Origin of the sequence: Streptomyces sp. NPDC057428 (genome assembly GCF_042803195.1) — a bacterium.
In the GTDB taxonomy this organism is placed as follows: Bacteria; Actinomycetota; Actinomycetes; order Streptomycetales; family Streptomycetaceae; genus Streptomyces.
In genome coordinates this window covers 1-81742 of record NZ_JBHVCT010000020.1, presented here as the reverse complement: position 1 = coordinate 81742, position 81742 = coordinate 1, and the positions used below count along the sequence as shown (strand labels likewise).

General features: G+C 70.2%; 92 protein-coding genes and 1 pseudogene. 45 read left to right on the top strand and 48 right to left on the bottom strand.

Annotated elements, in window-relative coordinates; translation table 11 throughout:
• Positions 1–160: 160 nt before the first annotated feature.
• Positions 161–1159, bottom strand: coding sequence for a GntR family transcriptional regulator (locus ACFU5K_RS11185; RefSeq protein ID WP_384059149.1), 999 nt, complete (start codon positions 1157–1159; stop codon positions 161–163).
• An 85-nt stretch (positions 1160–1244) separates the two neighbouring features.
• Between ACFU5K_RS11185 and ACFU5K_RS11180 the strand changes: the two genes are divergently transcribed.
• Together ACFU5K_RS11180 and ACFU5K_RS11175 are read left to right on the top strand one after the other, a co-directional pair.
• A complete protein-coding gene (locus ACFU5K_RS11180; protein ID WP_384059146.1) occupies positions 1245–2267 on the top strand; it encodes an FAD-dependent monooxygenase in 1023 nt (340 codons plus the stop codon).
• A gap of 55 nt (positions 2268–2322) precedes the next feature.
• Positions 2323–2871: a GNAT family N-acetyltransferase gene (locus ACFU5K_RS11175; RefSeq protein WP_384059143.1), complete on the top strand. Its 549-nt coding sequence runs from the start codon at positions 2323–2325 to the stop codon at positions 2869–2871.
• Between the two features lie 18 nt (positions 2872–2889).
• On the opposite strand, the gene ACFU5K_RS11170 is transcribed toward ACFU5K_RS11175, so the two are convergent.
• The 11 genes from ACFU5K_RS11170 to ACFU5K_RS11120 all read right to left on the bottom strand — a co-directional run bounded on the left by ACFU5K_RS11170 (position 2890) and on the right by ACFU5K_RS11120 (position 13725).
• Positions 2890–4374 carry a type IV secretory system conjugative DNA transfer family protein gene (locus tag ACFU5K_RS11170; RefSeq protein ID WP_384059140.1) on the bottom strand — a complete coding sequence of 495 codons (1485 nt, stop codon included), beginning with the start codon at positions 4372–4374 and terminating at the stop codon, positions 2890–2892.
• Position 4375: 1 nt separating this feature from the next.
• The gene (locus ACFU5K_RS11165) at positions 4376–5794 is read right to left on the bottom strand and encodes an ATP-binding protein (RefSeq protein WP_384059137.1); all 1419 of its coding nucleotides are present in this window, start codon (positions 5792–5794) and stop codon (positions 4376–4378) included.
• Between the two features lie 18 nt (positions 5795–5812).
• A complete protein-coding gene (locus ACFU5K_RS11160; protein WP_384059134.1) occupies positions 5813–7363 on the bottom strand; it encodes an SCO6880 family protein in 1551 nt (516 codons plus the stop codon).
• On the bottom strand, positions 7360–8646 hold the full coding sequence (locus tag ACFU5K_RS11155) for a hypothetical protein (protein WP_384059131.1): 1287 nt from the start codon (positions 8644–8646) through the stop codon (positions 7360–7362). The genes ACFU5K_RS11160 and ACFU5K_RS11155 overlap by 4 nt, the downstream gene beginning before the upstream one ends.
• Before the next feature lie 43 nt (positions 8647–8689).
• On the bottom strand, positions 8690–9559 hold the full coding sequence (locus ACFU5K_RS11150; RefSeq protein ID WP_384059129.1) for a hypothetical protein: 870 nt from the start codon (positions 9557–9559) through the stop codon (positions 8690–8692).
• A gap of 184 nt (positions 9560–9743) precedes the next feature.
• A complete protein-coding gene (locus tag ACFU5K_RS11145) occupies positions 9744–10052 on the bottom strand; it encodes a hypothetical protein (protein WP_384059128.1) in 309 nt (102 codons plus the stop codon).
• Between the two features lie 355 nt (positions 10053–10407).
• Positions 10408–11040 (bottom strand): DUF402 domain-containing protein, encoded by a 633-nt coding sequence (locus ACFU5K_RS11140; RefSeq protein WP_384059125.1) that lies wholly within the window; start codon positions 11038–11040, stop codon positions 10408–10410.
• Positions 11037–11936 carry an aldo/keto reductase gene (locus tag ACFU5K_RS11135; protein ID WP_384059123.1) on the bottom strand — a complete coding sequence of 300 codons (900 nt, stop codon included), beginning with the start codon at positions 11934–11936 and terminating at the stop codon, positions 11037–11039. The genes ACFU5K_RS11140 and ACFU5K_RS11135 overlap by 4 nt, the downstream gene beginning before the upstream one ends.
• Complete coding sequence (locus ACFU5K_RS11130; protein ID WP_384059120.1) at positions 11933–12520, bottom strand: AAA family ATPase; 588 nt, start codon at positions 12518–12520, stop codon at positions 11933–11935. Before ACFU5K_RS11130 ends, ACFU5K_RS11135 begins: the two co-directional genes overlap by 4 nt.
• An 86-nt stretch (positions 12521–12606) precedes the next feature.
• The gene (locus ACFU5K_RS11125) at positions 12607–12786 is read right to left on the bottom strand and encodes a hypothetical protein (RefSeq protein WP_384059117.1); all 180 of its coding nucleotides are present in this window, start codon (positions 12784–12786) and stop codon (positions 12607–12609) included.
• 93 nt (positions 12787–12879) lie between these two features.
• A complete protein-coding gene (locus ACFU5K_RS11120) occupies positions 12880–13725 on the bottom strand; it encodes a helix-turn-helix domain-containing protein (RefSeq protein WP_384059115.1) in 846 nt (281 codons plus the stop codon).
• 205 nt (positions 13726–13930) lie between these two features.
• Between ACFU5K_RS11120 and ACFU5K_RS11115 the strand changes: the two genes are divergently transcribed.
• Positions 13931–14392: an ATP-binding protein gene (locus ACFU5K_RS11115; RefSeq protein ID WP_384059113.1), complete on the top strand. Its 462-nt coding sequence runs from the start codon at positions 13931–13933 to the stop codon at positions 14390–14392.
• A gap of 84 nt (positions 14393–14476) precedes the next feature.
• Here the strand turns inward: ACFU5K_RS11115 and ACFU5K_RS11110 are convergent, their stop codons facing one another.
• Entirely contained in the window at positions 14477–15103 is a 627-nt protein-coding gene (locus ACFU5K_RS11110) for a histidine phosphatase family protein (RefSeq protein WP_384059110.1), read from the bottom strand.
• Between the two features lie 216 nt (positions 15104–15319).
• Here ACFU5K_RS11110 and ACFU5K_RS11105 point away from each other — a divergent pair, with 216 nt between their 5' ends.
• The 6 genes from ACFU5K_RS11105 (at position 15320) to ACFU5K_RS11080 (ending at position 20378) form a co-directional block, all read left to right on the top strand.
• Positions 15320–15700, top strand: a complete 381-nt coding sequence (locus tag ACFU5K_RS11105; RefSeq protein WP_384059107.1) for a hypothetical protein — start codon at positions 15320–15322, stop codon at positions 15698–15700.
• Positions 15697–17472 carry an alpha/beta hydrolase gene (locus ACFU5K_RS11100; protein WP_384059104.1) on the top strand — a complete coding sequence of 592 codons (1776 nt, stop codon included), beginning with the start codon at positions 15697–15699 and terminating at the stop codon, positions 17470–17472. Before ACFU5K_RS11105 ends, ACFU5K_RS11100 begins: the two co-directional genes overlap by 4 nt.
• A gap of 212 nt (positions 17473–17684) precedes the next feature.
• Positions 17685–18005 (top strand): hypothetical protein, encoded by a 321-nt coding sequence (locus ACFU5K_RS11095; RefSeq protein WP_384059102.1) that lies wholly within the window; start codon positions 17685–17687, stop codon positions 18003–18005.
• Positions 18006–18087: 82 nt separating this feature from the next.
• Complete coding sequence (locus ACFU5K_RS11090) at positions 18088–19110, top strand: NlpC/P60 family protein (protein WP_384059101.1); 1023 nt, start codon at positions 18088–18090, stop codon at positions 19108–19110.
• 303 nt (positions 19111–19413) lie between these two features.
• Positions 19414–20145 carry a phosphatase PAP2 family protein gene (locus ACFU5K_RS11085; protein WP_384059099.1) on the top strand — a complete coding sequence of 244 codons (732 nt, stop codon included), beginning with the start codon at positions 19414–19416 and terminating at the stop codon, positions 20143–20145.
• An 80-nt stretch (positions 20146–20225) separates the two neighbouring features.
• Positions 20226–20378: a hypothetical protein gene (locus ACFU5K_RS11080; RefSeq protein WP_384059097.1), complete on the top strand. Its 153-nt coding sequence runs from the start codon at positions 20226–20228 to the stop codon at positions 20376–20378.
• 60 nt (positions 20379–20438) lie between these two features.
• Here ACFU5K_RS11080 and ACFU5K_RS11075 read toward each other — a convergent pair whose 3' ends face one another.
• Positions 20439–20648: a hypothetical protein gene (locus ACFU5K_RS11075; protein WP_384059154.1), complete on the bottom strand. Its 210-nt coding sequence runs from the start codon at positions 20646–20648 to the stop codon at positions 20439–20441.
• Between the two features lie 153 nt (positions 20649–20801).
• On the opposite strand from ACFU5K_RS11075, the gene ACFU5K_RS11070 reads away from it, so the two are divergent.
• Together ACFU5K_RS11070 and ACFU5K_RS11065 are read left to right on the top strand one after the other, a co-directional pair.
• Positions 20802–21683, top strand: coding sequence for a hypothetical protein (locus tag ACFU5K_RS11070; RefSeq protein ID WP_384059095.1), 882 nt, complete (start codon positions 20802–20804; stop codon positions 21681–21683).
• A 264-nt stretch (positions 21684–21947) separates the two neighbouring features.
• A complete protein-coding gene (locus tag ACFU5K_RS11065; RefSeq protein WP_384059092.1) occupies positions 21948–22163 on the top strand; it encodes a hypothetical protein in 216 nt (71 codons plus the stop codon).
• 15 nt (positions 22164–22178) lie between these two features.
• Here the strand turns inward: ACFU5K_RS11065 and ACFU5K_RS11060 are convergent, their stop codons facing one another.
• Complete coding sequence (locus tag ACFU5K_RS11060) at positions 22179–22526, bottom strand: metal-sensitive transcriptional regulator (RefSeq protein WP_384059090.1); 348 nt, start codon at positions 22524–22526, stop codon at positions 22179–22181.
• A 221-nt stretch (positions 22527–22747) separates the two neighbouring features.
• On the opposite strand from ACFU5K_RS11060, the gene ACFU5K_RS11055 reads away from it, so the two are divergent.
• Positions 22748–23368, top strand: a complete 621-nt coding sequence (locus tag ACFU5K_RS11055; protein WP_205018015.1) for a DUF47 domain-containing protein — start codon at positions 22748–22750, stop codon at positions 23366–23368.
• A gap of 5 nt (positions 23369–23373) precedes the next feature.
• Positions 23374–24372 carry an anion permease gene (locus ACFU5K_RS11050; protein ID WP_384059087.1) on the top strand — a complete coding sequence of 333 codons (999 nt, stop codon included), beginning with the start codon at positions 23374–23376 and terminating at the stop codon, positions 24370–24372.
• A gap of 207 nt (positions 24373–24579) precedes the next feature.
• Here the strand turns inward: ACFU5K_RS11050 and pstB are convergent, their stop codons facing one another.
• The 13 genes from pstB to mshD all read right to left on the bottom strand — a co-directional run bounded on the left by pstB (position 24580) and on the right by mshD (position 38110).
• Positions 24580–25356: a phosphate ABC transporter ATP-binding protein PstB gene (gene pstB / locus ACFU5K_RS11045; protein WP_384059085.1), complete on the bottom strand. Its 777-nt coding sequence runs from the start codon at positions 25354–25356 to the stop codon at positions 24580–24582.
• Between the two features lie 26 nt (positions 25357–25382).
• Entirely contained in the window at positions 25383–26471 is a 1089-nt protein-coding gene (gene pstA, locus ACFU5K_RS11040; RefSeq protein ID WP_384059082.1) for a phosphate ABC transporter permease PstA, read from the bottom strand.
• Positions 26468–27460: a phosphate ABC transporter permease subunit PstC gene (pstC, locus tag ACFU5K_RS11035; protein ID WP_384059079.1), complete on the bottom strand. Its 993-nt coding sequence runs from the start codon at positions 27458–27460 to the stop codon at positions 26468–26470. Before pstC ends, pstA begins: the two co-directional genes overlap by 4 nt.
• A gap of 135 nt (positions 27461–27595) precedes the next feature.
• Entirely contained in the window at positions 27596–28735 is a 1140-nt protein-coding gene (gene pstS, locus ACFU5K_RS11030) for a phosphate ABC transporter substrate-binding protein PstS (protein ID WP_384059077.1), read from the bottom strand.
• A 349-nt stretch (positions 28736–29084) separates the two neighbouring features.
• Entirely contained in the window at positions 29085–29846 is a 762-nt protein-coding gene (locus tag ACFU5K_RS11025; protein ID WP_384059074.1) for a hypothetical protein, read from the bottom strand.
• Between the two features lie 176 nt (positions 29847–30022).
• A complete protein-coding gene (map, locus tag ACFU5K_RS11020) occupies positions 30023–30805 on the bottom strand; it encodes a type I methionyl aminopeptidase (protein ID WP_384059071.1) in 783 nt (260 codons plus the stop codon).
• A gap of 103 nt (positions 30806–30908) precedes the next feature.
• Positions 30909–31319 (bottom strand): NUDIX hydrolase, encoded by a 411-nt coding sequence (locus tag ACFU5K_RS11015; RefSeq protein ID WP_384059069.1) that lies wholly within the window; start codon positions 31317–31319, stop codon positions 30909–30911.
• The gene (locus tag ACFU5K_RS11010; RefSeq protein WP_384059066.1) at positions 31316–32311 is read right to left on the bottom strand and encodes a CHAD domain-containing protein; all 996 of its coding nucleotides are present in this window, start codon (positions 32309–32311) and stop codon (positions 31316–31318) included. Before ACFU5K_RS11010 ends, ACFU5K_RS11015 begins: the two co-directional genes overlap by 4 nt.
• Positions 32298–34544: an RNA degradosome polyphosphate kinase gene (locus ACFU5K_RS11005; protein ID WP_384059063.1), complete on the bottom strand. Its 2247-nt coding sequence runs from the start codon at positions 34542–34544 to the stop codon at positions 32298–32300. The genes ACFU5K_RS11010 and ACFU5K_RS11005 overlap by 14 nt, the downstream gene beginning before the upstream one ends.
• Before the next feature lie 267 nt (positions 34545–34811).
• Entirely contained in the window at positions 34812–35798 is a 987-nt protein-coding gene (locus ACFU5K_RS11000) for a hypothetical protein (protein ID WP_384059061.1), read from the bottom strand.
• Positions 35795–36688 (bottom strand): ABC transporter ATP-binding protein, encoded by an 894-nt coding sequence (locus ACFU5K_RS10995; RefSeq protein ID WP_384059058.1) that lies wholly within the window; start codon positions 36686–36688, stop codon positions 35795–35797. The genes ACFU5K_RS11000 and ACFU5K_RS10995 overlap by 4 nt, the downstream gene beginning before the upstream one ends.
• Complete coding sequence (locus ACFU5K_RS10990) at positions 36688–37095, bottom strand: GntR family transcriptional regulator (RefSeq protein ID WP_384059055.1); 408 nt, start codon at positions 37093–37095, stop codon at positions 36688–36690. Before ACFU5K_RS10990 ends, ACFU5K_RS10995 begins: the two co-directional genes overlap by 1 nt.
• 91 nt (positions 37096–37186) lie before the next feature.
• On the bottom strand, positions 37187–38110 hold the full coding sequence (gene mshD, locus ACFU5K_RS10985) for a mycothiol synthase (protein ID WP_384059052.1): 924 nt from the start codon (positions 38108–38110) through the stop codon (positions 37187–37189).
• Between the two features lie 252 nt (positions 38111–38362).
• On the opposite strand from mshD, the gene ACFU5K_RS10980 reads away from it, so the two are divergent.
• The 3 genes from ACFU5K_RS10980 (at position 38363) to ACFU5K_RS10970 (ending at position 41352) form a co-directional block, all read left to right on the top strand.
• Positions 38363–40177, top strand: coding sequence for a bifunctional metallophosphatase/5'-nucleotidase (locus tag ACFU5K_RS10980; RefSeq protein ID WP_384059050.1), 1815 nt, complete (start codon positions 38363–38365; stop codon positions 40175–40177).
• Positions 40178–40330: 153 nt separating this feature from the next.
• Positions 40331–40777 carry a helix-turn-helix domain-containing protein gene (locus tag ACFU5K_RS10975; RefSeq protein ID WP_384059047.1) on the top strand — a complete coding sequence of 149 codons (447 nt, stop codon included), beginning with the start codon at positions 40331–40333 and terminating at the stop codon, positions 40775–40777.
• 32 nt (positions 40778–40809) lie between these two features.
• Positions 40810–41352 carry a putative toxin-antitoxin system toxin component, PIN family gene (locus ACFU5K_RS10970; RefSeq protein ID WP_384059044.1) on the top strand — a complete coding sequence of 181 codons (543 nt, stop codon included), beginning with the start codon at positions 40810–40812 and terminating at the stop codon, positions 41350–41352.
• A gap of 10 nt (positions 41353–41362) precedes the next feature.
• Here ACFU5K_RS10970 and ACFU5K_RS10965 read toward each other — a convergent pair whose 3' ends face one another.
• The 5 genes from ACFU5K_RS10965 to ACFU5K_RS10945 form a co-directional block, all read right to left on the bottom strand.
• Positions 41363–42772, bottom strand: coding sequence for a sensor histidine kinase (locus ACFU5K_RS10965; RefSeq protein WP_384059042.1), 1410 nt, complete (start codon positions 42770–42772; stop codon positions 41363–41365).
• Positions 42769–43500, bottom strand: a complete 732-nt coding sequence (locus ACFU5K_RS10960) for a response regulator transcription factor (protein WP_384059040.1) — start codon at positions 43498–43500, stop codon at positions 42769–42771. Before ACFU5K_RS10960 ends, ACFU5K_RS10965 begins: the two co-directional genes overlap by 4 nt.
• A gap of 143 nt (positions 43501–43643) precedes the next feature.
• A complete protein-coding gene (locus ACFU5K_RS10955) occupies positions 43644–44741 on the bottom strand; it encodes a S1C family serine protease (RefSeq protein WP_384059037.1) in 1098 nt (365 codons plus the stop codon).
• Positions 44742–44834: 93 nt separating this feature from the next.
• The gene (locus ACFU5K_RS10950; protein ID WP_384059034.1) at positions 44835–45878 is read right to left on the bottom strand and encodes a LacI family DNA-binding transcriptional regulator; all 1044 of its coding nucleotides are present in this window, start codon (positions 45876–45878) and stop codon (positions 44835–44837) included.
• A 24-nt stretch (positions 45879–45902) separates the two neighbouring features.
• Complete coding sequence (locus ACFU5K_RS10945) at positions 45903–46706, bottom strand: winged-helix domain-containing protein (RefSeq protein WP_384059032.1); 804 nt, start codon at positions 46704–46706, stop codon at positions 45903–45905.
• Positions 46707–47002: 296 nt separating this feature from the next.
• On the opposite strand from ACFU5K_RS10945, the gene ACFU5K_RS10940 reads away from it, so the two are divergent.
• The 8 genes from ACFU5K_RS10940 to ACFU5K_RS10905 all read left to right on the top strand — a co-directional run bounded on the left by ACFU5K_RS10940 (position 47003) and on the right by ACFU5K_RS10905 (position 52345).
• Positions 47003–47920, top strand: a complete 918-nt coding sequence (locus ACFU5K_RS10940) for an alpha/beta hydrolase (protein ID WP_384059030.1) — start codon at positions 47003–47005, stop codon at positions 47918–47920.
• 41 nt (positions 47921–47961) lie between these two features.
• Positions 47962–48216, top strand: coding sequence for a MoaD/ThiS family protein (locus tag ACFU5K_RS10935; RefSeq protein ID WP_384059027.1), 255 nt, complete (start codon positions 47962–47964; stop codon positions 48214–48216).
• 10 nt (positions 48217–48226) lie between these two features.
• Positions 48227–49468 carry a hypothetical protein gene (locus ACFU5K_RS10930; RefSeq protein WP_384059024.1) on the top strand — a complete coding sequence of 414 codons (1242 nt, stop codon included), beginning with the start codon at positions 48227–48229 and terminating at the stop codon, positions 49466–49468.
• Positions 49469–49620: 152 nt separating this feature from the next.
• A complete protein-coding gene (locus ACFU5K_RS10925) occupies positions 49621–50316 on the top strand; it encodes a DUF2993 domain-containing protein (protein WP_384059021.1) in 696 nt (231 codons plus the stop codon).
• Positions 50317–50566: 250 nt separating this feature from the next.
• Positions 50567–50647, top strand: coding sequence for a putative leader peptide (locus ACFU5K_RS10920; RefSeq protein ID WP_350310325.1), 81 nt, complete (start codon positions 50567–50569; stop codon positions 50645–50647).
• A gap of 142 nt (positions 50648–50789) precedes the next feature.
• The gene (locus ACFU5K_RS10915) at positions 50790–51629 is read left to right on the top strand and encodes a sulfurtransferase (protein ID WP_384059018.1); all 840 of its coding nucleotides are present in this window, start codon (positions 50790–50792) and stop codon (positions 51627–51629) included.
• A 47-nt stretch (positions 51630–51676) separates the two neighbouring features.
• Positions 51677–51964, top strand: a complete 288-nt coding sequence (locus ACFU5K_RS10910; protein ID WP_014154938.1) for a DUF1416 domain-containing protein — start codon at positions 51677–51679, stop codon at positions 51962–51964.
• A 120-nt stretch (positions 51965–52084) separates the two neighbouring features.
• A complete protein-coding gene (locus tag ACFU5K_RS10905; protein WP_384059015.1) occupies positions 52085–52345 on the top strand; it encodes a DUF3099 domain-containing protein in 261 nt (86 codons plus the stop codon).
• Between the two features lie 19 nt (positions 52346–52364).
• Here the strand turns inward: ACFU5K_RS10905 and ACFU5K_RS10900 are convergent, their stop codons facing one another.
• The gene (locus ACFU5K_RS10900; RefSeq protein WP_384059012.1) at positions 52365–52727 is read right to left on the bottom strand and encodes a DsrE family protein; all 363 of its coding nucleotides are present in this window, start codon (positions 52725–52727) and stop codon (positions 52365–52367) included.
• A 124-nt stretch (positions 52728–52851) separates the two neighbouring features.
• Here ACFU5K_RS10900 and ACFU5K_RS10895 point away from each other — a divergent pair, with 124 nt between their 5' ends.
• The 6 genes from ACFU5K_RS10895 to ACFU5K_RS10870 all read left to right on the top strand — a co-directional run bounded on the left by ACFU5K_RS10895 (position 52852) and on the right by ACFU5K_RS10870 (position 57723).
• The gene (locus ACFU5K_RS10895) at positions 52852–53637 is read left to right on the top strand and encodes a hypothetical protein (RefSeq protein ID WP_384059009.1); all 786 of its coding nucleotides are present in this window, start codon (positions 52852–52854) and stop codon (positions 53635–53637) included.
• Positions 53634–54467 carry a hypothetical protein gene (locus tag ACFU5K_RS10890; RefSeq protein ID WP_384059007.1) on the top strand — a complete coding sequence of 278 codons (834 nt, stop codon included), beginning with the start codon at positions 53634–53636 and terminating at the stop codon, positions 54465–54467. Before ACFU5K_RS10895 ends, ACFU5K_RS10890 begins: the two co-directional genes overlap by 4 nt.
• On the top strand, positions 54464–55375 hold the full coding sequence (locus tag ACFU5K_RS10885) for a hypothetical protein (RefSeq protein WP_384059004.1): 912 nt from the start codon (positions 54464–54466) through the stop codon (positions 55373–55375). Before ACFU5K_RS10890 ends, ACFU5K_RS10885 begins: the two co-directional genes overlap by 4 nt.
• Positions 55376–55627: 252 nt before the next feature.
• Positions 55628–56200 carry an FABP family protein gene (locus tag ACFU5K_RS10880; RefSeq protein ID WP_384059002.1) on the top strand — a complete coding sequence of 191 codons (573 nt, stop codon included), beginning with the start codon at positions 55628–55630 and terminating at the stop codon, positions 56198–56200.
• 65 nt (positions 56201–56265) lie between these two features.
• Positions 56266–56727 (top strand): Fur family transcriptional regulator, encoded by a 462-nt coding sequence (locus ACFU5K_RS10875; RefSeq protein WP_384058999.1) that lies wholly within the window; start codon positions 56266–56268, stop codon positions 56725–56727.
• A gap of 30 nt (positions 56728–56757) precedes the next feature.
• On the top strand, positions 56758–57723 hold the full coding sequence (locus ACFU5K_RS10870) for a YgfZ/GcvT domain-containing protein (RefSeq protein WP_384058997.1): 966 nt from the start codon (positions 56758–56760) through the stop codon (positions 57721–57723).
• Positions 57724–57762: 39 nt separating this feature from the next.
• On the opposite strand, the gene dtd is transcribed toward ACFU5K_RS10870, so the two are convergent.
• Positions 57763–58212 carry a D-aminoacyl-tRNA deacylase gene (gene dtd, locus ACFU5K_RS10865; RefSeq protein ID WP_384058994.1) on the bottom strand — a complete coding sequence of 150 codons (450 nt, stop codon included), beginning with the start codon at positions 58210–58212 and terminating at the stop codon, positions 57763–57765.
• Between the two features lie 115 nt (positions 58213–58327).
• Here dtd and ACFU5K_RS10860 point away from each other — a divergent pair, with 115 nt between their 5' ends.
• From ACFU5K_RS10860 to ACFU5K_RS10850, 3 genes are all read left to right on the top strand, one after another.
• Positions 58328–58996, top strand: coding sequence for an ABC transporter substrate-binding protein (locus tag ACFU5K_RS10860; protein ID WP_384058991.1), 669 nt, complete (start codon positions 58328–58330; stop codon positions 58994–58996).
• A gap of 53 nt (positions 58997–59049) precedes the next feature.
• Positions 59050–60027 carry an asparaginase gene (locus tag ACFU5K_RS10855; RefSeq protein WP_384058988.1) on the top strand — a complete coding sequence of 326 codons (978 nt, stop codon included), beginning with the start codon at positions 59050–59052 and terminating at the stop codon, positions 60025–60027.
• A 90-nt stretch (positions 60028–60117) separates the two neighbouring features.
• Positions 60118–61371 carry a GNAT family N-acetyltransferase gene (locus ACFU5K_RS10850; RefSeq protein ID WP_384058985.1) on the top strand — a complete coding sequence of 418 codons (1254 nt, stop codon included), beginning with the start codon at positions 60118–60120 and terminating at the stop codon, positions 61369–61371.
• A 22-nt stretch (positions 61372–61393) separates the two neighbouring features.
• Here ACFU5K_RS10850 and ACFU5K_RS10845 read toward each other — a convergent pair whose 3' ends face one another.
• The 5 genes and pseudogenes from ACFU5K_RS10845 to ACFU5K_RS10825 all read right to left on the bottom strand — a co-directional run bounded on the left by ACFU5K_RS10845 (position 61394) and on the right by ACFU5K_RS10825 (position 64212).
• Entirely contained in the window at positions 61394–61669 is a 276-nt protein-coding gene (locus tag ACFU5K_RS10845) for a DUF6510 family protein (protein ID WP_384058983.1), read from the bottom strand.
• A gap of 59 nt (positions 61670–61728) precedes the next feature.
• Positions 61729–62433, bottom strand: coding sequence for an FAD-binding oxidoreductase (locus ACFU5K_RS10840; protein WP_384058981.1), 705 nt, complete (start codon positions 62431–62433; stop codon positions 61729–61731).
• A 3-nt stretch (positions 62434–62436) separates the two neighbouring features.
• Positions 62437–63036 (bottom strand): molybdopterin-dependent oxidoreductase, encoded by a 600-nt coding sequence (locus tag ACFU5K_RS10835; RefSeq protein ID WP_384058979.1) that lies wholly within the window; start codon positions 63034–63036, stop codon positions 62437–62439.
• 279 nt (positions 63037–63315) lie between these two features.
• Positions 63316–63537, bottom strand: a pseudogene (locus ACFU5K_RS10830) (ABC transporter permease); the annotation flags it as partial.
• A 39-nt stretch (positions 63538–63576) separates the two neighbouring features.
• Positions 63577–64212: an HAD family hydrolase gene (locus tag ACFU5K_RS10825; RefSeq protein WP_384058977.1), complete on the bottom strand. Its 636-nt coding sequence runs from the start codon at positions 64210–64212 to the stop codon at positions 63577–63579.
• 824 nt (positions 64213–65036) lie between these two features.
• Between ACFU5K_RS10825 and ACFU5K_RS10820 the strand changes: the two genes are divergently transcribed.
• Genes ACFU5K_RS10820 through ACFU5K_RS10810 form a run of 3 tightly spaced genes read left to right on the top strand, consistent with a single transcriptional unit; the run spans position 65037 to position 66044 of the window.
• Positions 65037–65363 (top strand): PadR family transcriptional regulator, encoded by a 327-nt coding sequence (locus tag ACFU5K_RS10820; RefSeq protein ID WP_384058974.1) that lies wholly within the window; start codon positions 65037–65039, stop codon positions 65361–65363.
• Complete coding sequence (locus ACFU5K_RS10815; protein WP_384058971.1) at positions 65360–65716, top strand: DUF1048 domain-containing protein; 357 nt, start codon at positions 65360–65362, stop codon at positions 65714–65716. Before ACFU5K_RS10820 ends, ACFU5K_RS10815 begins: the two co-directional genes overlap by 4 nt.
• A 1-nt stretch (position 65717) precedes the next feature.
• Positions 65718–66044 (top strand): DUF1048 domain-containing protein, encoded by a 327-nt coding sequence (locus tag ACFU5K_RS10810; protein ID WP_384058969.1) that lies wholly within the window; start codon positions 65718–65720, stop codon positions 66042–66044.
• A gap of 316 nt (positions 66045–66360) precedes the next feature.
• Here ACFU5K_RS10810 and ACFU5K_RS10805 read toward each other — a convergent pair whose 3' ends face one another.
• Complete coding sequence (locus ACFU5K_RS10805; protein WP_384058967.1) at positions 66361–66954, bottom strand: DinB family protein; 594 nt, start codon at positions 66952–66954, stop codon at positions 66361–66363.
• Positions 66955–67397: 443 nt separating this feature from the next.
• A complete protein-coding gene (locus ACFU5K_RS10800) occupies positions 67398–67913 on the bottom strand; it encodes a winged helix-turn-helix transcriptional regulator (RefSeq protein WP_384058965.1) in 516 nt (171 codons plus the stop codon).
• Between the two features lie 99 nt (positions 67914–68012).
• Between ACFU5K_RS10800 and ACFU5K_RS10795 the strand changes: the two genes are divergently transcribed.
• Complete coding sequence (locus ACFU5K_RS10795; RefSeq protein ID WP_384058963.1) at positions 68013–68798, top strand: SDR family oxidoreductase; 786 nt, start codon at positions 68013–68015, stop codon at positions 68796–68798.
• Positions 68799–68823: 25 nt separating this feature from the next.
• Positions 68824–69183: a nuclear transport factor 2 family protein gene (locus ACFU5K_RS10790; protein WP_384058961.1), complete on the top strand. Its 360-nt coding sequence runs from the start codon at positions 68824–68826 to the stop codon at positions 69181–69183.
• Between the two features lie 530 nt (positions 69184–69713).
• Here ACFU5K_RS10790 and ACFU5K_RS10785 read toward each other — a convergent pair.
• Entirely contained in the window at positions 69714–70793 is a 1080-nt protein-coding gene (locus ACFU5K_RS10785) for a protein phosphatase 2C domain-containing protein (RefSeq protein WP_384058960.1), read from the bottom strand.
• A gap of 507 nt (positions 70794–71300) precedes the next feature.
• Between ACFU5K_RS10785 and ACFU5K_RS10780 the strand changes: the two genes are divergently transcribed.
• From ACFU5K_RS10780 to ACFU5K_RS10765, 4 genes are all read left to right on the top strand, one after another.
• Entirely contained in the window at positions 71301–72149 is an 849-nt protein-coding gene (locus tag ACFU5K_RS10780; RefSeq protein WP_384058958.1) for a putative RNA methyltransferase, read from the top strand.
• Between the two features lie 356 nt (positions 72150–72505).
• Positions 72506–73009, top strand: a complete 504-nt coding sequence (locus tag ACFU5K_RS10775; protein ID WP_384058956.1) for a helix-turn-helix domain-containing protein — start codon at positions 72506–72508, stop codon at positions 73007–73009.
• A 27-nt stretch (positions 73010–73036) separates the two neighbouring features.
• The gene (locus tag ACFU5K_RS10770) at positions 73037–73717 is read left to right on the top strand and encodes a hypothetical protein (RefSeq protein ID WP_384058954.1); all 681 of its coding nucleotides are present in this window, start codon (positions 73037–73039) and stop codon (positions 73715–73717) included.
• Positions 73718–73831: 114 nt separating this feature from the next.
• Complete coding sequence (locus ACFU5K_RS10765; RefSeq protein WP_384058952.1) at positions 73832–74164, top strand: DUF2516 family protein; 333 nt, start codon at positions 73832–73834, stop codon at positions 74162–74164.
• On the opposite strand, the gene ACFU5K_RS10760 is transcribed toward ACFU5K_RS10765, so the two are convergent.
• The 3 genes from ACFU5K_RS10760 to ACFU5K_RS10750 all read right to left on the bottom strand — a co-directional run bounded on the left by ACFU5K_RS10760 (position 74146) and on the right by ACFU5K_RS10750 (position 77908).
• A complete protein-coding gene (locus ACFU5K_RS10760) occupies positions 74146–75483 on the bottom strand; it encodes a PP2C family protein-serine/threonine phosphatase (RefSeq protein WP_384058950.1) in 1338 nt (445 codons plus the stop codon). The two genes, ACFU5K_RS10765 and ACFU5K_RS10760, sit on opposite strands and share 19 nt — an antisense overlap.
• Before the next feature lie 300 nt (positions 75484–75783).
• Positions 75784–76851: an NlpC/P60 family protein gene (locus ACFU5K_RS10755; protein ID WP_384058948.1), complete on the bottom strand. Its 1068-nt coding sequence runs from the start codon at positions 76849–76851 to the stop codon at positions 75784–75786.
• A gap of 271 nt (positions 76852–77122) precedes the next feature.
• Positions 77123–77908 carry a class I SAM-dependent methyltransferase gene (locus ACFU5K_RS10750; RefSeq protein ID WP_384058946.1) on the bottom strand — a complete coding sequence of 262 codons (786 nt, stop codon included), beginning with the start codon at positions 77906–77908 and terminating at the stop codon, positions 77123–77125.
• A gap of 181 nt (positions 77909–78089) precedes the next feature.
• Between ACFU5K_RS10750 and mshA the strand changes: the two genes are divergently transcribed.
• From mshA to ACFU5K_RS10735, 3 genes are all read left to right on the top strand, one after another.
• On the top strand, positions 78090–79439 hold the full coding sequence (gene mshA / locus ACFU5K_RS10745; protein WP_384058944.1) for a D-inositol-3-phosphate glycosyltransferase: 1350 nt from the start codon (positions 78090–78092) through the stop codon (positions 79437–79439).
• Positions 79440–79534: 95 nt separating this feature from the next.
• A complete protein-coding gene (locus ACFU5K_RS10740) occupies positions 79535–80041 on the top strand; it encodes a YbjN domain-containing protein (protein ID WP_384058943.1) in 507 nt (168 codons plus the stop codon).
• Between the two features lie 229 nt (positions 80042–80270).
• Positions 80271–81050 carry a hypothetical protein gene (locus ACFU5K_RS10735; protein WP_384058941.1) on the top strand — a complete coding sequence of 260 codons (780 nt, stop codon included), beginning with the start codon at positions 80271–80273 and terminating at the stop codon, positions 81048–81050.
• A gap of 122 nt (positions 81051–81172) precedes the next feature.
• Here ACFU5K_RS10735 and ACFU5K_RS10730 read toward each other — a convergent pair whose 3' ends face one another.
• A complete protein-coding gene (locus ACFU5K_RS10730; protein WP_384058939.1) occupies positions 81173–81415 on the bottom strand; it encodes a hypothetical protein in 243 nt (80 codons plus the stop codon).
• Positions 81412–81648 carry a hypothetical protein gene (locus tag ACFU5K_RS10725; RefSeq protein WP_384059151.1) on the bottom strand — a complete coding sequence of 79 codons (237 nt, stop codon included), beginning with the start codon at positions 81646–81648 and terminating at the stop codon, positions 81412–81414. The genes ACFU5K_RS10730 and ACFU5K_RS10725 overlap by 4 nt, the downstream gene beginning before the upstream one ends.
• Between the last annotated feature and the right edge of the window lie 94 nt (positions 81649–81742).

Here is an 81742-nt window from a genome sequence, read left to right as displayed (position 1 = left end):
GCAGGGGGGACCCTGTGGGAGAGTAGGACGCCGCCGAACAATTATTCCGGGAAAGCCCCGTGCCCTTGTGGCACGGGGCTTTTCTGCGTTCCCGGTTTTATTTCAGGCCGGAGCGGCTTCGCTCTCGTGAGTAAGCGCGTCCTGATGCCTCGCGCTCGCGTCACGGAAGGCGAGCCCGTGAGGGGCTGCCGTCGCGGCTGTTGTGCGGGGGCCGGCCCTCGATGACGGGTGCGAGTCCGTCGAGGAGGGCCTTGAGGCCGAGTTCGAAGAGGGTGTCGAGGTGGAGGTCGTAGCCGTTGTCGAAGGAGCCGACCACCTTGGCGAACGTGGGGAAGCGGCGGGACTCCACAAGGTCCTGCATGGCCTGGGCCCGGCTGACCATCCACTGTTCCTCGGACTGACCGGAGGTGGCCGCGGCCTGTGCCTCCCGTTCCAGGTGGATGGCAAGCCCTTGGACGTGGCTGAAGAGCAGGACGTGGATGTCGAACAGTTCGGTAGGTGCGAGGCCGTGACCGTCGAGAGCGCTCAGGGACCACTCGCCGTGGGCGATGAGCCCGGGCACGAGAAGAGGCCGGGTGAGGGAGGAGAGCTGGGCCAGCCAGGGGTGTCTGCGGTGCAGGGACCAGAGCGTGCGCGCGCCGAGTTCCAGCCTCGGACGCCAGCCCCCGGGCGGGTCCGACGGGAAGGACTCCTCGCCGAACGCGGCGTCCGCCATGAGCAGGATGAGGTCGTCCTTGCCGGTGACGTGCCGGTAGGCCGACATGGGAGCCACGCCCAGGCGGGCCGCGATGCCGCGCATGGAGAGAGCGGTCAGGCCTTCTGCGTCCGCGATGTCGATGTCGATGGCGGTGCGGACGATGCGGTCGAGTGTGAGCTCCTGTTCCGCGGGAGCGGCGGACGGGCGTCGCCTGCTGCGGGAGGGGACCTTGGGGGCGACGACGGTGCCCGCTCGCGGTCGGGCCTCGACCAGTCCCTCCAGGCGGAGCGTGGTCAGAGCCTTGGTGGCGGTCGCGAGGGCGACTTTCCATTCCCTGGCGACCTGGCGCGTGGAGGGGACACGGTCTCCCGGGGACAGTTCGCCGTCCGTGATGCGTCGCCGGATGTCCGCCGCGATGCGCAGGTAGGGAGGCTCGGCCCCCGTGCGTGTGGGCTTGGTCACAGTGGCCCCTCTTCCTCTCGCTGTACTAGCTGCGTACGCCGTTAGTTCAGTTGACGCCTACGGCATACGAGAGGGACGAATCGCGGTGACCGTGGTCGAGCGCGGTACGGGACTGCGGCCCGGCGGGCAGGCGGTGGATGTCCGTGGCGTCGCTCTCGACGTGGTCGAGAGGATGGGTCTGCTGGCCGAGGCGCGGGCCGTGCGTACGAGGATGCGGGGCATGTCGGTGCTGGACGCCGACGGAAAGGAAGTCCATCGCTCGACCGAGGTCGCCTACAGCAGCGGGCGGCTGGACAGTGACGACATCGAGATCCTGCGCGAGGACCTGGTGCGGCTGATCCATGAGCGCACCCGTGACGACGTCGAGTACCTCTTCGGGGACACCGTCACCGCGCTCGACGAGGGCGCTGCGGGCGTGCGGGTGCAGTTCGCCGGGGAGGCGCCCCGGACCTACGACCTGGTCATCGGGGCCGACGGTCTGCATTCGACGGTACGACGGCTGGCCTTCGGCCCCGAGGAGCGCTTCGCCCACCATCTGGGCAGCTACCTCTCCGTGTTCGGTACGGACAACTTCCTCGGGCTGGAGGACTGGCAGGTGTGGCTGCGCGACGGGGAGGCCGGTTTCGGGATCATGCCGGTGCGCGGCAACACCGAGCTGAGGGTCGCGTTCGGCATCGAGTCCGGCCCGCTGGAGCGTGACGCCGGCGCCCTGCGTCGCATCATCACGGAGCGGCTCGCATCCATCCGGTGGGAGGGGCCGCGGCTGGCCGAGGCCGCGCTCGGCGCTCCGGACTTCTACTGCGACGCCATGGCACAGATCCGGATGGACAGCTGGTCCCTCGGCAGGGTGGCCCTGCTGGGCGACGCCGGCTATTGCCCCTCGCCTCTCTCGGGCCAGGGCACCAGTCTGGCGCTCGTGGGCGCCCACGTACTGGCCGACTGCCTGGCCCGGACGCCTGAGGACCACGCCTCCGCCTTCGCGTGCTATGAGGGCCGTATGCGGCCTTTCGTGGCCCTCAACCAGGCGCTGGCCACGGAGAACCCTGGCGGGCCGGCTTCCGAGGCGTCCGTCGAACTCGCCAAGAACGCGCTGTCGCTGGACGGCTGACCGTCGGGGCCAAAAGCCGTTTGCCCTGGTCGGGTCTGCGGGGCAGCATCGGCCCATGGACTATGACATTCGCGGTGTCCGGGCGGAGGAGTGGGAGCCGGCCAGAGAGATCCGTCTGGCGGCGCTGCGGGATCCGGTGGCGTCGATCGCCTTTCTGGAGACGTACGAGCGCGCGGTCGTGAGGCCGGACGAGTTCTGGCAGCAGCGGACGGCTGACGCCGCCGAGGGTCGGCTGAGCCGTCAGTTCATCGCCGAGACGCCGGACGGCGAGTGGGCGGGGACGGTGTCGGTTCTCATCGAACGTCCAGCCGACGAGCCGGGGTTCGGCGAGGCGGCGGAGTACGACCAGACTCACCTGGTGGGTGTGTTCGTGCGGCCCGGTCACCGGGGTCTAGGGGTGCTGGACGCGCTCTTCCGGGAGGCGATCGACTGGTCGTGGTCGCTGACCGGCCCGCCGGTGGAGCGGGTGCGGCTGTACGTCCACGAGGCCAACGCGCGCGCCGCGGCCGCCTACCGCCGGATCGGCTTCGTCCCGACGGGCCGTACCGTGCGGCTGGAGGGTGATCGGGACTCGTTGGAACTGGAGTTCGAGATCCGCCGTTGAGGGCCCTCGCGACGACGATCAGCGGGTCCCGGGAGCGGGGAGCTCTTCCTGCCAGCGTGCCCGGGCCTGCTCCCGGGAGCGGAGCAGGGCCAGCGCGGGCATCCCATGGTCCTGGCCGGCCGCCAGAAGCTCCGGAAGCTGGGGCAGCGGAGCGACAGCGGCGACGTCGTCGAGGACGAGGGACATTGGTGGGTCGAGCCGACCGTCGGTTGACCGTGCGGCCATGCGGCGGCCGTGCTCGACCACGTGTGAGGTGAGTGCGGTGAGCAGGGGCATCGCACCGGGGTGGTGGCGGGGATCCTCGATGGGTTCACCAACCACATAGAGCGTTCCCAGTTCGCGTGCAAATGATTCCAGTACGAGCGCATCAGCTCGATTGGCTGTGCAGGCTTCCCGGATGTGGACGGACGAGAGGGCGGCGAAGGCCCGTACGGTCAGTTCCTGTGCCATCTCGCGGCGTTCGGGATAGGCCGTGAGCGCCGACTCCAGCAGGCCGGCGAGTCCGGAGGCCGCCTTGGGGTGGGTACGGAGCAGGCGCACGACTTCGTGGCCGCCCGCGCCGGAAGCCCAGCGGTGGACCTGGCGGAAGGGGCGGCCGTCCACCGCGGCGGCGTGCAGCCAGCACTGCAGGAGGGTCGCGGCCGTGTCGGCGACGGCTGCGTCCGCCTTGGCCAGGGGGCGTACGGGGGTGAGCAGCGCGGTGGCGCGTGCGGCCGCGACGGCGGGGTCCTCGCATCCGGCGGTCGGTGACCAGTGGAGCCTGGCCGGGGTGTCGCAGAGGTGGCCCGGGTCGTAGACGAGGACGGGGCCGAGCTTGCTCCGGGCGTCCTTCGTCTCGGCCCAGACGGTGGGATCGGAGGTCACGACCAGTGCGGGTCCGTCCGCGTCCCTGATGGCCTGGACGGCGGTGGGGCGGCGGGTGGCGGACACGCCGTACATGACGTGCGGGGTGCGGGGCGTGGGGACGGCGGCTGGGGGCGTCTCCGGTGCGTACGCCGCGGCCGGAGGTGCCGCGACGGGCGGCGGCGCGGGGGCCGGGGGGCCCAGGGAGCGCGTGCCGGCCCGACCGTACTCGTGGACCGCGGATTGCGGGTGTACGGCTTTCGGTGCGGGCTCCAGGTGGGAGACCCGCCGCTTCCTGACCATGCGCCAGCGGGTGACCACGCCTGCCGCGAACACGGTCAGGACCAGCAGAACCATCACTTCGCCGATGAACAGGCCCCAGAACAGGCCGTGTCCGGACAGTTCACCGGCCGGGGTGTCGGGCCACGCCCCCGGCAGGTCCGTGGGCTGCACGGCCAGGGCCCGCAGGGCGAGTGGTGTGCGCGTGAAGGTGACGGCGTGGGGCCATGCGCCGTGGGTGAAGAGCCCGGCGAGACCGGTGGCCGTCCAGGCCAGGACCGTCAGGCCGAAGAGGAAGGCCAGGAGGCCGATCAGCAGGCCGTCCGGGATGCCCCCCTGCTGTTCGCCGCGCCCCGTGCCGGATGGTGACTGGCGTGCCATGTCATGCCACCGTTGACTCGGAGGACTCGTTCACCCGTTGGTGGTACTCGATGTGCGCCGCCCGTTGCTCCGCCTCCAGCTCCGCGGCTTGTACGTCCTCGGGGAGCATGTCCGACGTCGACCCTTCGGTCATGGCCCTGTCCGTGAAGACCAGGGGGCGTTCCGCCTCGGTGATCAGGTGTTTGACGACCTGGACGTTGCCGTTGACGTCCCAGACGGCGATGCCGGGGGTCAGCGTCGGGATGATCTCGACGGCCCACCTGGGCAGACCGATGACCTTGCCCGTCGCTCTGGCCTCGTCGGCCTTCTGGGCGTAGATCGTGCGGGTGGAGGCCATCTTCAGGATGGCGGCGGCTTCCTTCGCCGCGGCCCCGTCGACGACGTCGCTGAGGTGGTGGACGACCGCCACGAAGGACAGGCCGAGGCGTCGTCCGAACTTCAGCAGGCGCTGGAAGAGCTGGGCGACGAAGGGGGAGTTGATGATGTGCCAGGCCTCTTCGACGAGGAAGATGCGCTTCTTCCGGTCGGGCCTGATCCAGGTGTGCTCCAGCCAGACACCGACGATCGCCATGAGGATGGGCATCGCGATCGAGTTGCGGTCGATGTGCGAGAGGTCGAAGACGATCAGTGGTGCGTCGAGGTCGATGCCGATCGTGGTCGGGCCGTCGAACATGCCCCGCAGGTCACCGTCGACGAGGCGGTCCAGGACGAGAGCGACGTCCAGGCCCCAGGCCCGTACGTCGTCTATGTCGACGTTCATCGCCTCGGCGGACTCGGGCTTCGGGTGGCGCAGCTGCTCCACGATGTCCATCAGTACGGGCTGGCGGGTGGTGATGGTGGCGCTGACGTACGCGTGGGCGACCTTGAGTGCGAAGCCGGACCGTTCGTCGAGGCCATGGCCCATGGCGACCTCGATGATCGTGCGCAGCAGGGCGAGCTGGCCGGTCGTGGTGATCGAGGGATCGAGCGGGTTGAGCCTGATCCCGTCGTTCAGCGCCGCCGTCGGGTCCAGCCGGATGGGCGTGATGCCCAGCTCCTCGGCGATCAGGTTCCACTCGCCGACGCCGTCCTCGCCCTGGGCGTCCAGGACGACGACCTGGCGGTCACGGAAGCGGAGCTGGCGCAGGACGTACGTCTTCTCCAGTGCGGACTTGCCGTTGCCGGACTCGCCGAGGACCAGCCAGTGCGGGGCGGGGAGCTGTTGTCCGTACAGCTGGAACGGGTCGTAGATGTAGCCCTTGCCCGAATACACCTCACGCCCGATGATCACGCCGGAGTCGCCGAGGCCGGGCGCGGCGGTCGGCAGGTAGACGGCCTGGGCCTGACCGGTGGACGTGCGCACCGGCAGGCGGGTCGTCTCCACCTTCCCGAACAGGAAGCCGGTGAAGGCATCCGACAACGCGGACAGCGGATCTCGCATGGCGTGACTGCCCTTTCGTTAGCGACGGATACCGGTGGCGAACGGCAAGGTGTTCACGAAGGCGCGGTGGTGTTCGCGGTCGCACCACTCCAGTTTCAGGTACGACTTGCCGGCCGAGGCCCGGATCGTCCGCTTGTCGCGGGCGAGGGCCTCGGGGGACCGGGACGACACGGTGATGTACCCCACGAGGTTGACCCCCGCCGCCCCGCTCGCCAGATCTTCACCCCGCTGGTCGAGCCGGCCGTGGGCGGCGATGTCGCGCGGGTCGACCGTGCGGTTCATCTTGGCCTGGCGGCTCGCCTCGGCGTCGTCGTTGGTCTTCTCGGTCAGCATCCGCTCGATGGCGATCTCGGTGGGTTCGAGGTCCATGCAGACGGCGACCGTGCGGATCACGTCGGGTGTGTGGACGAGCAGGGGCGCCAGGAAGTTCACGCCGACCGGAGTCATCGGCCATTCCTTCACCCAGGCCGTGGCGTGGCACCAGGGGGCGCGGGTGGTGGATTCGCGTGTCTTGGCCTGCAGGAACGTCGGCTCGACCGCGTCCAGTTCGGCCGGCCAGGCATTGCGCTTCGTCATCGCCTGGATGTGGTCGATGGGGTGGTCCGGGTCGTACATCGAGTGCACGAGGGAGGCGAGCCTGCTCTGCCCGAGCGGCTGGCGCACCCGGATGTCGGCCTCGGCGAGCCGGGCGCAGATGTCGGTCAGCTCGCGTGCCATGACGACGGCGAGCCCGGCGTCGCGGTCCACCTTGCGGCCGCCCTGAGGGCGGATGGCGCGGGCCATGGCGTTGGCCTCGGCGGCCAGGTCGCGGCTGTAGTGCATACAGGCCACGAGGTAGGCGCGGTGCTGCTCGCTGGAGGTGGAGACCATCGACTGGAGCTGGTCGTAGGAGTCCTGGAGCCAGCCGGGCGCGGTCCTGTCACCGCGCTGGGCGACGTCCTTCGCGTGGGCGTCGGGGTCGGCGGGGAGGGTGCGGGCAAGCATCTGAAGGCGCGTCACATAGCCGTCGCCGTTGGCCACGTGCTTGAGCAGGGTGCCGAAGCGGTCGACCAGGGCCTCCTGGTCCTCGCTGTCGCGCAGCCCGACGCCGGGGCCCTCGATTTCGATGGCCGCGGTGACCGTACGGCGGTCAGCGTGCAGCAGGACGGCGATCTCGTCGGGGCCGAACGGCGCGGCGAGCCAGCTGATCCTGCCGATGCCGGGCGGCGGCCCGATCTCGACCTCGCGCCCGTCGGTCCTCACGCCCGCCTCCATGGCGGCGGAACGGTAGGCCGTGCCGCGGCGCAGGGTGCGCCTGAAGCTGCGGTTGATCTCGAACCACTTGTAGAAGGTGCGGCCCTTGTAGGGGACGTACACGACGGCCAGGGCCAGCATGGGGAAGCCCACGAGGGAGACGATCCGCAGGGAGAGGGCGGGGACGAGGAGGCCGCTCATCATGCCGAGGAACGCCCCGGCGATGATCAGCGCGATCTCGCCCGTCTCACGGTTCTTGCCGACGATCGCGTTCGGCCGGGCCCGGCCGATGAGATACGTGCGGCGGGGCGCGATCGTATGGGACTGGATCGTCAACGCCCTCCACCTCCTGTGCTCGTGCTACCTGTGCTGCCTGAACCGCCTCCTCGCGGGGAGCGGCTGCCGTGGGGAGTGCCGGAGGCGGGTCCGGACCCGCTGCGGGGCGAGGGTGCGGCACCTCCGCCTCCGCCGCCCTGGTTGCGGGAGCTGTGGGCGGCGACACCGCCGCTGACCGGGTTGGCCGGGCGGGCGCCGCCTCCGCCTTCACCGCCACCGCTGCGGCCGCTGTGGGTCTTGATGCCCTGCGAGACGAGGGCGGCGGGGGAGCTGATGAGGGCGGCGGCCTGGGAGCCGTCGGTGGCCTGCCGGCGGTTGGTGCGGGCGCCCTGGATCTCGTCGCCGAAGCCGGGTACGAAGCGGTAGATCATCGCGGAGGCGAAGATTGCCAGCAGGATGATGGAGAGCCCGGACACCACGGCCGAGAACGCGTTGGGCCCGTCGTCTGCGGAGAGTGCCCCGGCGAGGCCGAGCACGATGACGATGACCGGCTTCACCATGATCACCGCGATCATGATTCCCGCCCAGCGGCGGACGTGGCCCCACATGTTCTTGTCGACGAGTCCGGAGTACACGACGACACCGAGCAGCGCGCCCACGTAGAGCAGGGCGGCCCGGATGACGAGCTCCAGCCACAGGATTCCGGCGGCGAGAATCGAGACGAGGGAGACGACGATCAGCATGATCGGCCCGCCGCCGATGTCCTTGCCCTTCTTGAGCGCCTCGGCGAACGACCCGAAGAAGACGTCGGTCTGCCCGCCCGTCGCGGTCGAGATGACCTCGGACACGCCGTCGGTGGCCGAGACCACCACGTACAGGATGAGCGGGGTGAAGGCCGAGGCCAGGACCGTGAGCCAGAGGAACCCGACGGCCTCGGAGATCGCGGTGGTGAACGGCACGCCCCTGATGGCGCGCTTGGCCACGGCGAAGAGCCACAGGACCAGGGTGAGGATGGTGGAGGCCGCGAAGACCACGGCGTACTGGGTGAGGAACGTGGAGTTGGTGAAGTCGACGGTCGCCGTGCTCTCCACGGCCTTGCTGAGCTCGCGGACGAGGTAGGCGGCGGCGTCGGCGCAGCCGCGAGCCAGGGAGGAGAGGGGGTCTAGGGCGTCGTCTGTGACGGAGGGGGTGCGCCTGGCGCCGGCTCCGCTTTCGCCGTCCTCGCAGTAATCGCGGGCAGCGCCGTAGATGAGGTCGCAAGGGTTGTTACTGCTACTGGGACTGGGTGTAGGCGATGGGGCTGCTACGGCTCGCGTCGCGAACAGGGTGAGAGAAGCCTGCATCGCGGCGAGTAGGGCAACGACGGACCTGGCACGACGCCACGGCTTACCGGGCATAGGTAAAGCCTCCAAACCCGTTGACGGCACCGGCGATCTCGTCGGCTCCGGACGCCCTGTTGTCGCCGCCCACGGGGGCAGGGCCGTCCTTTTGGGAGTGCGTGACAGCCTTCCAGTCGCCATTCACCCATTGCAGTTCCATGGTGATGGTGAACCAGCCGTCCGTAACTGGCTTCGTCGATCCTTCGCCCGCCAGGCCGAGCAGGCCCGAGCACCAGACGTCGACGGTCACCTGGTCCTCAGACGCCTTTGTCACCTTTGTTCCGATGGGCGTCGTGCGGGAGATGAAAGCAAAGCCTGCAGGAGCAGTGCCGTCGTCGTTGAGGCCGACGTTTCTGAAGAAGCCGGTCGAATAGGCCTGATCGAGCGTGGACCGGAACTTATCGATGGACGTAGGCGCGATAACGGCGTCGAGGATGCCATCGCGCTTCGTCTTGTCGAACATCTCCGCGGACCCCAGCGCCACCGCGTAATTCGCCGCAGCGCTCTGCGCCCCCTGCTCGTCGTGCGCGAAGCCGAAGGCGATGGTGCCGTTCTTGCCCTGGACCGGTTTGGTGCCCGTCGCCGTGGTGGGGACCGCGCCGGTGGCGTCCGGCTTCTTCTCCTTGCCGCTGCCGCCGTTGTCGCCCCCGCCCTGGTTCGCGAACGCGATCGCCGCGATCAGCAGCACCACCACGCCCACGATCATCACCAGCGAGCGGGAGTTGCGGGCGGGTCGCCGGCCGTAACCGTCGGGGTCCTCGCCGCTTCCGGGCATGCGGGTGCGGGTCTGGCGCGTTCCGCCGAGAGTGCTGTACGCATCTTCCGAGCGGCCACCCGGCTCGCTGCCGCCGTAACCGCGCTCGTCGCCCTGGCTCATGCCGCGTACGCCCCCTCAACCGTCTGCAGTTCCGCGTGGTACGACGGTAGCGGTGCTGGTTCCCGCATGGGCGCGGTGTGGTGACTCGACATCAGGGGACGCAACCTCTGCCGGTGGGCACGACGGACGGATGGTGTGGGAGGGGCTGGGCGGCCACGGCCTGGGACGGCGCGCTGACGGCCGCTCAGACAGCCATCCCGTACACGATGGTGAACAGTGTGCCGAGCGAGCCGATGATGAAGACGCCGGTCAGACCCGCCACGATCAGGCCCTTGCCCTGTTCCGCGCTGAAGGTGTCGCGCAGCGCCGTGGCGCCGATGCGTTGTTTTGCCGCACCCCAGATCGCGATGCCGAGGCAGAGCAGGATGGCGACGGCCATCACCACCTCGATCATGATGCGTGCCTCGTTGCCCAGGGTCCCGAACGGCCCCCAGTCTGGGGCGATTCCCCCGATGATGGTGGTGATATCGCCCTTTTCCGCTGACAGGTTCATGTAAGTCACCGCCCCTGTTGGGTAGTTCGCGGCCCGTGCCGTGTGGCACGGGCAGGTCTCTATCTTCGCTGATGAAACCGGCATCGCACGACGCCTTCCGGGGTCTCTTTACCCGGATCTCGCACGTTTGACCGGAGGAGCCGCCCTGACCTGCGGCTCGTGTCAGGATCTGCACGCATATGCATGGTTACTCTGTGTATCACGCGCTGTGACCGCTAGCAACGACGGTGGCCATGGTTCCGGATGCGGTCGATGCGTTCACGGGCCGCGAGCTGTTCGTACGCGCTGTTCGAGAGCCGTGATTGCGCCGGTGGCTTCTGGCCGATGCGTCGTCAGGTGCGGGGCGGGGAAGGCGTCAGGGGTCCGGAGGCCCGAGCACGGTTCGTACGGGCGGCTGCGGGCGTGGCGGGATGGTCCAGTGCGAAGGTGGCCTGAAGTCGCACCACGAGCCGTCGAACGGGAAGGCCCTCGTCTCGGCCAGGCGCACCACGCGTTCGCCCTCGGCGCGTATCGCCGCGGCTTCGTCCGGTGACCAGTAGGCGGCGTCCCCGGTCTTCTCTGCGAACGACCGCTCGTCCTTCCATCGCCATGCGTGGTCCCGGGCGACGGTGATGTCCAGCTCGTGATCGATGACGTCGATGTCCTCGCCGTGGTGGTAGCGGTGTTCCAGGTTCACGTACCAGCTGCGGAACCTCTGCCGGCGTCCGAAGAACCAGAAGACCGCGTGTCCGGCTGCGGCCGGCTGGTGGATGAGCGCGCTGCCCATGGGCCACCGGCCGGGCTTCAGCGGGTATCCGTCCACGGGTCGCTCCTCCGGCGGGATGTCCCGGAGGTGGGCGCCGCCGGGCAGTTCGGTCTGCCACATCGGGGTTCCGCTCTCCAGCCACACCAACTGGCCCTCGTCCGTGCGTTCGACGAGGCGTACGGGCACAGAGGTGCTCAGGTGGCCGCCGATGAAGAGGTTCCAGCGGAGGATCCGGCCGGTCACGGGGCGAGGAGTGCCAGGTCGTCGGCGGTGAGGCGCAGAGCGCCCGCGGCCACGTTCTCCACGAGGTGGTCGGGGTTGCCGGTGCCGGGGATGGCCAGCACGTGGGGCCCCTGGTGGAGTGTCCAGGCCAGTCTGATCTGGGCGGGCGTCACACCGTGTGTGCGTGCGACGGCACGCACCTCGTCCCGCTCGGTGTGGGTGACACCGCCTTCGCGGCCCTTGCCGACGATGGCGAAGAACGGCACGAAGGCGATGCCCTCCTCGCCGCAGTACCGCAGGAAGGCGTGGTCCTCGGCCGGGGAGCCGATGCCGTACGCGTTCTGTACACAGACGACGGGCGCGATGCTGCGCGCCTCGGCCAGCTGCGCCGGCGAGGTGTTGGACATCCCCAGGTGGCGGATGAGGCCGGCGTCGCGGAGTTCGGACAGTGCGCCGAAGTGGTCGGCGACGGATGCCTCCGCCCCGCTCGGTGCGAGGCGCAGGTTGACCACGTCCAGGTGGTCACGGCCGAGCTGGCGCAGGTTCTCCTCGACGTGGCCGCGCAGCTGCTGCGGCGTGGCCCAGAGCCAGGCACCCGAGGGGTCACGGCCCGGGCCGACCTTGGTGGTGATGACGAGGTCGTCGGAGTAGGGGGCCAGTGCGCTGTTGATGAGCTCGTTGGCGGACCGCAGTGCCGAGAAGTAGAAGGCGGCGGTGTCGATGTGGTTGACGCCGAGCTCGACGGCCGTGCGCAGGACGCCCAGGGCGCGCTTCCGGTCGCTGGGGACTCCGTCGGCGAACACCGCGCCGTCCTGGGTGAGGCGCATCGAGCCGAAGCCGAGCCGGTTGACGGTCAGATCTCCGAGCTCCCAGGTCCCGGCCGATGATGCGTTGATCGTTTCCACCGATGAAGTCATCGTGGGATTCTGCCACTGGCCGTCTGCGCCGCCGCGGTGGTACCTGATGGCCCGTTCGGGCCCGTGCGAGGGAGGTGGTCGATGATGATCTCCGCGACCCGGGAGGGCGGTATGCCGGTGGTGTCGATGGTCTCCGCCTCGCGTCGCAGCCAGGGCAGCGCGTCGCGGTAGGCGGGGAGGTGGTCGAGGCGCCACTGGCCCGCGTTGCGGCTGTCCGGCTTGGTGTCGGTCGTGATGCGGTGCACGAGTGTGCCGTCGTCCGTGTGCAGTACGAAGTGGTGGACCGGGATGCCGGCCTCGGCCAGTCCGCCGCTGAGCTCCTGCCAGTACCCCTCACGCAGGACGGTCTGGGTGACGACGAGCGTCCCGCCCACGAAGTCGAGCAACTGCCGCGCCGTCTCCACGACGAGGCCCCGCCACGGTTGCCAGTCCTGGAAGTCCCGTTCCGGTCTGCCGAGCACGTGCCCGAGCATCTCCCCGACCTTCTCCGCGTCGAAGAGCCGGGCCCCGGGGAGCCGTGCGGTGAGTTCTCCCGCGGTGGTGGTCTTTCCCACGCCGAAGGTGCCGTTGAGCCAGATGATCACACGGAGGAGCGTACGCCGAGGCCGGTACGGCGGGGCGGCTTCGGCCAGCACCGCTGCCCTTGCCCGGTCCCGGCCGGCGAACGGACTCAGGACCCGTGCGTCAGTACGGCGATGAAGCTGCGGCCGTAGGCATGGTGGGTCGTGACGTCGATGCGGGTGCCGCCGGGGACGTGGCGGACCCGGACCCCGGTGTCGGCGGAGCGGGTCCGAAGCGGCCTGCCGTGCAGGGTGACGGATACCGTTCGCCGCGTCGTCGAGAGCTCCACCAGTACGCTCCAAGGTCCGGTAGGCGCGTACTGGCCAGCCAAACAACGGGGCGCGGCACCGTCAATGGCGGGGTGGCCCCGGGGCGGTACTCCTCACAGGTTCCTGATGATGTCGTTCATGAAGTCACGGGAGGTGTCGGGTGCGAGCGCGATGGCCTCGGTCCGGTCCAGCAGCACGCGGTACTTCTCCAACTGGGCTTCCGTGTCCAGGAAGGCGGGGCCGTGCGCCTGGTCCAGGTTGACGCTGTCGAGCTGCGGCACCGGCCCGTGGGCGTAGTAGATCGACTGCCCCGACCCGGCGAGGGCCCCGGCCGAGAACGGGATCACCTGGATCGCGACGTGCTCGCGCTCGCTCATCTCCAGGAGGTGTCCGAGCTGTCGGCGGGCCACCTCGGGACCACCCAACCGCATACGCAGGGCGGCCTCGTGGATGACGACCCGCTGGGTCGTGGGCGGATCGCGGAAGAGGACGGCCTGTCGTTTGATCCGGAACGAGACGCGGTGCTCGACCTCGGGGGGTGAAAGTTCCGGGACTTCCTGGCGGAGCACCTCGCGGGCGTGCTCGGGGGTCTGGAGCAGTGCGGGGATGTGCACGGTCACCGCGGTACGCAGGCGCACGGCGTGGTGCTCGATCTCCGCCAGGTCGAGGAGGGGCGCGGGCAGGATCTCCCGGTACTCCTCCCACCAGCCGCGCGTGCGGTCGGCGGTCATGTTGCACAGGGCCCTGATGACCCCTTGGTCCACGTAGGCGTAGTGGTCGGCCAGTGCCCGCACCCGGTCGGGGCTCACACCCACGCGCCCGGCTTCCATGTTGCTGATCTGGTTCTGCTTCACACCCAGGAGTGCACCGGCCTGCGTCGCGGTGAGGCCGGCGCGTTCACGGAGCTTGCGCAGTTCACTGCCGAGGCGCAGCTGACGACCTGTCGGGCGGGTTCTCACCTGGTGATTCGCCTCCCTGAGCGCCTCGTCACCCACACGAGTGGGAGTTCACTCATTACTTGCCTTTCGGCTAATTCATTAGTCAAAACCTGGCTACCTTGGGACGCAGGCCACCTGCCCGGAAGTACCCCGCTCGACGGAGCGGCCTCGTCACCGGGTCATGCGACATGCACACCCCAACCCTGCTCCGCGAACGGAGACTTCCATGACCCCCGCCACCGTATCGCCGCCCTGGGCGTACACCCTCCAACTTCCGCAGGATCCCCGTGGCCCCGGTATCGCGCGCGCGACGCTGCGAACCGTCCTGGTGGTGCACGGGATAGGGGATCTGGTCGAGACCGCCGAACTGGTGGCGAGCGAGCTCGTCACCAATGCCTACCGGCATTCCTCCGGGCCCTACTCGCTCCGGCTGCGCGGTGCGGGGAGGAACCGGGTCCGGGTCGGGGTGTGGGACAGCAACCCGGAGATCCCTGCGCCCTTTTGCGGCGGGGAGACGCGTGAGCCGGGCGCCCTGGACGAGGGCGGGCGTGGGCTGCGGCTCGTACGACAGTGCGCGGACAGCTGGGGCGCGTACCCGGTCCGGGGCGGGCTGCCGGGTCAGGGCGGCAAGGTCCTCTGGGTCGAGTGCACGTGGAAACCGGACTGTCGGTGGGGTGAGCTGCCGTAGTGACAACGACCCTGAGCCGTCGGCGGTGCGCTGCGGGACCGCCTGCTCGCCCGCACCCGCGCCCGCACCCGGCGGCTCAGCGGTTCATATGCGCAGTTCCGGGGGGAATCCGGTCCAGCGGAGCTCCTCCGGGAGGTGGCTCATGTCGTTGACCACGACCAGGGAGGCGGGCATGCCGGGGGTGTACCGGATCACTGTCAGCGCGGCGTTGGAGTGGTTGAGCCCCATCCAGCGCCAAGCGGGGGCGTCGAGGGCGTCACGCACCAGCCAGGCGACGAGGAACGCGTGGGTGACGACGAGTTCGTGGCGCGGTTCGTCGCCCTCCGCGCATCCGGCGAACCTCGCCAGTGCGTCGCGGGCCAGTTCGGGGCCACGGGTGCGCTCGTCCTCCGGCACCTGCTCCACGAACGCGACCAGGCGGTCCGCCGACTCCCGCGGGAGTTCCTCACGTCGCGGGACGTACGGGACGTAGTCCCCGGCCGCCTCCGCGACCCGCAGGGGAACGTCCCGCCGGAGCTGCTCGTGGACCAGCTGGGCGGTCTGTGCGGCCCGGGGCAGCGGGCCGTGGTGGACGGCGGCGAACGGTACGTCCCGGAGTCGCTCGCCCAGCAGGGACGCCTGACGCCTGCCGTTCTTCGTCAGCTCGGTCTCGTCGGCCGATGCCTCGGCGTGCCGGGCTATGTAGAGGTAGCGGGTGGCGGAGCTGGTCATGGGAGCCCTTTCGGCTGGTCATGCGGGTGGTCATGCGGATGCCGAAGGGGACGGTGTGAGTCCCGGGCCGGTTCCGGTTCGCGCGTTCGGGTGATGTCGGCACGGACGGTTCCTTGCAGGGGCCGGGGCGCCAGCCCTCGGTCTCCCTCCGCTCGGCGTGTCGGGTACGCCGGGTTTGGCACAGTGCCGCTCCATGATCCGGGAGCGGGGAGAGGTATGGCTGCGGTACAGAGGCTGAGCGAACTGGCGGGGGCGCAGCCGGGCGGGAGCGCGCCCGCCGGTGTCCTGAAGCACAGCGACGGGCCGTGGCTGCGTGCGGCTGGCGGAGCCGACGATCTGGTGGCCCATCTGGGGCCGGTGCGGAACGAGTTGGCGACGGCGCACGAGGGGCTGGCGAACATGCTCGGCCAGCTGTCAGCCCTTGCGGAGCTGGCGGCGGTACGGGAGTCCTGGGAGAAGCGGATCGAGGCGGCGCGGGGCGAATGCGGCAGCCTGGCAGGCAGGTTGCGGGCCGTCGCGCAGGTTCAGGGCGCCACGAACGAGGCCGTGCGTTCGTCATTCGCACGGATGTCACGGCCTGGTGGTGAGGAGCGGTGAAGTCGGCACTGACCTGGGCGCAGTTACGGGACCTGAAGTGTGCCGAGCTGGAGGGTGCGGCCGACGGATGGGGCAGGTCGAGCAACCGGGCCGATGCCGCGCGGGACCGCATCGAGCAGCACCTGCTGACCGGGCTGCGGGACACCCAGGAGGGCGAGGCCGCCCGGGCTGCGGTCGCCCGGCTGCGTCAGCTCGGGCGGAACTTCCAGTACGTCTACACCGAGTGCGGGCTCCTGCGTACGACGCTGAACTCGCTGGCCCACGAGATGAAGATTCAGCAGCGAGCGTTGTCGGAGGCGCTGGACGATGCGGCGGCACTGAAGTTCACCGTGCACGCGGACGGGTCGGTGACGTACCCGGCGGCGGGCGAGGGCCTCATCGACGGCGCCCCACTGCAGGGCGGCACGGCGAGTTCGAACGGGGCCCCGGCGCTGGTCCAGCCGTCGGGCCTTGTCGCACCGAACCCGAACACGGCAAAGGCGCAGGACATCGCTGACCGGGTGACTGGAGCGGTGCGGTCCGCCGCCGAGATCGACTGGCGGTACGCGGGGATCCTGCGCCGTCTGAAGGCGGAGGAGGGGCTGAAGGTCCCCGATTCCACCTGGAAGGACGCGGCGGGGGACGCGTCCGCGGTCAGGGACGCGGCGGGCTCCTACCTGAAGGACGCCATCCCGCACGACGCGACGCCGGCCCAGCGGCGCGACTGGTGGGCGGGCCTGACTCAGGAGCAGCGAGAGGAGTACCTCGCGGTGTACCCGGACCAGGTCGGCAACCTGGACGGCATCCCGGCCCTGGTCCGCGACGCGGCCAACCGGGACAACCTGCAGCTGCTGATCGGCAAGCTGGAGGGCCGGGACGACGACCGGTCGGTCACGCACCTCGCGGGACTGCGGGAGATCGAGCGGCAGTTGGGGGCGGGGACGCAGCCTCCTATGTTCCTGCTCGGCATCGGGGACGAGGGGAACGGTAGAGCGATCGTCTCGTTCGGCAACCCGGACACGGCGAAGAATGTTGCGGCGTATGTTCCTGGGCTCAATACGGCTCTGGATGAAGGTTTTGCGAAGAATGACTTGAAGCGGGCCCGGGACACTGCAATCGCGACTCGCGAGATTGATCAATCAAGTGCCACAATTGCTTGGCTCGGATACGACGCACCACAGTTCCCGGACGGGCTAGACAGCCTTTCCGTTATGGAGAATGAACGCGCCGAGGCGGGTGGCCGATCCTTTAATAGCTTCGTGGGCGGTCTGGCGGCGTCAAGTGATCATGGAGATCCGCATTTGGTTGCAATCGGGCATTCGTACGGTTCACGCACGGTGGGGGCCGCCACGCAGGAAGGTGATGGGGTGCCGGGATTGGACGACATTGTGCTGATTGGTAGCCCCGGAGTCGGAGTCGATCGTGCGGAGGACCTAGGTGTGGGTCGGGGGCACGTATTTGTTGGGGCGGCTGATAATGATGTTGTCACTAAGACTTCGTCGAAGTTGCAGGCTGGTTTTGGCGCGGTCGGTGGGCCCTATGGGTATGCGGTCGGGAGCTTGATCGATCGGGACGACCATGTGTGGTTCGGTAGGGATCCTGCCAGCGAAGCCTTTGGGGCTACTCGTTTTCGCTCGGCGGAGGGGCCGCCGCTAGTTGGTCTTAAAGGCATTTCTTTCGCCGCCCACTCTCAGTACTTCGACCGAGGTGGTGAGGACCCAGTTTCGGCGGACAGTATTGCGCTTATCGCGGCAGGACAGGCTCGCAGAGTCAAGGTGGAGGAACCACGTTGAGGCGTCGGTCGGCAGTTTTGGCAATGCTGTTGAGTTTCTCCTTGATTGGGGGTTGCGGATACAAGGATGGGGATAATGTGAATATGCAAGAGGCGGCGCAGCGTTCTGATCGGATGCTCGATGACGTATTGAACGCGATTCGGCCGCATGTGCAATGGACTCATGGTCCCACTACTACTGGAAGCTGTGAGGTGTCGCGGAGGCGGACGATCATGACGGTAATCTCTGCGGAACGACGAGGTAGTTTTCTGGGCATCGTTGATCGGCACCTGCGTGAGAGCGGATTCAAGATCAACGCTATGAACAATGACTCAGAATTTCCCGCCATTTATGCTGGCACGGAAGAGGGCTACACCGTGAGTCTTCGGTTCGGCGGTGCGGGGCAAGCGTTCTTGCGCGTCGACACCCCCTGCGTAGAGGAGTCCGAGGTGGCCGAGTCCACCACCCGAGCGACCGCGCCCACCTACGAGGGGCAGGAGCACATCCCTCGCCCCAACATCCGCTCGGCCTTCTGGTCCGCCGGCGCCCCCTGACCCCCCGTAGCCGCCCCTGACGCCCCCTCATCCCCCCGACCACCCGTACACACCAGCGAATCAGGACGTGAACCGCGCCCGAATGGGGGATGGTTGGGGGGTGCGGAAATACTGGGTCTTCGTCGGCGGTGGGATCGGGCTGGGCCTGTGCTTCATCGCCCTGCTCGTCGTCGGTACGTACTCCGCCGCCGCCGGGATCTCCGGGGCGAGTGGGGCCGTCGGGCTGGCCAAGGGGGCTGTTCCGGCGCGGTATCAGCCGCTGGTCGAGCGGTGGGGCAACCTCTGCCCGGCCATCAACCCCGCGCTCCTCGCGGCCCAGTTGTACCAGGAGAGCGGCTGGAACCCCCGCGCGCAGAGCCCGGCCGCCGCGCAGGGCATCGCGCAGTTCATCCCCGGGACCTGGGCCACGCACGGCATCGACGGGGACAAGGACGGGGACCGGGACGTGTGGGACCCGGCCGATGCGATCCCGTCGGCGGCGTCGTACGACTGCGAGATCGCCGGGTACGTCAAGAAGGTGCCGGGCGATCCGACCGACAACATGCTCGCCGCCTACAACGCGGGTGCCTACCGGGTGATCCAGTCCGGCGGGGTGCCGGCGATCAGCGAGACGCAGAACTACGTCAAGATCATCCGCTCGCTGGAGAAGAGCTTCGCCAGGCCCGTCGGCCGGGTGCAGCCCTCGCAGCAGGCGGCCGGGGCGATCTACTTCGCGCAGAAGAAGCTCGGCACTCCGTATCTCTGGGGCGGGAACGGGACCGCGGAACAGGGGGGCCGGTTCGACTGTTCCGGGTTGACGCAGGCGGCGTACCGCACGGTCGACATCGAGCTGCCCCGGGTGGCGAACGACCAGTACAACGCGGGGCCGCACCCCTCGCGTGACGAGTTGCTCCCCGGTGACCTGGTGTTCTTCTCCGACGATCTGAACAACTCCCGTGCCATTCATCACGTGGGCCTCTACGTCGGTGGCGGCTACATGATCAACGCGCCGTACACGGGGGCCGTGATCCGGTTCGACAAGATCGACACGCCGGACTACTTCGGTGCCACCAGGGTCACGAAGGACGGGGCCGCGGCGCTTCCGACGGCGCTCCCGGGGAACTGACGACGAGTCGGCCGTGGCTGGAACTCTCCGTGAAGCCTGGGCCCTGAGCTGCGACGATGAGTCACTCTTCGATAACGTCATGGTGATCATTCGGTGGAGAGCGGAACGCGGACGGCCATCAGACCGTTCCCTGGACGGGGACAGCGTGTGCACTGACCACGCATAGCTGTCCGGGGAAGCCGTGCGGCAGGGCATCATGGCCTCCCGCGGCACCGATTCCGCACCGACCACGGGGGTCCGACCAAGGCGGCGTACACCGTTGTGCGCCGCAGCAGCAGCAGACAAGGCAAGGGGCCGCAGCAGATGGCTGGACTCGCACTCGATGGGTCGAACCCCGACGTCAGCCTGCTCTACGACATCAATGGGCTGGCGAAGGCCGCTCCGACCTGGTTCGACCGGGTCATGGAGTTCGTCGGTGAATACGGGATCATGCTGGGCATGGTCCTGGCGGTCCTGTGGTGCTGGTGGAGCGTGCGCCGACGCGGGACGACCGAGGACTCGGTGACGGCGGTCGCCGGCCTGGTGTGGGCGCCTCTGGCCGCCGGTATCGCCCTGCTCATCAACATCCCCATCCGGGGCTTCGTGGAGAGGCCGCGTCCGTTCCTCGATCACCAGGGGCTCGATGTCCTGGTGAAGGGCAAGACGGACTTCTCCTTCGTCAGCGACCACGCGACGATGGCCATGGCGATCGCTGTGGGCCTCTTCGTGGCCAACCGGAAGTTCGGCCTGGCGGCCATCGCGCTGGCGCTCCTGGAGGGCTTCTGCCGTGTCTACATGGGTGTCCACTACCCGACCGACGTGATCGGCGGCTTCGCTCTCGGTACAGCCGTGGCCCTGCTGCTCGCGCCGCTCGCGATGCTGCTGCTGACGCCCCTGGTGGGTGCCGTGGCCCGTGCCGGAGTGGTCGGCAGGCTCGTCCGCTCGGCCCGCCCGGTCTCGGTGGCCGGCGGGCCGGGTGAGGCCCGCGGGATTCCCGAGCCCCGTCCGGGCGCGGGCCGTGGTGGGGCGCCCGGCGAGAAGGATCTCGCCGCATAGCCGAAGGGCCGACGACGTGAGGGGGTGTCCCAAAGGGGCCGCCCCCTCTCGCATGTCCCGCCCCGCGCACATTTCCAAGAATGGCTGAGTCCGATCGCTCCGAGGCGCTGCCCGCGCGGCCGGTGACGGGACATCATGTGCGGGGAAACGGGGGCGTGGGCAAGCCGGCCCTGGTGCGCCGGTGGGAGACCGCCGCGCCCGAGCGGGCCTCGGTGGTGACGTCGTACGTGTGAGGGCTTTGCCCGACGGCCCGTGCCGAGGCCCACGCGATGGGCCGTGGCCGCGGCGGAGGGCTATCGGTCCTCAGCCGCGGTGACGTGTTCGGCTGCGTCGGTGCGGGCGCGGTCGCGGGAGCGCCGCGCGGGGCCGTACCAGCCGCAGGCACAGCGCGCCAGACAGAACGAGCCGCGTTCGACCGTGGTCGTGCTGTGCGCCCGGTCGGGGCCCTGCGCCGGCATGCGTACGGGGGCTTGGACGAGGGGGTCCGAGGGGTCCTGATGCACGCGTCCACGGTACTGGGGCCGTGCCCGGCGGGGCGCGGTGTGGGCCGAACGGCTTTCGGCAGGGCCTGCGCGGCGTGACGGGGCGCCCCGGCCGTCGTTAGGCGAAGGGGGCGGGAACCAGGGTCGGTGTACGTCGTTGGGGGTTGGCAGGCGATGGCGGTGCGACAGCACAGGTGCGGAGGCGGGGCACTGGCTGTGTGCGCCCTGGCCGTCGCCGGCGTGATGACGGTAGGCACCGGGTGCTCCGGTGGTGACGGCTGGGACGATGCGGGTGAGCGGGCCGTGACCCGAGGAAGCCCCGTCGGGAGCCCGGCCGACGCGGTGCGGCGGGCGGCGGACGAGCTGGTCCGCGCGGGCAGTGCCGAGACCCGCACCTCGATGGAGACGGCGGCCGGCGGGACCAGGGTGACCATCCGGGGCGAGGGGGTGTATGACTTCCGCGGGCAGCTGGGGCGGATCAGGGTGGTCCTGCCGAAGGACACTGCGGGGGCGGACGAGCACCGGCCGATCACGGAGCTGCTGGCGCCCGGGGCGGTGTACATGAAGAACCGCGGCGCCGGGGTTCCCGACGACAAGTGGGTGCGGATCGACACGACGGCCCTGGAGGACGGCAACCTCGTCACCGGCGGTGTGACCGATCCGACGGCCTCGGCCGAGCTCCTGCGCGGCGCTGCGGACGTGACGTACGTGGGGCGTACCGAGCTGGCCGGGGTGGAGGTCAGGCACTACCGGGGCACGGCCGACATCGGGAAGGCGGCGCGGGCGGCTTCGCGGGACTCGCGAGGTGCGCTGACGGCCGCGGCGAAAGGGTTCAGCACGGACACGGTGCCGTTCGACGCCTATCTGGACGACGACGGCCTGCTCCGGAAGGTGCGCCACCACTTCACCTTCGCGACCGAGGGACCGGCGGTGGCGGTGGTGTCGACGATGCTGCTGTACGGCTTCGGTACGCCGGTCTCCGTGCGGCTGCCCCCGGACGCGGACCTCTACACGGGCCGGGTCCAGCAGGGGAGGAGTGTCCCGGAAACCCCGTAGGGAGGGGGCCGAAATGGTCCGTCCGTGCCATGCGCGGTGCGTGCTCCGGTCCCTACGCTGAGGGTTGTCCCCGTGATCCCGGGTGGATCGGCTTGCGGCGTCAGGTGCGGTGCATCGCAAGGCGGAGGGGCGCTCGCTTACTGGATGTATCCGGGTGTTCCGACAACGCGGCGAGGTGCCGTGGCTGTCGTCGCGTGCCCGCCGGGGTTCGCGGGACAGCCCTCAAGGCAGTCGGTGCGCCGGAGTCGGCGACGGCAGAGAGAGGTGACGCAGGTGGTGACGCTCAGCGCTCCGAACGCTCAGGACTGTGTGGCCCTCGCCGAGATCGAACTGTGCGGTGAGCTCATGATCGCGGCGTCGGACGCGCTCGAGGACCGGCTCAGCGCCGACCGGATCGACGAGGTGCTCAACGTCAGGACCGGTCCCGGTCCGGCCGGGCAGCCGCCGTCCATCCCCCGGCAGGGCAGCCACCGGGGATGACGCCCCCGGCCTCCCTCATGTGCGCAGCAGGCGGGCGATGGCCTTGGTGGCCTCCTCGACCTTCGCGTCGATCTCGTCCCCGCCCTTGACGGCGGCGTCGGCGACGCAGTGGCGCAGGTGCTCCTCCAGGAGCTGGAGAGCGAAGGACTGCAGGGCCTTGGTGGAGGCTGACACCTGGGTGAGTATGTCGATGCAGTAGACGTCCTCGTCCACCATCCGCTGGAGTCCGCGGACCTGGCCCTCGATGCGGCGCAGGCGCTTGAGGTGCTCTTCCTTCTGGTGGTGGTACCCGTGGATACCGCGGTCGTGGTCGGTGACGACCGCTTCCGAACCGGCTGCGTCGCTGGCCTCGGTGGTGGTCATGGGGTCCTCCCGTTGTCCTCGTGCCCCCGCGGGGGCCGTGCCGTTCTGCACCGTCTGTATACCCCTGGTGGGTATATGGTAACGAATCCGGCCGAAACGTGACCGGGGGTCCGTGCTGATCACTGTGCCTGATGCGCGACACTGAAGAACGCCGGTTAGCCGTGGCCGGATGATGCGCCTAGCATCAGCCTGACCGAATCCAAAGCACCCGAGGACCCCACGTGCGCTTTCGTCTGACCCCCAGGGAGACGAGCTTCTACGACATGTTTTCCGCCTCCGCGGACAACATCGTCACGGGCTCGAAGCTCCTGATGGAACTGCTCGGGGCGGATTCTGCCTCCCGAGTCGAGATCGCGGAGCGTATGCGGGCAGCGGAGCACGCGGGGGACGACGCCACCCACGCGATCTTCCACCAGCTGAACTCCTCCTTCATCACGCCGTTCGACCGCGAGGACATCTACAACCTCGCGTCGTCGCTCGACGACATCATGGACTTCATGGAGGAGGCCGTCGACCTCGTCGTGCTGTACCAGATCGACGAGCTCCCTAAGGGTGTCGAGCAGCAGATCGAGGTCCTGGCCAGGGCGGCGGAACTCACCGCCGAGGCCATGCCGAGTCTGCGGACCATGGACAACCTCACCGAGTACTGGATCGAGGTCAACCGCCTGGAGAACCAGGCCGACCAGATCCACCGCAAGCTGCTGGCCCAGCTCTTCAACGGCAAGTACGAAGCCATGGACGTGCTGAAGCTCAAGCAGATCGTGGACGTTCTGGAAGAGGCGGCTGACGCGTTCGAACACGTCGCCAACACCGTGGAGACCATCGCGGTCAAGGAGTCCTGAACCTCGTGGACACCTTTGCGCTGATCGTGACCATCGGTGTCGCGCTCGGCTTCACGTATACGAACGGCTTCCACGACTCGGCGAACGCCATCGCCACCTCGGTCTCCACCCGGGCGCTGACCCCGCGTGCGGCTCTGGCGATGGCGGCTGTGATGAACCTCGCAGGCGCCTTCCTGGGCCAGGGGGTCGCCAAGACCGTCAGTGAAGGCATCATCGCCACGCCCCAGGGCCTGAAGGGGATGGGCATCCTCTTCTGCGCGCTGGTCGGCGCGATCATCTGGAACCTCGTCACCTGGTACTTCGGCCTGCCCTCCTCGTCCTCGCACGCCCTGTTCGGCGGCATGGTCGGGGCGGCGCTCGCCGGCGGGACCGACGTGATCTGGTCCGGGGTGCTGGACAAGATCGTCATCCCGATGTTCGTCTCACCGGTCGTCGGCCTCGTGGTCGGGTACCTGGTGATGGTCGTCATCCTGTGGATGTTCCGGAAGGCCAACCCGCACAAGGCCAAGCGCGGTTTCCGCATAGCCCAGACCGTCTCGGCGGCCGCTATGGCGCTCGGGCACGGACTGCAGGACGCGCAGAAGACGATGGGCGTCGTCGTGCTGGCCCTGGTCATCGCCGACGTCGAGGGTCCGAACGAAGAGATCCCGATCTGGGTGAAGTTCGCCTGTGCGGCGATGCTCTCCCTCGGCACGTACGCGGGCGGCTGGCGCATCATGCGTACGCTGGGCCGCAAGATCATCGAGCTGGACCCGCCGCAGGGCTTCGCGGCCGAGACGACCGGCGCGTCGATCATGTTCGGTTCGGCCTTCATGTTCCACGCCCCCATCTCCACGACTCACGTGATCACCTCGGCGATCATGGGTGTCGGTGCGACGAAGCGCGTGAACGCGGTGCGCTGGGGCGTGGCCAAGAACATCATCCTGGGCTGGTTCATCACGATGCCGGCCGCGGCGCTGGTCGCCGCGCTGAGCTACTGGATCGTCGCGCTGCTCTTCGGGTGACGGCGGCGGGGTGACGGCCCCGGAACCGGGGTGCGTGCCTCGCGCCCCCGCTGGGAGGCCGGGTCGGTCGTCCGGCCGGCGGCCCGGTGCGAACCCCGGCGGACGACTCGTGAAATGGGCCCGCCCCCGCTCTCCTGCTGGAGAGCGGGGGCGGGCCCTTCGCCTTGTGGGTGGCACCGCCATGCAGCACCCCAAGGCCGTCTGTGGTTATCCGAAGCGGCCGGAGATGTAGTCCTCGGTCGCCTGGACGGACGGGTTGGAGAAGATCCGCTCCGTTTCGTCGATCTCGATGAGGCGGCCGGGCTTGCCCACCGCCGAGAGGTTGAAGAACGCCGTACGGTCCGAGACGCGCGCCGCCTGCTGCATGTTGTGCGTCACGATGACGATCGTGAAGCGCTCCTTCAGCTCACCGATCAGGTCCTCGATGGCGAGGGTCGAGATCGGGTCGAGCGCCGAGCACGGCTCGTCCATGAGCAGTACGTCCGGCTCGACGGCGATGGCGCGGGCGATGCACAGGCGCTGCTGCTGACCGCCGGAGAGGCCGGAGCCCGGCTTGTTCAGGCGGTCCTTGACCTCGTTCCAGAGGTTGGCGCCCTTGAGGGACCGCTCGACGATCTCCGACAGCTGGCTCTTGCGGTACGAGCCGTTGAGCCGCAGGCCCGCCGCGACATTGTCGAAGATCGACATGGTCGGGAAGGGGTTCGGGCGCTGGAAGACCATGCCGACCGTGCGGCGCACGGCGACGGGGTCGACGCCGGGTCCGTACAGGTCCTCGTCGTCGAGCAGTACCTTGCCCTCGACGCGGCCACCGGGGGTGACCTCGTGCATGCGGTTCAGGGTGCGCAGGAACGTGGACTTGCCGCAGCCGGACGGGCCGATGAAGGCGGTCACGGAGCGGGGTTCCACGGTCATCGAGATGTCCTCGATGGCCTTGTGGGATCCGTAGTAGGCGGTGAGGCCGCCGACGTCGATGCGCTTGGCCATGTGAATCAGCTGCTTTCTGCGTGGCCTCAGCGGCCGGACTTCGGGGCCTTCCAGCGGGCGATGCCGCGGGCCACCAGATTGAGGATCATGACGAAGGCGATCAGGACCAGGGCCGCTGCCCAGGCGCGGTCGTAGGACGCGGCCTCGCCGACCTTGTACTGCTCGTAGATGTAGAACGGCAGCGAGGACTGGGCGCCTTCGAAGGGGTTCGTGTTGATCAGCTGGCTGCCGAAGACCAGCAGGATGATCGGTGCCGTCTCTCCCGCGATACGGGCGACGGCGAGCATGACGCCCGTGGTGATGCCGCCGATCGCGGTGGGCAGGACCACCTTCAGGATGGTGCGCCACTTGGGGATGCCCAGGGCGAGGGAGGCCTCGCGGAGCTCGTTCGGGACGAGCTTGAGCATCTCCTCGGTGGAGCGGACCACGACCGGGATCATCAGGATCGTCAGGGCGAGCGCGCCCATCAGGCCCGACGGCTCGATGTCGGCGATCAGCATGATCGACAGGATGAAGAGGCCGGCCACGATGGACGGGATACCGGTCATCACGTCGACGAAGAACGTGACGGACTTGGCCAGCCCGCCCTTGCCGTACTCGACCAGGTAGACCGCGGTCAGCAGTCCGATCGGGACGGAGATCACCGTGGCGATGCCGACCTGCTCCAGGGTGCCGATCAGCGCGTGGTAGACGCCGCCGCTGTCCTCGGAGCCGAGGACGCCGGCCATGGAGTGGGTGAGGAAGTACAGGTCCAGGCGCTCGGAGCCGCGGCTGACGGTGGTCCAGAGCAGCGAGGCGAGCGGGACGATCGCGATGAGGAAGCACACCCAGACGATGCTGGTGGCGAGGCGGTCCTTGGCCTGGCGCTGGTTCTCGACCACGGTCGTTGCGACGTACGAGATGGTCAGGAAGAGCAGCGCGGAGATCAGGCCCCACTGGACGCGGCTCTCCCAGCCGGCGGCGACGCTCACACCGATGCCGAGCGCGACCGAGACGGCGGCGAAGCCGAGCGGGGCCCAGCGGGGGAGGCTGCGGCTGCTGAGGCTGCCCTTGTTCTGCGTCGGCGAGGTCCGCGGGCCGCTGCCCTGGACGTCGGTGGTGGTGGCGTGGCTCATGCGTTGGCCCCCGAGTACTCCTTGCGGCGGGCGATGATGAGCCGGGCCGCGCCGTTGACCAGCAGGGTGAGGACGAAGAGGACGAGGCCGGAGGCGATCAGGGCGTCGCGCCCGAACTCGTCGGCCTCGCCGAATTTGGCGGCGATGTTCTGTGCGAAGGTCCCGCCGCCGGGATTGAGCACGTGCAGCGAGATGAGGAAGCTCGGCGAGAGGACCGTGGCGACGGCGATCGTCTCGCCGAGCGCCCGGCCCAGGCCCAGCATCGAGGCGGAGATGATCCCGGAGCGGCCGAAGGGCAGGACCGTGAGGCGGATGACCTCCCAGCGGGTGGCTCCGAGGGCGAGTGCCGCCTCCTCGTTCATCTTCGGGACCTGGAGGAAGACCTCCCGGCTGACGCTGGTCACGATCGGCAGGATCATGATCGCGAGCAGGATGCCGACGGTGAAGAGTGAGCGGGCGACGCCGACCTCGGTCCTCTCGAAGAGGTAGGTCCAGCCGAAGAACTGGTCCAGCCAGAGGTTCAGGCCCTCCATGTGCGGTACGAGGACCAGCGCGCCCCAGATGCCGTAGACGATGCTGGGCACCGCGGCGAGCAGGTCGATGACGTAGGCGATGGGGGCGGCCAGCCTGCGCGGCGCGTAGTGCGAGATGAACAGCGCGATGCCGACAGCGATCGGAACCGCGATGACCATCGCGATGATCGAGCTGACGACCGTACCGAAGAGGAGGACCGCGATGCCGAAGACCGGCGGGTCACCGGCGGGGTTCCAGTCGAAGGTGGTGAGGAAGTTGCCCTCGTCCTTCGAGATGGCGGTGACGGCGCGGTAGCTGAGGAACAGGGCGATCGACGCCATGATCACGAGCAGCAGGATGCCTGAGCCCCGCGAGAGGCCCAGGAAGATCTTGTCGCCGGCTCGCCCCGTGGACTTGGGGCGGCCGCGCGTGGCCGGCGGAGCCGGCGGGAAGTCGAGCGGTGTCGTGGAAGCCATGGTCTTTCCGGTCTGTGTGGGGGAGCGGTTCGCTCCCCTGGCGGCGGTGCACCGGATGGAGATGGGTGGCGGGGCCGGTCCGGAGGGGTGCGCCGGACCGGCTCGCCTGTGCGTACGTGTCGTGCGTGGAGCGGGTTACGAGAGGGCGGCGACCGTCTCGCGGACCTTGGTGTTGATCGCCTCGGGGATCGGGGCGTAGCCGGCGTCGATCAGGAGCTTCTGGCCCGCCTCGGAGGAGGTGTAGGTCAGGAAGGACTTGACCGAGCCGAGGGTGTCGGCCTTGTTGCCGGTGTCGCAGACGACCTCGTAGGTCACCAGGACGATCGGGTACGCGCCCTCGGCCTTGGTGGTGTAGTCGAGGTCGAGCGCCAGGTCCTTGCCGGTGCCCTTGATCTTGGCGGCGGCGATGGCCTTGGAGGCGTCCTCCGAGGTGGCCTTCACCGGGGCGGCGCCACCGGTGTCGATGTCGACGGTGGAGATCTGCTGCGAGGAGGCGTAGGACAGCTCGAAGTAGCCGATGGAGCCGTTGACCTGCTTGACCTGGGCGGCGACACCCGCGGAGCCGGACGCGGCCTGGCCACCGGGGGCGGGCCACTTCTTCTCGGCCTCGTACTTCCAGTCGCTCGGAGCCGCGGCGCCCAGGTACTTGCCGAGGTTCTGCGTGGTGCCGGAGTCCTCGGAGCGGTGGAAAGCCTGGATGGCCGTGTCCGGGAGCTTGACGCCGCTGTTGAGCTTGGCGATCGCCGGGTCGTTCCACTTCTTGATCTTCGTGTCGAAGATCTTGGCGAGCGTGGGGGCGTCCAGCGTGAGGCTGTCGACACCCTCCAGGTGGAAGCCGACGGCGATCGGGCCGCCGACCATCGGGAGGTTGATGCCCTGGCCGGTCTTGCAGATCTTCTTCGACTCGGCGACCTCTTCGGGCTTCAGCGCCGAGTCGGAGCCGGCGAAGCCGACGGTGCCCTGGTTGAACGCGACGATGCCCTCACCGGAGGAGGACGAGTTGTAGTTGACCTCGGCACCGGAGCAGGCGGCCATGTAGTTCTTGACCCAGAGGTCCATCGCGTTCTTCTGGGCGCTGGACCCGGAGGCGCGCAGCTGGCCCTGGGCGCCGTCGCACTTGATGTCCGACGCGGCGGCGGTGGTCTTGGTGGCGCCGCTACCCGTGTCGGAGCCACTGTTGTCGTCCGAACCGCACGCCGTGAGGACCAGGGCGCTGGAGACGGCGAGGGCACCGAGCGCGGTGGCACGAAGCCGGTTCTTGCGCTGAAGCTTCACTTTCGGGGTGTTCCTTCCAGGAGCCGCCGCGGCTGTGGAATGCGAGGCGGCGTGCGATGAGGAATGGTGCGGTGGCTTGGCGCCGTGCACCGTGTACGTCCGAAATTAGGCAGAACAGGTGAAGCGCCCTACGGGGCAGAGTGAACGGCAGGTGAACCGTGCGGGGCGGGCTGGTTCCGCGGCGCGGCGTGGGCGGCAGAGGGCGTCACGGCGTGCGTGGTGTCGGGCCCGGGCAGCGGCGGGGCGGGCGACTGAGCTGCGGTTACGCGCGGTCGGTGCCGGCGGGAGGACGGGCCCGACGCCAGGGACCCCTCCGCCCGGGGGCGAAGGGGTCCCTTGGGGGGCGGTGTCAGACGCCGTCGAAGTACAGGTCGGTCGAGGTGGCCGCGCCGGTGCTCGCGTTTCCGGCGAAGGACCAGCGGTAGGAACCGCCCTCGGTCGGCTTGACGGTGGTGGTCACCAGGCCGGCTTCGTTGGTGGTGAAGGTGTCGACCGTGGAGTACTTGGTGCCGCCCTCCTTGCGGAACTGCAGCTTCACGCGGCGGTTGCTGTAGTCCTGGTTCGCGCCGGACTCCCAGTCGGCACGGGTGAGGCTGCCGCGCAGCTTGTACTTTCCGGCCTTGGCCGTGGGGACGACTCCGGCCTGCAGCTTCGCCTCACGCTTGACCTGGACGGTCGAGTAGCTGGTGACGGTGCTGGAGCCGGCGTTGACCGCGACGTTCCAGTCGTCGGCCAGGTAGTTGCGCAGCACGTCTTCCTGCGGTTCGACGGGGACGGTGCCGTCGCAGGTGACGGTGGCGGCGCCCACGGGGTGGCAGTCGACGTTCTCCCAGTCGCCCAGCAGCGACCCGCCGGGCTGGGTCTTCGGGTGGGGCGAGGTGTGCCACAGGTCGACGTAGCCGATCAGGCCGTCCGTCCCCGTGGTGTCGCTGAAGGTGACGCTGAAGGGGATGCTCGTGGGTGAGTTCCCGATGACGACGGGCTGCCCGTCGTTGACGACGACGCGGTTGATCGTGGTGGTGCCGTGGTCGTCCGCGTGGGCCAGGGGGGCGACTGCGGCGGACAGGGCTAGGACGCCGGTGGTGGCGGCCAGGGTGGTACGGAGGCGCATGCGTGTCCTTTGCGGGGGGTTCCACCGGCATGGCGGGCGGAACCGGATTTCATTGCATAAGAAATCATATTCCCGGATAGTTGTGCAGTCAATTAAATGCGGGTGCCCCGAACCCGGACGGTGTGCCCGTGACGGCCCGGCGGTCGTGCGGCGGCCCGGGCCGGGGGGTGTCCGGCTCAAGGGTGCGCGTGCCGCGGCAGGGTGAGGATGTCGGCCCCGTCTTCGGTGATCGCGATGGTGTGTTCGGTGTGCGCCGTCCGGCAGCCCGTCGCGCTCCGCAGGGTCCACCCGTCGGCGTCCGTGACCAGTTCGGCCGTGTCCGCCATGACCCATGGCTCCAGGGCCAGCAGCAGTCCGGGGCGCAGTTTGTATCCGCGGCCGGGTCTGCCGGTGTTCGGGACGTGCGGGTCCTGGTGCATCGTCGATCCGATGCCATGCCCTCCGAACTGCGTGTTGACCGGGTACCCGGCCTCGCCGAGGACCGTGCCGATCGCGTGGGAGATGTCTCCGATGCGGGCTCCGGGCCCGGCGGCGGCGATACCTGCGGCCAGTGCGCGTTCCGTGGTGCTGATCATCGCGACGCTCTCCGGGTCGCGTGTGCCGCCCACGACGAAGCTGATCGCGGCGTCCGCCGCGATCCCCCGCAGGGAGACGGCCAGGTCGAGTGTCAGCAGGTCGCCGTCGGCGAGCGTGTAGTCGTGCGGACGCCCGTGCAGCACGGCGTCGTTGACGGCTGTGCAGATGTAGTGGCCGAACGGGCCGCGCCCGAAGGACGGTGCGTAGTCGACGTAGCAGGACAGTGCCCCCGCTTCGGCGATCATGTCCTTGGTCCAGCGGTCGATGTCCAGGAGGTTCGTGCCGGCCGTGCTGCGGCCCTTCAGTGTCTGCAGGATGTCGGCGACCAGGGCGCCCGTGTCTCTCGCCCTGGTCAGCAGGGTGGGGTTCAGGATCTCGATCATGGGGGCCCTTCGCGCGCAGTCCAATAACTATACCGGCCATACTATACCGGTATGAGAATTGGGATCCGCTGCTGGAAGGGCCGGGCGCCGGCTTCTGCGCCCGTCAGGTCCCGGGCGGGAGCGCCCCCATGAACGCGTCCAGCTGGACGCGGTCGCCGGGCCGGGTCAGGAGGGCACGGGCGGACTCGGGAGGGAGCCACGCCAGCCGGTCGACCTCGTCGTTGGGCACGAAGGTGCCGCCGGTCGCCTCCGCCGCCCAGTAACTGACCTCCTTCGGCCGCCCGTTCGCCGTGTAGCGGGCCGTGGGCAGTGCGGGGCCGGGGGCGCACCGGTGGCCGGTCTCCTCCAGCACCTCCCGCTGGGCGCCCTCCAGCGCCGTCTCGCCGCGCTTCAGTTTGCCCTTGGGGAACGACCAGTCGTCGTACCGCGGCCTGTGCACCAGACAGATATCCAGGCCGCCGTCCGGCGAACGCCGCCAGAGCACACAGCCCGCCGCGAGCACGAGGTCGCTCATGGTGCGGTCACGGCCGCCGCATAGGGCCATGCCTCCCGGAACACAGCGCGCGCGGCCTTTACCTCGTGCCGCTGATCGGCGTGCAGCACACCCAGGGCGTACGCGGTCGCGGGGGCGATCCGCGGTGTGCGGGCGGCCTCGGCCGCGGCAGCGGCGGCCTCCGCCGCGTCCCGGTGCAGTTCGAGGGCGTGTCCGGGCCCGGCCAGCGCCGGATCGGGGGCGCCCCGCAGCACCTCGTGCGCGTACCGGTGCAGCCGCAGGAGCAGGCGGGCCTGGTGCCAGAGGGCGTCGTGGGCCTCGTTGTAGGGCTCCACCGCCTGGTCGGGCGGCAGGGCGGCGACCGCGGCCAGCATCCGCCGCTCAGCCAGTCCGGCCGGGTCGTGCAGCACTCCGGCGGCCGACTGGGCGGCGGCGGGCGACAGGGGGACCTCCGAGGCGAGCAGCGCCACGCCGTCGGCGACCGCGTGGAAGCGGGAGGAGCCGATGGCCTGGAGCGCCGCCGAGTGGGCGCGGGTCCTGGCGAGGGTCAGCCGGCGTTCCAGGAGGGCGCCCGCACGCGCGGCGCCGACGCCGAGCGCCGCCCGCTCCTTGCCGGCCTCCGTGGTGTCCGGCTCTCCCGTCCCCGTCCGGGCGGCAGGCAGTGAGACGCCGGAGAGCTGGTGCAGGGCCTCCAGCAGCCGCCCGAGCCGGGTGGCGTAGGCGTGTTCGCGGGCCAGGGTGCCGGAGAGCCAGGCCAGTTCCGCCCGCAGCTGGTCGGCCCAGGTGGGTTCCAGCGCTCCCCGGAAGGTGTGCAGGGTGGCGGCCATGCGACGGGCGGCGTGGCGCAGTGCGCGGGCCGCCTCGTCGGCGCCGTGCGTGCCCGCGTCCGCCGGGGCGTTGTGTTCGCGGTGCAGACGCAGGCCCCGCAGGAATCCGGCTGCCTGTTCACGCAGGTACGGTGCGAGGACCGCTCCGGCGGAGAGGGCCGTCGTCTGGTGGTCAGGGCGTCGCACGCCTGCGCCTCCGGGCATCGATGAGCATCTCTTGCACGTGTCGCAGGGGCTGGCCGTCCGCGTCCGTGGAGTGCCTGGTCCAGTTCCCGTCGGGGCCCAGGTGCCAGGAGGAGGTGGTGTCGGACATGCCTGTTTCCAGGAGCCTGCTGAGCGCGGCTCGGTGCGCGGGGTCGGTGACGCGGACCAGGGCTTCGATCCGGCGGTCGAGGTTGCGGTGCATCATGTCGGCGCTGCCGAACCAGACTTCGGGTTCGCCGCCGTTGCCGAAGGCGAAGAGCCGGGAGTGTTCGAGGAAGCGGCCCAGTATCGAGCGGACCCTGACGTTCTCGGAGAGGCCGGTGACGCCGGGGCGGATCGCGCAGATGCCGCGCACCCAGATGTCGACCGGCACCCCGGCCTGCCCGGCCCGGTAGCAGGCGTCGATGACCGCTTCGTCGACCATCGAGTTGACCTTGATGCGCACGTAGGCCGGCCGTCCCGCCCGGTGGTGGGTGACCTCCTTGTTGATCCGGGCGATCAGCCCGTCGCGCAGGGACTTCGGGGCCACCAGCAGTCGGCGGTAGGTCTCGCGGCGGGAGTAGCCGGAGAGGCGGTTGAAGAGGTCGGAGAGGTCGGCCCCGACCTGCGGGTCGGCCGTGAGGAGGCCGAGGTCCTCGTACAGCCGGGCCGTCTTGGGGTGGTAGTTGCCGGTGCCGACGTGGGAGTAGCGGCGCAGTGTGTCGCCCTCCTGACGGACCACCAGGGAGAGCTTGCAGTGGGTCTTGAGCCCGACGAGGCCGTAGACGACGTGACAGCCGGCCTCCTCCAGCTTGCGCGCCCACTTGATGTTGGCCTGCTCGTCGAAACGTGCCTTGATCTCGACGAGGACGAGGACCTGCTTCCCGGACTCGGCGGCGTCGATGAGGGCGTCGACTATCGGCGAGTCACCGGAGGTCCGGTAGAGGGTCTGCTTGATCGCGAGGACGTCGGGGTCGCCCGCCGCCTGTTCCAGGAAGGCCTGGACGGAGGTGGAGAAGGAGTCGTACGGGTGGTGCAGCAGCACATCGCGCTCGCGCAGGGCGGCGAATACGTCGGGCGCGGAGGCCGACTCGACCTCGGCCAGGTCACGGTGGGTGCCGGCGACGAACTTGGGGTACTTCAGCTCGGGCCGGTCCAGCGAGGCGATGCCGAAGAGCCCGGTGAGGTCGAGCGGGCCCGGCAGCGGGTAGAGCTCGGTCTCGGAGATCTTCAGCTCGCGCACGAGCAGGTCCAGGACGTACGGGTCGATGGACTCCTCGACCTCCAGGCGCACCGGCGGGCCGAAGCGGCGCCGCATGAGCTCCTTCTCCAGCGCCTGGAGAAGGTTCTCGGTGTCGTCCTCCTCGACCTCCAGGTCCTCGTTCCTGGTGACCCGGAACATGTGGTGGGCCAGGACCTCCATACCCGGGAAGAGCTCTTCGAGGTGGGCCGCGATGACGTCCTCTATCGGGACGTAACGCTGCGGGGACGCCTCCAGGAAGCGCGTGAGCAGCGGCGGCACCTTGACGCGGGCGAAGTGGCGGTGCCCGCTGACGGGATTGCGCACGACGACGGCGAGGTTGAGCGAGAGCCCCGAGATGTACGGGAAGGGGTGGGCCGGGTCGACGGCCAGCGGGGTCAGTACGGGGAAGACCCGCTGCCGGAAGAAGGTGAACAGGCGGGCCTGTTCCTTCTCGGTCAGGTCGGGCCAGCGGACCAGCTGGACGCCCTCGTCGGACAGGGCGGGCGCGATGTCCTGCTGGAAGCAGGCGGCGTGCCGCGCCATGAGCTCGCGCGAGCGGGTCCAGATCAGGTCCAGCACCTCACGGGGCTGCAGTCCGGACGCGGACCGGGTCGCGACGCCGGTGGCGATACGGCGCTTGAGTCCGGCCACCCGGACCATGAAGAACTCGTCCAGGTTCGAGGCGAAGATCGCGAGGAAATTAGCCCGTTCGAGTAGTGGTGTGGCGGGGTCCTCGGCCAGCTCCAGAACGCGTTCGTTGAACGCGAGCCAACTGCGCTCCCGGTCCAGGAACCGGCCCTGCGGCAGTTCGTCGCCGTCCCCCTCCGGCTCGTACGCGTCCGCGTCGTTGTCCAGATCGGGATCCAGGTCGGCGGCTGTGGACAGACCTGTGGGTAGCCCGCCCGCGACGGCGTGGGGCCGGTGCGCGGCGAGGGAGCCCACGGACGGCTGGGTGGGCTGGACCGGGATCTCGGAGCTGGGCTGCTGGCTCATGGGCCTATTCTTCCGCGCGTTCGGCTCCTGAGGCGCGTCGGAGGCGATAAAGATCGCGGAAGAAAGGGGACCGGTCCGTGCGGCGGGGTCTTTCCCGTTGCGGGGGGTGGGCAGAGCTGGCTGCATCCCGTGAGGGTCGCAAGCCCTTCTGAATGGCCGGTAACGGCGACATGACGTACAGGAAGCGGTGTGGCTGCGGTGCCGCACCGGTGACGGTGGGTGAACCCCCTGCCTGGGCCTCCCCCGGGCCCGGGCAGGGGGGCGCGCTCAGCCGGTTCGGCGGCGCAGGACTCGGAAGGCGAGCGCGAGGGCCAGGGTCGCGAGGGCGAGCAGGATGCCGGTCTCGACGAGCTGGAGCGGCCAGAAGTGGGAGGCGGGGTGATAGTCGAGGTAATGGCCGGTGATGTCGTGCTCGGCGAAGCACCGGGCCCGGTCGCCTTCGGACATGGCCTGGTCGCACGGGCCCTGTGACACCCGCTCGCCGTTGCCGGTGAGGTGGCCCGTCTCCACCCACCAGATGTTCTCGCGCACGTCCAGGTTGGCGCCGGTCACCGTGCTCGGGGGCCACAGGCGGGCGCGGAGGCCGGCGAAGGACACGCCCACGACGCCAGTGACGAAGACGGTCAGTGCCAGTGCGAGGAGCGTGCGGCGGACCAGAATTCCGATGAGGGCTCCGACGCAGAGCCCGAACATGATGTGGCCGGCAAGTACCGTGCCCGTGGTGGTGAAGACGGGCATCGAGTACCACTCGACCGGATAGGGAACAGCCGGGCCGGACCGCGCCCAGTGGAGACCGGCGGACAGTGCGACGGTCCCGGCCAGGATGAGTGCGGCAGGCACGGCGAGCTTGGCGGCGAGCCAGCGCGCGGGTGACACCGACTGGGTCCAGGACAACCTGAAGGTGCCGGTCTCAAGTTCCCGGGCGATCATCGGTCCGGCGACGAATCCGCTGAGGAGCGCGGGCAGAGCCATCAGGGCCAAGGCGAAGCCGTCGAGAACCCTTCGGTACGTGAACATGCTGTCCAGGTAGTTGCGCGCCGTCTGGTCGCACCGGCGTCCCGCTCCTCCGTCGACCGGGCAGTCGCTCGCCGCGAAGACCTCGGCGACGTGGGACGACCGCAGGGCGAGGGCGATCAGGCCGAGGAGTGCGACGAGGGCGAGCCCGCCCGCGATCCACAACGTCCACCGGTGCTGGCGCAGCACAACCCGGGCCGGACCACGCAGCGAGGGGCGCGGCTGGGTGAGGGTGCTCATATCGCGGCCGCCTTCTCGTGGTTCTCGGCGCTCGGGGTGAGCAGGACCGGGGCGTCCGGGGAGCGGAGGTGCGCGAGCAGCAGCTCCTCCAGGGACGGCTCCGTCACGTCCCAGGCGGTGCGGTCCACCGAGCCCTCCCTCCGTACGAGTGCGGTGAGCTGACGCCCCGCCGTGCGCGACTCGACGACCGTGTGCGGGGCGAGGTCGCGTACCTGGCCGGTGAGCACGGCGTGCGCGGCGACGATGTCCTCGCTCTCGCCTCCGAGCCGGACCCGGCCGCCGTCGACGAGCAGGAGGTAGTCGCAGGCGCCCTCCAGCTCGGTGAGGATGTGCGACGACATCACGATGGTGGTGCCGTGCTCGGCGGCCTCCGCCATCAGGACGCCCATCAGCTGGTGGCGGGCGAGCGGGTCGAGGTCGGCCATCGGCTCGTCCAGCAACAGCAGTTCGGGCCGTTTGCCCAGCGCCAGCGCGAGGGCGAGCCGGGTGCGCTGCCCGCCGGAGAGCGCCCTGACCTTCGCGTCCTGGGGGAGTGGCCCGGCGATCCGGTCGGCGGCCGCCCGGTCCCAGGTCGCGGGGTTGAGCTCGGCCCCGGCCCACAGGGTGTCGCCCACGGTGAGCTGCGGGTACAGGGGCTTGTCCTGTGCCACGTACGCGATGCGCGGGCGGGCATCGGCGGGGGTCGAGCCGAGCACCCGCACCGATCCCTCGGCCGGCCGGAGCAGGCCCGACGCGAGGGCGAGCAGGGTGGACTTCCCGGCACCGTTGGGCCCAACCAGGGCGCAGATCCGGCCGGCGGGCAGCCGGAACGAGCAGTCGCGCAGCGCCCACCCGCGTTTGCGCCCGTAGGTCATGCCGAGGCCGTTCGCCTCGATCGCGGCGCCTGTCATCAGTGCTGGTCCCCCTTGAACGTGCTGTCGAGTACGTCGGTGAAGAGTGCGCTCACGTCGTCCTTCTCCAGTCCCGCGGCGCGGGCCCGGCGGGCCCACTCGGAGAGCTCGGCCCGCAGCGGCGGGTCAGTGGTGACCGCGGCGCTGCCGAGGGTGCGGCGGACGAAGGTGCCGAGGCCGCGGCGGCCTTCGACGAGGCCCTCGCGCTCCAGTTCGCGGTAGGCCTTGAGCACGGTGTTGGGATTGATGGCCGTGGCCTCGACGACCTCGCGGGCCGTGGGCAGCCGGTCGCCCGGCTCCAGCACACCCAGGCGGAGCGCCTGCTTGGTCTGCTGCACGATCTGGAGATAGGTGGAGACCCCGCTGCGCCGGTCGATGCGGTACTCGACCGCTGCGGACTCTGCCATGTTCACCACCCTTTCACTAAGGTAATAGTGAAAGGGTGTCGTAAGGGAGGGGCGACGTCAAGTGGCGCCGCCCCTCGGGGTGTTGCCGGACTCAGGACTCGGTGCGGTACATCAGGTCGACCTCGTGCGTGGCGAAGCCCATCCGCTCGTACACCGACAGCGCCGCCGGGTTGTCCGCGTCGACGTAGAGCATCGCCGTCGGCAGGCCCTGGGCGGACAGATGGCGCAGGCCGATCGCGGTCAGTGCCTTGCCCAGGCCGCCACCCTGGGCGTCGGGCAGGATGCCGACGACGTAGACCTCGCCGAGGTCGTCCTCGGCGTGCACCTTCGTCCAGTGGAAGCCGATGATCTCGCCGTCACGCTCGGCCAGGAAGAAGCCCTTGGGGTCGAACCAGGGTTCGGCCTTGCGGTCGTCGAGGTCCCGCTGGGTGAGGGAACCCTGCTCGGGGTGGTGCGCGAACGCGGCGCTGTTCACGGCGAGCCAGGCGGCGTCGTCCTGGCCCGGCACGAAGGTGCGGACGGTGACGCCCGGCGGGAGGGCCGGCTCGGGGATGTCGAGGGAGCCCAACGGGCGTCGCAGCTGGCGAAGTTCGCGGAAGAGTGAGAGGCCGAGGACCTGTGCGAGGTGCCGTGCCGCGGACTTGCCGCCGTGCGCCCAGACCCGCAGCCGCTTCCCGGTCGCGCCGAGGAGGGCGGCTCCCAGGGCGCGGCCGTGCCCCCGGCCCCGGTATGAGGGGTGCACGACCAGCTCAGCGGCTGGGGCCTCCACGGGATCGGTGTCCTCCAGCTGTGCGTATCCGGCCAACTCACCGTCCGCACTGAGCAGGAAGTGCCGGACGCCCTCGCGGTGCCCGCCCCTCAACTGCAGCCGCCCCTGCTCGGAGACGGCCTGCCGGCCGTCGGTCGCGGCGGCCTCGCCGAGAAGGGCGAGGACGGCGTCGGCCTGCTCGGTGGTGAGCACGTCGAGGGTCTCGATCTCGCGTCCGGGGGCGGGGAGGGGTGCGTCAGTCGTCATGGGTACGAGCGTACGGGGACGGGACCGGCGTCCGGGGGCACGGCGGTGCACGGTCTCGCGAGCGCACCGTGACGTTTCTGCTCGGATATGTGCGCCCTGCGGGTGATCGACCCCCTTGCGACCACGCGGCAACCAGTTCGTAACCCCGGACACCTGTCGCGCTACGCGCGTTGACCCTAGGCTGCGGCAGCAGGATCCCAGGCGTGTCACACCGCCACTCACCACCCTCCCGCTGAACTCACAAGGGGAACGATGTCAGCGACCTCACAGAAGAACCGTGCCTCCCGGCGGGTGCTCTCCGCCGCGGCCGGACTGGCCACGGTGGGCGCACTCGTCGCCGCGGTGCCGGCCGGTGCCCAGGGCCACGGACACGACCACGGTCACGGCCACCACCAGCCCCGCACCGTCGACGTGCAGCTGCTCTCCTTCAACGACCTCCACGGCAACCTCGAGCCGCCCGCCGGTTCGGCCGGTACGGTCACCGAGAAGCAGGCCGACGGCACGGTGAAGTCGGTTCCGGCCGGTGGCGTCGAGTACCTCGCGACCTCGCTGCGCACCGCGCGCAAGGGGCACCCGTACTCCGTCACCGCGGCCGGCGGCGACATGGTGGGCGCGAGCCCGCTGCTGTCGGGACTCTTCCACGACGAGCCGACCATCGAGGCGCTCAACGGGCTCGACCTCGACGTGACGGCCGTCGGCAACCACGAGTTCGACGAGGGAGCCACCGAGCTGGGCCGCCTGCAGAACGGCGGATGCCACCCCGTCGAGGGCTGCTACGAGAAGGGAAAGAAGTTCAAGGGCGCGGACTTCCCCTACCTCGCGGCCAATGTGACGAGCGAGAAGTCCGGCAGGCCGATCCTCAAGCCGTACACGGTCTGGAAGAAGAACGGCGTAAAGATCGGCTTCATCGGGGTGACCCTGGAGGGCACGCCGAACATCGTCACGGCGAACGGTGTCAAGGGCCTCGAGTTCCACGACGAGATCGAGACCGTCAACAAGTACGCCAAGGAGCTGGACCGGCAGGGCGTCAAGTCCATCGTCGCGCTCATCCACGAGGGCGGCTCCCCGGCCTCCTCCTCGTACAACTACGACTGCGACAGCCCCGGTGCGGGTGACGGTATCTCGGGCCCGATCGCCGACATCGCCAAGGGCATCACGTCCAAGGTCGACGCCCTGGTCACCGGTCACACCCACCAGGCGTACGTGTGTACGGTCCCGGACCCCTCCGGCAAGCCGCGCATGGTCACCTCGGCGTCGTCGTTCGGCAAGCTCTACACGGACACGACGCTCACCTACGACCGCCGCACGAGGGACATCGTCCGCACGTCGGTGAAGTCGGCGAACCACATCGTCAGCCGGGACCAGGCCAAGGCCACCGACATGACCGCGCTGATCGCCCGCTGGAACACGCTGGCCGCCCCGATCGCGAGCCGGCCGCAGGGCTTCATCTCCGCGGACATCAACGGCCGCGGCTCCACGGCCCCCGAGAAGCCGCTCGGCAACCTGATCGCCGACGCCCAGCTGGAGGGCCTGGCCCCGGCTGACAAGGGCGGCGCGGTCGTCGCGTTCATGAACCCGGGCGGTATCCGCTCGGACCTGGTGTACTCGGCGTCCGGCAGTGAGGGCGACGGAGTGGTGACGTACGGCGAGGCGTTCACCGTCCAGCCGTTCACCAACATGATGAACGTCGTCGACCTCACCGGAGCGCAGCTCGTCGCCGCCCTCCAGCAGCAGGTCAGCGGCTCCAACGCGGCGTCCCCGAAGATCCTCCAGGTCTCGAAGGGCCTCACCTACACGCTGGACATGACGAAGGCGGGCGCCGACCGGGTGGTCGCCTCCTCGATCCTGCTGAACGGTGAGGCGATCGACCCGGCGAAGACCTACCGCGTCGCGATGAACGAGTTCCTCGCGGGCGGCGGCGACGGCTTCGCGGCCCTCGGCCAGGGCACGAACAAGCTGGTCGGCCCGTCCGACCTGGACCTGTTCAACGCCTACCTGGCGGCGCACTCCACGGCCTCCGCGCCGCTGGCCCCGCCGGCCACGGACCGGATCACGGTCGTGCAGTAGCGGGCAGGACATGACGGGGCGGGGCGGTGGGCCGGCTGGGCCCGCCGCCCCGCTGGCGTTCCCGCTCCGGTCCCCCGGCGGTGTCGAAACAGATCCGCTTGCGTTTCTTTCGAATTGTGCCATGCTGATGGGACTCTCAAAGGAGACAGAGCCATGCACGGCACCACTGAAGACCGCACTCTGCTGCCTGAGCACCGTGCAGAGATCGCCGAACTCTGCGCCTTCCTCGACCGGACGCCGCAAGCTGCCGAGCCCGCACTGCTGCGAGGCCCCGACGGCAGCACGCGCACACTGCCCTCGGAGGTCTACGAGGCACTCGTCGTCGTGGTGAGGGCGTTGTCGGAAGGCAAGGCCGTGACCGTCGCCCCTGTGAACACCACGCTCACCACCCAAGAGGCGGCCGACCTGCTCGGGGTGAGCCGACCGACCCTCGTGAAGATCCTCGACGAGGGAAGCATCCCGTTCTCGCGTCCCGGCAGACACCGTCGGGTGCTGCTGGCCGATGTGCTCGCCTACAAGGAGAAACGCCGCACGCGACGCAGCAGCGGCCTGGACCGGCTGGCCGAACTGACCGAGGACGCAGGCTTGTACGACAACTGATCCCCTGATTCCGCCGAGTCGACTGGAGCGATGTGCAGCGCGTCGTCCTGGACACATGTGTCCTCTTTCCGAACTACCTCAGGGACACACTTCTGCGCCTCGCGGAGGCCGAACTGTACGAGCCCCTCTGGTCACCCGACATCCTGGACGAGTTGACCCGGAACGTCGCTGAACGGATCGGGGACGTCAAAGCCAAAGGGCTCGTCGATGCCATGGCGGGCACTTTTCCCGACAGCCTCGTATCCGGATACGAAGCGCTCATGCCGGCCATGGCGAATGATCCCAAGGACCAGCATGTGCTGGCGGCAGCTGTGCGCGGGCAAGCCAAAGACGTCGTGACACTGAACGTCAAGGACTTCCCTCGGGTGGCTTCGGATCCCTACGAGATCGAAGTGTTGCGCCCGGACGACTTCCTGTTGGATCTGCTCGACCTCGCCCCGGCGGAGGTGAACTCGGTCCTGCGGGTACAGGTCAGCCGTTACCGTCGTGAGCCGCACGACATGCACGGGCTCCTGGACCGGCTCGACGCCGGCGGGGCCTCGCAGTTCGCTGCGGAGTTCCGCAGGCGCCTCTGACCCGGTCCGGTCACCGCCCAGGCGGCGGCTGAGGGGCCCCCGGCAACCGGATCGTGGCCGTGGTGCCGCCACCGTCCGCCGGGGTCAGGGCGATCTCGCCGCCCGCCTGCTGCACGGTGCGGGCCACGATGGACAGGCCGAGGCCGGAGCCGGGGAGCTGGCGGGCCGAGGGGGAGCGCCAGAAGCGTTCGAAGACGTGCGGCAGGTCCTCGGCGGGGATGCCGGGGCCGTGGTCCCGGACCGTCAGCTCACCCCGGTGCAGGACCACCTCGATCGTGCCGCCGGACGGGCTGAACTTCACCGCGTTGTCCAGGACGTTGACCACGGCGCGCTCCAGGGCCGCGGGTTCGGCGCGGACGTACCAGGGGGCGAGGTCGGCCGTGATGGTGAGCTCGGGGCCGCGTAGCCGTGCGCGTTGCAGAGCGGTACGGGTGATGTCGTGCAGTGCGACGACCTGGAGCGGGCCCGGCTGGGCGGCGTCGGGGCGGGAGAGCTCCTGGAGGTCGCCGATGAGGGCGGCCAGCTCCGTCATCTGCGCCTTCACCGAGGACATCAGGGCCCTGCGGTCCTCGGGCGGGATCGCACGGCCCGTCTCGTCGCTGCGGACGAGGAGTTCGATGTTCGTACGCAGGGAGGTGAGCGGGGTGCGCAGCTCGTGTCCGGCGTCCGCGATGAGCTGGGACTGGCGGTCGCGCGAGGTGGCCAGCGAGCTCGTCATGGAGTTGAAGGACCGGGAGAGCCGGGCGATCTCGTCCTCGCCCTCGGCGGGGATCCGTACGGTCAGGTCCTCGGTCTCCGCCACGTGCGCGACGGCGTGCGCGAGGTCGTCGACCGGGCGCAGACCGGTGCGGGCGATCCAGAGCCCGGCCGCGCCCGCGCCGACGACGCCGATGCCGGAGACGAGGAGCAGCACCCAGGCGAGGGTGGAGAGCGGGTCGGTGACCTCCCTCTCGGCGCGGGCCACCGACACGGCGTACAGCTGACCGGACGGGCGCAGCTCCAGGCCGTAGGTGTAGATCCGCATCTTCTCGCCGTCGGCGTCGGTGCCCGAGTGCAGTGCGTCCTGCCGTTTGCCCGCCGCCACGGCCAGGTCTTCGTCGGTGGGCGAGACGCGGGTCGTCCCCGGGCTCGCGCACACCGTCCCGGCCGCGTCGATGATCTGCAGGGTGTAGGAGCCCGGTGGCCGGCGCGGACCGCGGCCGGCGCCCTGGCAGCTGGCGAGCAGTTCGCTGACGAGGGACCTGTCGACCGTCGGGGAGCCGCGCAGCGAGGCGTCCAGCTGCTGCTCCAGCTGGTCCCGCGTCACGAACCAGCAGGACGCCGCGACCGCCGCGACCGCGACCGCCACCGCCGCCGCCACCAGCAGCGCGAGCCGGGAGCGCAGTGGCAGGGTGCGGAGCCGACGGGGGAGGCCGGTCACCCGTCACCGCCGCCGGAGCGCAGGGCGTAGCCGACGCCGCGCACCGTGTGGACCAGGCGCGGTTCGCCGCCCGCCTCCGTCTTGCGGCGCAGGTACATCACGTACACGTCCAGGGAGTTGGAGCTGGGCTCGAAGTCGAAGCCCCACACGGCCTTGAGGATCTGCTCGCGCGTCAGCACCTGCCGGGGGTGGGCCAGGAACATCTCCAGCAGCGTGAACTCCGTGCGGGTCAGCTCGACCCGGCGGGTGCCGCGGGTGACCTCGCGGGTGTTCAGGTCCATGCGCAGGTCGGCGAAGGACAGTACGTCGTCGTCGGGGAGGGGGCCGCCCGCCGCGACGGTGTAGGAGCTGCGGCGCAGCAGGGCGCGGATGCGGGCGAACAGTTCGTCCAGCTCGAAGGGTTTGACGAGGTAGTCGTCGGCGCCCGCGTCGAGGCCGGTGACCCGGTCGCCGACGGTGTCGCGGGCGGTGAGCATCAGGATCGGCGTGGTCGATCCGGTCGACCGGATGCGGCGGGCGGCGGTGAGGCCGTCCATGCGCGGCATCTGGATGTCCAGGACGATCAGGTCGGGGGCGTAGGACTCCGACTTGGCCAGGGCGTCGTAGCCGTCCACGGCGACCTCGGTGCCGTAGCCCTCGAAGGCGAGGCTGCGCTGCAGGGCCTCGCGCACGGCGGGCTCGTCGTCGACGATCAGGACGCGCTGCGGATCGTCTTCGGCGGGGCTCATCGCTTCTTCGTCCTCTTCCTGGTCGTACGGGGTCCGTGTGCGGGGCTCTCAGCCTCGCACGGCTGCCCGGCGGCGTCGCGCGGCCGGGCCGGTGGCGGCCGGTGCGGGGGTTCAGGTGCCGGGCTTCATGGGGGACCTCCTCGTCAGGAGCCGCCGCCCGCGCGCAGGGTGTTGAGGTCGGACTTGACGGTGTTGACCGGGATGGCGAATCCGAGACCCACGCTGCCCGCGGCCGAACTGCCCGTGGACTCGGCCGAACTGGGCGAGAAAATCGCCGAGTTGATGCCGATGATCTCGCCGTTCATGTTGATGAGGGCGCCGCCGGAGTTGCCCGGGTTGAGCGAGGCGTCGGTCTGCAGGGCCTTGTACGTCGTCTTGGACGAGCCCGTGTCGCCGTTGAACTGCTGCCCGCCGAATTCGAACGGCCAGTTCCCGTCGCCCTGCTGTTGCTGCTGGTCCTGCCCGTCCTCCTTGGCGACCGTGACGTCGCGGTCGAGGGCCGAGACGATGCCGCTGGTGACCGTGCCGGTGAGGCCCTCGGGTGAGCCGATCGCGACGACCTGGTCGCCGACCTTCACGGAGGAGGAGTCCCCGAGGGTGGCCGTCTTCAGGCCGCTCGCGCTCCGGAGCTTGATGAGCGCGAGGTCCTTTCCGGCGTCGGTGCCGACGACGTCGGCGGTGTAGGTCTTGCCGGTGCTGAGCGAGACCTTGATCGTGGAGGCGCCGGAGACGACGTGGTTGTTGGTGACGATCTCGCCGCCCGAGGTGATGACGACTCCGGACCCCGTGGCCTGGCCCGCGGAGGAGGACGCGCGGATCTCGACGATGGCCGGCGACACGGCGGCGACCACTCCGGCGACGGTGCCCGCGCTGCTCTGCGAGACAGTGGTGCCGTTGACGACACCGCCGGAGCCCGAGGCCGTGGAGCCGCCGTCCGCGAACTCGCCGATGAGGGTGGCGGTGCCGCCGCCGATCGCCGCGGCGGCGATCGCCACGGCGGCCAGCAGCGCGACGGGCCGCTTGACCCGGCGCTCGGACCTGGGGGCGTCGGCGCCCGGACCGGCCGGAGCGGGCTGGGGCGCCGGGGCCGGCCAGGCGTGAGCGGCGGGGTACTCGGAGGTCTGCCGCTCGGGCTCGTAGGCCGGCGGGGGCGGGTAGGCCGCCTCACCGCTGCCGTACGAACCGTTGCCGTTCGAGGGGTACGTCGGGTACTCGCCGCTCGGGCGGTGGCTGTCGGTCATGTCAACGAGAGTGCGCGGCGAACATGAGAGCAGCCTGAGTACGTCCTGAGAAGCCCGGCAGAACCGTGTATGCCCGATATAAGGCGAGCTCGGCTACCGGGCGATGACGGTCGGCTCCCCGCAGCCGCACGAGCGGCGTACGACCAGGGCGGACGGGAACTGCTTCAGGCGTTCGCGGCGCGACCCCGACACCCGCAGGGAGTCGTCGAGGACCAGGTCCACGGCCGCCCGTGCCATCGCGGGGCGGTCGGAGGAGACCGTCGTCAGCGGCGGATCGGTCAGCCCCGCTTCCTTCACGTCGTCGAAGCCCGCGACCGCGAGCTCCTCCGGCACGTCGATCCGCAGCTCGCGGGCGGCCCGCAGCACCCCGATGGCCTGGTCGTCCGTGGAGCAGAAGATCGCCGGGGGCCTGTCGGGCCCGGAGAGCAGCTTCAGGGCGACCTGGTAGGCGTCGTACCGGTTGTACGGGGCGTGGAAGAGGCGGCCCTCGGTCGGGAGCCCCGCCTCCTGCATGGCCCGTCGCCAGCCCTCGATGTGGTCGGCGACCGGGTCGCCGACCACCGGGGTCGACTCCGTGCCGCCGAGGCACGCCACATACGTGTAGCCGTGCTCCAGGAGGTGGCGGGTGGCGAGCTGGGCGCCGCCGATGTCGTCGGTGACGACCGCGACGTCGTCGATCGCCTCGGGGCGCTCGTGCAGCAGCACGACCCGTGCGTCCCATGCCTCTATCTCGGCAGCGGCCCACTCGCTGGGCCCCTGGCTGACCAGGATCAGCCCGGAGACGCGCATGCCGAGGAAGGCCCGCAGATAGTGGACCTCGCGCTCGTCGCGATAGTCGGAGTTGCCGACGAGGACCATCTTCCCGCGCTCGGCCGCGGCCTGTTCGACCGCGTGGGCCATCTCCGCGAAGAACGGCTGCCGGGCGTCCGGCACGATCATTCCTATGAGGTCGGTGCGCCGCGACGCCATGGCCTGGGCGACCCGGTCGGGCCGGTATCCGAGCTCCTTGATCGCGGCGAGCACCCGCTCGCGCGTGGCCGGGGCGACCGGCCTGGGTCCGTTGTTGATGACGTAGCTGACGACCGCTGTCGAGGTCCCCGCCAGTCTCGCCACATCGTCCCGCGTCACCTTGGCCACGCGCGGCAGTCTACGCGGATCGACCTAGCGCTCGGCAGGCCGGACCGGGGCTTCTTCCGCGATCCGGGGATCGGCGGAATGCTCCGAACGGCTGAAGGCCTCACCGGCCTGCCTCGAAGCCGTCCTGGCCTTCGCCTCCTCGGCCGCCCGCTCCACCTTCTCGGGGGTGACGAAGCGGTAGCCGACGTTGCGGACGGTGCCGATCAGTGACTCGTGCTCGGGGCCCAGCTTGGCGCGCAGCCGTCGTACGTGGACGTCGACCGTGCGCGTGCCGCCGAAGTAGTCGTATCCCCAGACCTCCTGGAGCAGCTGGGCGCGGGTGAAGACCCGGCCGGGGTGCTGGGCCAGGTACTTGAGCAGTTCGAACTCCTTGAAGGTCAGGTCGAGGACCCGGCCCTTGAGCTTGGCGCTGTACGTCGCCTCGTCGACCGACAGGTCGCCGTTGCGGATCTCCATGGGGGAGTCGTCGGAGGTGATCTGCTGGCGACCGGTGGCCAGCCGCAGCCGGGCCTCGACCTCGGCGGGCCCCGCGGTGTCCAGCAGGACGTCGTCGATGCCCCAGTCGGCGGTGACGGCTGCGAGGCCGCCCTCCGTCACGACGAGTATCAGCGGACAGCCGGGTCCGGTGGACCGGAGCAGCTGGCACAGCGAGCGGACCTGGGGGAGGTCGCGGCGCCCGTCGATGAGGATGATGTCGGCACCGGGGGTGTCGACGAGAGCGGGTCCCTCGGCGGGGGCGACCCGCACGCTGTGCAGCAGGAGGCCGAGGGCGGGGAGCACCTCCGTCGACGGTTGGAGGGCATTCGTCAGTAGCAGCAGTGAACTCATCGCCGCCCACCTGCCTGGGTCGTCGGTCGATCGTGCACGGTTCGCTCGCCCATTACGTCGGTCCTCCTCGTTCCCTGCGAGAGGGGCACTCCCGGGTCGGACCCGGGGGAGTATGCGGCACTGCTTCGTACTCCCGTACGGCCATCACCCGAGACGGCGTCATACGGTTCTTACTGTGCGGTCCCACGCCCGGGGCCCGCTGAGCTTGTGGAAACGCTGCCGTAACAACGCGCCTAAAGCACAAAAGGACCCGGGGGCTGCTTTGCCCGGATCCTCTTCGCAGCAGAATAGCCCACATGAGTTCTGTGTCCGAGGGGCGATTCCTGAGTTCTTCTGTTCCCTCGATCACGCCCGGCTCCCGGCGCACCACGTTGCTGACCGGTGACGGGGTCCGTATCGAGGCGGTGTACACGCCGTGTACGGCGCGTGCCGAGGCACGTGGAGACGGTGGCTCCGGGGGGACGGCGATCGTCCTCGCGCACGGTTTCACCGGCTCCGTCGACCGGCCGGCCGTGCTGCGCGCCGCCGGGGTGTTCGCCCAGCGTGCGGCCGTGATCACGTTCTCTTTCCGGGGTCACGGAAAGTCCGGCGGCCGGTCCACGGTGGGCGACAGGGAAGTGCTCGATCTGGCCGCCGCTGTCGCCTGGGCGAGGTCGCTGGGATACCGGCGCGTCGTTACGGTCGGCTTCTCGATGGGCGGTTCCGTGGTACTCCGGCACGCCGCTCTGTATACGGCTCCGGAAGCCGGTGAATTCGTCGCGGAAGAAGAGCGTGCGCCGGGAGCTGAACGGGTGGGGAGGCGCACTTCGGCGCACGAGGGGCGCGCGGGGGCGCACACGGACGTGGTGGTCGCAGTCAGCGCGCCGGCCCGCTGGTACTACCGGGGCACCGCTCCCATGCGCCGGCTGCACTGGGTCGTCACCCGCCCCGCGGGCCGGCTCGTCGGCCGCTACGGCTTCCGCACCCGCATCCACCGCGAGGACTGGGACCCCGTGCCGCTCTCGCCGGTGGAGGCCGTCCCGCTGATCACCGCGCCCCTCCTGATCGTGCACGGCGACCGGGACCCGTACTTCCCGGTCGACCACCCCCGGATGCTGGCCGGGGCCGCGGGCGACGGGGCTGAACTGTGGCTGGAACACGGAATGGGACATGCCGAGAACGCCGCGGACGAGCAGCTGCTCAACCGCATCGCCGACTGGACGGAGTCGGTGTGATGAATGATGGACAGCCGGAGCACGAGGAAAGGGGTGCCGCCATGGCAGCGGGAACGATCCGCTACTGGGCCGCGGCCAAGGCCGCCGCAGGAACCGCGGAGGAGCCGTACGCGGCGGACACACTCGCCGAGGCGCTCGACGGGGTGCGTGAGCGGCACCCCGGCGAACTGACGCGCGTACTGCTCCGGAGCTCGTTCCTCATCGACGGGAATCCTGTCGGGACGCGCGGGCATGAGACCGTACGGCTTGCCGAGGGCGGCACGGTCGAGGTGCTCCCGCCGTTTGCAGGAGGGTGAACCGCAGACCATGAGTGACAACGACCAGCAGTACCCGAACGACCCGTCGTACGGGCAGCAGCAGCAGCCGTACGGCCCGTCGTACGGGCAGCAGCCGGGGTACGGCGACCAGCAGCGCCCGCAGGCCCCGGGGCAGCAGTTCCACGACCCCGCGTACGGGCAGCAGCCCTACGACCCGGGGTACGACCCGGCTTACGGGCAGCGGCAGTCCGCGTACGGGCAGCAGCAGCCCGTGGCCCACCCGGAGCAGCCCGGTGCCCAGGGCCATGGCGACGAGGGCGCGACCCAGACCTGGCAGGGTCAGACCTGGGACACCCAGTACCAGCCCGCCGTCCAGCCGCAGCAGCCGGCGCGGCAGACCGCCCGCGCGCAGGGCCCTGCCCCCGCCGCCGGTCCGCTGCCGCCCGAGGTGCCGTCCGCCCCCGTGGCGGCTCCGGCCCCGGCACCCGCCGACGGCGCCGGGTTCAGCGCGCCGACCACCCTGGGGAACGCCCGGATCACCGACGCGCAGCGGGCCCGCGCCGAAGGGCGTTCGCCGATCATCGCGCCGGGGATGCAGCCGGCCGCGATCACGGCGGGTCTCGGCCTGCTCCTCGCCCTGGGCGCGGAGATCGGCGCCTACGCGCTGCTCGCCCCCCTGGTCCTGCTCCAGGCCGTGACGGCGGCCGGCTGGTTCCGGCTGAACGGCATGTGGCCCGCCAGGCAGGGCATCGCGCTCGCCTTCGCGGGCGGATTCGTCGCCGACGTCGTCCTGCTCGCCGCGGGCCGGGACAACGCACCCGCAGCCCTCCTCGGGACGCTGGGCGTCTGGGTACTGCTCACCCTCGTCCTTCAGCTCCGCAGCCACGCCGGCGCCGACGAGCGGATGTACGGCCTCACGGCCACGGTCGCTTCCGCCGCCCTCGCCGTCCTGGCAGCCGGACACCTGGCGGCCGTCCCGGACGCGGTGACCGTGGGCGGGATCGCTGTCGCGGTCGCCGTGCTCGCCAGGGCGCTCCCGCTGCCGGGCCCGCTCTCGGTCGTCGTCGCGCTGCTCGCCTCGGCGGGTGCCGGACTGGCCGGCGGAGCCCTCACGGACTTCGGGGCATCCGCCGCGCTCCTCGGGTTCGCCGCCGGTGGCTGCGCGCTGATCGGACTGCGGGTCGCGAGCTACGACTACCCGTCCCGCTTCGTGCACATGACGGCGGGAGTGGCGCTGCCGCTCACGGCCGCGGCCCCGGCCGTGTATCTGATCGGCCGCGCGATCGCCTGACCGGACGGACGTTTTCGGCCGTCTCCCGGCTGGCCCGCCCCCGGCGGGAACCGGCCGGGCATCCCGCTCGTCGATCACCTGGGGTGCCGCACCGCGGCCAGTACGCTCACGTGCTGCAGAGGTCCGGTCGGTCGAGTGGGGGAACAACAGGCATGCGCGCACTGCGAATACTCCTGATCATCGCTGTGGTCCTGGGCGGCGTCTTCGTCGCCGCGGACCGTGTCGCCGTGCACTTCGCGGAGTCCGAGGCGGCTGACCGGGTCGGCTTCGGCGGCGTCGAGGCGGGTTCGACCGACGTCTCGATCAAGGGTTTCCCCTTCCTGACCCAGGTGGCCGACTCCCAGCTCGACGAGGTCGATGTGAAGGTCAAGGACATCCGGGCCAGTGCGGCGGGCCGGGACATCCGGATCAGTGAGATCCGCGCCCAGCTGCGCGACGTGACCCTGGGCGCCGGCTACACGAGCGCGACGGCCGCCCGGGCGACCGGGACGGCCGTCCTCCCGTACGCGGCCCTCACCGAGGCGGCCGACGAGGGTGTCACCGTCGCCTACGGCGGCGACGGCAAGGTCAAGGTCACGGGCAGCGTCCGGATCCCCCTGATCGAGCGCACGGTCACGCGCACGGTGCTCTCCACCGTCACCTTGGTCGACGGGGACACCGTCCGGGTTCGTGCGGACGAGGTGCCGGGTGAGGGCATCCCCGGCCTGGAGGGCCTGGTCAGGAAGAAGACCGACTTCGAGCGGGGCATCGGCGGACTGCCGGACGGCCTGAAGCTGGAGAGGATCGAGGTCGCGCCGGACGGCCTGGAGATCTCGATGAGCGGCGCCGACATCGCGCTCGCCGGCTGACGGCCCGGGCGGGCTCGGCGGCGCGTGGAGGACGGCGGGCCGGGGTAGGGGTCCGTGGAGGCGGACCGGGCAGCCGATCCGGATGCTGAGACGGACTTGTCCGATCCTCAGATCATCGGTGGCCCACGGAGAGTGTCGTCGCGCGCGGGGAGCGGTCTGATCCCCTCCGGGTCTCGCATAACGGACGATCGCGTCTCATCATGCGACACGGCGGTGACATCTCAGCCCGTACCTCCCTACGATCGGACGTATGAAGCGACAGGCGGACCTCACGAAGCGGCGGGCAGTAGACCTGTGCCGCGTCGCCGCCATGCTCTGTCGCACCTTCTGAGCGGGACCCCCTCCCGTTTCCCCGGTCCTTCGACTTCGTCAGGGCCACTCCCGTGCCTTCCGTACGCGCCCCGCCGCAGGCACTCCGCGTACCTCTCGCACACAGCACCACCCCGCCGCAGACTGCCCCGGAGGAGAAACGCATGAGCCGCGCAGACGTTCTGGTCGACGCCGACTGGGTCGAGGCCCACATCGACGACCCGCAGGTCGCCATCGTCGAGGTCGACGAGGACACCTCGGCGTACGAGAAGAACCACATCAGGAACGCGATCCGGATCGACTGGACCCAGGACCTGCAGGACCCGGTCCGCCGTGACTTCATCGACCAGGCCGGCTTCGAGAAACTCCTGTCGGAGAAGGGCATCGGGAACGACACCACGGTCGTCCTCTACGGCGGCAACAACAACTGGTTCGCCTCCTACGCCTTCTGGTACTTCAAGCTCTACGGCCACCAGGACGTCCGCCTGCTCGACGGCGGCCGCAAGAAGTGGGAGCTCGACTCCCGCGACCTGACCGACGCCGTCCCTGCCCGCCCGGCCGCGCAGTACAAGGCCAAGGCGCAGGACGAGTCGATCCGCGCCTACCGCGACGACGTCGTGAAGGCCATCGGCAGCCTGAACCTCGTCGACGTGCGTTCGCCCGACGAGTTCAGCGGCAAGCTGCTCGCCCCCGCGCACCTTCCGCAGGAGCAGTCGCAGCGTCCCGGCCACGTGCCGAGCGCCCGCAACATCCCGTGGTCGAAGAACGCCAACGACGACGGCACCTTCAAGTCGGACGACGAGCTCAAGGCCCTCTACGAGGACGAGCAGGTCGACCTGTCGAAGGACACCATCGCGTACTGCCGCATCGGTGAGCGCTCCGCGCTCACGTGGTTCGTCCTGCACGAGCTGCTCGGCCAGGAGAACGTCAAGAACTACGACGGCTCGTGGACCGAGTACGGATCCCTCGTGGGCGTGCCGATCGAGCTCGGCGCCAACAAGTAATTCCGCAGGACCGATCAGCAGGACCCCGACCAGAAGGACTGAACACCATGTGTGGAGCACAGGCCGGCGGCCCCGACGCTTCGACGATCAAGCCGGGCGAGACGACCATCCAGGGCAGTGTGACGCGCGACGGCGAGCCGGTCACCGGCTACGTCCGGCTGCTGGACTCGACCGGTGAGTTCACCGCCGAGGTCCCGACCTCGGCGACCGGCCAGTTCCGCTTCTACGCGGCCGAGGGCACCTGGACGCTCCGCGCCTTGGTCCCGGGCGGCACCGCCGACCGTACGGTCGTGGCGCAGACCGGTGGCCTCGCCGAGGTCGCCATCGCCGTGTAGCCGACGCGCGCGCATTCGGCCGGAGGGCCGCACCCCAGGGGGTTGGACGCCACCTGGACAGGGGTGCGGCCCTTCGCGCCGTCCGTATGCGATCCGCGCTCCGGGTCCTAGTCTGGAGCCATGTACGCGCGGCGCAGGCGCGCCTATTTCCTGATGATGGGCGGATGCCTCTTCCTCTTCGTGTCCGCCTGGGCGTTCGTACGTCTGTGGTCGGTGCCCGCTGCCGTGGCCATGTGCGTGGTCGCCGCGGTCATCCCGCCCGTCGCGGCGATGACGGCCAACCGGCGGGGCCCGGAGGACCGGTGGTGGGACGACCCCTCGGGTGACCCGGAGTCGGACGACTGGTGGGACGAACTCGACGGCAGGAAGCGCCGCCGGTGATCACGCGGGGCGGTCCTGGTCAGTAGACGAGGGCCTGCGTGCCGTCTGCCATGGCCTCCTGCACGAAGACCTGGGCCCCCGCGATCCGTACGCCTTCCAGGACGTCCTTCTCCGCGATGTCCCGGCGTGCCGCGCACTGCGAGCAGAGCGTGATCCGTCCGCCCGCCAGGATCGAGTCGACCAGATCGGGCAGCGGTGCGGCGTGCGGCAGTTCGAACTCCGCGGCACGACCCGGCAGGGCGAACCAGGCGGACTCGCCGGTCAGCCAGAGCGACACCTCGACCCCGCTGGCGACGGCGACGGCCGCCACGGTGAAGGCCTGAGAGCAGCGCTCGGGGGAGTCGGCGCCGGCAGTCACCTTGATCACGAGCTTTTTCGACATGTATCGAACTGTAATCCTTCGATGTGCAACCTCCCCGGTGACCTGTGAGTCAGTTGTGTGCACAGGTAACGCAACCTGTGCCCCAGGTCTCTTGGGGGGACCCCTTTTGGAACAGAACGACACCATGGGCGACCTGCCTCTCGGCACGCCCGCCGACACCCCGGCCGTCGCGGTGCACCCGCGCCGTCGCGGACGTACGGCCCTGCTGATCGCCGCGGCCGCCCTGATCGGCGTCTCCGCCGGCACGGCCGTCGGCTACGGCGTCCAGGCCGAGCGGCCGCCGACCGCCCTGCCCCCGCTGTCGCAGGCGGGACTCGCCTACCCGGCGAAGGCGCTCCCGGCGGACAAGGCCCCCGCGCCGCTGCCCGCCTCGCAGGACCGCCAGGTGCGGACGGACGGTGATCTGCGCAAGCTGATCATGAAGCGGCCGGCCGGCTGGAGCGACGACGAGGACACGGGCGCGCTGAACGACGGCTGGATGAGCGTGGACGGTTACGCGCGGGAATTCAACGACGAGGGCTCCCATCTCGAGTACCTCCTGGAGTCGGACATCCGCCGGGTCGCGGGCGCTGCCTGGAAGAAGGGCGCGCACCGCGAGGCCGCCGTGCGGCTCGTCCAGTTCCGCTCCGGGGCGCTCGCCGAGGCGTCGTCGTACGCCGACGGCCAGCGCTCGTACATGCCCTGGGAGAAGGACGGAGCCGGCAACGAGGGCGATCCGGTGAAGGGCAGCGGCAGTGGCCGCTACTACCTGTATCCGGTCGCCCGGAAGGCCGGATACATGCCGTTGTACCGGGCCAGGGCCGTCATGCACCGCGGCGACATCATGGTCGAGATCAACGTGTTCGACACCGGGCCGATCAGCAAGAAGGACATCCGGACGCTGGCCGAGCGACAGCTGGAGCTCCTGTGAACGACGTCATACCGCCCGCCGCCGACGCACCCGAAGCCTCCGAGGTGCCCGGCGTGCTCCCGCTTCCCGACGACGCCCCGGCGCGCCCGGGGAAGGTCCGCCGGATCCTGCTCACCGTGCTTCCCGCGGTCCTGGTGATCGGTTGCGTCGGGGGCGCGGCCGCGTACACGACGATCACGGTCGACGGTGCGGACCGGACCGTGGCGACGACGGTCTGGGACGGGGCCGGGCAGCGGCCCGTCAAGGACCCGGCCGACGGCACCGACCGGGGCCGGACCGACACCGAGCTCAGCAAGCTGTTGCTGCCCGTTCCCGCCGACTACCGGCTCGGGCCCGATGTCGAGGAGCTCGGCAACGACGGCGAGGTCAGCGGCAAGGAGGCCACCACCGCGATGAAGCAGGCCAACCGGGGGCTCGCGGGCAAGCAGCGCCGGGAGTTCGACAAGCGGGTGGACAAGCTCCGCGTGCAGGGCCTCGCCGCCCGTTCGTACGTGTCGGACACCAATGACCTGGTCGTGAACACCCAGATCGTGCGGATGAAGGACAAGAAGGCCGTCAGGGATCTCCACACCTTCCGGGCGGAGCTGTTCGACGCCGTCGGCATCTTCCGCGACGGGCCGAAGATCAAGGGTCAGACGCGCAAGGCCACGTGCTTCCTGACGCCGAAGGACAGCAAGAGCGAGATCGAGAACATGTTCTGCACGGCGTACGACGGCGAGCTGGGCATCAGTGTCTCGGCGGCCGGCATCAAGCCCTTCGACAAGGCCGCCGTCGCCGAGCTGCTGAAGGACCAGCTGGAGCACATCACGTCCCCGGGGGAGTACGTATGACCGAGAAGACGGCGGAACCGACCGACGAGGCCGCCCTCGTCGAGGACGTCCCCCCGCTGCCCCTGCCTCCGTTGCCGCAGGACCCGCCGCGGCAGGAGCTCCCGCAGCAGGAACCCCGGCAGGATGATCCCCCGCAGGCTCCGCCCCGGCCGCCGCGCCGGGCGCTGCGGGCCGTGGCCCGGTGGACGGCGGCCGTGCTGGTCCTCGGCGGTCTCGGCGCGGGCACGGTCGCGGGCATCACCTCGATGTCGCGCACCGACGTACCCGGGCTGGCCACCGAGGACGACGGACGTTGGGACTATCCCCGGCTGACCCTGCCCGCCCTGCCGGCCGGCGCGCCGCGCCCGTTCAGCGACGCCAACGCGGCGGAGGTCCACCACGCCGATCTGCGGCGCCTGGTGCTGCCGGCCCCGGCCGGAGCGAAGGCGGACGAGAAAGCCGACGGCGGCTGGGTCACCACCGCGCAGTACGTATCGGAGTACCCGAAGGCCGACAGGGCCGCTCTCGCCCAGCGGCTGAAGGACTCCGCGCTCCGGCACATAGCGGCCCGCGCCTGGACCATGCCGGACGGCACGTCGGTCCGGGTCTACCTGCTCCAGTTCAACTCGGTGGCGTACTCGACCGAGTTCCAGGACCAGCTCTTCGGCAACGAGTCGTACCCGCAGCCGCTCGCCGGGATCACCGACATCGCCACAGACGACGACTGGCCGGCCTCGGGCGGGGTGGAGTACACCACGACCCGCGTGTACACCGAGGCGAAGCCGTACGGTCCGGAGCAGGTGCGGCACGCATACGTGCTGGCAGGTGACACCGTCGCCCTCGTCGTCCACGCGCGCAAGGGTGCGGCGGGCACGGAAGCCGTTCCGTTCCACCAGACCCTGATCCTGCAGAACCAGCTCCTGGGCTGACAGCGCCCGGGGAAACCCCGGCCGCCGTGCCGGGCCCCCACCCATTAGGCTGGGGGCCCGGACGCGTACTGCCGTCGTGTCGTTCGTCTCGAGGAGCTCCCGTGCTTGAGGTTTTCTTCTCCACCCTGCTGGTCCTGGTCTGCGTCGGCGTGCTCGCCTTCGCGGCGGTGACCGTGAAGAAGCTGTACCAGGGCCAGCGCTGACCCTCGCCGAACTCCTTCCGTACACCCTCACAGATCGTCTGAGCAGCTCATGATCGAGATTCCGTCCGACCTCCACCCGGACCTCGTGCCGCTGGCCTTCCTCCTCGGGAACTGGGCGGGCGCGGGCGTGTCCGACTTCCCCGGTGCCGAGAAGTGCAACTTCGGCCAGGAGGTCACCTTCAGCCACGACGGCCGTGACTTCCTCGAGTACGTCTCGCACTCCTGGGTGCTGGACGCCGAGGGCAACCAGGTCAAGCCGCTGGAGTCCGAGTCCGGCTACTGGCGCATCGACAAGGACCGCAAGGTCGAGATCGTCATGGTCCGCGACCAGGGCGTCGTCGAGGTCTGGTACGGCGAGCTGGCGAAGCAGAAGCCGCAGATCGATGTGATCACCGACGCGGTGGCCCGCACCGCGGCCTCCGGCCCGTACAGCGGCGGCAAGCGGCTCTACGGCTACGTGAACAGCGACCTGATGTGGGTCGGCGAGAAGGCCACCCCCGACGTGGAGATGCGGCCGTACATGTCCGCGCACCTGAAGAAGGTCGTCACCCCGGAGGAGGTCGCCGAGATGGCCAGGGGCCTCGGGGACCTGCCGGACGACGGCATCGCCTTCTTCAAGTAGCCGGTCCCGGGCCCCGTTCCGCAAGGAACCCCGGGCCCGTGCCCGCCCCGCCCTACACTGGGGCTGTGGTGAGCACCGACTGGAAGACGGATCTTCGGCAGCGCGGCTACCGGCTGACGCCTCAGCGACAGCTCGTCCTGGAGGCGGTCGACAAGCTGGAGCACGCGACACCTGACGACATCCTCGGCGAGGTGCGCCGGACGGCGGCCGGGGTGAACATCTCCACCGTCTACCGGACCCTGGAGCTCCTGGAGGAGCTCGGTCTGGTCAGCCACGCCCACCTCGGGCACGGCGCCCCGACGTACCACCTGGCCGACCGCCATCACCACATCCACCTGGTCTGCCGGGACTGCACGAACGTCATCGAGGCCGATGTCGACGTCGTCGAGGACTTCACCGCCAAGCTGCGGGGCACGTTCGGCTTCGAGACCGACATGAAGCACTTCGCGATCTTCGGGCGCTGCGCCGACTGCACGGCGAAGGCGGACCAGCGCGGGCCGCAGCAGGACGCCGGCAGCGAGAGGTAGTCCGGGCCGTACGAGTCGTACGCTGGTCGCATGAAGAGCCCCCTGCTGTCCCTGCCCGGCGCAGTCCCCGCCGAGGGGCGCGACGAAGGCGTCGCCGCGCACTACGGCGACCTGTTCCGTGAGCAACGCGCACTCGCCGACGGCAGCGGCCTCGTCGACCTCTCGCACCGCGGTGTCGTCACCGTCACCGGCGATGACCGGCTGGCCTGGCTGCATCTGCTGCTCACCCAGCACGTCAGCGACCTCGCGCCCCACCAGGCCACCGAGTCGCTGATCCTCTCCGCGAACGGGCACATCGAGCACGCCCTGTACCTGGTCGACGACGGCACGACGGTGTGGATCCACGTCGAGCCGGAGACCCAGGGCGACCTGATCGCGTATCTCGACTCGATGAAGTTCTTCTACCGGGTCGACGTCGCGGACCGCACCGAGGACGTCGCCGTCGTCCACCTGCCGGCCGGTTCCATCGCCGAGGCCCCGGACGGCGTCGCGGTGCGCGAGACCGCCCACGGCCGCGACCTGTTCCTGCCCCGGCCCGACCTGGAGGCGTTCGCCAAGGCCAACGGACCGGCCGTGGGCATCCTGGCGTACGAGGCGCTGCGCATCGAGGCGCACCGGCCGCGTCTGGGCTTCGAGACCGACCACCGGACCATCCCGCACGAGCTGGGCTGGATCGGCACCGCGGTGCACCTCCAGAAGGGCTGCTACCGGGGCCAGGAGACGGTCGCCCGCGTCCACAACCTGGGGAAGCCCCCGCGCCGCCTCGTCTTCCTGCACCTGGACGGCAGCGAGGTCCACCTGCCGGGGCACGGGACGCCGGTCCGGCTCGCCGCCGACGGCCAGGAGGGCCGCCAGCTCGGTTTCATCACAACGTCCGCACGCCACCACGAGCTGGGCCCGATCGCCCTGGCGCTGGTGAAGCGGAACGTGGCCGTGGACGCGGAACTGCTCGCGGGTGACACCGCGGCGGCACAGGAGACGGTCGTCGAGCCGTAGAAGCCCTACGCGCGGCCGTCCAGGCCGACCGCCCGTCCGCTACACGTCGATCAGTACGGTGAACGGGCCGTGGTTCGTGAGCGAGACGCGCATGTCCGCCCCGAACCGGCCCGTCTGCACCTGGGCGCCGAGCGCGCGCAGCTGCGCCACCACCTCGTCGACCAGCGGTTCGGCGACCTCGCCGGGTGCGGCCGCGTTCCACGTGGGTCTGCGGCCCTTCCTGGCGTCCCCGTAGAGAGTGAACTGCGAAATGACCAAAAGCGGTGCATTCACGTCCGAGCAGGACTTCTCGCCCTCAAGAATCCGCAGGGTCCACAGCTTGCGGGCGAGCTGTGCCGCCTTCTGCGCCGTGTCCCCGTGAGTGACCCCCACCAGCACACACAGGCCCTCGCCGACGATCTCGCCGACCGTCCCGGACCCCGGCGGATCGTCCGCGGTGCCCGCCACGGCGACGCTCGCGCCGTCCACTCTCTGTATCACTGCACGCATACAGACCAACCTATCTTGGGCTGAACGGGTACAGAGCACCTGCGTGAACACCGTGCGTAGTGGCACCATGCACGATGTCGGTGTGCCGACGCACCGGTCGAGGGGACGGAACATCATGACCACACATGGAACCGGGCCATCACCCGGTGCCGTACCAGTGACGTGCACGGCCGGCAGCCTCCGGCCACCGGTCCAGCGGAACGGTGCTTCGACCGGCCTGTCGCCCGTGACGCCTCCCGTGCAGCTGCCCGGGGCCGTGTCCGTACCGGGGCAGACGGCGGGGCAAGGCCTCGCCTCCGTACGCCCGCAGGCCGAGTTCGGCGGGGTGCGGCTGCCGGAACTGCGCACGCTGCGCCGTGACGCCCAGCGCGACGAGGCGGACCTCAGTTACGTACGCCGTCTGGTCCAGGGCAGGATCGACATCCTGCGGGCCGAGGTGGCGCGCCGGGCGGGCCCCGAGTCGCCCGTCGTGGACAGGCTGTCGGAGATCCTCGCCGACACCCCGTCAGTCCACCGCTCCTCGGCCCGGCACGTCACCCTGACCACGCCGCGCAGCGACGAGTACCGGCAGTTGGCGGCGGACACGCTCGCGGAGGTCGGGCTGTCCGATCTCGACGCCCGTACGGACGAAGAGCTGCTCACCGCCATGGGACGGCTCGTGCGCTACGAGCGGCAGGTCTCCAGGCGGCGTCACCGGCTCCAGCGGACCGTCGACGATTGCAGCGCGGAGATCGCCCGCAGGTACCGTGACGGAGAAGCACAAGTAGAGGACCTGCTCGCCTGAAGCGACCCTTCCGGGGGCGGGTCACGCCCGCCTCCCGGAAGGCCACCCGCCCCATGACCTCCTCCATAGCCCCGTCACCGTCCTCGTCCCCCGCGCACCCGGTCCTCGCCGAGGTCGTGCGCTCCGGGTTCACCGAGGGACACCACCGGGGATCGCTGGTCGTCCTGGCCGCGGACGGCAGCGTGGAGCTCGCACTCGGCGCTCCGGCGGCACCGGTCTTCCCGCGCTCGTCGAACAAGCCCATGCAGGCCGCCGCGATCCTGCGCGCCGGGCTGGACCTCTCGGGCGAGCGGCTGGCACTGGCCGCGGCGAGCCACTCGGGGGAGGACTTCCACCTCGACCTGGTGCGCACGATGCTCGCCGAGCACGGGCTGAAGCCGGACGACCTGCAGACCCCGCCCGACCTTCCGCTGGACCCCGTCCAGGCGGAGACGTACCTGGCCGCGGGCGGAGTGCGGGAGCCGATCACCATGAACTGCTCCGGCAAGCACGCCGCGATGCTGGCGGTCTGCGTACGCAACGGCTGGGACACCGCCACCTACCTCGACCCGTCCCACCCGCTGCAGCGCCTGGTCGGTGAGGTCGTCGCGGAGTCGGCGGGCGAGCCCGTGGCGGCGCTCGGCACGGATGGCTGCGGAGCCCCGCTGATGGCGATCGGCCTGGTGGGGCTGGCCCGCGCCTTCCGCACGTTCGTGCTGGCGGAGCCGGGTTCGGCGGAGCGCAGGGTCGCGGACGCGATGCGGGCGCACCCGGAGTACGTCGCGGGCACGCGGCGTCCGGACACCTGGCTGATGCGGGAGGTGCCGGGCACGCTCTCCAAGATGGGCGCGGAGGCGGTGCAGGCGGTGGCGCTGCCGGACGGCCGGGCACTGGCCTTCAAGATCGACGACGGTTCCACGCGCGCCCTGGGTCCCGTGCTGGCCCGCGCGCTGGGCCTCCTCGGCGTCGACGCACCCGTGGTGTCCCGCATCGGGAGCGCCCCGCTCATGGGCGGTGCGGTCGAGGTGGGGGAGATCCGCGCGGCGTTCTGAGCGGCTCGGCGCCCTCGCTCCGGTCCCTGCGCGCGGGGCCCGCGAAAATGCGGGCGACACGGCGAGCGGCTTCTGCCTAGCGTGGCGGGCATGAGCCTCGATCCGCGTACCGTGACCGCCGCCGAATACCCCGACTGGCTACGCGCCGTGGGGACCGGGTTCCTGCGGGCGCCGTCCGTGCCGGGGGAGGAGGAGGTCGCGGTGCGCCTGGCCCACACCGATCTCGCCCGTACCCAGGGTGTGTTCGACGCGGGGCGTTGTGTGGCCACCTTCCGCTCGTTCGCCCAGGAGCTGACCGTCGTCGGCGGCGCGACGGTGCCGGCCGACGCGATCACGGCCGTCACGGTGACCCCGACACACCGGCGGCGCGGGCTGCTCAGCCGGATGATGGCGGCGGACCTCGCGGCGGCGAAGGAGCGCGGCGACGTGGTCGCCTCGCTGATCGCCGCCGAGTACCCGATCTACGGGCGGTACGGATTCGGGCCCGCCGCATGGGCCGCCGAATGGGAGATCGACGTGCCCCGGGCCGGGTTCGACCCGCGAAGGCGGGTCCCGTCCGACGCGGACGGCGGCCGGATCGAGCTGGTCGGCGGCGCGGACGTGCGCAAGCTGGGCCCCGAGCTCCACGGGCGCCTCGCGGCCAGGCAGCACGGTGTGGTGTCCCGGGACGAGCGCTGGTGGCAGCGGAACACCGGCGTGGACGTCCCCGCGTTCGAGACGTGGACGGAGCCGTTCTGCGCGGTGTACCGGTCCGCGGGCGGGGAGACGGACGGGCTGATGGCCTACCGTGCCGACGACCGCTGGGGCGACGGGAAGCAACCGCTGAACAAGGCGACGGTGGCCGGCATGATCGCCGTGACCCCGGCGGCGGAGTGGGCCCTCTGGGAGTTCGTTTGCTCCATCGACTGGATCACCACGGTGCGCTCGGGCCACCGCGCCCCCGACGACCTGCTGCCACTGTTCCTGCCCGACCCCCGCGCCGCCCGCCTCGTGACGCTGGCCGACTTCCTGTGGCTGCGGGTCCTGGACGTTCCGCGCGCGCTGGAGGCGCGTACGTACGGCTGCGAGGGCGCCCTGGTCCTGGAGGTGCGCGATACCGCGGGCCTTGCCGGCGGCCGTTTCCTGCTGGAGGGCTCGCCGTCCGGTGCCTCCTGCACCCCCACGACGCGGGAGGCCGAACTCACTCTGGACGTGTCGGAGGTGGGGACGCTCTACCTCGGCGACGAGTCGGCGGTGCGGCTGGCCGCGCTCGGGCGGCTGGACGAGCACCGGGCCGGTGCCGCGCTCTCGGCGGACGCGTTGTTCCGGGCACCGCGGCGGGCCTGGTGCCCGGACGTGTTCTGACCGGCCGGCCCGGCAGCGTCCTTCAGAGGCGCGGGAAGCGGAACGCGCCGCCGCCGCTGCCCATCTGGAGCCAGAGGTGGCCGGGCTGCTCGACGAGACGCAGGGCCACGGCGGCGCACCCCGGACAGCGGCCGGTCAGGCCCGGCTCCGGGCCGTAGACACGCAGCTGGGCGAGTGAGCCCGTCAGCCCGCAGTCGGGACAGCGCCGCCAGGCGGTGGTCGGGTCCGTCGTGAAGATCTCGGACAGCGGCCCCGCCAGGGCGTTGCCGTCGCGGTACGAGGGGAACGGGGTGTTCATGCGTGCCTCCGGATCGGGTGGTGTCGCGGGGAGCGGGCGGGTGCGGCGCCGGACGGTCTTCACCCGAAGCGCTCGGTGCGGATGCGTCCGGGCGTGTGGCCGGCGTCGATGAGCAGCCCGGCGGCGTGTTCCACGAAGCCGGTAGGCCCGCACACGAAGCACAGGGTCTCGGCACCGGCCGCTGCCCGTGGCGGCAGGTCGTGGGCCTCCATGCGGCCCGGCGGACGGGACGAGCCAGGTGGTGCCTGCCGGCTGTGGACGAGGTGGACGGTGGTGCCGAGGTCCCGGGTGGCGGCGAGTTCCTCGCGGTACCAGACCTGGGCCGGGTCGCGGACCGAGTAGACCAGGTGCATGGGGGCCGTGGAGTGGTCCCGGTGGTCGCGGACCATCGCCATCAGAGGGGCGATACCGCAGCCGCCCGCGACCAGCAGGACGGGATCCTCCTGCTCGGGGCGCCAGACGAACCAGCCGCCGAGCGGCCCCTTGACCTCGACCTCGGCGTCCACGGGCAGCTCCCCGGCGAGGTAGGGGGACACCTCGCCGCCCGCCGCGGCCTGCACGCCCAGCTCGATACGGGTGCCCTTGCTCGGTGCGGCCAGCGAGTAGCTGCGTACCGCCTGGTAGCCGTCGTCCGCGCTCAGGCGGACGTCCACGTGCTGCCCGGCCAGGTGGCCGGGCCAGTGGGGCACGTCGAAGTGCAGTGACCGTCCCGTCGCGGACAGCTCCCGGCGCGCGACGAGCCGGGCGTTCCTCCAGGGGCCCATGGCTCAGTCGCTCCAGGTGCGCTGCTCGCGCCAGGGGTCGCCGTAGTCGTGGTAACCGACCGACTCCCAGAAGCCGGGTTCGTCCTGCGGGGTCAGGGAGATGCCCTTGACCCACTTCGCGGACTTCCACAGGTAGTGCTGGGGCACCAGCAGCCTTACGGGACCGCCGTGTTCGGGGGACAGGTCGTACCCGTCGAAGGTGTGCACGAGCCAGGCCTTGCCGTCTGTCAGGTCCTCCAGCGGCAGGTTGGTGGTGTACCCGCCCTCGCTGTGCACCAGCGCGAAGTCCGCCGAGGTCTCCACGTCCTCGAGGAATGCGTCCAGGGAGACCCCGCGCCAGGAGGTGTCGAACTTCGACCACCGCGTCACGCAGTGGATGTCGACGGTCAGGTCCTCCTGGGGCAGCGCCATCATCTGGTCCCAGTCCCAGGAGTGGCGCTGTCCGCTCTCCGTGGTGATGCCGAAGTCCCAGGTCTCCGTGAGCACCCTGGGGGTCGGGCCTGCGGAGAGGACCGGGAAGGACTCGGTGGGGTACTGGCCGGGTGGCAGGCGCCCCTCGAAGCGGTTCGTGCGCCCGTGAAAGCCCGGAGAGAAGTTGTCCACGATGTGCTCACCCTCGCTTCGGAGCCCCGTGCGTCCCGGACCTCGGGACGTCCGGTCGTCGCCTGCTTCCATCTTCCGCGCCTGCGGGGTACCCGCATCTCGGCGGTGTGCCGAGCAGCTGCCGCACTCACTCCATGCGTACGTGACGCCACGGTTCCGGCTCTCTCCCTCCTGCGCAAGGAGGAGCTGATCGTCACGCGGCAGGGCAGCGGTTCGCCAGCCGTCGTGTCGGAACGCGTGCCGACGACAGGCCGCCGGATCGCGGTCGGCAGGCGGATGTCACCGCGTCCGCGTCCTGAACAGCACACCGGACAGGGCCACCGCCACGGCCCGGATTCCCGCCGCCCACGTGAGCGCGGTCCAGGGGGCGGTGCCCACCGGCTGGCCCAGCAGCAGCCCGCGCAGGGTCTCGATGGCCGGGGTGACCGGCTGGTGGTCGGCGAACCCGCGGAGCCAGCCCGGCATGCTGTCGACCGGGACGAACGCGCTGCTGGGAGGTGGCCGCAGCCGGCTCCGCCTTCGCCCAGCTGGCGGACGGCCTCAGCCCTGTGCCTCGATGAGCCCGAACGGCTCGTGCAGGTCGGCCGGTTCGCGGAAGAGCACTCCGGTCATGCCGAGGGCCTCGGCGGCGTCGACGTTCTCCCGGCGGTCGTCCACGAAGAGACACCGGGCAGGGTCCGCACCGGCCCGCGACGCGGCGATCCGGTAGATGGCCGGGTCCGGTTTCGCGACCCCCTCCACCGCGCTGCTGACGACGTGGTCGGCGAGGTCCGTGAGGCCCATCGCGGCCAGGTCGTCGTGGAGCCGCGCCGTCGCGTTGGTGACCAGGACCAGCGGCACGCGGGACCGCACCCGGCGGAGCAGGGCGACCACGGCCTCGTCCGCCCGGAAAGGGGCTTCGGCGAGCGCGCGGCCCAGCTCCCGCGCCTTCTCGGAGCCGATCGGGCCGGCGAGTCCGAGCGCGACGGCCTCGATCCACTCGTCCTCGGATATCCGGCCCAGGAGGAACGGGAGATCGACGGCCGGGGCGTACGCGATGTCCTCCGTGGTCCCCTCGGGCAGGCCCGCAGCCCGCTCCAGTGCGGCCACATGGGCCAGGTCGTAGAAGCGGATCACGTTGTCGAGGTCGCAGAGGACGGCGTCGTAGGGCGGCCGGAGTCGCTTCACCGTCGTCATTCCCCGGCCCAACTGCTGCTCGGGCAGGATCGCGGATGCCTCCCGGTCGGTGAGGGACCGGGGGGGGCGGGCCCGCTCGGGTTCCCGGTGGTGGCGTTCATGGGGTCAGGGTAGGGGCGCGTGCGGCGCCTGTTCGACCGGTTCGGCGGGCCGGGGCCATCCGCCCGGGCCAGGTGCTCGAAGCGGGACGGAGCGGGCCCTACGAGGTTCCGGGGCGCCGCCCGCGCCAGGGCGTCCGAGGCGGCGGCGCAGACCCGACCGGACGCGTCGCGGGCGCTCCCGCCTCGGGTCCGCGCCGCGACTGCCGCTCTCCCAGGGGCGGTCGGGCGAGAGCAGCGGAACCCTGCGCTCGGCCTGCGCCCGGATCTCGTGGTGGGCGTCGTGCGCGGTGACCCGGAAGGCCTCGTCGTAGGCGGCCATGGCGGCGGTGACGGCTGCCCCGGTGGTACCGCGCCGCCGGACATGGGAGGCCAGCTACGCGAAGAAGCCCGTCACGGCGACGAGCGCGCCCGCGAGGATCAGGAGCGGCAGGAGGTCACTCATACCGCCGACGCTACGGGAACGGTGGCGCGTCGGTGAGGGCCGGTCCCGTCGGGCGTGCGGGTTCCGTCCGTCCGCTCACGCGTGGATCTCCCGCAGCAGATCGCCGTGGTCGCCGTACGTTCAGCGTGTGGGGGTAGGGGCGCGTTGAATCTCTTCCTTCGCTTCGCGAATCGCAGAGTTCGTCCACGTGAGCCGGTCGCTGGCAGCCCCCCACTACTCGGTGATACCGTATAGTGGTACTCGGTGCTACGCAGTACCGCTAGGGCCGAGGAGGACTCGCGATGGACGACCTGACGGAGATGTTGAAGGGCACGCTCGAAGGGTGCGTGCTCGAAATCATCGGCAGCGAGGAAACCTACGGCTACGCCATCACCCGTCAGCTGAACGAGCTCGGCTTCACCGACGTCATCGAGGGGACGGTGTACACCATCTTGCTGCGGCTGGAGAGGAACAAACTCGTCCAGGTGACGAAACGGCCATCCGGAGTGGGTCCGCCGCGCAAGTTCTACGCGCTCAACGCCGCCGGACGCGAGGAACTGGCGAAGTTCTGGACGAAATGGCAGTACGTCTCATCACGCATCGACAGGCTCAAGGAGGGCGGGAGATGAACTTCTGGGAGACCATCACCGGCAGCGATCTCACCAGGGAATGGAAGGCGTTCGAAGCCCGGGCCCAGGCCCTGCCGGACGACCACCGGGCGGCGTGGGGAGAGATCAACGCCCACCTCCTTCCCCATGGGGACTTCACCAGCCGCAACTTGATGCCGATCCTCGATGCCGCACTGGGGCTGCTCGAAGAAACGGCGGCGGACGGGCAGGGCGTCCACGAGGTGCTCGGCGACGACATCCGGGGCTTCTGTGCGGCGCTGGCCGGTGGAGAAGGGGCACGAACCTACCGAGACCGATGGCGCGAGCAGCTGAACAGGAACGTCGCGAGGAAACTGAACCGGCTGGGAGGCTGACGTGGGCATCCAGGACATCATCGAGGGCAAGAAGCAGTGGCGGGCGCACACGGCTCGGGTCAAGGCGCTCCCGCCGGACTATCAGATCGTCTACAAGGAGATGCAGAAGTACCTGTTCAAGGTCGGACCGGTCGACCTGTCCGACGGGCCTCTGCTCCCCGGGATCGTCGACTTCTTCGAAGAGGGCGTCGCTGCGGGCAAGGGGGTCCTGGAGCTGATCGGCACGGACGTCGCCGCGTTCTGCGACGACCTGGTCAAGGACTCACGCACCTATGCTGCCGTCTACCAGGAGTCCATCAGCAGGGAATCCGGCGCGGCGGAGAAGTAGCACCCGCCGTCTCCTGCCCGTGGGCGCAGCCCGCACGCGCGGTCGGTTCGCCTCGGCGCAGTGCGAACAGGCGCGGACCGACCGGGCGCCAAAAGCCGCCGCAGACCCTGTCCACCGAGGCGATCGAGCCGGGTGGTGAGACCTGACCCAGTCCTGCCCATGCCCTCGGCGAGCAGGTATCCGGCGGCGGGCCGCTCGACACGCTTCCCCCAAGACGACATGGCTGATGTGCAGTCACGGGAGTCACTCAATCCGAGTACCGAAGCAGCTTCCACCCACGCTGCGCAGTCGATCGAGCGGGTGCCCGTCCCGTCCGCTACGCCTTCCCACCGGCCTCCAGAGCGGCGCGCTCCAGGCGGTCCCGGTGCTTCTCCCAGTACGCGGGGTCGCCCGGCGGCATGCTGTCGTTGCCCTCGCTCATCCCGACGGCTCCGTCCAGGAGTTCGCGGACGATGTCGGCCTGGCCGGCGTGCCGGTGCGTATCCGCGATCACGCGGACCACGGCGTGATGCACCGTCACCTCGGCGCGGTGTTCGGGCCACCACGGCACCCTGCCGACCGTGTCCAGCGCGAGCGCCTCGATCGTCGCGTCGGCGTGCGCCCACGCCCGGTGGTAGAGGGCCACGATCCGTTCCCGCGACTCCTCGGGGGTGGCCCACATGTCCGCGTTGGGGTCGGCGCCCGGCTCGGCCCAGGGCAGCGCTTCACCGGACGGGCGTCCGAAGGTGTCGCCGAGATAACCCAGTTCGATGCTCGCCGCGTGTTTCACCAGGCCCAGAAGATTCGTCCCGGTCGGGGTCAGCGGGCGGCGGACGTCGTACTCGGAGAGGCCTTCGAGCTTCCACAGCAGCGCGTCGCGGGCCGACTGCAGATAGAAGTGCAGGTCGGCCTTGGCATCCGGTGAGGTCATGGCGTCCAGTCTGCCGCCCGTGCGAACTCCGGGCGCGGGCTTTTCGGTGGGCCGCCGTACCGCTGTCGCCGACGGGTATCCGGGCCGCTCCCGTGCGAGGGAGCTGACCGCTGCCGTCGGGTCGGCCGGACCGGTCCCGCCTTCGCCTGCCGCTACACCGGGGCAAACCTGGACAATGACCTCAGAGTCGTCGCCGACGCAGGCGGTCTCTCCGGAGCGATTTGACCCACTACCGCCAGGATCCAGGAGTGGTTCACCCAGAAGCTGAACGGAAAACTCCCCAGGTCACGGGCATGCTGATGCGTTCGTTGGCCAGAGGTTCAGGACTGCCGCTCAGCTGACGAGTGCAAGGGTGACGTCGTGGTCGAGGGCCTTGAGGCGGCTGATGAAACTCCCGCCGCCGCAGCTTTTCAAGGCCGTTCGGTGCTTGTCCGGGCCCAGTCTTACGCCTCCGCCGGGGTGGCTGGTCGTGCCGCGTATCGGTGACGCATGGCGTCACTGGCTGCGGGACCTGCGGTGAAGACGTAGTTGTCGCTGTCGTCGAGTCGGCGGCCGGTCTTGGCGTCGACGACGACGGGTTCGACTTCCTCGCCGTTGTGGGCGTCGATGAGGATCATGCTGCGTTCGGCCGGTGTGAGGCGGGAGTTGCCCCACGCGGCCAGGGCAACGATCACCGGTCGCAGGGAGCGCCCGAGTTCGGTGAGGACGTACTCGTGGCGTACGGGGTTGGTCTGGTAGGGCCGGCGCTCCAGCAGCCCGTCCGCGACGAGGGTCTTCAGTCGGGTGGTGAGCATGCTGGAGGAGATGCCCAAGCTCTCCTGGAACTGGTCGAAGCGGGTGTAACCGTCGAAGGCGTCATGGAGGATCAGCAGCGTCCACCACTCGCCGACGTGTTCCACCGTCGTGGACAGCGGGCACTCCCGGTCCTCCAGTCTGATCCGGCTTGCCACGGCGACCATCCCCTCAGTTGCTGCTAAAGTCGAAGTTAGTAGCTTCCATTTTAGCAGTAACGACGGGAGTGGTGCCCTCCGCGCCCGCACCCGGGAACGGAGCACACCATGACCACACCACTCAGCGAATCCCTCGAAGGCCGACGCGCTCTGGTCACCGGCGGCACCAAGGGCACCGGAGCCGCCATCGCCCGACGTCTCGCCCAGGCCGGCGCAACCGTACTGGTGACCGCCCGCAGCCGCCCCGACGACGTCGAGGAGAAGACGTTCATCACCGCCGACCTGTCCACCGCCCAGGGCACAGCCCACGTCGCCGCCGAGGTGGACGCCCGCGTGGGGGGCGTCGACATCCTGGTCAACACCCTCGGCGGCTCCGAAGCGCCGGCCGGAGGGTTCGCGGCGCTCGGCGAGGACGACTGGGCCAGGGAGCTGAACACCAACCTGCTTGCCGCCGTCCGCCTGGACCGAGCACTCCTGCCGCACATGATCACCAAGGGCAAGGGGGCCGTCGTACACGTCACGTCGATCCAGCGCCGCATGCCGCTGTGGAACGGCACCCTGGCCTATGCCGCCGCCAAGGCTGCCCTGACCACCTACAGCAAGGGCCTGGCCAACGAGGTCGCCCCGCGCGGCGTCCGCGTCAACACCGTCTCGCCCGGCTTCGTGCAGACCTCGGCCGCCGACAACCTCGTCACCCGGATCGCCCACGATGCGGAGATCACCCAAGAAGCGGCCCTGGGCCGGCTCATGGACTCGCTGGGCGGCATCCCGCTGGGCCGTCCCAACCGGCCTGAGGAGGTCGCCGAGTTGGTCGCCTTCCTGGTTTCCGACCGCGCCTCCGCCATCGTCGGCGCCGAACACGTCATCGATGGCGGCACCACCCCTACCGTCTGAACCCGCCACCACCCCAAGGAGGGTCATGTACGACAACCAGCCCCGCACCAGTGCCCCGGACACCCTGCCCGAGGCCATCACCCGCTACCTGAAAGCGCACCGCGCCCACGACAACGCCACCGCGATCACGGCGTTCACCGAACAAGCCACGGTGATCGACGACGGCAACACCTACGCGGGCGCCGAGGCGATCGAGGCGTGGCTCAACCGATCGGCCACCGAATTCACCTACACCATCCACCTCACCCACGCCCAGCAGACCGACGCCACCCGCTACATCGCCACCCACCACCTCGAGGGCAACTTCCCCGGCGGCACCATCGATCTGCGCTACCAGTTCACCCTCCGCGACGGCCTCATCGAACGCCTCGTCATCGAACCCTGAGTGCCCCACGCAACCCGTTGCCGCCTGTGCGAGAAGGCCGCCGCGTCGAGACCACGGCAGGATCGGATATTGCTCTCCGCCAGCACACGATGCTCGAACTCGACCAAGGCGCCAGCCCAGGACAAGCAGCGCAGCGGTTTCGAGGATGTCTGGGCGACGGTCACCGGCCGGTCAGGGACGTGGCGGAGACCCTTGCGCGGGACGCGGCCGGCGCAGCAGTTGGGGTTCGCGGAGCCGATGATGTCCTGTCCCGGATAACTCTGGGCAGGGTGATGCTCTGATCTGCGGAGCCTACGGTTGTGCAGGACAGGCTGACGGTTGGTGTCCCGCTCAACCGTAGGCAAGCGCGGTCGTTCACCCGCGGAGCCGGGCGGGCAGGCGCCGTACAGTCGGTTGCGAGGTGTCGGCTGCCATGGGTCGGGGTGTCGACTCGACCCTCCTGGCCTGTTGGGCGAGTCGGTACTCATCGGCTTCACGAATGAGTTCCTGAGAGCGGATCCGGTGCAACTCGAAGTGCATACCGCTCGCTCCTACTGCTGGAGCTCCACAACGTCGGCGACCACGCAGCTGACGTTGTCGGGGCCGCCGGAGCCATTGGCGAGTGCGATGAGTTCGCGGACCGCCTGCTCGGGCTCACTGATCTCGGAGAGCACCCGCCGGATTTCTTCGGTCTGCACGACGGTCGACAGGCCGTCGGAGCAGAGCAGATATCGGTCTCCCGGCTGAGCGTCGTGAAGCCGCATGTCGGGGGTGCCATCGACTCCCTGGCCCAGGGCTCGTATCAGCAGCGCCCGCTGGGGGTGGGAGACGGCTTCCTCCGGGGTGAGACGTCCTTCGTCGACCATCGATTGCACCATGGTGTGATCGTGGGTGATCTGGAACAGCTCTCCGTCGCGCACGAGGTAGACGCGGGAGTCGCCGATGTGGACGAGGGCCAGCTGTGAGCCGGTCCAGAGCATCGCGGTGAGCGTGGTGCCGGCTTCTTCGGGTGATGAGCTGGATCCAGCGACACCGTTGACGGCCTGTTTGGCTTGCTCGATGGCGTCTTCGAGGACGTTGAGGAGATTGCCCGCCGGGATGCTGTCCGTTTCGAGGCGCTTGAGCGCCTCGACGGCGGCCGCGCTCGCTGGGGCTCCTGCGCTGCCGTAACCGTCGGCGACGGCGAGCAGGCGGGACCCGGCGTAGGCGGTGTCCTGGTTGCTCTCGCGGACAAGTCCTGTGTCGGAAAGGGCGGCGTAACGGATGCCCAGGGGCTTGGTGGTGGCAGACATGGCGGGGTCCTTCCAGGACAGATGGTTGATGAGGAAGGAAGCGAGGTCCCGCCGCGCGGCGGTGTCGGCCTCGACCTCGGCCCAAAACGCGCGGATCTCCTGGGTCGCCGCAGCTGATTCCAGCGTGTTGACGTGCTGGATGCGGGCCAGGGGCATCCCCAGGCGCCGGAGCCAGGCGACCAGCCGGGCCTGATCCAGTTGTTCCGGTGCGTAGAGGCGATAGCCGCTCACCGGGTCGACGCGAGCGGGGGTCAGCAGTCCGAGCTCGTCATAGAGACGCAGCGCCTTCGGCGACAGGCGGGACGCCTTCGCGAACGTCCCGATGGTCAGCAACCCCATGCTCGTTCCTCCTCATGCCAGGCACGTCGCCTGGCCCCCTGATGCTGTGGGCTCCCCCAAGGTGAAGGTCAACCAAGCGTCCTCATCAGCCCGTCCGACGGTCTCCCACTCGTTGGTTCAGAGACTGCCTGATCAGCTGAGGACTCCGGGCCGGCGGGCTGGCTCAACGTGGGTGTGGGTGCTTCCCTGGCAGCAGCCCGCCGCCTCGGCGAACACCTCCAGCAGACGAGCAGGGATTTGACTGCTGAGGCGAGGAGACGGGCTTTTGGTAAGGCTCGTAAGGTGTTGGCATGTGGACCCAGCACATCCAGGCTCTGTAATCACGAGGCGTTGAGGGCGATGCCGTAGGGCGTCGCCCTCCTTGGCGTGCCTGTTTACGCGATCCATCTCCCTTGTGCCGCCCACACCGAGGCGGCGAGATGCCGGGCCTCGTTCTTCCTGAGACGGCGGCTTTTGAGAGCGCGTGCAGGCACGGTCCCTTCCCTTCACCGTCGCCTGGAGTGCCTCGTGCCTGCGTTGCTTCCCCCTGCCCTCGAACGATTTCTCGACTTGCTGCGCTGCCCGGTGTGCCGCGCCTGTCTCCGACCCGACCGTGGCTCACTGCGCTGCCCGGAGGGCCACGCCTTCGACATCGCCCGTCAGGGCTACGTCAGCCTGCTGACGGGCATCCGCGCCACCAGCGGTGACGACGCAGCCATGGTTCAGGCCCGAAACCGGTTCCTGCCCACCGGCAGGTACGCCCCTGTCCACCAGACCCTGACTCGTATGACAGCCGACGCCCTGCCTGGTCAAGGCACGGTCGTAGACGTCGGATGCGGCACCGGCTACTACCTGGGCGGCGTACTCGATCAACTGCCCGGCACCCGCGGCCTGGGGCTGGACACGTCAGCACGCGCCCTGCGTACGGCAGCCCGAGCTCATCCGCGGGCTGCTGCGGCGAGCTGGGACGTCTTCCGCCCCTTCCCTCTGGTCGACCAGGGGGTCGATGTCGTGCTGGACGTGTTCGCCCCGCGCAACCCGTCCGAGTTCCACCGAGTGCTCCGTCCGACCGGCCGGTTGATCGTGGTGCGCCCCACCGAGCGGCACCTGGCCGAGCTACGGGGCCAGACTCCCGTGATGGTCACCATCGACCCGGACAAGGAACAACGCCTGCAACAGGCGCTGGACCCCTACTTCCAGGCCGCCGGTACCCAGCACGTCGAATACACCACGCCCCTGACCAGGCAAGAAGCCATCGACCTGGTGGGGATGACACCGAGCGCACGCCACTTGACCCCCGCGGACCTGAGCGGCCACGGCTGCCTGCCCAGTCGGGTGACCGTCTCCGTGCTGGCCACCTCCTACCAGCCTCGGTAACCACGGGCGGGCGGATACGCCTGCTGAACCGGCGAACCAATGGGCGCGCCTGGCGCCTCACCTTCCTGGCCACTCGGGCAAGCTGGGGCGTCCATCCGCTGGCCGTCCTGATCTCTCAGGCCATCCGACAGCCGGAGCGGTGGGCACTGCCCTCGCGGGCAGGTGGCTCTGGTGGGCTGGTTGCTGCGCAGATCAGCCGGGACCCGTTCACTTCACACTGCAGACCCGGTGGGAAATCGCAGATGGACCGGGAACGGACATCGGCGCTGTCGGACCGGATCGACCGGCGTCATGAGGTGGAACACTTTTGCAAGCAGCCGCTTGCAAAAGTTAGCAAGGGTCGGCAGTATCGAGTCATGGCATCACTCAACGTCGGCAATCTCGGCGAGTACCTGCGTGAGCAGCGGCGTACCGCGCAGCTCTCCCTGCGGCAGCTCGCCGACGCCGCCGGAGTGTCCAATCCGTATCTCAGCCAGATCGAGCGAGGTCTGCGCAAGCCGAGTGCCGAGGTGCTGCAGCAGGTCGCCAAGGCCCTGCGGATCTCGGCCGAGACGCTGTACGTGCGGGCCGGGATCCTCGACGAGCGGGAGCGGGAGGAACTGGAGACGCGGGCGGTCATATTGGCCGATCCGTCGATCAACGAGCGGCAGAAGAACGTTCTTCTGCAGATCTACGACTCCTTCCGCCGTGAGAACGGATTCGATGTCGCGCCCGACACCGACGCCGGGATCCACGGTGCCGCCGCCGCGGAGAGCAGAATCGACGCGGAGAGCGGTGCCGGCGACGCGAACGACACCGGTACGGACGACCGCGGCCCCCGCACGGCCGGCGGCAGTGATGCAGACCCACCCCTGAACTGACTTCGATGATCCGGGAGGACCACAGTCATGGCCATCACCGATGACCTGCGCAAGACCCTCATGGACCCGACCCCCCTCTACTTCGCCGCCGGCACGGCCGATCTCGCCGTGGAGCAGGCGCGCAGGGTCCCGGCTCTGCTCGACCAACTGCGGGCCGAGGCGCCCGAGCGGATCGAGGCGGTGCGCAACACCGACCCCAAGGCAGTCCAGGAGCGGGTCACCACGCAGGCCAAGGAGGCTCAGGCCACCGTCCAGGCCAAGGTGAGCGAGGTCTTCGGGTCGCTGGACACCGACCTGAAGAAGTGGGGCGAGAGCGCTCAGGACCTCGCGCTGCGGAGCGTGGGTGTGGCCGCCGAGTACGCGGTCCGTGCCCGTGAGACGTACGAGAAGGTCGCCGAGCGCGGTGAGCTGACCGTGCGCACCTGGCGCGGCGAGACAGCCGACGAGATCGTCGAGATCGCCGCCGTCGTGGAGGCCGAGCCGAGGGCGGTGCCGAAGCAGAAGTCCGAGACCGCCGTGAAGGCGACGCCCGCGAAGTCCGCGCCCCCGGTGAAGCCGGTGTCTCCCGCGAAGCCGGTGTCCCCCGCCGCCAGGAAGCCCGCGCCGAAGGCCGCCGAGTCGAAGGCCACGCCCGCCGCGCAGGCGAAGAAGTCCGCCGCCGTGCGCAAGCCCGTGGCGAAGAAGGCCACCCCGCCGTCCGCGAAGTAGCCGAAGCGGTTCCGGGCTATCGGAAGAACGGGCCGGGCACCTTTGAGGGTGCCCGGGTCGTTGTCCCGGTACCTTGGCCGCGAGGGCTCATCCATTGATTAGGCGGTGCTCACCGTGTTGCTCGAAGCATTCGGCTCGATCCTCCAGCTGCTGTACCTGGCCATGCTCGTCCTGGCCGTGGTCGCGCTGGTCTTCGCGGTGACGGCGCGCGAGGACGCGTACCGCGCCGCGGACAAGCAGAAGAAGTCCTTCTGGCTGATCATCCTCGGGGTCACGGTCTTCGTGAACCTTGTCATCCCGATCCTCTTCCTGCAGATCGCGGGTGTGGTCGCGTCCATCGTCTTCATGGTGGACGTGCGGCCGGCGATCAAGGCGGTGTCGGGCGGCGGCCGTCGCGGCGGTTCGAGCAGCGACGGGCCGTACGGCCCCTACAACGGCGGGCGCTGAGCGCCTGCGGGCGAAGTCCTACCGGGGCGGGAGCGCATGGCGCTCCTGCCCCTCCGGCGTATCAGGGCCTCGTCGCGTTCCAGGAGCAGGACCGCCACGTCGTCGGTCAGCTCGCCGCCGTTCAGCTCCTGCACCTGTGTGACGGCGGCCTCCAGGAGCGCCTCTCCGCCGAGGCCCTGGGCCAGCCGCCCGTTGACCATCGCGACCATGCCGTCCTGGCCGAGCCGCTGTGTCCTGTCGAGCCCGACGCGGCCCTCGATCAGCCCGTCGGTGTACATCATGAGGCTCCAGGAGCCGCCGAGGTCCACCTGCCGGCGAGGCCAGCGGGCGTGCGGCAGCAGCCCGAGCGCGGGGCCGCCGTCCTCGTAGGGGAGCAGATGCGCCGCCCGGCCCTGGCGGGCGATCAGCGGGGCGGGGTGGCCAGCGATGCACAGCCCGGCTCGGCGGCCGTCGGAGGCGATGTCGACGGTGCAGAGCGTCGCGAAGATCTCCTCGCTCTGCCGCTCGTGCTCCAGCACCTGCTGCATCGTGGACAGCAGGGCGTCGCCGCAGAGCCCGGCGAGGGTCAGCGCACGCCATGCGATGCGCAGTTCGACGCCGAGCGCCGCCTCGTCCGGCCCGTGTCCGCAGACGTCGCCGATCATCGCGTGGACCGTGCCGTCGGGTGTGCGCACCGTGTCGTAGAAGTCGCCGCCGAGCAGGGCGCGGCTGCGGCCCGGACGGTAGCGGGCGGCGAAGGAGAGGTCGGAGCCGTCGAGAAGTGGGGTGGGCAGCAGCCCGCGCTCCAGCCTGGCGTTCTCCTGGGCCCGCAGGCGGGACTCGGTCAGCTGGTGCTGCGCGATGTCCGCCCGCTTGCGCTCGACGGCGTACCGGATGGCGCGGCTGAGGAGGCGGCCGTCGAGCTCGTCGCGGAAGAGGTAGTCCTGGGCGCCGACGCGTACGGCTTCGGCGGCCCGCTCCGCGTCGTCCTCCGCGGTGAGCGCGAGGACGGCATGGCGCGGCGCGACGCGCAGGACGTGCTTGAGGGTCGCCAGCCCGTCGGGCTCCGTGCTCCCGCCGTCGCGTGCGCCGACGGGCGGGTTCGCCGATTCGAGCTCCAGGTCGAGCAGGATGCAGTCGACGTCGTCGGTGAGCAGCCGTTCGGCCTCGGTGAGGTTGCGGGCGGTCCGGACGCGGACCCGAGCCCCGGTGGTCGACGACAGTTCGGGGACGGTGAAGGTGCCCGCAGGGTCGTCCTCGATCACCAGCAGTGTGAGGTCGGCGCCGTGAGTGGTCTCCGCAGCGGGAACTGCGCGTTGCTGCGGTACGGGTACGGGCATCGGTTCGGGTTTCCTTCCCTCCCCCCGAGGGCGCGGCGGGACGACGATCGACGACCCGCCGACGGGGACGATAGCGGCCCGCGGCCGCTGAACGGAATGGCGCCGGGCGATCTTCCGGTGTCATATGCGCGGCCATAAGCCGCGTCCTGCCACGGATCCGGCGTGATGGGCGCGCAGGAAACGGACATGGGGTCATGACAAACATCACGCGTCGCACACATGATCCGCGCACCGCCGTCGGGCCGCGATGCGGTGTGTGTCACGCGGCCCGCGGCACCGGCGGCCCGCCGGGTCCGGCGTCTACTTGTCGGGGCGGACCACACCGAGGATCTGCATCGAACCGGCACCTGCGAGCGTAACGTTCCTGCCGGGCCGAGGGGCGTGCACGATCGAGCCGTCGCCGACGTACATCCCGACGTGACTGGCGTCGCTGTGGTAGATGATCAGGTCGCCGGGGCGCATCTGCTGGATGGGGACGCGGGGCAGTTGGCGCCACTGCTCCTGGGACGTCCGGGGGATCGGCCGCTTGGCCGCCGCCCAGGCCTGTGAGGTCAGCCCCGAGCAGTCGTACGATCCCGGGCCCTCGGCTCCCCATACGTAGGGCTTGCCGATCTGAGCGGTGGCGAAGGCGAGCGCCGCCTTGCCGCTCGCGCTCGCCTCGCGGTTGATGTCGTCGAGCGCGCCGGAGGAGAGCCAGGCCGCCTGGGCCGTCGACGCGGCGTCCTTCTCCAGCTGGAGGAGCCTGGCCTGCTCCTCCTTGGCGAGCCGCGACTCGATCTTCTTCGCCGCCTCTATCTGCGCGTTGATGCTCTTCTTGGCCTTGGCCTGCTTGACGCGGCCGGCTTCGAGCTTCTCCCAGTTGAGGTTCGCGTCCTGGGTGTACGTCTCCAAGTCCTCCTGTGCCTGCTCCAGTTCGGTGAGGATTCCCTTGGTGGCCTGCTGGCCCTGTCTGGCCTGGTTGATGCCGTCCAGGAAGAGGTGCGGGTCGCCGCTCAGCACGAGCTGCGCGCCCGGGGGGAGTCCGCCACTGCGGTACTGCTCACGGGCCTGCGCGCCCGCCCTGTCCTTCAGTTCGGCGATCTTCGTCCGGCCGTCGGTGATCGCCTTGGTCAGCTCGACGATCTCGCCGGACTGCTTCTCGGCCTGCTCCTCGGCGAGGTTGTACGCGTCCGTGGCCGCCCCGGCCTTGCGGTAGAGGGTGTCGATCTCCTGCCGCACCTCTTCGAGGGTCTTGCCCCCGGCGGTCGGCGCCGTGGCGGTCGGCGTCGGCTCGGGTACGGGGGCGGCCATGGCCTGGACCGGCGCGGTCAGCAGGGCCAGTGCGCAGACCAGAGTGATCGCGGCAGTGGCACAGTGGCGTCGGTTCACAAGCTCCCCCTCCGGGCGAATGGCAACGAATGCCATATCGCGCACATGTGACTAACCGTCAGTAACGTTTGAGTGACGACGCGATCGTGCCATGTTGCCCTGTAAAGCAACAGAGGTCCGCGCCGCCCGGCCCGTCAAACAGGTGACGAACGGTGATCCACCGGGGTTCCCGGATCCGGCCGAGTTCCGCCGACTGCCGACTGCCGACCGCTGATCACCGTCCGCGCCGGATCATCTGCCCCGGACGGGCCGCAGTGCGGACCGGCGCGGTTCAGGGCGGGCCGGGCCGCAGTGCGGACCAGCGCACCGTGATCTCGCCCTGTCGCCATCGGCGTACCCCGTCCGTCAGGGGCCAGTCGGCGGAGATCGCGCGGGCGGTCGCGATCCAGCGCTGCCGCGCGCCGAGCGAGGCGTACGGGGAGGCGGTGGCCCATGCCCGGTCGAGGTCGCGCAGGAAGGCGTGGACCGGCTCTCCCGGGACATTGCGGTGGATCAGGGCCTTGGGGAGGCGCTCGGCGAGGTCGGATGGGCGGTCCAGGGAACCGAGGCGGGTCGCGAAGGTGACCGTGCGCGGCCCCTCGGGGCCGAGCGCGACCCACACGTGGCGGCGGCCGATCTCGTCGCAGGTGCCTTCGACCAGCAGGCCGTCCGGGGCCAGCCGGGCGCACAGCCGCTGCCAGACGGCGGCTACCTCGCCCTCGTCGTACTGGCGGAGCACGTTGGCCGCCCGGATGAGGGAGGGGCGCCCGGCCAGGGGGATCTCGAAACCGCCGTGGACGAAGGTCAGGCCCTCGCGCTCGTAGGGCCGTGCCGCGGCGACCCGCTCCGGGTCGATCTCGACGCCGGTGACACTGGTGCGCGGCTCGGCGGTACGCAGTCGCTCCAGCAGTTCGACCGCGGTCCAGGGGGCGGCCCCGTAGCCGAGGTCGACGGCGACCGGAGCGTCGCTGCGGCGAAGGGCCGGGCCGTGGGTGGCGGCGATCCAGCGGTCCATGCGGCGGAGCCGATTGGGGTTGGTGGTCCCGCGGGTCGCGGTGCCGACAGGGCGCTGGTGCATGGGAGGGAGCGTATGCGAAGCACCGACGGGCAGCTGTGCCACGAGGGCGGGAGCCGCGGCGCGCCGACCGGATCGTAATGATTTGGCAAAGCGGAAATGAAAGGACCGGTTGCGCTGTTCTGGTCCCCGACGGGGTCGTGTGCCCCGTACGTGTCATGCCCCGAGCGAGGAGGAGCGGACCGTGAGCCAGTACGTCTCCCGGCTCGGCAGCGGCCGTGCGGCACCCCGGATCCGCTTTCCGGGCGGCTTCGCGGGCGGCCACCGCAAGCCGCGCCGCGTCGCGATGCTCTCCGTCCACACCTCGCCCCTGCACCAGCCCGGTACGGGCGACGCGGGCGGTATGAACGTCTACATCGTGGAGCTGGCCAGGCGTCTCGCCGCGATCGGCATCGAGGTCGAGATCTTCACCCGGGCCACCACCGGCGGGCTGGCCCCGACGGTCGAGATGGCCCCCGGGGTCCTGGTGCGCCACATCGACGCCGGGCCGTACGAAGGCCTCGCCAAGGAGGAGCTGCCCGCCCAGCTCTGCGCCTTCACGCACGGCGTGATGCAGGCCTGGGCCGGCCAGCGCCCCGGCTACTACGACCTCGTCCACTCGCACTACTGGCTCTCCGGCCAGGTCGGCTGGCTCGCCGCCCAGCGCTGGGGGGTCCCCCTCGTCCACGCCATGCACACCATGGCGAAGGTCAAGAACGCCGCGCTCGCCGAGGGAGACACCCCCGAGCCCGCCGCACGTGTCATCGGCGAGACCCAGATCGTCCACGCCTCCGACCGCCTCATCGCCAACACGGCCGGGGAGGCGGACGAACTCATCCGCTTCTACGACGCGGATCCGTCCTCGGTCGCGGTCGTTCACCCCGGGGTGAACCTGGACCGCTTCTGCCCAGCCGACGGCCGCGCCGCCGCTCGTGCCCGGCTGGGGCTGCCCCAGGACGCCCTGATCCCGCTCTTCGCCGGGCGCATCCAGCCGTTGAAGGCCCCGGACGTGCTGCTGCGCGCGGTGGCCGTGCTCCTGGACCGCGAGCCCTCGCTGCGCTCGCGCATCATCGTCCCCGTGGTCGGAGGCCCCAGCGGCAGCGGTCTCGCCAAGCCCGAGGGGCTGCAGAAGCTGGCCGCGCGGCTGGGCATCGCGGACGTCGTCCGCTTCCACCCGCCGGTCTGCCAGGACCAGCTCGCCGACTGGTTCAGGGCGGCGTCCGTCCTGGTCATGCCCTCCTACAGCGAGTCCTTCGGGCTCGTCGCCATAGAGGCCCAGGCCGCCGGCACGCCGGTGATCGCCGCGGCCGTGGGCGGCCTGCCGGTGGCGGTCCAGGACGGGACCAGCGGCTTCCTGATCCCGGGCCACGACCCGGAGTCGTACGCCCAGGTGCTGGGCCGGTTCGCCGGAAGCCCCGAGCTGGCCGGACGGATGGGCACCGCGGCCGCCGCACACGCCCAGTCGTTCGGCTGGGACGCGGCGGCGTCGGCGACAGCCGACGTCTACACAGCCGCGATGCAACACCGGCGACGCGCCCGCTCGCACAACAACTGAGCCGCCGCCCACGCCCACGTCCTCGCCTCCGTCGAACCGGCCGGCTGTCGCACCGCGGCCCGGGCTCAGGGCGAGCCCTGTCGTAGGCTCGGACCATGGCTGACGTATCCGGCGGGACAGCAGCGGCGCAGGTCATCGAGGCGACGCTGAACGACGCGGAGCTCGAATGGGAGAGCCCGAGGCCCGGCGACTACGTCGTAAAGCTCCCCGGCACGCGGAAGCTGTCCACGACCTGTTCCCTGCGCGTCGGGCAGCACTCCCTCTCCCTCAACGCGTTCGTCATCCGCCACCCGGACGAGAACGACGCGGCCGTGCACCGCTGGCTCCTGGAACACAACCTCCGTCTCTTCGGAGTGAGTTACGCGATCGACCAGCTCGGCGACATCTACCTGGTCGGCCGGCTCCCGCTGTCCGTCGTCACGGCCGAGGAGCTCGACCGGCTGCTCGGAGCGGTCCTCGAAGCGGCAGACGGTGCCTTCAACCCGCTGCTCGAACTGGGCTTCGCGAGCGCGATCCGCAAGGAGTACGCCTGGCGGGTGGAGCGGGGTGAGTCCACCCGCAACCTGGACGCCTTCACACACCTCACGCAGCGCCCTTCCTGACGGGCCCGCGCTCCGGTGCCTCGGGCTCCTGTGCGGCAGCGACCGCCCCACGGTGCCTTCACAGGGTGATCACAGCAGAATCACGATCATGTCCCGTGGCCTCGCGGAACGATCACCGGGCAGGTGCCCGATCGTAGAGTGTTCCGTACCGCGACGACCCTCCCGAGCAGGACCTAAATGCCTTCTGGGGAAGGGACGTTGCTCCTCCGTGTCGAGAGTTGAACAAATCATGCGCGCCACCGTCGTACGCCGAACCGCCCTCGCCGCCTCCGCCGCGTGCCTCGCTCTGCTCGCCACCGCCTGCGGTGGCGCGGACTCCGGCGACAAGGGCGAGAGCGCCGCGCCGGGCGCCAAGGACGACGCGGGGAAGCCCGCGGTCAAGGCCCTCACGACGGCCGAACTGGAGAAGGCGTCGCTGGAACAGGGTGATGTCGCCGGGCACAAGATCTCCAAGACGGGTCCGGAGGACATCGCGGCGCCCGAGGCCGTCACCGTGGACAAGAAGGAGTGCGAGCCGATCGGGTTCGCGTTCTACGGCGTGAAGCGAGGCGCCCCGGTGGGCAACGCCGGGCGCAAGGTCGTCGAGGAGCCCAAGAAGAAGAAGTCCGCGCCCGGGGACCTGAAGGACGCCATGGATGGCGCCCTCGACATGACGTCGTCCCTGGTCACGCTCGCCTCGTACGACGGTGACGGCGCCGAGAAGAACCTGGCCGAGCTCCGCGAGTCCGCCGCCGCGTGCGCGACGGGCGGGTTCACCCTGTCGATGAAGGACACGAAGCAGACGATCACCTCGCTGACCGAGGAGAAGGTGACCGGTGGCGACGAGGCCGTCGCCTGGAAGGTGCAGATGGGGAAGGGCGAGGAGGCGGTCCCCTTCAAGCTCGTGAGCCTCCGCAAGGGCGGCACGGTGGCCACGTTCTTCTCCTTCAACCTCGGTGCGACGGGCGAGAAGGCCGACTTCGACCAGCCGACCGCGGTCATCGACGCGCAGGCCGGGAAGCTCGGCTGATCCTGAGCTGTGAGGCGGGGCGGGGGCGGGCAGGGGCGGGGGCGGGCAGGACGGCTCCCGCCCTTGCGCAGTCCCCGAGGCTGGGCGCGTCGCCGGGAGAGCGGCCGGCCTAGCGGACGGGCCTACGGCAGGGGAACGAGCCTGACAACGGTGACCGTCAGCACGGTTCCGGAGACGTAGTAGAGGACGATGGCCCCGCCCACCGTCGCCTCGCGCCGGTCACGTTCGAGCTTGACGGCGCTGGAGGCGTGTCCATAGGGATCGAGGCCGACGGTGCGCGCCATCTCGCCGCGGAACGAGTCGCCGTCGCGCATCTTGGCCAGCGTGTCGTCGGCGGGCGGGGCGTATGAGATGCGGAAACTCAAGCGACGTTCCGCCTCTCGGCCTCGTCCTGGGCCAGCCGGTCCAGAATCTGCTCGGCCTCGGGATCGGGCACGGACTCGAGCATCCAGTGACGCATCACCGCCTGGATCTCGTGCACCCCCGCGTCGTTGATCGCGCGGTCGAACTCCGCGCGTCTCTCCTCGGGGAGCGCGGCACGGATCGCCGGGATGCTGTTGGGTACCTCGACCTCGGTCCCGCCGACGAAGGTCCTCAGACCCGAATCCGCAGGTAGTGGCGTGCTCGCGGGCCGTCAGCGGTCAACTTGCGTAATCCGGGGTGTTGTTGGGTTTGCGGCATGTCGGTGTTCT

Excerpts from the sequence above, each read along its gene's own strand:
- ACFU5K_RS11175 (WP_384059143.1), top strand. The coding sequence starts at position 2,323 with ATGGACTATGACATTCGCGGTGTCCGGGCGGAGGAGTGGGAGCCGGCC.
- ACFU5K_RS11170 (WP_384059140.1), bottom strand. The coding sequence starts at position 4,374 with ATGGCACGCCAGTCACCATCCGGCACGGGGCGCGGCGAACAGCAGGGG.
- ACFU5K_RS11165 (WP_384059137.1), bottom strand. The coding sequence starts at position 5,794 with ATGCGAGATCCGCTGTCCGCGTTGTCGGATGCCTTCACCGGCTTCCTG.
- ACFU5K_RS11155 (WP_384059131.1), bottom strand. The coding sequence starts at position 8,646 with ATGCAGGCTTCTCTCACCCTGTTCGCGACGCGAGCCGTAGCAGCCCCA.
- ACFU5K_RS11150 (WP_384059129.1), bottom strand. The coding sequence starts at position 9,559 with ATGAGCCAGGGCGACGAGCGCGGTTACGGCGGCAGCGAGCCGGGTGGC.
- ACFU5K_RS11145 (WP_384059128.1), bottom strand. The coding sequence starts at position 10,052 with ATGAACCTGTCAGCGGAAAAGGGCGATATCACCACCATCATCGGGGGA.
- ACFU5K_RS11135 (WP_384059123.1), bottom strand. The coding sequence starts at position 11,936 with ATGACTTCATCGGTGGAAACGATCAACGCATCATCGGCCGGGACCTGG.
- ACFU5K_RS11115 (WP_384059113.1), top strand. The coding sequence starts at position 13,931 with ATGACCCCCGCCACCGTATCGCCGCCCTGGGCGTACACCCTCCAACTT.
- ACFU5K_RS11110 (WP_384059110.1), bottom strand. The coding sequence starts at position 15,103 with ATGACCAGCTCCGCCACCCGCTACCTCTACATAGCCCGGCACGCCGAG.
- ACFU5K_RS11105 (WP_384059107.1), top strand. The coding sequence starts at position 15,320 with ATGGCTGCGGTACAGAGGCTGAGCGAACTGGCGGGGGCGCAGCCGGGC.
- ACFU5K_RS11095 (WP_384059102.1), top strand. The coding sequence starts at position 17,685 with ATGACGGTAATCTCTGCGGAACGACGAGGTAGTTTTCTGGGCATCGTT.
- ACFU5K_RS11090 (WP_384059101.1), top strand. The coding sequence starts at position 18,088 with ATGGGGGATGGTTGGGGGGTGCGGAAATACTGGGTCTTCGTCGGCGGT.
- ACFU5K_RS11085 (WP_384059099.1), top strand. The coding sequence starts at position 19,414 with ATGGCTGGACTCGCACTCGATGGGTCGAACCCCGACGTCAGCCTGCTC.
- ACFU5K_RS11080 (WP_384059097.1), top strand. The coding sequence starts at position 20,226 with ATGGCTGAGTCCGATCGCTCCGAGGCGCTGCCCGCGCGGCCGGTGACG.
- ACFU5K_RS11070 (WP_384059095.1), top strand. The coding sequence starts at position 20,802 with ATGGCGGTGCGACAGCACAGGTGCGGAGGCGGGGCACTGGCTGTGTGC.
- ACFU5K_RS11060 (WP_384059090.1), bottom strand. The coding sequence starts at position 22,526 with ATGACCACCACCGAGGCCAGCGACGCAGCCGGTTCGGAAGCGGTCGTC.
- pstB (WP_384059085.1), bottom strand. The coding sequence starts at position 25,356 with ATGGCCAAGCGCATCGACGTCGGCGGCCTCACCGCCTACTACGGATCC.
- pstA (WP_384059082.1), bottom strand. The coding sequence starts at position 26,471 with ATGAGCCACGCCACCACCACCGACGTCCAGGGCAGCGGCCCGCGGACC.
- pstC (WP_384059079.1), bottom strand. The coding sequence starts at position 27,460 with ATGGCTTCCACGACACCGCTCGACTTCCCGCCGGCTCCGCCGGCCACG.
- ACFU5K_RS11025 (WP_384059074.1), bottom strand. The coding sequence starts at position 29,846 with ATGCGCCTCCGTACCACCCTGGCCGCCACCACCGGCGTCCTAGCCCTG.
- map (WP_384059071.1), bottom strand. The coding sequence starts at position 30,805 with ATGATCGAGATCCTGAACCCCACCCTGCTGACCAGGGCGAGAGACACG.
- ACFU5K_RS11015 (WP_384059069.1), bottom strand. The coding sequence starts at position 31,319 with ATGAGCGACCTCGTGCTCGCGGCGGGCTGTGTGCTCTGGCGGCGTTCG.
- ACFU5K_RS11005 (WP_384059063.1), bottom strand. The coding sequence starts at position 34,544 with ATGAGCCAGCAGCCCAGCTCCGAGATCCCGGTCCAGCCCACCCAGCCG.
- ACFU5K_RS11000 (WP_384059061.1), bottom strand. The coding sequence starts at position 35,798 with ATGAGCACCCTCACCCAGCCGCGCCCCTCGCTGCGTGGTCCGGCCCGG.
- ACFU5K_RS10995 (WP_384059058.1), bottom strand. The coding sequence starts at position 36,688 with ATGACAGGCGCCGCGATCGAGGCGAACGGCCTCGGCATGACCTACGGG.
- ACFU5K_RS10990 (WP_384059055.1), bottom strand. The coding sequence starts at position 37,095 with ATGGCAGAGTCCGCAGCGGTCGAGTACCGCATCGACCGGCGCAGCGGG.
- mshD (WP_384059052.1), bottom strand. The coding sequence starts at position 38,110 with ATGACGACTGACGCACCCCTCCCCGCCCCCGGACGCGAGATCGAGACC.
- ACFU5K_RS10980 (WP_384059050.1), top strand. The coding sequence starts at position 38,363 with ATGTCAGCGACCTCACAGAAGAACCGTGCCTCCCGGCGGGTGCTCTCC.
- ACFU5K_RS10975 (WP_384059047.1), top strand. The coding sequence starts at position 40,331 with ATGCACGGCACCACTGAAGACCGCACTCTGCTGCCTGAGCACCGTGCA.
- ACFU5K_RS10960 (WP_384059040.1), bottom strand. The coding sequence starts at position 43,500 with ATGAGCCCCGCCGAAGACGATCCGCAGCGCGTCCTGATCGTCGACGAC.
- ACFU5K_RS10955 (WP_384059037.1), bottom strand. The coding sequence starts at position 44,741 with ATGACCGACAGCCACCGCCCGAGCGGCGAGTACCCGACGTACCCCTCG.
- ACFU5K_RS10945 (WP_384059032.1), bottom strand. The coding sequence starts at position 46,706 with ATGAGTTCACTGCTGCTACTGACGAATGCCCTCCAACCGTCGACGGAG.
- ACFU5K_RS10940 (WP_384059030.1), top strand. The coding sequence starts at position 47,003 with ATGAGTTCTGTGTCCGAGGGGCGATTCCTGAGTTCTTCTGTTCCCTCG.
- ACFU5K_RS10935 (WP_384059027.1), top strand. The coding sequence starts at position 47,962 with ATGGCAGCGGGAACGATCCGCTACTGGGCCGCGGCCAAGGCCGCCGCA.
- ACFU5K_RS10930 (WP_384059024.1), top strand. The coding sequence starts at position 48,227 with ATGAGTGACAACGACCAGCAGTACCCGAACGACCCGTCGTACGGGCAG.
- ACFU5K_RS10925 (WP_384059021.1), top strand. The coding sequence starts at position 49,621 with ATGCGCGCACTGCGAATACTCCTGATCATCGCTGTGGTCCTGGGCGGC.
- ACFU5K_RS10920 (WP_350310325.1), top strand. The coding sequence starts at position 50,567 with ATGAAGCGACAGGCGGACCTCACGAAGCGGCGGGCAGTAGACCTGTGC.
- ACFU5K_RS10915 (WP_384059018.1), top strand. The coding sequence starts at position 50,790 with ATGAGCCGCGCAGACGTTCTGGTCGACGCCGACTGGGTCGAGGCCCAC.
- ACFU5K_RS10910 (WP_014154938.1), top strand. The coding sequence starts at position 51,677 with ATGTGTGGAGCACAGGCCGGCGGCCCCGACGCTTCGACGATCAAGCCG.
- ACFU5K_RS10905 (WP_384059015.1), top strand. The coding sequence starts at position 52,085 with ATGTACGCGCGGCGCAGGCGCGCCTATTTCCTGATGATGGGCGGATGC.
- ACFU5K_RS10900 (WP_384059012.1), bottom strand. The coding sequence starts at position 52,727 with ATGTCGAAAAAGCTCGTGATCAAGGTGACTGCCGGCGCCGACTCCCCC.
- ACFU5K_RS10895 (WP_384059009.1), top strand. The coding sequence starts at position 52,852 with ATGGGCGACCTGCCTCTCGGCACGCCCGCCGACACCCCGGCCGTCGCG.
- ACFU5K_RS10885 (WP_384059004.1), top strand. The coding sequence starts at position 54,464 with ATGACCGAGAAGACGGCGGAACCGACCGACGAGGCCGCCCTCGTCGAG.
- ACFU5K_RS10880 (WP_384059002.1), top strand. The coding sequence starts at position 55,628 with ATGATCGAGATTCCGTCCGACCTCCACCCGGACCTCGTGCCGCTGGCC.
- ACFU5K_RS10870 (WP_384058997.1), top strand. The coding sequence starts at position 56,758 with ATGAAGAGCCCCCTGCTGTCCCTGCCCGGCGCAGTCCCCGCCGAGGGG.
- dtd (WP_384058994.1), bottom strand. The coding sequence starts at position 58,212 with ATGCGTGCAGTGATACAGAGAGTGGACGGCGCGAGCGTCGCCGTGGCG.
- ACFU5K_RS10860 (WP_384058991.1), top strand. The coding sequence starts at position 58,328 with ATGACCACACATGGAACCGGGCCATCACCCGGTGCCGTACCAGTGACG.
- ACFU5K_RS10855 (WP_384058988.1), top strand. The coding sequence starts at position 59,050 with ATGACCTCCTCCATAGCCCCGTCACCGTCCTCGTCCCCCGCGCACCCG.
- ACFU5K_RS10850 (WP_384058985.1), top strand. The coding sequence starts at position 60,118 with ATGAGCCTCGATCCGCGTACCGTGACCGCCGCCGAATACCCCGACTGG.
- ACFU5K_RS10845 (WP_384058983.1), bottom strand. The coding sequence starts at position 61,669 with ATGAACACCCCGTTCCCCTCGTACCGCGACGGCAACGCCCTGGCGGGG.
- ACFU5K_RS10840 (WP_384058981.1), bottom strand. The coding sequence starts at position 62,433 with ATGGGCCCCTGGAGGAACGCCCGGCTCGTCGCGCGCCGGGAGCTGTCC.
- ACFU5K_RS10825 (WP_384058977.1), bottom strand. The coding sequence starts at position 64,212 with ATGACGACGGTGAAGCGACTCCGGCCGCCCTACGACGCCGTCCTCTGC.
- ACFU5K_RS10820 (WP_384058974.1), top strand. The coding sequence starts at position 65,037 with ATGGACGACCTGACGGAGATGTTGAAGGGCACGCTCGAAGGGTGCGTG.
- ACFU5K_RS10815 (WP_384058971.1), top strand. The coding sequence starts at position 65,360 with ATGAACTTCTGGGAGACCATCACCGGCAGCGATCTCACCAGGGAATGG.
- ACFU5K_RS10805 (WP_384058967.1), bottom strand. The coding sequence starts at position 66,954 with ATGACCTCACCGGATGCCAAGGCCGACCTGCACTTCTATCTGCAGTCG.
- ACFU5K_RS10800 (WP_384058965.1), bottom strand. The coding sequence starts at position 67,913 with ATGGTCGCCGTGGCAAGCCGGATCAGACTGGAGGACCGGGAGTGCCCG.
- ACFU5K_RS10795 (WP_384058963.1), top strand. The coding sequence starts at position 68,013 with ATGACCACACCACTCAGCGAATCCCTCGAAGGCCGACGCGCTCTGGTC.
- ACFU5K_RS10790 (WP_384058961.1), top strand. The coding sequence starts at position 68,824 with ATGTACGACAACCAGCCCCGCACCAGTGCCCCGGACACCCTGCCCGAG.
- ACFU5K_RS10785 (WP_384058960.1), bottom strand. The coding sequence starts at position 70,793 with ATGGGGTTGCTGACCATCGGGACGTTCGCGAAGGCGTCCCGCCTGTCG.
- ACFU5K_RS10775 (WP_384058956.1), top strand. The coding sequence starts at position 72,506 with ATGGCATCACTCAACGTCGGCAATCTCGGCGAGTACCTGCGTGAGCAG.
- ACFU5K_RS10770 (WP_384058954.1), top strand. The coding sequence starts at position 73,037 with ATGGCCATCACCGATGACCTGCGCAAGACCCTCATGGACCCGACCCCC.
- ACFU5K_RS10760 (WP_384058950.1), bottom strand. The coding sequence starts at position 75,483 with ATGCCCGTACCCGTACCGCAGCAACGCGCAGTTCCCGCTGCGGAGACC.
- ACFU5K_RS10750 (WP_384058946.1), bottom strand. The coding sequence starts at position 77,908 with ATGCACCAGCGCCCTGTCGGCACCGCGACCCGCGGGACCACCAACCCC.
- ACFU5K_RS10740 (WP_384058943.1), top strand. The coding sequence starts at position 79,535 with ATGGCTGACGTATCCGGCGGGACAGCAGCGGCGCAGGTCATCGAGGCG.
- ACFU5K_RS10735 (WP_384058941.1), top strand. The coding sequence starts at position 80,271 with ATGCGCGCCACCGTCGTACGCCGAACCGCCCTCGCCGCCTCCGCCGCG.